Annotated in this window: 110 protein-coding genes and 1 tRNA gene (2 of these 111 running past the window's edge); 36 read left to right on the top strand and 75 right to left on the bottom strand. The window is 67.8% G+C overall.

Annotated elements, in window-relative coordinates; genetic code table 11:
• Nucleotides 1-1,398: the 5' portion of a S9 family peptidase gene (locus DSM104443_RS04025; protein WP_212756929.1), read on the bottom strand. The gene continues 714 nt to the left of window position 1, outside the view; 1,398 of the gene's 2,112 nt are visible here — the first part of the coding sequence; its start codon is at nt 1,396-1,398; its stop codon lies beyond the left edge, outside the window.
• Nucleotides 1,399-1,506: 108 nt separating this feature from the next.
• On the opposite strand from DSM104443_RS04025, the gene DSM104443_RS04020 reads away from it, so the two are divergent.
• The 6 genes from DSM104443_RS04020 to DSM104443_RS03995 all read left to right on the top strand — a co-directional run bounded on the left by DSM104443_RS04020 (nt 1,507) and on the right by DSM104443_RS03995 (nt 5,585).
• The gene (locus DSM104443_RS04020) at nt 1,507-1,758 is read left to right on the top strand and encodes a hypothetical protein (RefSeq protein WP_171089686.1); all 252 of its coding nucleotides are present in this window, start codon (nt 1,507-1,509) and stop codon (nt 1,756-1,758) included.
• Between the two features lie 94 nt (nt 1,759-1,852).
• Complete coding sequence (locus DSM104443_RS04015; protein WP_171089684.1) at nt 1,853-2,338, top strand: GAF domain-containing protein; 486 nt, start codon at nt 1,853-1,855, stop codon at nt 2,336-2,338.
• Nucleotides 2,339-2,345: 7 nt separating this feature from the next.
• Nucleotides 2,346-3,563, top strand: a complete 1,218-nt coding sequence (locus tag DSM104443_RS04010) for a DNA polymerase Y family protein (RefSeq protein WP_171089682.1) — start codon at nt 2,346-2,348, stop codon at nt 3,561-3,563.
• A gap of 45 nt (nt 3,564-3,608) precedes the next feature.
• A complete protein-coding gene (locus tag DSM104443_RS04005) occupies nt 3,609-4,403 on the top strand; it encodes an SDR family oxidoreductase (protein ID WP_171089680.1) in 795 nt (264 codons plus the stop codon).
• Nucleotides 4,403-5,038, top strand: coding sequence for a LysE family transporter (locus DSM104443_RS04000; RefSeq protein ID WP_171089678.1), 636 nt, complete (start codon nt 4,403-4,405; stop codon nt 5,036-5,038). Before DSM104443_RS04005 ends, DSM104443_RS04000 begins: the two co-directional genes overlap by 1 nt.
• 43 nt (nt 5,039-5,081) lie before the next feature.
• The gene (locus tag DSM104443_RS03995) at nt 5,082-5,585 is read left to right on the top strand and encodes a peroxiredoxin (RefSeq protein ID WP_171089677.1); all 504 of its coding nucleotides are present in this window, start codon (nt 5,082-5,084) and stop codon (nt 5,583-5,585) included.
• Here DSM104443_RS03995 and DSM104443_RS03990 read toward each other — a convergent pair.
• The 3 genes from DSM104443_RS03990 to DSM104443_RS03980 are packed head-to-tail and all read right to left on the bottom strand — an operon-like array spanning nt 5,582 to nt 8,624.
• The gene (locus tag DSM104443_RS03990; protein ID WP_171089675.1) at nt 5,582-6,382 is read right to left on the bottom strand and encodes a thioesterase family protein; all 801 of its coding nucleotides are present in this window, start codon (nt 6,380-6,382) and stop codon (nt 5,582-5,584) included. The genes DSM104443_RS03995 and DSM104443_RS03990 overlap by 4 nt on opposite strands.
• A complete protein-coding gene (locus DSM104443_RS03985; RefSeq protein ID WP_171089672.1) occupies nt 6,382-7,515 on the bottom strand; it encodes a TFIIB-type zinc ribbon-containing protein in 1,134 nt (377 codons plus the stop codon). The genes DSM104443_RS03990 and DSM104443_RS03985 overlap by 1 nt, the downstream gene beginning before the upstream one ends.
• Complete coding sequence (locus tag DSM104443_RS03980) at nt 7,512-8,624, bottom strand: SPFH domain-containing protein (RefSeq protein ID WP_171089670.1); 1,113 nt, start codon at nt 8,622-8,624, stop codon at nt 7,512-7,514. The genes DSM104443_RS03985 and DSM104443_RS03980 overlap by 4 nt, the downstream gene beginning before the upstream one ends.
• A 94-nt stretch (nt 8,625-8,718) precedes the next feature.
• Here DSM104443_RS03980 and DSM104443_RS03975 point away from each other — a divergent pair, with 94 nt between their 5' ends.
• A complete protein-coding gene (locus DSM104443_RS03975; protein WP_171089668.1) occupies nt 8,719-9,513 on the top strand; it encodes an MOSC domain-containing protein in 795 nt (264 codons plus the stop codon).
• A 2-nt stretch (nt 9,514-9,515) separates the two neighbouring features.
• Nucleotides 9,516-11,981, top strand: a complete 2,466-nt coding sequence (locus DSM104443_RS03970) for a S8 family peptidase (RefSeq protein ID WP_171089666.1) — start codon at nt 9,516-9,518, stop codon at nt 11,979-11,981.
• A 9-nt stretch (nt 11,982-11,990) separates the two neighbouring features.
• Here DSM104443_RS03970 and DSM104443_RS03965 read toward each other — a convergent pair whose 3' ends face one another.
• From DSM104443_RS03965 to DSM104443_RS03850, 24 genes are all read right to left on the bottom strand, one after another.
• The gene (locus DSM104443_RS03965; protein WP_171089664.1) at nt 11,991-12,527 is read right to left on the bottom strand and encodes a hypothetical protein; all 537 of its coding nucleotides are present in this window, start codon (nt 12,525-12,527) and stop codon (nt 11,991-11,993) included.
• A complete protein-coding gene (locus tag DSM104443_RS03960) occupies nt 12,524-12,892 on the bottom strand; it encodes a DUF423 domain-containing protein (RefSeq protein ID WP_212756927.1) in 369 nt (122 codons plus the stop codon). Before DSM104443_RS03960 ends, DSM104443_RS03965 begins: the two co-directional genes overlap by 4 nt.
• Nucleotides 12,889-15,219: an efflux RND transporter permease subunit gene (locus tag DSM104443_RS03955; RefSeq protein WP_171089662.1), complete on the bottom strand. Its 2,331-nt coding sequence runs from the start codon at nt 15,217-15,219 to the stop codon at nt 12,889-12,891. The genes DSM104443_RS03960 and DSM104443_RS03955 overlap by 4 nt, the downstream gene beginning before the upstream one ends.
• Before the next feature lie 8 nt (nt 15,220-15,227).
• Nucleotides 15,228-16,190 (bottom strand): WD40/YVTN/BNR-like repeat-containing protein, encoded by a 963-nt coding sequence (locus DSM104443_RS03950; RefSeq protein WP_171089660.1) that lies wholly within the window; start codon nt 16,188-16,190, stop codon nt 15,228-15,230.
• Between the two features lie 74 nt (nt 16,191-16,264).
• Entirely contained in the window at nt 16,265-17,629 is a 1,365-nt protein-coding gene (locus DSM104443_RS03945) for a DUF1329 domain-containing protein (RefSeq protein WP_171089658.1), read from the bottom strand.
• 10 nt (nt 17,630-17,639) lie between these two features.
• On the bottom strand, nt 17,640-19,571 hold the full coding sequence (locus DSM104443_RS03940) for a DUF1302 domain-containing protein (RefSeq protein ID WP_171089657.1): 1,932 nt from the start codon (nt 19,569-19,571) through the stop codon (nt 17,640-17,642).
• Nucleotides 19,572-19,704: 133 nt separating this feature from the next.
• Nucleotides 19,705-20,907: an acetyl-CoA C-acyltransferase gene (locus DSM104443_RS03935; RefSeq protein WP_171089654.1), complete on the bottom strand. Its 1,203-nt coding sequence runs from the start codon at nt 20,905-20,907 to the stop codon at nt 19,705-19,707.
• A gap of 9 nt (nt 20,908-20,916) precedes the next feature.
• Complete coding sequence (locus tag DSM104443_RS03930; protein ID WP_171089652.1) at nt 20,917-22,143, bottom strand: DUF3592 domain-containing protein; 1,227 nt, start codon at nt 22,141-22,143, stop codon at nt 20,917-20,919.
• Between the two features lie 4 nt (nt 22,144-22,147).
• The gene (locus tag DSM104443_RS03925) at nt 22,148-24,544 is read right to left on the bottom strand and encodes a 3-hydroxyacyl-CoA dehydrogenase/enoyl-CoA hydratase family protein (protein ID WP_171089650.1); all 2,397 of its coding nucleotides are present in this window, start codon (nt 24,542-24,544) and stop codon (nt 22,148-22,150) included.
• Nucleotides 24,537-24,944: an acyl-CoA thioesterase gene (locus DSM104443_RS03920; RefSeq protein ID WP_171089648.1), complete on the bottom strand. Its 408-nt coding sequence runs from the start codon at nt 24,942-24,944 to the stop codon at nt 24,537-24,539. The genes DSM104443_RS03925 and DSM104443_RS03920 overlap by 8 nt, the downstream gene beginning before the upstream one ends.
• Nucleotides 24,945-25,032: 88 nt before the next feature.
• On the bottom strand, nt 25,033-25,842 hold the full coding sequence (locus tag DSM104443_RS03915) for a hypothetical protein (RefSeq protein ID WP_171089646.1): 810 nt from the start codon (nt 25,840-25,842) through the stop codon (nt 25,033-25,035).
• The gene (locus tag DSM104443_RS03910; RefSeq protein WP_171089644.1) at nt 25,839-26,849 is read right to left on the bottom strand and encodes an NADP-dependent oxidoreductase; all 1,011 of its coding nucleotides are present in this window, start codon (nt 26,847-26,849) and stop codon (nt 25,839-25,841) included. The genes DSM104443_RS03915 and DSM104443_RS03910 overlap by 4 nt, the downstream gene beginning before the upstream one ends.
• The gene (locus DSM104443_RS03905; protein WP_171089642.1) at nt 26,846-27,694 is read right to left on the bottom strand and encodes an SDR family NAD(P)-dependent oxidoreductase; all 849 of its coding nucleotides are present in this window, start codon (nt 27,692-27,694) and stop codon (nt 26,846-26,848) included. The genes DSM104443_RS03910 and DSM104443_RS03905 overlap by 4 nt, the downstream gene beginning before the upstream one ends.
• Before the next feature lie 4 nt (nt 27,695-27,698).
• Nucleotides 27,699-29,450 (bottom strand): AMP-dependent synthetase/ligase, encoded by a 1,752-nt coding sequence (locus tag DSM104443_RS03900; RefSeq protein ID WP_171089640.1) that lies wholly within the window; start codon nt 29,448-29,450, stop codon nt 27,699-27,701.
• A complete protein-coding gene (locus DSM104443_RS03895; protein WP_171089638.1) occupies nt 29,447-30,463 on the bottom strand; it encodes a M48 family metallopeptidase in 1,017 nt (338 codons plus the stop codon). Before DSM104443_RS03895 ends, DSM104443_RS03900 begins: the two co-directional genes overlap by 4 nt.
• The gene (locus DSM104443_RS03890) at nt 30,460-31,587 is read right to left on the bottom strand and encodes a YjgN family protein (RefSeq protein ID WP_171089635.1); all 1,128 of its coding nucleotides are present in this window, start codon (nt 31,585-31,587) and stop codon (nt 30,460-30,462) included. The genes DSM104443_RS03895 and DSM104443_RS03890 overlap by 4 nt, the downstream gene beginning before the upstream one ends.
• On the bottom strand, nt 31,584-32,099 hold the full coding sequence (locus DSM104443_RS03885) for a GNAT family N-acetyltransferase (protein ID WP_171089633.1): 516 nt from the start codon (nt 32,097-32,099) through the stop codon (nt 31,584-31,586). The genes DSM104443_RS03890 and DSM104443_RS03885 overlap by 4 nt, the downstream gene beginning before the upstream one ends.
• Nucleotides 32,096-32,950, bottom strand: a complete 855-nt coding sequence (locus tag DSM104443_RS03880) for an alpha/beta hydrolase family protein (RefSeq protein WP_171089631.1) — start codon at nt 32,948-32,950, stop codon at nt 32,096-32,098. Before DSM104443_RS03880 ends, DSM104443_RS03885 begins: the two co-directional genes overlap by 4 nt.
• 1 nt (nt 32,951) lies before the next feature.
• Complete coding sequence (locus DSM104443_RS03875) at nt 32,952-33,416, bottom strand: hotdog fold domain-containing protein (RefSeq protein WP_212756925.1); 465 nt, start codon at nt 33,414-33,416, stop codon at nt 32,952-32,954.
• Nucleotides 33,417-33,569: 153 nt separating this feature from the next.
• Nucleotides 33,570-35,588, bottom strand: coding sequence for a 3-hydroxyacyl-CoA dehydrogenase NAD-binding domain-containing protein (locus DSM104443_RS03870; protein WP_171089629.1), 2,019 nt, complete (start codon nt 35,586-35,588; stop codon nt 33,570-33,572).
• Nucleotides 35,588-36,061: a DUF4442 domain-containing protein gene (locus tag DSM104443_RS03865; protein WP_171089627.1), complete on the bottom strand. Its 474-nt coding sequence runs from the start codon at nt 36,059-36,061 to the stop codon at nt 35,588-35,590. The genes DSM104443_RS03870 and DSM104443_RS03865 overlap by 1 nt, the downstream gene beginning before the upstream one ends.
• A gap of 190 nt (nt 36,062-36,251) precedes the next feature.
• Nucleotides 36,252-37,538, bottom strand: a complete 1,287-nt coding sequence (locus DSM104443_RS03860) for an acetyl-CoA C-acetyltransferase (protein ID WP_171089625.1) — start codon at nt 37,536-37,538, stop codon at nt 36,252-36,254.
• A complete protein-coding gene (locus DSM104443_RS03855; RefSeq protein ID WP_171089624.1) occupies nt 37,505-39,970 on the bottom strand; it encodes an acyl-CoA dehydrogenase in 2,466 nt (821 codons plus the stop codon). Before DSM104443_RS03855 ends, DSM104443_RS03860 begins: the two co-directional genes overlap by 34 nt.
• Before the next feature lie 12 nt (nt 39,971-39,982).
• Nucleotides 39,983-40,699 (bottom strand): TetR/AcrR family transcriptional regulator, encoded by a 717-nt coding sequence (locus tag DSM104443_RS03850; RefSeq protein WP_171089622.1) that lies wholly within the window; start codon nt 40,697-40,699, stop codon nt 39,983-39,985.
• Between the two features lie 126 nt (nt 40,700-40,825).
• Between DSM104443_RS03850 and DSM104443_RS03845 the strand changes: the two genes are divergently transcribed.
• Nucleotides 40,826-41,923 carry an ATP-binding protein gene (locus DSM104443_RS03845; protein WP_171089620.1) on the top strand — a complete coding sequence of 366 codons (1,098 nt, stop codon included), beginning with the start codon at nt 40,826-40,828 and terminating at the stop codon, nt 41,921-41,923.
• 23 nt (nt 41,924-41,946) lie between these two features.
• Entirely contained in the window at nt 41,947-43,515 is a 1,569-nt protein-coding gene (locus DSM104443_RS03840; protein ID WP_171089618.1) for a polysaccharide deacetylase family protein, read from the top strand.
• Here DSM104443_RS03840 and DSM104443_RS03835 read toward each other — a convergent pair.
• From DSM104443_RS03835 to DSM104443_RS03810, 6 genes are all read right to left on the bottom strand, one after another.
• Nucleotides 43,512-44,345: a MerR family transcriptional regulator gene (locus DSM104443_RS03835; protein ID WP_171089615.1), complete on the bottom strand. Its 834-nt coding sequence runs from the start codon at nt 44,343-44,345 to the stop codon at nt 43,512-43,514. The genes DSM104443_RS03840 and DSM104443_RS03835 overlap by 4 nt on opposite strands.
• Before the next feature lie 2 nt (nt 44,346-44,347).
• Complete coding sequence (locus tag DSM104443_RS03830; RefSeq protein ID WP_171089613.1) at nt 44,348-45,037, bottom strand: glutathione S-transferase family protein; 690 nt, start codon at nt 45,035-45,037, stop codon at nt 44,348-44,350.
• A gap of 80 nt (nt 45,038-45,117) precedes the next feature.
• Nucleotides 45,118-46,395, bottom strand: a complete 1,278-nt coding sequence (locus DSM104443_RS03825; RefSeq protein WP_171089610.1) for an O-acetylhomoserine aminocarboxypropyltransferase/cysteine synthase family protein — start codon at nt 46,393-46,395, stop codon at nt 45,118-45,120.
• 142 nt (nt 46,396-46,537) lie between these two features.
• On the bottom strand, nt 46,538-47,524 hold the full coding sequence (locus tag DSM104443_RS03820) for an SPFH domain-containing protein (protein ID WP_171089608.1): 987 nt from the start codon (nt 47,522-47,524) through the stop codon (nt 46,538-46,540).
• Between the two features lie 36 nt (nt 47,525-47,560).
• Nucleotides 47,561-48,010: an NfeD family protein gene (locus tag DSM104443_RS03815; RefSeq protein ID WP_171089606.1), complete on the bottom strand. Its 450-nt coding sequence runs from the start codon at nt 48,008-48,010 to the stop codon at nt 47,561-47,563.
• A 17-nt stretch (nt 48,011-48,027) separates the two neighbouring features.
• The gene (locus DSM104443_RS03810) at nt 48,028-48,486 is read right to left on the bottom strand and encodes a CoA-binding protein (protein WP_171089604.1); all 459 of its coding nucleotides are present in this window, start codon (nt 48,484-48,486) and stop codon (nt 48,028-48,030) included.
• A gap of 48 nt (nt 48,487-48,534) precedes the next feature.
• Between DSM104443_RS03810 and DSM104443_RS03805 the strand changes: the two genes are divergently transcribed.
• Together DSM104443_RS03805 and DSM104443_RS03800 are read left to right on the top strand one after the other, a co-directional pair.
• On the top strand, nt 48,535-50,244 hold the full coding sequence (locus tag DSM104443_RS03805) for an alpha/beta hydrolase family protein (protein ID WP_171089602.1): 1,710 nt from the start codon (nt 48,535-48,537) through the stop codon (nt 50,242-50,244).
• Nucleotides 50,245-50,312: 68 nt separating this feature from the next.
• Entirely contained in the window at nt 50,313-50,543 is a 231-nt protein-coding gene (locus tag DSM104443_RS03800) for a hypothetical protein (RefSeq protein WP_171089600.1), read from the top strand.
• A 59-nt stretch (nt 50,544-50,602) separates the two neighbouring features.
• Here the strand turns inward: DSM104443_RS03800 and DSM104443_RS03795 are convergent.
• A tRNA-Ile gene (locus DSM104443_RS03795) sits at nt 50,603-50,676 on the bottom strand.
• Between the two features lie 59 nt (nt 50,677-50,735).
• Here DSM104443_RS03795 and DSM104443_RS03790 point away from each other — a divergent pair.
• A complete protein-coding gene (locus DSM104443_RS03790; RefSeq protein ID WP_171089598.1) occupies nt 50,736-51,683 on the top strand; it encodes a Crp/Fnr family transcriptional regulator in 948 nt (315 codons plus the stop codon).
• Between the two features lie 16 nt (nt 51,684-51,699).
• Here the strand turns inward: DSM104443_RS03790 and DSM104443_RS03785 are convergent, their stop codons facing one another.
• The 6 genes from DSM104443_RS03785 to rpsU all read right to left on the bottom strand — a co-directional run bounded on the left by DSM104443_RS03785 (nt 51,700) and on the right by rpsU (nt 57,710).
• The gene (locus DSM104443_RS03785) at nt 51,700-52,491 is read right to left on the bottom strand and encodes a DUF2145 domain-containing protein (protein WP_171089596.1); all 792 of its coding nucleotides are present in this window, start codon (nt 52,489-52,491) and stop codon (nt 51,700-51,702) included.
• Nucleotides 52,492-52,498: 7 nt separating this feature from the next.
• Nucleotides 52,499-52,915: a hypothetical protein gene (locus DSM104443_RS03780; RefSeq protein WP_212756923.1), complete on the bottom strand. Its 417-nt coding sequence runs from the start codon at nt 52,913-52,915 to the stop codon at nt 52,499-52,501.
• A 210-nt stretch (nt 52,916-53,125) separates the two neighbouring features.
• Nucleotides 53,126-55,012 carry an RNA polymerase sigma factor RpoD gene (gene rpoD, locus DSM104443_RS03775; RefSeq protein ID WP_171089594.1) on the bottom strand — a complete coding sequence of 629 codons (1,887 nt, stop codon included), beginning with the start codon at nt 55,010-55,012 and terminating at the stop codon, nt 53,126-53,128.
• Nucleotides 55,013-55,111: 99 nt separating this feature from the next.
• Entirely contained in the window at nt 55,112-56,914 is a 1,803-nt protein-coding gene (gene dnaG / locus DSM104443_RS03770) for a DNA primase (RefSeq protein WP_171089592.1), read from the bottom strand.
• Nucleotides 56,915-56,957: 43 nt separating this feature from the next.
• On the bottom strand, nt 56,958-57,404 hold the full coding sequence (locus DSM104443_RS03765) for a GatB/YqeY domain-containing protein (protein ID WP_171089590.1): 447 nt from the start codon (nt 57,402-57,404) through the stop codon (nt 56,958-56,960).
• A gap of 93 nt (nt 57,405-57,497) precedes the next feature.
• A complete protein-coding gene (rpsU, locus tag DSM104443_RS03760) occupies nt 57,498-57,710 on the bottom strand; it encodes a 30S ribosomal protein S21 (protein ID WP_171089587.1) in 213 nt (70 codons plus the stop codon).
• A gap of 82 nt (nt 57,711-57,792) precedes the next feature.
• Between rpsU and tsaD the strand changes: the two genes are divergently transcribed.
• Nucleotides 57,793-58,809: a tRNA (adenosine(37)-N6)-threonylcarbamoyltransferase complex transferase subunit TsaD gene (gene tsaD, locus DSM104443_RS03755; RefSeq protein ID WP_171089586.1), complete on the top strand. Its 1,017-nt coding sequence runs from the start codon at nt 57,793-57,795 to the stop codon at nt 58,807-58,809.
• Here tsaD and DSM104443_RS03750 read toward each other — a convergent pair.
• The 6 genes from DSM104443_RS03750 to gpmA all read right to left on the bottom strand — a co-directional run bounded on the left by DSM104443_RS03750 (nt 58,806) and on the right by gpmA (nt 64,220).
• A complete protein-coding gene (locus tag DSM104443_RS03750) occupies nt 58,806-59,390 on the bottom strand; it encodes a DUF4124 domain-containing protein (protein WP_171089584.1) in 585 nt (194 codons plus the stop codon). The two genes, tsaD and DSM104443_RS03750, sit on opposite strands and share 4 nt — an antisense overlap.
• 7 nt (nt 59,391-59,397) lie before the next feature.
• Nucleotides 59,398-59,886 carry a DUF4124 domain-containing protein gene (locus DSM104443_RS03745; protein ID WP_171089582.1) on the bottom strand — a complete coding sequence of 163 codons (489 nt, stop codon included), beginning with the start codon at nt 59,884-59,886 and terminating at the stop codon, nt 59,398-59,400.
• An 11-nt stretch (nt 59,887-59,897) separates the two neighbouring features.
• Nucleotides 59,898-60,662 (bottom strand): HesA/MoeB/ThiF family protein, encoded by a 765-nt coding sequence (locus DSM104443_RS03740; protein WP_171089580.1) that lies wholly within the window; start codon nt 60,660-60,662, stop codon nt 59,898-59,900.
• Nucleotides 60,663-60,691: 29 nt separating this feature from the next.
• A complete protein-coding gene (locus tag DSM104443_RS03735) occupies nt 60,692-62,161 on the bottom strand; it encodes a S41 family peptidase (RefSeq protein WP_171089578.1) in 1,470 nt (489 codons plus the stop codon).
• 75 nt (nt 62,162-62,236) lie between these two features.
• On the bottom strand, nt 62,237-63,469 hold the full coding sequence (locus DSM104443_RS03730; protein WP_171089577.1) for a murein hydrolase activator EnvC family protein: 1,233 nt from the start codon (nt 63,467-63,469) through the stop codon (nt 62,237-62,239).
• 4 nt (nt 63,470-63,473) lie between these two features.
• Nucleotides 63,474-64,220 (bottom strand): 2,3-diphosphoglycerate-dependent phosphoglycerate mutase, encoded by a 747-nt coding sequence (gpmA, locus tag DSM104443_RS03725; RefSeq protein ID WP_171089575.1) that lies wholly within the window; start codon nt 64,218-64,220, stop codon nt 63,474-63,476.
• A gap of 54 nt (nt 64,221-64,274) precedes the next feature.
• On the opposite strand from gpmA, the gene DSM104443_RS03720 reads away from it, so the two are divergent.
• Genes DSM104443_RS03720 through DSM104443_RS03690 form a run of 7 tightly spaced genes read left to right on the top strand, consistent with a single transcriptional unit; the run spans nt 64,275 to nt 67,968 of the window.
• Entirely contained in the window at nt 64,275-64,979 is a 705-nt protein-coding gene (locus tag DSM104443_RS03720; protein ID WP_171089573.1) for an AzlC family ABC transporter permease, read from the top strand.
• Nucleotides 64,976-65,293 carry an AzlD domain-containing protein gene (locus DSM104443_RS03715; protein ID WP_171089572.1) on the top strand — a complete coding sequence of 106 codons (318 nt, stop codon included), beginning with the start codon at nt 64,976-64,978 and terminating at the stop codon, nt 65,291-65,293. Before DSM104443_RS03720 ends, DSM104443_RS03715 begins: the two co-directional genes overlap by 4 nt.
• A gap of 44 nt (nt 65,294-65,337) precedes the next feature.
• Nucleotides 65,338-65,757: a rhodanese-like domain-containing protein gene (locus tag DSM104443_RS03710; protein WP_171089569.1), complete on the top strand. Its 420-nt coding sequence runs from the start codon at nt 65,338-65,340 to the stop codon at nt 65,755-65,757.
• 2 nt (nt 65,758-65,759) lie between these two features.
• A complete protein-coding gene (gene grxC / locus DSM104443_RS03705; RefSeq protein WP_171089567.1) occupies nt 65,760-66,017 on the top strand; it encodes a glutaredoxin 3 in 258 nt (85 codons plus the stop codon).
• Nucleotides 66,018-66,057: 40 nt separating this feature from the next.
• Nucleotides 66,058-66,528: a protein-export chaperone SecB gene (gene secB / locus DSM104443_RS03700; protein WP_171089565.1), complete on the top strand. Its 471-nt coding sequence runs from the start codon at nt 66,058-66,060 to the stop codon at nt 66,526-66,528.
• 2 nt (nt 66,529-66,530) lie between these two features.
• Nucleotides 66,531-66,983: an SH3 domain-containing protein gene (locus DSM104443_RS03695; protein ID WP_171089563.1), complete on the top strand. Its 453-nt coding sequence runs from the start codon at nt 66,531-66,533 to the stop codon at nt 66,981-66,983.
• Nucleotides 66,984-66,987: 4 nt separating this feature from the next.
• The gene (locus DSM104443_RS03690) at nt 66,988-67,968 is read left to right on the top strand and encodes an NAD(P)H-dependent glycerol-3-phosphate dehydrogenase (protein WP_171089561.1); all 981 of its coding nucleotides are present in this window, start codon (nt 66,988-66,990) and stop codon (nt 67,966-67,968) included.
• 4 nt (nt 67,969-67,972) lie between these two features.
• Here DSM104443_RS03690 and DSM104443_RS03685 read toward each other — a convergent pair whose 3' ends face one another.
• Both DSM104443_RS03685 and DSM104443_RS03680 read right to left on the bottom strand, forming a co-directional pair.
• Nucleotides 67,973-68,437, bottom strand: a complete 465-nt coding sequence (locus DSM104443_RS03685) for a tRNA (cytidine(34)-2'-O)-methyltransferase (protein WP_171089559.1) — start codon at nt 68,435-68,437, stop codon at nt 67,973-67,975.
• A gap of 2 nt (nt 68,438-68,439) precedes the next feature.
• Nucleotides 68,440-68,997 (bottom strand): ComF family protein, encoded by a 558-nt coding sequence (locus DSM104443_RS03680; RefSeq protein WP_171089557.1) that lies wholly within the window; start codon nt 68,995-68,997, stop codon nt 68,440-68,442.
• Between the two features lie 163 nt (nt 68,998-69,160).
• Here DSM104443_RS03680 and bioB point away from each other — a divergent pair, with 163 nt between their 5' ends.
• From bioB to DSM104443_RS03625, 11 genes are all read left to right on the top strand, one after another.
• Nucleotides 69,161-70,141 carry a biotin synthase BioB gene (bioB, locus tag DSM104443_RS03675; RefSeq protein WP_281359545.1) on the top strand — a complete coding sequence of 327 codons (981 nt, stop codon included), beginning with the start codon at nt 69,161-69,163 and terminating at the stop codon, nt 70,139-70,141.
• Between the two features lie 3 nt (nt 70,142-70,144).
• Entirely contained in the window at nt 70,145-71,311 is a 1,167-nt protein-coding gene (bioF, locus tag DSM104443_RS03670) for an 8-amino-7-oxononanoate synthase (protein ID WP_246232502.1), read from the top strand.
• Complete coding sequence (bioH, locus tag DSM104443_RS03665; protein WP_171089553.1) at nt 71,308-72,069, top strand: pimeloyl-ACP methyl ester esterase BioH; 762 nt, start codon at nt 71,308-71,310, stop codon at nt 72,067-72,069. Before bioF ends, bioH begins: the two co-directional genes overlap by 4 nt.
• Nucleotides 72,062-72,934 (top strand): malonyl-ACP O-methyltransferase BioC, encoded by an 873-nt coding sequence (gene bioC, locus DSM104443_RS03660; protein WP_171089551.1) that lies wholly within the window; start codon nt 72,062-72,064, stop codon nt 72,932-72,934. Before bioH ends, bioC begins: the two co-directional genes overlap by 8 nt.
• On the top strand, nt 72,931-73,614 hold the full coding sequence (gene bioD, locus DSM104443_RS03655) for a dethiobiotin synthase (RefSeq protein WP_171089549.1): 684 nt from the start codon (nt 72,931-72,933) through the stop codon (nt 73,612-73,614). The genes bioC and bioD overlap by 4 nt, the downstream gene beginning before the upstream one ends.
• Nucleotides 73,611-74,270: an HAD hydrolase-like protein gene (locus DSM104443_RS03650; RefSeq protein WP_171089547.1), complete on the top strand. Its 660-nt coding sequence runs from the start codon at nt 73,611-73,613 to the stop codon at nt 74,268-74,270. The genes bioD and DSM104443_RS03650 overlap by 4 nt, the downstream gene beginning before the upstream one ends.
• 103 nt (nt 74,271-74,373) lie before the next feature.
• A complete protein-coding gene (locus DSM104443_RS03645) occupies nt 74,374-75,714 on the top strand; it encodes a CmpA/NrtA family ABC transporter substrate-binding protein (RefSeq protein WP_171089545.1) in 1,341 nt (446 codons plus the stop codon).
• Nucleotides 75,715-75,718: 4 nt separating this feature from the next.
• Nucleotides 75,719-76,552: a nitrate ABC transporter permease gene (gene ntrB / locus DSM104443_RS03640; RefSeq protein ID WP_246232498.1), complete on the top strand. Its 834-nt coding sequence runs from the start codon at nt 75,719-75,721 to the stop codon at nt 76,550-76,552.
• The gene (locus DSM104443_RS03635) at nt 76,549-77,451 is read left to right on the top strand and encodes an ABC transporter ATP-binding protein (protein ID WP_171089543.1); all 903 of its coding nucleotides are present in this window, start codon (nt 76,549-76,551) and stop codon (nt 77,449-77,451) included. Before ntrB ends, DSM104443_RS03635 begins: the two co-directional genes overlap by 4 nt.
• A 21-nt stretch (nt 77,452-77,472) precedes the next feature.
• Nucleotides 77,473-77,916, top strand: coding sequence for a cyanase (gene cynS, locus DSM104443_RS03630; RefSeq protein WP_171096188.1), 444 nt, complete (start codon nt 77,473-77,475; stop codon nt 77,914-77,916).
• Nucleotides 77,917-77,929: 13 nt separating this feature from the next.
• Nucleotides 77,930-79,027 (top strand): TRAP transporter substrate-binding protein, encoded by a 1,098-nt coding sequence (locus DSM104443_RS03625; protein ID WP_246232494.1) that lies wholly within the window; start codon nt 77,930-77,932, stop codon nt 79,025-79,027.
• A gap of 51 nt (nt 79,028-79,078) precedes the next feature.
• Here DSM104443_RS03625 and DSM104443_RS03620 read toward each other — a convergent pair whose 3' ends face one another.
• The 8 genes from DSM104443_RS03620 to DSM104443_RS03585 form a co-directional block, all read right to left on the bottom strand.
• Nucleotides 79,079-80,488, bottom strand: coding sequence for an amidohydrolase family protein (locus tag DSM104443_RS03620; protein WP_171089541.1), 1,410 nt, complete (start codon nt 80,486-80,488; stop codon nt 79,079-79,081).
• A gap of 20 nt (nt 80,489-80,508) precedes the next feature.
• The gene (locus DSM104443_RS03615) at nt 80,509-81,438 is read right to left on the bottom strand and encodes a Nudix family hydrolase (protein WP_171089539.1); all 930 of its coding nucleotides are present in this window, start codon (nt 81,436-81,438) and stop codon (nt 80,509-80,511) included.
• Nucleotides 81,435-82,295, bottom strand: a complete 861-nt coding sequence (locus DSM104443_RS03610; RefSeq protein WP_171089538.1) for an ATP-binding protein — start codon at nt 82,293-82,295, stop codon at nt 81,435-81,437. Before DSM104443_RS03610 ends, DSM104443_RS03615 begins: the two co-directional genes overlap by 4 nt.
• Nucleotides 82,292-82,954: a class I SAM-dependent DNA methyltransferase gene (locus tag DSM104443_RS03605; protein ID WP_171089536.1), complete on the bottom strand. Its 663-nt coding sequence runs from the start codon at nt 82,952-82,954 to the stop codon at nt 82,292-82,294. Before DSM104443_RS03605 ends, DSM104443_RS03610 begins: the two co-directional genes overlap by 4 nt.
• 8 nt (nt 82,955-82,962) lie before the next feature.
• Entirely contained in the window at nt 82,963-83,430 is a 468-nt protein-coding gene (locus tag DSM104443_RS03600) for a GNAT family N-acetyltransferase (protein WP_171089534.1), read from the bottom strand.
• Nucleotides 83,411-84,640, bottom strand: a complete 1,230-nt coding sequence (argJ, locus tag DSM104443_RS03595) for a bifunctional glutamate N-acetyltransferase/amino-acid acetyltransferase ArgJ (RefSeq protein WP_171089531.1) — start codon at nt 84,638-84,640, stop codon at nt 83,411-83,413. Before argJ ends, DSM104443_RS03600 begins: the two co-directional genes overlap by 20 nt.
• 90 nt (nt 84,641-84,730) lie before the next feature.
• Nucleotides 84,731-87,490 (bottom strand): preprotein translocase subunit SecA, encoded by a 2,760-nt coding sequence (gene secA / locus DSM104443_RS03590; RefSeq protein ID WP_171089530.1) that lies wholly within the window; start codon nt 87,488-87,490, stop codon nt 84,731-84,733.
• A 106-nt stretch (nt 87,491-87,596) separates the two neighbouring features.
• On the bottom strand, nt 87,597-88,547 hold the full coding sequence (locus DSM104443_RS03585; protein ID WP_171089528.1) for a M23 family metallopeptidase: 951 nt from the start codon (nt 88,545-88,547) through the stop codon (nt 87,597-87,599).
• A gap of 24 nt (nt 88,548-88,571) precedes the next feature.
• Between DSM104443_RS03585 and DSM104443_RS03580 the strand changes: the two genes are divergently transcribed.
• Complete coding sequence (locus DSM104443_RS03580) at nt 88,572-89,033, top strand: DciA family protein (RefSeq protein ID WP_171089526.1); 462 nt, start codon at nt 88,572-88,574, stop codon at nt 89,031-89,033.
• Here the strand turns inward: DSM104443_RS03580 and DSM104443_RS03575 are convergent.
• Genes DSM104443_RS03575 through DSM104443_RS03565 form a run of 3 tightly spaced genes read right to left on the bottom strand, consistent with a single transcriptional unit; the run spans nt 89,003 to nt 92,385 of the window.
• The gene (locus tag DSM104443_RS03575) at nt 89,003-89,185 is read right to left on the bottom strand and encodes a hypothetical protein (RefSeq protein WP_171089524.1); all 183 of its coding nucleotides are present in this window, start codon (nt 89,183-89,185) and stop codon (nt 89,003-89,005) included. The two genes, DSM104443_RS03580 and DSM104443_RS03575, sit on opposite strands and share 31 nt — an antisense overlap.
• 35 nt (nt 89,186-89,220) lie before the next feature.
• A complete protein-coding gene (gene lpxC, locus DSM104443_RS03570; RefSeq protein WP_171089522.1) occupies nt 89,221-90,129 on the bottom strand; it encodes a UDP-3-O-acyl-N-acetylglucosamine deacetylase in 909 nt (302 codons plus the stop codon).
• 39 nt (nt 90,130-90,168) lie between these two features.
• Nucleotides 90,169-92,385, bottom strand: coding sequence for a patatin-like phospholipase family protein (locus tag DSM104443_RS03565; RefSeq protein WP_171089520.1), 2,217 nt, complete (start codon nt 92,383-92,385; stop codon nt 90,169-90,171).
• Between the two features lie 44 nt (nt 92,386-92,429).
• On the opposite strand from DSM104443_RS03565, the gene DSM104443_RS03560 reads away from it, so the two are divergent.
• Entirely contained in the window at nt 92,430-92,825 is a 396-nt protein-coding gene (locus DSM104443_RS03560) for a hypothetical protein (RefSeq protein ID WP_171089518.1), read from the top strand.
• An 8-nt stretch (nt 92,826-92,833) separates the two neighbouring features.
• Here DSM104443_RS03560 and DSM104443_RS03555 read toward each other — a convergent pair whose 3' ends face one another.
• Both DSM104443_RS03555 and DSM104443_RS22000 read right to left on the bottom strand, forming a co-directional pair.
• Entirely contained in the window at nt 92,834-93,763 is a 930-nt protein-coding gene (locus DSM104443_RS03555; RefSeq protein WP_212756921.1) for a DUF2950 domain-containing protein, read from the bottom strand.
• A gap of 39 nt (nt 93,764-93,802) precedes the next feature.
• On the bottom strand, nt 93,803-95,095 hold the full coding sequence (locus tag DSM104443_RS22000) for a DUF3300 domain-containing protein (RefSeq protein WP_171089516.1): 1,293 nt from the start codon (nt 95,093-95,095) through the stop codon (nt 93,803-93,805).
• A gap of 148 nt (nt 95,096-95,243) precedes the next feature.
• Between DSM104443_RS22000 and DSM104443_RS03545 the strand changes: the two genes are divergently transcribed.
• Together DSM104443_RS03545 and DSM104443_RS03540 are read left to right on the top strand one after the other, a co-directional pair.
• Nucleotides 95,244-95,891, top strand: coding sequence for a hypothetical protein (locus DSM104443_RS03545; protein WP_171089514.1), 648 nt, complete (start codon nt 95,244-95,246; stop codon nt 95,889-95,891).
• A 105-nt stretch (nt 95,892-95,996) separates the two neighbouring features.
• Nucleotides 95,997-96,587, top strand: coding sequence for a glycine zipper 2TM domain-containing protein (locus tag DSM104443_RS03540; RefSeq protein ID WP_171089512.1), 591 nt, complete (start codon nt 95,997-95,999; stop codon nt 96,585-96,587).
• Between the two features lie 699 nt (nt 96,588-97,286).
• Here the strand turns inward: DSM104443_RS03540 and ftsZ are convergent.
• From ftsZ to DSM104443_RS03475, 13 genes are all read right to left on the bottom strand, one after another.
• Nucleotides 97,287-98,435 (bottom strand): cell division protein FtsZ, encoded by a 1,149-nt coding sequence (gene ftsZ / locus DSM104443_RS03535; protein ID WP_171089510.1) that lies wholly within the window; start codon nt 98,433-98,435, stop codon nt 97,287-97,289.
• A 16-nt stretch (nt 98,436-98,451) separates the two neighbouring features.
• Entirely contained in the window at nt 98,452-99,696 is a 1,245-nt protein-coding gene (gene ftsA, locus DSM104443_RS03530) for a cell division protein FtsA (RefSeq protein ID WP_171089508.1), read from the bottom strand.
• Entirely contained in the window at nt 99,693-100,403 is a 711-nt protein-coding gene (locus DSM104443_RS03525; RefSeq protein ID WP_171089507.1) for a cell division protein FtsQ/DivIB, read from the bottom strand. The genes ftsA and DSM104443_RS03525 overlap by 4 nt, the downstream gene beginning before the upstream one ends.
• Nucleotides 100,400-101,326 carry a D-alanine--D-alanine ligase gene (locus tag DSM104443_RS03520; protein WP_171089505.1) on the bottom strand — a complete coding sequence of 309 codons (927 nt, stop codon included), beginning with the start codon at nt 101,324-101,326 and terminating at the stop codon, nt 100,400-100,402. Before DSM104443_RS03520 ends, DSM104443_RS03525 begins: the two co-directional genes overlap by 4 nt.
• Before the next feature lie 175 nt (nt 101,327-101,501).
• Nucleotides 101,502-102,401, bottom strand: coding sequence for a UDP-N-acetylmuramate dehydrogenase (murB, locus tag DSM104443_RS03515; protein ID WP_171089503.1), 900 nt, complete (start codon nt 102,399-102,401; stop codon nt 101,502-101,504).
• Between the two features lie 7 nt (nt 102,402-102,408).
• On the bottom strand, nt 102,409-103,821 hold the full coding sequence (gene murC / locus DSM104443_RS03510) for a UDP-N-acetylmuramate--L-alanine ligase (RefSeq protein ID WP_171089501.1): 1,413 nt from the start codon (nt 103,819-103,821) through the stop codon (nt 102,409-102,411).
• Nucleotides 103,811-104,923, bottom strand: coding sequence for an undecaprenyldiphospho-muramoylpentapeptide beta-N-acetylglucosaminyltransferase (gene murG / locus DSM104443_RS03505; protein WP_171089499.1), 1,113 nt, complete (start codon nt 104,921-104,923; stop codon nt 103,811-103,813). The genes murC and murG overlap by 11 nt, the downstream gene beginning before the upstream one ends.
• Entirely contained in the window at nt 104,920-106,077 is a 1,158-nt protein-coding gene (gene ftsW / locus DSM104443_RS03500; RefSeq protein WP_171089497.1) for a putative lipid II flippase FtsW, read from the bottom strand. Before ftsW ends, murG begins: the two co-directional genes overlap by 4 nt.
• Nucleotides 106,077-107,447, bottom strand: coding sequence for a UDP-N-acetylmuramoyl-L-alanine--D-glutamate ligase (gene murD, locus DSM104443_RS03495; RefSeq protein WP_171089495.1), 1,371 nt, complete (start codon nt 107,445-107,447; stop codon nt 106,077-106,079). Before murD ends, ftsW begins: the two co-directional genes overlap by 1 nt.
• Before the next feature lie 4 nt (nt 107,448-107,451).
• Complete coding sequence (gene mraY, locus DSM104443_RS03490; protein WP_171089493.1) at nt 107,452-108,537, bottom strand: phospho-N-acetylmuramoyl-pentapeptide-transferase; 1,086 nt, start codon at nt 108,535-108,537, stop codon at nt 107,452-107,454.
• The gene (locus DSM104443_RS03485) at nt 108,527-109,885 is read right to left on the bottom strand and encodes a UDP-N-acetylmuramoyl-tripeptide--D-alanyl-D-alanine ligase (RefSeq protein ID WP_171089491.1); all 1,359 of its coding nucleotides are present in this window, start codon (nt 109,883-109,885) and stop codon (nt 108,527-108,529) included. The genes mraY and DSM104443_RS03485 overlap by 11 nt, the downstream gene beginning before the upstream one ends.
• Nucleotides 109,882-111,378 carry a UDP-N-acetylmuramoyl-L-alanyl-D-glutamate--2,6-diaminopimelate ligase gene (locus tag DSM104443_RS03480; RefSeq protein ID WP_171089489.1) on the bottom strand — a complete coding sequence of 499 codons (1,497 nt, stop codon included), beginning with the start codon at nt 111,376-111,378 and terminating at the stop codon, nt 109,882-109,884. Before DSM104443_RS03480 ends, DSM104443_RS03485 begins: the two co-directional genes overlap by 4 nt.
• Nucleotides 111,375-112,009, bottom strand: partial view of a peptidoglycan D,D-transpeptidase FtsI family protein gene (locus DSM104443_RS03475; protein ID WP_171089487.1) — the 3' portion only. 1,111 nt of this gene lie beyond the right edge of the window; the window shows 635 of its 1,746 coding nt (coding positions 1,112-1,746); its start codon lies off the right edge, out of view; it ends in the stop codon at nt 111,375-111,377. The genes DSM104443_RS03480 and DSM104443_RS03475 overlap by 4 nt, the downstream gene beginning before the upstream one ends.

Here is a 112,009-nt window from a genome sequence, read left to right as displayed (position 1 = left end):
GCCGTTTCTCAGCGACTTCTTGTAGACGATGGAAATCGGCACCTTCGTGCCGTCCTTCGCCGTGGCGACGAGCTGCTCCGAAGCATATTGGGACGGATCGTAGCCGCCCAGCACCGGCTGCTGCTTGAGGAGCTTCTTCTCGCGCTTGCCGATGTCGTAGTCGTACCAGGAGCGCGGCGTGACCATGCTCTCGTAGACGAAGCGGTACGTGCCCGTGTCGTATTCCGGGTTCACGCTGCCGCTCGTCTGGTACACCTGCTCCGGCACCTCGAGGTAGTGCGACTTGCCCGAGGCGAAGTCGAACACGCGAAGCTTCAGCAGCCCGTTGTCGCGCTCCTGGGCCACCCAGAAGTCGCGGAACATGTCGATGTCCTCGACCATCACGAGCTGGCGCGGGGCGACGACCTGCTTCCAGTTCTTCTGGCCCGGCGCGGTGACCGCCGTGCGCACGACGCGGAAGTTCTTGCCCTTGTCGTTGGTGCGGATGAAGAAGTCGCCGTCGTGGTGGTCCACGAAGTACTCGTGGCCCTTCTTGCGCTTCTCGATCACCTGCAGTGGCGCGGTGGGCGTGTCGGAAGGCACGACCAGGACTTCCGTCGTGTCCTTCGCCTGCGAGAGCATCACGATGTACTTCTCGCTGCGCGTCTCGCCCACGCCGATGTCGTAGAGCTCGTCCTTCTCCTCGTAGACGAGCGTGCTGTCCTTGTCGCCGAGCACGTGGCGATGGAGACGATAGCTGCGCTTGTTCTCGGGATGCTCCTCGACGTAGAAGAGCGTCTTGCCGTCGGCGGCCCAGGTGGCGGACGTGACGCGCTCGATGCGCTCCGTCGAGAGGGTGCCGGTGGCGAGGTCCTTCACGTGCAGCGTGTACTGGCGGAAGCCGGTGAAGTCGACCGTGTAGGCGAGCTTCGTCTGGTCGGGGCTGAGATCCATCAGGCCCACGGACGTGAACTTCTTGCCCTCGGCGAGCACGTTCACGTCGAGGATCACTTCCTCCGGTGCCTCCATCGTGCCCTTGCGGCGGCAATAGATCGGGTACTGCTTGCCCTCGACCTCGCGCTGGTAGTACCAGTAGCCCTTGCGGCGGTAGGGAACGCTCTCGTCCGTTTCCTTGATGCGCGAGAGCATCTCCTTGTAGAGCCGGTCCTGGAAGCCCTCGAGCGGCTTCATCACCGCTTCGCGGTAGGCGTTCTCCGCCTTCAGGTAGTCGATGGTCGCCGCGTTGTCCTTCTCGCGCAGCCAGAAGTAGTTGTCCACCCGGCGGTCGCCGAATTTGGTCATCACCTTCGGCTTCTTCTCGGCGGAGGGCGGCTTTGCGGCGGTGGGATCGATCGTCTGGGCCATGAGGGGGAGAGCGGCGCAAAGAAGCAACGCGCCAAGCGCACGGTGGATAGGCATGGGGAACAAATTCGGAGGAGGATGCGAATTATAAGGTCAACGCGGGTCCCCCGCCGCCGTTAGACATCCAGGTGGCCGCCTGCTTTCCAACTCGTACCGGAGGTTTACATGAAGCTGACTCTCGCCGCGCTCGCATTGCTCGCGGCGCTCCCCGCCGCGGCGCAATCGCCCGCGCCCGCCAACCCCGACGCCCGCACCGAGCTGGCCGCCCCCGCCAAGACCGCTCCCGCGGCCAAGGCCAAGGCGGCACCCAAGGCGGCGCCCGCGGATGCCACCAAGACGGCGGCGGCGGATCCGAAGCAAAAAGCCAAGAAGAAAAAGGCGAAGAAGAAGCCCGCGCCCAAGCCCGCGCAGGCTTAATCCCGGTATCGCGGCTCGCGGGCGCGGCGCTGCAGGGAGCGCCAAGCCCTTCTTCACGAGCCGCGACCCCGCCCTCCCCGGGTAAAATGGGCGGATGTTCGCCGTTTCACCCGCTCCCACCGCCGCTTCCGCCCTCGAGGACCTCGCTGGCCTGGCGCGAGCCCTCCTGGAAGGCGAGCGGGACGCCACCGCCAACGCGGCCAACCTCTCGGCACTGATCTTCCACACCCTGCCCGAGCTCAACTGGGCCGGCTTCTACTGGATGAAGGGTGGGGAGCTGGTGCTGGGCCCGTTCCAGGGCAAGCCGGCGTGCGTGCGCATCGCGCTCGGCAAGGGCGTGTGCGGCACGGCCGCGCAGCAGAAGCGCACCGTCGTCGTCCCCGACGTGCACGCGTTCCCCGGGCACATCGCCTGCGACAGCGCTTCCAACAGCGAGGTCGTCGTCCCCGTGATGAAGGGCGGGCGCGTCATCGGCGTGCTGGATGTGGATAGCCCCAGGCTCGCGCGCTTCGGTGACGCCGAAGCGAAGGCCCTCGAGGAAGTCGCCCGCATCTTCGTGGAGTCGTCCGACCTCGACTGAGGCGCGCGTGACCCTCCGCTCACTCCTCGTCGATTTCAACTCCTACTTCGCTTCCGTCGAGCAGCAGGTCGAGCCGCGGCTGCGCGGCAAGCCGCTGGGTGTCGTGCCGATGCTGGCCGATACCACGGTGTGCATCGCGGCGAGCGTCGAGGCCAAGCAGTTCGGCGTGAAAACCGGCACCAAGGTCGGCGATGCGAAGAAGATGTGCCCCGGCATCGAGTTCGTCGTCGCGCGCCACGAGCTCTATATCGATTTCCACCACCGCGCGGTCGCGACCGTCGATTCCATCGTCCCGGTGCGCGCGGTCCTTTCCATCGACGAGATGGACTGCGAGCTCACCGGCCGCTGGAGCGATCCCGCATTCGCGATGGATATCGCGGTGAAGGTGAAGGCCGCGCTTCGCCGCGACATCGGCGAATGCCTTCGCACCTCCATCGGCATCGGGCCCAACACGTTCATCGCCAAGACGGCCTCGGACATGGTGAAGCCCGACGGCCTGGTGATGATCCAGAAGTCGGAGCTGCCCGAACGCCTGTTCGACCTTCCCGTGCGCGCCCTCTCCGGCGTCGGCAAGCAGATGGAGAAGCGGCTCCACGAGCACAACATCCGCACCGTGCGCGATCTCGCCGCGCGATCGAAGGACGAGCTGCACTCCGTCTGGGGCGGCATCGGCGGCCACATCATGTACGACCGCATCCGCGGCGAGGCCATCGCCAACCGCGAGACCGAGACGGGTTCCATCTCGCACTCGAGCGTGCTGGGGCCCGAGGGGCGCAACGACGAGAACGCCTTCGCGGTCCTCAACCGCCTCACCCAGAAGGCCGCTATGCGCCTTCGCAAGGCCGGCTTCTACGCCGGGCGGATGACCCTCGACCTCAAGTACATCGACGGCGGCCACTGGGGCAAGGACATGCGCCTCGTGGACACACAGGACACCGTCGCCTTCCTCCACGTGCTGGAGAAGCTCTGGTCGGAGCGCCCGAAGCGCAAGCGCACGATCCTCAAGGTCGGCATGGCCTTCTCCGATTTCGTCTCGGAGCAGGATCACACCGGCTCGCTCTTCGCCTCCGAGGACCGATCGAAGTCACTCTACAAGGCGCTCGATTCGCTCAACGTCCGTTTCGGCAAGCAGGCCGTGTACTTCGCGAGCGCACACAAGGCTCGTGACCGCGGCGGCATGCACATCGCCTTCAACCACATCCCCGATCCCAAGACGGATAAGTGAAGGTTGGCAGGCAGAATAGGGAAGAGCGAGGAAGGGGAGGAAAAGATGAAAGATGACGTCGTCGTGATAACTGGCGCCTCGAAGGGCATCGGCGCCGAGCTCGCGGAGCAGCTTGCGGCTCGTGGCGCATCGCTGTCACTGGCAGCGAGGAACAACGAGGAACTCGAGGCCATCGCGGTTCGCTGCCGCGCCAAGGGCGCGAAGGTCATTGCCGTGAAGGCCGACGTCGGCGTCGAGGCCGACTGCAAGGCGATGGTCGACGCGACCATCGCCGCCTTCGGCCGCATCGACACGCTCGTGAACAACGCCGGCGCCACCATGTGGGCGCGCTTCGAGGACATCGGCGACATGTCGATCCTGCAGCGGATCATGCAGGTGAACTACATGGGTGCGGTGTACTGCACGCATTACGCCCTCCCCCACCTCAAGGCATCGAAGGGCCGGCTGGTGGGTGTCTCCTCGCTCGCAGGCCGCACGGGCGTCCCGACGCGCACCGGGTACGCGGCGAGCAAGCACGCGATGACGGGCTTCTTCGATTCGCTGCGCATCGAACTGGACGGCTCCGGCGTCACCGTCACGATGATCTACCCGGGCTTCGTCTCCACCGGCATCCGCGAGAACGCGAGCGGCCCCGACGGCAAGCCCATCGCCGTGAGCCCGGTGAAGGAAGGCGAGGTCATGGGCGTGGAGGAATGCGCGCGCATCATCGTCGAAGCGATGCAAACCCGGAAGCGCGAAGTGATCATGACCGCACGCGGTAAAATAGGACTTTGGCTGAAGCTCGTCGCCCCGGGGATGATCGACCGGATCGCCAAGCGCGCCATCGAAACGGGACGCTGATGGACCTCCACGTCTGGCTCACCTACTTCCTCGCCGCCATCGTGCTCTCGCTCACGCCGGGGCCGGGCGTCTTCTCGAGCATCCGCAGCGGCCTGCACCATGGCGTGCGGCTCGGTGCGTGGAACGCGGTCGGCATGCAAGTGGCGAACATGATCCACGTCACCATCGTGGCCGTCGGCCTGGGCGCCCTGCTGCTGGCCTCCGAGACGCTCTTCACCGTAATCAAGTGGCTGGGCGTGGCGTACCTGATCTACCTGGGCATCGTCACCTGGCGCTCGGAGCCGAAGCGCTTCGAGGACGAACCGGATGCGGATACGACCGTGCGAGCGGTCTTCCTGCACGGCTTCCTCGTGAACCTCACCAACCCGAAGGGCATCATCTTCTTCGTGGCGATCCTGCCGCAGTTCATCGACGTCACGCGCCCGGTCGCGCTGCAGTACACGGTGCTCGCGATCACGACGTTCCTCGTGGACCTCGTGATCATGATCGGCTACACCGCGCTCGCCGCTCGCGTGCTGCGCGTGATGAAGGACCAATCGAAGCTCCGCTGGGTGAACCGCGGGCTGGGCGGCCTCTTCGTGGCCACCGGCCTCGCGCTCGCCAGCTTCCGCCGCGCGGCGCACGCCGCGCCCTGAATTCCCGAAGGTCCATTCCCATCCACAACGAGGAGAAGCACACATGACGATCAAGGTCGGCGACCGCCTGCCCGAGGGCACGCTGCAGGAATTCATCGAGGTCGAAGGCAACGGCTGCACCATCGGCCCCAACACCTTCAAGGTCGAGGACATGGTGAAGGGCAAGAAGATCGCGGTGTTCGCGCTGCCCGGCGCCTTCACGCCCACCTGCTCGGCGAAGCACGTGCCGAGCTACCTCACGAACCTGGACGCGCTGAAGGGCAAGGGCGTGGACGAGGTGTGGTGCATCTCGGTGAACGACGCCTTCGTGATGGGCGCGTGGTCGAAGGACCAGAAGGCCGGCGGCAAGATCCGCTTCATGGCCGACGGCAGCGCCGACTACACGAAGAAGCTCGGCCTCACGCTCGACCTCACGGCGCGCGGCCTGGGTGTGCGCAGCAACCGCTACTCGATGCTCGTGGAAGACGGCGTCGTGAAGACGCTCAACGTCGAAGGTCCGGGCAAGTTCGAAGTGTCCGACGGCGCCACGATGCTGAAGCAGGCCTAGGCGAAGACAACCATGGTCTGCCGGCCGAGGGCCACCGGCAGGCCGCCTGGACCCCACAGCACGAGCGACTGGCTCGTGTAGCCCCCACCGGCCGAGGTCATCTGCGCATCGATGCGCCAGCCGGTGAGCGGCAGCGCGCTCACGTCGTCGGCCAGCAGCTCCAGCATCCACGTGAGCGATGCCGCCGCGACGCGTTCCTTCAGGAACGACAGCGCAATCGGTGGAATGAAGTCGGCCATCGCCACCACGTGCGCCTCGGTGGCGGGACCGCTGTCGCGCATGCCGAGCTCGATCACGTTGACCGGATTCGCGGCCCCCGTGAACGGAAGGTTGCCCGCGAGCCAGCGCGCGTCGAAGTGCTGCGTGAAGTTGGGCACGATGCCCGGCAGGCGCAGCAGCTCGATCGCGGGCCCCGTGGGCGGGGCGGGTGCCGCAGGTTGTGTGGGATGAAGCGTCACCGCCGAATCTCGCCCGACGCCAAAGACACCGATCAGGAGCGCGAGCGTGGTGTCGCCGTCCACCAGCCGGCCTTCGACATGCATCGTGTTCTTGCTGCTGCGAAGCACCCGAGCCCTGGCCTGCACGCGGCCGCCCGGCACCGGCGCGAGGAACGTGACCTGCAGGCTTCGGAGCGCCCACGCGGGCGCCAGCGTGCGCATGGCCGCCAGCGCGATCGCGGCTTGCAGGCCACCGAAGAGCGTCCTCCCCTGTAGCCAGTCCTCCGGCACGTCGACGCTCGCTGCCCCCTCGCCCAAGGCAATTCCGGCGAGCAGCTTCGAATACGGCGTGACGGCCATCAGTTCGAGAACAGCACGAGCAGGATGAAGATCCCGATCACCACCGCGATGGTCAGCATCGTCACCTTCACCCACGACGTCGGACTGTCGCCGGAGACCTCGCCGGTCTGCCCGTTCACGAGGAAACGGAAGACCTTGTCGCGGTAGCGGTACGCCGAGATCCACACCGGCAGCAGCACGTGCTTGAACGTCACGTTCGAGTACTGGGTGGACACCTGGTGCACCCTCTGCTGGTCGCCGCCGATGTCGCGCCGTATCAACCCGTACACGGTGGCGTCGATGTCCTCCTTCGCGATCGGGAAGCCTTCGGAGAGGCCGACCTGGTAGGCCTCGGCGCGAAAGCCGCCCACGAACTCCGGCTGGTACGGCACGAGGCCCTTCAAATTCCACGCGGTCGCCGCGCCGTGCATCGTCCGTGGCAGCGAGTGCGAAGCCATCACGATCACGTCGTCGTGGAAAGCCTCCACGCTTCCCGAGACCGCGGACCAGCGCGTGTGCTTGCGGCGCTGCGTCGACACCGACGTGCGGCCCTGCGAGTCGGTGGTCTCGACCCGCTCGTCCGTGTAGTAGTCCTCGCCGCGCTCGCCGGTGTAGTGCGTGGCGGTGTTGCAGTCGTAGGTCCAGTACGGGAGATAGAGGCCCGTCATCCCCGCGTCGCTTTGCGCATAGCGCTTGAGGTCGTTGGGCGCCAGCCACAGCGACTTCACCCAGCGGCGGAATTCGTCCTGCGCTCGCTTGTGGTCGACCTGGAAGGGAACGATCGCCTTCGGCTTGATGCGCCGCGCCGCGTAGCCCTTCGAGACGATCGGCGAGCTGCAGAACGTGCACGCCGAGGCGAAGAGGTTGTCGCCCAGAGTTTGCTCGGCGCCGCACTTGGCGCACTTGACCGTCTCGGCCTGCACCATCTCCTCGCGGCCCTCGAGGGCCTTGAGGTAGGTGTCGAACGGCAACTCCTCGACGCGGGTGTCATCCGCCTCGATCTCGTTGGCCGTCCCGCAGAACTCGCACTTGAGGGTGCGCGTGCCGGGCGCGAAGGACAGCTTCGCCCCGCAGCCTCCGCACGGGAAGGTGCGGATGAAGTCGGCTTCGGGGCGATCCTGCGTTCGCGCTTCGCTGCTGTCCGCTTCGCTCACGCGGCGGGCGGCACCGGCGGCGGCGTGCTGGCGAAGAGACCTTGCAGCTCGGGCACCTCGCCCGCTTTCGACCATTGCGCCATGCCCGCGCGCCACACCAGCGAATCGCGGCGCAGCGTCCCGCTCGCGACCTGCTGCTGCAGGGTTCCGAGCTCGAAGGGCCCGGTCTGCTGCTGGCCGACCGCGACGTGGAAGGACGGAGCGCCGCCGGGAATCGGGGGCGGCATGCCGCCGCCCGCATGGCCGCCCATCGCGCCACCCATGGCGTTCATCATCTGCGCGCCCATCGCCACACCGGCGCCAAGGCCCACGGCAGCGCCTGCGGCACCGCCGGGATTGTTGGCGGCATCCCGGATCGCACCGGCCGACTCGTACTTCATGAGGTTGTCGAGGTTGCCCACGGCAGCCATCGCGCCGCGCTTGTCCATCGCCTTCTCGACTTCCTCGGGCAGGCCGATGTCCTGCACCTGCACTTCGAGGAGCTCCAGGCCGAAGCCATCGAAGTCCGGCGTGAGGCGATCGCGCAGGCGCGTGCCCATCTCGGTGACCTTGGCTTCCATCTCGATCACGGGAATGCCGAGCTCCGGCATGACTTCCTTGATGCGCGTGCCGATCTTGCCGCGGAGGTTCGCCTGGATCTCGTCCAGCGTGAAGCGCCCGTCGGTGCCGACCAGGTCGACCACGAACTTGCCGGCGTCCTTCACGCGGATCGAATACAGGCCGAAGGCGGTGGCGCGGATCATCCCGAAATCCTTGTCGCGCATCATCGCCGGGCCGGGCGTGCCCCACTTCAAGTCCGTGAACTTGCGCGTGGAGACGAAGTAGACCTCCGCCTTGAACGGGCTGTTGAAGCCGTACTTCCAGCCCCGCAGCGTGGCGAGGATGGGCATGTTCTGCGTGTTCAGGGTGTGCGTGCCGGGCTTGTAGACGTCGGCGAGCTGGCCCTCGTTGATGAAGACGGCCACCTGCCCTTCCCTCACGACGAGCTGCGCTCCGTACTTGATCTCGTTCTGGTAGCGCTCGAAGCGGTAGGCGAGCGTGTCGTTGGTGTCGTCCAGCCACTCGACGATGTCGACCAGTTCCTGCTTCAGCTTGTCCCACAGTGCCATGGCGAAAAGGTTCCTTTCAGGGCGTCATGCCGGCGGGGGGCCGGGGCGAATAAGGTACGCTTGGAAGCCCCCGAACACAAATGTGCAAATTCACATGCCCGTCACGGTTTCCGCGCTGCGCATCTACCCCGTCAAGGGCCTCGGCGCGATCGAACTGACCGAAGCCGAGGTCACCCCACGCGGCCTGCGCCACGATCGCCGCTTCATGGTGGTCGATCCGGCCGGCGAATTCTTCACGCAACGCGACTTTCCGCGCATGGCCACCGTGTGGACGGAGATCGAGGGTGGCAAGCTGCGCCTCGCCGGGCCCGACGCCGGCGAAGTCGAGCTCCCGGTGGAACCCACCGACGGCGCGCCCCTGTCCGTACGGGTCTGGAACAGCAGCGGCGTGGCGGCTATCGCGCCCTCGCCCGAAGCCGACGCCTGGCTCAGCGGCTATCTCGACACGGCATGCCGCCTGGTCTACATGCCCGATGATTCGCGCCGCGCGACGAACCCGACCTATGGCGGCGAGCACATCGTGAGCTTCGCCGACGGCTACCCGTTCCTCTTCACCAACGAGGCGTCGCTGGAGGAGCTGAACGGCCGCCTCTCGCGCCCCGTGCCGATGAACCGTTTTCGCCCCAACCTGGTCGTAAAGGGCGTTCCCGCCTATGCCGAGGACGGGTGGAAGGAGGTCCGCGTGGGTGACGTTCGTTTCCGCATGGTGAAGCCCTGTGGCCGCTGCCAGGTCACGACCACCGACCAGACCACCGGCGAGGTCACCGGCCCCGAGCCGCTTTCCGTCCTCTCCGAATATCGGAACGACCCCACCTTCGGTTCGCTCTTCGGGATGAACGCCGTCGCGCTTTCGCACGGCACCGTCCGCGTCGACGACGCAGTGAGCTGACCATGCGTCGGCGCCTGTTGTTCCTCGCCTTCGCGGCGCTGCAAGCCGGCGCCGTTCTCGCGCAGTCCGACCCCTTCGCGGTTCCCTTGCCGCGCCCCGCGTCGCCAGGCGCCTACCAGTGGGGCATGGAGATGCTGCGCTTCGATCGCGCGTGGGCCATCACGCGCGGCCGCGCCCATGTCTCGCTCGCCGACCAGGGCTTCATCCGTCCGAACCCCGACCTCGGCTCGGGCCTCGAGGGCCCGCTGCGTCCGCACCTCTCGATGCCGATGAATCCCATCGAGCGCTACCACGGGCACATGACCCTGGGCGTGCTGGCCGCGCGCGGCAACAACGGCGCCGGCATCTCGGGCGCGTGCCCCAACTGCTCGGTGTCGATGCAAGACGCGGAGCGCTTCCGGCTCCAGTCGTTCTACGATGCCGTCGCCGTCGGCGCGGTGGCCATCAACTACAGCGCGGGCGCCGCCTCGCCCGATGTCGTGAATCCCTCGTGCGGGCGCGGCACCGTCCCCGCCGAGAATTGCCGCTGGATCGACGTGGCAGAGGAACGCGATGTCGTCTTCGTCACGATCGCGGGCAACAACTTCGCGAACCGCATCGGCCATCCCGCCAACGAGCCCACCGTGATCGGCGTGGCGGGGCTGCAGCCCGACGGGCAGTTCTGGACGCAGGGCTATCACAGCTCCAACCCCGGCTCCAACTACGGGCCGGAGGTCCGCCTGGTCGCGCCGTCGCGCGACGTGCTCACCACGCACCCGGTGGGCGCGGTGTACTTCGACTTCCCGCCGCAGCGCTGTGGCGACCGGTTCGACAGCACGTTGGGCGAGACCGCGTCGCTGCCCGCGTCGTATGCGGGCTTCGGGGACTGCACCGGCACGTCGTTCGCGGCGCCGCACATCACCGGGCTGGTCGGCCTGATGCGTTCGGCCAACCCGCTGCTCACGGCGGCGGAGACGCGCGCCATCATCAACGAGACGGCCACGCGGCCCGTCGCGGGCCCCGCAGGGTCGGGCCTCACGTTCTACATCCCCGATGCGGAAGCGGCCGTGCGGCGCGCCCTCGGGCCGGGCGTGAATCGCGTGACGCCGGTGTTCTCGCTGTTCGCTTCGGCGAGCGGGCATCATCTCTTCACGTCGTCGCCGCAGGCGGCCGTGTCGGCGCTCGCCGGCGAGCTGCGCATCGAGGGCCTCGCCGCCCGCGACACGTATGCGAGCTTCGGCGATCCGGTCGCGGGCTACCCGCAGTTCAAGGGTCGTGTCTGCTCGGCGCCGGGCGTGTGCACCAGCTTCAACGCACGCTCGGGGTTCTCGGTCTTCACGACGGAGCACAGCCCCACGGGCGCGCCGCTCGTGCCCCTCTATCGCATGTCGCAGTCGTGCACCGCGGGCGCAGGGTGCGCCACGACACGCGCCTTCGCGTATGCCACTTCGGACGCGGATGCGCGCGCCCTCCAGGCCCGCGGCTACGTGCTCGACATGATCGAGGGCTACGTCTATGCGCCCGGCAGCGCTCCGGCCGGGACGCGAGCCCTGTGCCTCGCCTTCGACGCGGCGCGCATCGACCACATCCTCTACACGGCCGCGCAATGCGACCGCACGCAGCTCCGCAACACCGGGGGCGAGTCGACGGGCGGTGCCTACGCAAACAACGTGCTGCTGGGCTTCGCGCCCGACGCAACGGCCGTGGAAGGCGCGGCGAACCAGACCGGCATGTGGTGGAACGCCGCGGAGTCGGGCTGGGGCATCAACTTCGCGCACCAGGGCGACGTGATCTTCGGGACGCTCTTCACCTACGACGCGGCGCGCAAGCCCCTCTGGCTCATCCTTTCCGAAGGACGCAAGCAACCCTCCGGCGCGTTCGTGGGCACGCTCTACCGCACGACCGGCTCGCGCTTCGACGCGAATCCCTTCCCGCCCATCACGCCGGGTAACGTGACGCCGGTCGGGCAGATGCGCATCACCTTCGCCGGCACGGGGGCGACGCTCGAATACGACGTGAACGGCGCGCCGGTGACGAAGGCGATCGAGAAGCAGGTGTTCGGCCTGCGTGCGGCGGACTGCACGGCAGCCACGGGATCGCGCGCCGCGCTCACCAACTACCAGGACATCTGGTGGAATGCTGGCGAGTCCGGCTGGGGCATCAACCTCACGCAGCAGGGCGACACGATGTTCGCGTCGCTCTTCACGTACGGGCTGGATGGGTCCGGGCTGTGGCTCGTCATGACCTCCGGGAAACGCCAGCCCGACGGCGCCTTCTCGGGCGACCTCTACCGCACCACGGGTCCCGCCTTCAACGCTCAGCCCTTCACGCCGATCGGAGCCGCGGACGTGACGCGTGTGGGCACGATGCGCCTCGCGTTCACGAACGGCGAAACGGGGACGCTCCAGTATTCGGTGGACGGGATCAGCGTCACCAAGGCGATCACGCGGCAGGTCTTCGGGACGCAGCTGCCCGCCTGCTCGGGCTAGGGCTAGGGCTCAGCACTGCAGCGGCGCGGCCACCTGCACGTGGCTGCGTGGCGTGAAGCGGATCGGCGGCAGGGGAAACGGCTTGCCGTCGAGCGACATCGCGGGGAAGCGCACCTCGATCTCGCCATCGCCCTCGATCGGGATGAACAGCCAGTGGTTGCGGTCGAACCCACCCGCGACCCGGCCGCCCTCCATCGCGCGCAGCGGCTCGGTGGGCAGCGTGGGATTGCTGGTCGTTCCCAGCACCACGCGGCGGCGTTCGCTGCCCGAGGCGCCTGTAAGCGTCGCCTCGTCCCCGTCGGGAACGATCACGTGGCCGGGCGGCACCTGCAATCGCAGCTCGACGAAGCGAAGGGACGGCGGGAAGCGCGCTACGCGGGCAAAGGCTTTCACCGGCCCGAGATCCATCTCGACCTGGTCCCGCATTCCCCAACAGCGATTCACGATCGTCGTGGCGCCCGGTGCCGAGGGCTCGAGGTAGTCGTGCGGCAGGAGCGGCACGCACGCGGCGAGGACGGCGGCGGCCGCGAAGGCCATCGGCTTCATCGCGAGCGGAACGCGCCGACCGCGAACGCCAGCCAGCCGGCGATGAAGCAGAGACCGCCGACGGGCGCCGTGGGCAGCGGCAAGCTGCCCGACATCGCGAGAGCCCAGAGCGAGCCGCAGAAGAGCACGATGCCCGCGAGGAACAGCGTGCCGGCCGCCGCGAGGAACCGCGACGCGATGTCGCGCGCGGCGAGACCCACGGCGACGACCGCGAGCCCGTGCACCAGGTGATAGAGCACCGCGATTTGCAGCAGCCGCACGGCTTCGGGATGCGCCGCGTTCTTCGCGGCATGGGCCCCGTAGGCGCCCGCCGCGACGCCCGCCGCCATGACGAGGGCGCCCGCGACGAGGAAGAAGCGGCTCACGCCTTGGCGGCGTGGGGCTTCAGCAGGAAGGCCGCCAGCGCCGGCAGGAGGAAGAGAGCGCCCAGCATGTTCAGGAAGAACATGAACGCGAGGAGGATGCCCATGTCGGCCTGGAACTTGAGGGCGGACATCACCCACGTGCCCACGCCCAGCGTCATCGTGACCGCCGTGAACACCATCGCGGTGCCGCGCTCGCGCAGCGCCTCGAAGAAGGCCTGGTTGAGCGGCTTGCCTTCCTCCAGGTGCACTTCGATGCGGTCGTAGAGGTAGATCGCGTAGTCCACGCCGACGCCCACGCCCAGCGCGATCACCGGCAGCGTGGAGACCTTGAGCCCGATGCCGAGCATCGGCATCAGCGCCTCGCAGAGGATGGAGACAAGCGCCAGCGGGATCAGGATGCACAGCGTCGCTCGCAGGCTGCGGAAGGTGACCATGCACATCACCAGCAGCGCCCCGAAGATCGCGAAGTTCATCTCCCAGCGCGCCTTGTCCACCGCCTCGTTCGTCGCGGCGGTCACACCCATGTTGCCCGTGGCGAGCTTGAACTCGAGCTTGTCGGAGCCGTACTGCTTGGCGAACGTCTTGGCCGACGAGACGAGGCGAGCCAGCGTCTCGCCCTGCTGGTCGGTCGTGTTCACGAGGAGCTGCATCGCGCTGCAATCGGTGTTGAGCAGGCCGGTGGACGTGTCGATCGGCGTGACCGACTGCGCCATCACCTGCGCATCGCGCGGGAGCTGGCGCCACTTGAGGTTGCCCTCGTTGAAGCCGGCGTTGACCATCTTCGCCATGCCCGGCAGCGAGATCACCGATTGGGTGCCGGGCACGTTCTGCATCGCCCAGTCGAAGCCCTCGATGGCGCTCATGATGTCGTACTGCGTGCAGGCGCCCTGCACGTTCTTGGTCTGCGCGACGACTCCCAGCGTATTCACGCCGATCGCGAACTTCTGGATCACCTTCGCGTTGTCGGTGTTGTAGCGCGAGTCGGGCCGCAGCTCGGGAACGCCGATGCCGTAGTCGCCCACCTTGAGGTCGCCCGCCTTCCACACGCCCACCACGCCGATCACCGCGGCGATGGCGACGATGACGGTGGCACGCTTGCGCAGCACGCAGCGCGAGGCCATGGTCCAGATGCGGTCGGCGCGGCTCTCCTGGTAGGCCTCCTGCGTGGCCACGCGCTTCGAGAGCGTGCTGAACGACAACATGATCGGCAGCAGCATCTTGTTGGTGATGATCATCCAGGCCACGCCCAGCGAGGCCGTCATGCCCAGCTCGCGCACGATGTCGATGGGGATCATCATGATCACGGCGAAGCCAAGCACGTTGGTGAGGAGTGCCAGCGTGCCGGGGATGAAGAGCTTGGCGAACGAGCGCTTGGCGGCCGTGAGGCTGTCCACGCCCGAGACCACCTCGCGCTCCCAGGTCTTGGTCATCTGCACCGCGTGCGACACGCCGATGGAGAAGATCAGGAACGGCACGAGGATGGAGAGCGGATCGATGCCGAAGCCCAGCAGCGGGAGCGTGCCCAGCAGCCACAGCACCGGCATCATCGCCACGACGAGCGCCACGGCGGTCAACTTCACGTCCTTCACGAACCAGAGCATCAGCGCCGCGGTGATCACGAACGCGACGCCGAAGAACATGATCACGCCGCGTGCCCCATCGCGAATGTCCCCGATCGCCTTGGCGAACCCGATGATGTGCACCGAGTGGCCACCGCCGGAATACTTGGCGCGCAGCTCCTCCAGCCTCGAGGCGACCTCGAAGTAGTTCAGCCGCTGGTTGGTTTGCGGATCGATCTCGAGCAGCGCCGCGCTCACCAGCGCCCCGCTGAAGTCCGAGGCGACGGTGCGGCCGATCTCGGTGGACTTGTTGACGTTGGCGCGGACGGTCTTCATGTCCTCGTCGGTGCCCTGGAACGTCGCCGGGATCACGTTGCCGCCGGCGAAGCCTTCCTCGATCACCTCGATGAAACGCGTGTTGGGCGTGAAGAGCGAGCGCACCGACGGGCGGTCCACGCCGTTCAGCAGGAAGACGTCGTCGGTGAGCGCCTTCAGCTTCTTCATGTACTCGCGGTTGAAGATGTCGCCGCCGTCCTGGAGGAGCGCGATCGCCACCCGGTTGGCGCTGCCGAAATCCTTCTGGTAGTCGCGGTACACCTGCATGTACGGGTGCGTGAGCGGCACCATCTTGTTGAAGCCCGCGTCGACCGTGAGCCGCGAGGCGGAAGCCGCGAAGAGCACGGTGAGGATCCCGAACACGATCAGCCACACCTTGCGGTGGTCGAAGATGATCGTGCTGGCCTTCTGGATGATGCCGGGGAGGTTCATGTCGGGTCCTAGCGCGGCGGCGACGGCAGGGCCACGTCGCGCGCACCGACCTCGCCCACCAGCAGCAGCGAGTTGGGCGCGCCAAGCAGCGCTTTGGAGAAGGCGCGGTTGCTGCCCGTGGGCAGCGGCACGAAGGAGTTGCCCTGGTCGCGCGAGACGAGCACCGTGCCCGCGGCCCCGGCGATGACGAGCGCACCGGCCGGCAGGCGCGATCCGCCCATCAGCGTGGCGACCGACGCGTTGTCGATCTGCTTCCAGGTCTTGCCGGCGTCGGCGGATCGGTAGATGCGACCGCGCAGGCCGAAGGCGACGACCGCGCCGTCATCGGTGGTGACGCCGCCGAAGAACGAGCCCTTGTACGGCGAGGGAAGCACGGTCCACGTCTTGCCCGCATCCGCGGAGACCAGCACCGTGCCGGCCTCGCCCAGGATCATCAGCTTGCCGTCGGAGAGCTTGAGGAGCGAGTTCAGGTGCTTGTCGTCGGCGATCACCTTCCGCCCGTTCCAGGACTTGCCGCCGTCAGTCGTCTCGTAGAACGCGCCGTAGGCTCCGATGGCGAAGCCGTTGGCGGCCGAGAGGAAGAGCACGTCCAGCAACGGACGCTGCTCGGAAGGCGCGGAGAACTGCTGCGTCCAGTTTTCGCCGCCGTCGGCGGTGGCGAGGATGACCGAGTCGTGCCCCACGGCCCAGCCGTGCTTCGCGTCGAAGAAATCCACCGAGGTGAGCAGCGGGGCCGCGGGGGCCTTGGCGCGCTTCCACGTGGTGCCGTTGTCGTCCGAGTAGACGACGTAGCCGCGATCGCCCACCGCGACCACCCGGTTGCCCACGCGCGTGGCGTCCGCGAGCAGCAGGCGCTCCATGGTGATCTTGCGCAGCTCGCCGGACTCGGGCGCCTGCGGGGCCGGCGCCTGGCCCCACGCGGGCCCGGCCAGGAGCAGCAGCGCGAGCAGCGTGCGCGCGGGATTCTTCAAGATCTCTCCCAAGGAAAAGGGGGCAATCCCGATTGGGACTGCCCCCGGATGGTACTACCGCTGTGCGAACGGCTTCAGCGAGTGCCGATCGCGCGCAGGCTGTTCGGGCTGTAGTCGGCCGGCGAGCGCTTGATGGGCTCGTAGATCTTCGTTTCCTCGCTGCGCAGGCCCATCGCGATGTAGCGGCCCGACTGCAGGTCGTTGTGGATCTCCAGCGTGCCGAAGAGCGTGGGGATGTCGTACCAGATCTCGCTGTGCTGCTCGGCGTAGCGCCACAGGTCGCCGCGGCCGTCGTACTTGTCGACGGCGGAGATCTGCCAGGAATCCTCGTCCAGGTAGAAGACGCGCTTGGAGTAGATGTGGCTCGTGCCGGGCTTCAGCGTCGCTTCCACGACCCACACGCGGTGCAGCTCATAGCGGGCGAGGTCCTGGTTCACGTGGCCGGGCTTGAGGATGTCCGTGTACTTCAGCTTCGGGTCGGACAGCGCGTAGGAGTTGTACGGGATGTACATCTCCTTCTTGCCCACGAGCTTCCAGTTGTAGCGGTCGGTGGCTCCGTTGTACATGCCGAAGTCGTCGTTGGTGCGCAGGCCGTCGGCAGCCGTGCCGGGGTTGTCGTACGCGACGTTCGGCGCGAGGCGCACGCGCCGCTGGCCGGGGTTGTACGTCCAGGCCGAACGCGGGTCCTTCGACTGGTCCACCGTCTCGTGCACGAGCAGGATCTGCCCGGCCAGGCGCGGCGGCGCGGTCGTGTTCTGGACGTAGTTCAGGACCTTGTTGTTCTCGCGCTGCGCGGAGGCCTTCTGCAGGTTGCCGTACGAGTAGTCGTATTCGTACTCGAACTTCACGAGCGCGTAGTCACCCGTGCGCGTGACGGCCGCTTGCGACCAGTTCATCGCGAACGTGTCGCCGCGATAGCGCAGCAGCGCGTTCCAGATCGCCTCGTTGCCGTCCTTCGGGATCGGGAACGGCGTGCCGCCGTTGCAGTTGGCCACACCGTTGCCGCCGGCGGCGAGCTTCGCCTTGGCCGCGCAATCCTTCGTCTCCTTGTACACGCCCTCCGGATTGGAAGCGGTGCGGCGCGTCTGGTAGACGACCATCTTGTAGTCCGGGTACTTCTTCAGCATCGCCATCGCGCCGGCGGTGAGCTGGTCCTTGTACTTGTCGGCGTCCTTGCCGGTGATCGTGAAGAGCGGCTTGTCGGTCGGGAACGGGTTCACGTACTGCTTGCCGGGGACAAAGCCCGCGATCGGCTTGGTGATGCCGCCGTCCCATGCGGGGATGGTGCCCGCGGCGTTGCCGGCTTTCTCGCCGCCCAGGGGCGTGAGGGTGGTGCCGAGCTTGGCGAGATCCGCGGCAGACAGCTCCGCGGCCGCGGGGAACGCGATGGCGCAGCCGGCGGTGAGCAGGAGCGCGGCCTTCCTCGAGGTGAAGTTCATGTCATATCTCCTAGAAAGAGTAGCTCACGCTGAACGAGTAGAAATCCCGGTCGCGCAGCGGGTTCGCATCGGAGCACCACGACGCGGGCTGGCCCGGCGTCACGGCGCTGCCCGGAGGCGGCGTGTCGGTACCGCAGAAGATGCGTCCGCCGAAGAAGGACGTCGTCTGGAAATCGACCTGCCACTTGCGCTGGTAATCCCAGCCCAGGCCCACCGATACGGACTTGGTGTTCTTGTTGAAGTTCGGGCTCACGCCATTCACGTCGTGCGTGAACGCGAGGCGCGGGGACAGCGTGCCGCCGAAGAGGGCGTTGCCGTAGTCCATGCGCGCCGCGAGGCGGTAGCCCCATGAGAACTGCGTGAGGTACGCGGCCGGATCCTGCACCGAGAACGCGCTTGCCACGACCGCGCCGAACGCGGTGGCCGGCAGATACGCCGCGGGACCGGCGAACTTCTGGTCGGTCGGAAGGTTGTGGAAGTAGTTCGCACCGACTTCGCCCACGACGACCAGCGTGTCCGCCTGCAGGAAGCCCGGGAACGACTTCGTGCCCGTCATCTGGAACTGGCTCGCCTTCAGGCGCTGGTAGCCCTGGAGCACCGTGCCATCCGGCACGAGCGCCGCCGCGGTGGCGCCGGTGGGCGCGCCCGGGATCTGCGTGTAGCCGGTGATGAGGTTCGGCAGGCCGAGCGAGGCGAGGATGAGCTCCGCCGTGGCGTACTGCACCGGCAGGTTGGAGCGGTACGAATACTCCCCCTGCAGCGCGATGCCCGCCGGGCCGGCGGTGTTGAAGCTGATGCCGGTGAGGTGGATGTCCTCGGGATAGTCGGTGTAGTAGTTCGCGGTGCCCGTGGTGCAGAGAGCGCGCAGCGCGGGCGTGGCGCAGATCGGCGCGATCAGCGGCCCGCCGGTGAGGACGGACGTGGGCGTGCCTTTCGTCGCGGAGAAGTACGGCGTGCGGCTGTGGTAGTTCATGTAGTACAGGCCGAACTCCGTGTTGTTCAGGTCCTTCGCGAGGTAGTGGAAGGCAACGCCGTACTGGCCGTCGTCGCTCGCGTTCTTGTCGGCTGCGCGCGGGGCCCAGAGCGATGCGGCGGGGTTGAACGGGCCGTACAGGGCCGCGGCGGGAGCCGAAAGGCCCGGGATGCCCGGAGGCACCGGGTTGCCCACCGGGAAGTGCTCGTCCTGGCGGCGGCCGAACGACAGGATCACGCGCGTGGCGTCATCCGAAGCGGCGTCGTTGGTGGAGAAGTAGGAGCCTTTCGGATCCAGCTTCACCTTGTCCCAGTTGGTGAGGTAGAAGCCCTCGACCGACAAGGCGTTGGTGAGCTCCATGTTGGCCCAGATGCCCGCGGTGGGGATCAATGCTTCCTTGATCTCCGAGCCCGGCACGCGCAGCTTCGAGATATCCACCGGGTTGATCACGTTGATGCCGCCGGGGATGAAGGTGCTCTCGCCCCAGCTGATCACCTGGCGGCCGACGCGGACGACGAGCTTCTTGTCCATCGGCTCGAACGTGCCGGAGACGAAGCCGTCGAGGCCGACGAGGTCCTTGCCCAGGCGCTCGCGGCCGGTGGGGCCGAGCTTGTTGCTGTCGTGCAGCTCGAAGTCGTACAGGCCGTAGCCGCGGCCGAAGAAGCCCCAGCGGCCGTACTTGAGCTCGAGGTCCACGGTCGCCTTCACGGCGTTCGAGAACGGCTTGCTGCTTTCCCAGTTGATGTCGCCGTCGTCCTCGTTCACGGAGCGCGAGGTGCCGCCGTTGGCGATGCCGATCAGCTCCTTCGAGCGCGTGTTGGCGCGGAACGCGGCACCGTACGACAGCGTCGTGTCGATGCTGCCGGTGAGGCCGTTTTCCATCTTGAACTGGTAGGCCGCGGCAGGACCGGCCGTCGCGAGCGCGAGGGCGAGCACGAGCGGCTTCACGCGCATAAGGCGGGATGGCATGGGACGTTTCTCCTTAGATCGTTATGTGAGCCCGTGTGGCCCGGGCGATTTCTGGGGCTATTGTCTTGAAACGGTCGCGAAAACACAATCGAAAACCGATGCGGCGCTGCCGCAAATTCGCGTTGCGGAACGCTTAATGCATTGCCTCGAAGAGCCCGGCGGCGCCCATTCCGGTGCCGATGCACATCGTCACCATCCCGTAGCGCGACTTCGCCCGGCGCATGCCGTGCACGAGGGTCGCTGTGCGAACGGCTCCGGTGGCACCGAGGGGGTGTCCCAGGGCGATCGCTCCGCCCTGCGGATTGACCTTCGCGGGATCGAGGCCGAGGTCCTTGATCACCGCCAGGGCCTGCGCGGCGAACGCTTCGTTGAGCTCGATCCAGTCGAGATCGTCCTTCTTGATTCCGCATTGCGAAAGGACCTTGGGGATCGCCTTGATCGGGCCGATGCCCATGATCTCCGGCGGCACGCCGGCCACCGCGAAGCCCGCGAAGCGCGATAGCGGTACCAGCCCGTATTTCTTCATCGCGCGCTCGCTCATGAGGATCACCGCCGCGGCGCCATCGGACATCTGCGAGCTGTTGCCCGCCGTCACCGAACCGCGCGCGGCGAAGACCGTCTTCAGCTTCGCCAGGCCCTCGAGCGTCGAATCGGGGCGCGGACCCTCGTCGGTGTCGGCGGTGCGCTTGCGGTGGACGACCTGCCCACGCTCGAGGTCCGGCGACGCGGTATCGATCTCGTAGGGCAGGATCTCGTCGCGAAAGCTTCCCGCCGCGATCGCCGCGGCCGCCTTCTGGTGGCTCGCGAGCGCGAAGGCATCCTGCTCCTCGCGCGTCACCTTCCACTGCTTCGCGACGTTCTCGGCCGTGATGCCCATGCCGTAGGCGATGGCGACGTTCTCGTTCTTCGCGAACACCGCGTCGTTCAGCGCGATCTTGTTGCCCATCATCGGCACCATCGACATGGACTCGGTGCCCGCGGCGATCACGATGTCGTCATCGCCCGTGCGGATGCGGTCCGCGGCGAGCGCGACCGCTTGGACTCCCGAGGAGCAGAAGCGGTTGATCGTCATGGCGGGCACGCTGTCGGGCAGCCCCGCCAGCAGCACGCCGATGCGCGCGACGTTCATGCCCTGCTCCGCCTCGGGCATCGCGCAGCCCACGATCACGTCGCCGATCTCGTGCGGGTCCAGCCCCGGCACCTTGGCCATCACGCCCTTCAGCACGTGGGCGAGGAGGTCGTCGGGACGGACGTTGCGGAACATGCCGCGCGGGGCCTTGCCGACGGGCGAGCGCACGGCGGCGACGATGTAGGCATCCTGGATTTGCTTGCTCATGCGTTTCTCCTATTGCGGGACCGGCTCGAAGAGCGACTGCGTGGTTTTCGCGGGACCGACGTGGACGGGAAATTCCTCGAGGCTCACCGTGTCGCCGCTCGGACGGACGGACACCTGCCACTCGGTGGCGGTGCCCACCCGGTCGATGCGGGCGGGAATCTCGAACTGGAACGGCAGGCGCGAGCCGCCGCGGGGATCGGAAGCGAGCGGCACCTTGCGAGTGGTGGACCATCGCGGCAGCGGCGTCGCGTTGTCCTTCGTGGCTCCGCGATCGAGGGCCACGAGCATCACCTCGAAGAGCTCTCCGAGGGCGCCCGGCTTCGCGAACGTGACGGCGCCCGCCATCTTTCCGCCCATGTGCGGATCGCGCGGCTCGAGGCTGAGCGAAGACTTGCCGCGGCGAAGCATCCCCAGCGAGTGGCGGATGACGAGGGCGAGCAGCAGCACGCCCACGAGCGGGAAGAGCAGGACGATCAGCGAGAGCCACTCGCCGCGCTCCATCGCCTGGTAGAGCACGATCGCCGCGATCGGCCACGTAAGCAGGTTCCAGAGGATCGCGAACACCCAGAAAGCTTTCGCACCCGATTGCTGAGCGCCGGCGATGCGCTCCGGATTGCCGGTGGGTGGCGTTTCGTCCGCATCGGGCTTGGCGCCGGCGTCGGACATCGCGGCACGGTTGCGATTCGCGACGTAAGCCTCCATCGAACCCTTGCGTTTCCGTGCCGCTTTTCCGCCGCCGAACCAGACCGCGACCATGGCGACGAACGCGCCCAGCCCCACTGCGCCGAACAGCACGGCGAAGACGCCCATGAACAGCAGCATTCCCCAGCGGATGCCGCGATCGACCACCGCTTCCGCGGGATCGTCGGGGTTCACGTAGACGGGAATGGTGCGGCCGCTGTCGCGCGCGTCGATCAAATGGGATGCCATCTCCTCCTGCCAACTGCCGACGTTGTCGGAGCCGCCGAGGATCATGAAACCGAGCTGATCGCCCTGGTAATCGCGGTTGCCGAAGCGGTAGCGGTAGCGCCCCTCGGCCTTGTACGTGGTGGAATTCTTGCTGCGGCTCGAGGTGAGCGCTGCTTGTTCCACCTTCGCCTGCACCACCACCCAGTCGCCGGCGCGGTAGCTTCGCTTCACCATGTCCCAGATGCCGTAGCTCGCGAAGGCGCCTACTCCGCCGAACGGGACGGCGAAGAAGAGGGCGAACAGGGAGCCTCCGAGCTTGGCGCCCATGGCACTAGTTGCGAAGCGGCTTTCCGGTTTTCAGCATGTGCTCGATGCGCTGCTGCGTCTTTTCGGTGCCGCCCAGCTCGACGAAGTGCCGGCGCTCGAGGTCGAGGAGCCACTTCTCGTCCACGAGGCTGCCGGGCTCGATGGGCCCGCCGGTGAGGATCTCGGCGATGCGCGACGAGATGTCGTAGTCGTGATCGGAGATGAAGCCGCCCTCCTTCATGTTCACGAGCAGCATCTTGAGCGTCGCGGCGCCCGTGTCGCCCAGCACCGCGACCTGCGCGGGAGCGAGCGGCGGGCGCACGCCGGAGGCGGCCATCGCGCGCGCTTCGGCCTTGGCGACATGGAGCAGCTCCGCCGGATGGAAGACCACGACGTCGGAAGGCTTGAGGAAGCCCATCTCGCGCGCGTTCTCCGCGCTCTTCGAGACTTCCGCCATCGCCACCATCTTGAAGACGCGCTGGATCTCGGCCGTCGCGTCGCCGCCCTTGGCCCACGCCTGCGCGCGTCCGGCGAATTCCTTGAGTCCCCCGCCGGCGGGCAACAGGCCCACGCCGACCTCGACCAGGCCCACGTAGCTCTCGAGCGCCGCGACGACGCGCTGCGAATGCATCACGAATTCCGCGCCGCCGCCCAGGGCCATGCCTTCGACCGCGGCAACCGTCGGCACGAGCGAGTACTTGAGACGCTGCGAAGTCTGCTGGAAAAGCGCGACCATCTTCTCGAAGTCTTCGAGCTTGCCGGCCTTCAACGCCTCGAGCGCCGACTTGAGGTTGGCGCCCACCGCGAACGGTGCTTCATGCCAGATCACGAGCGCGTCGAAGTTCTTCTCGGCCTCGTCGATGGCGCGGTTCAATCCCTTCAGCACCTCCTCGCCGAGCGAATGCATCTTGCTCTTGAAGGACACGATGGCGATGCGATCGCCCTGGTGCCACATGCGAACGCCGTCGTCCTCGAACACCGTGGTGCCGCGATCGGCCTGCTTCTCGCCGAGGACCGTCTCGGGAAAGAGCTGGCGCGCGTAGACCGGAAGCGCCGGGCGCGGCACGAGCTTGCCCGTCTCCGCCGAGTACGAGCCTTCGGGCGTGTGCACGCCGTCGCGCTCGGACACCCACTTCGGCAGCGCCACGCTCGCCATCGCCTTGCCCGCGGCGATGTCTTCCGTGATCCACTCCGCCACGCGCTTCCAGCCCGCGGCCTGCCACAGCTCGAACGGCCCGCGCGACCAGCCGAAGCCCCAGCGGATCGCGAGGTCCACGTCGCGGGCCGAGCCGGCGATCTCCGCCAGGTGCACCGCGGAATAGTGGAAGAGGTCGCGGAAGATGGCCCACAGGAACTGCGCCTGCGGGTTCGACGAGGCGCGCAGCTTCGCGAGCTGGTCGCCGGGATTCTTGTCCTTGAGGATGGCCTGCACTTCCTCGGCCATCGTGCCCGCGGAGGCGCGGTAGTCCTTCTTGCCCACGTCGAGGACGAGGATGTCCTTGCCCTTCTTCGTGTAGACGCCGGCCTTGGTCTTCTGGCCCAGCGCGCCCTTGGCGATCAGTTGCGCGAGCCATTCCGGCGCGCGGTAGAACGCGGCCCAAGGATCGGCGGGCAGCGTATCGCCCATCGTCTTCACGACGTGGGCCATCGTGTCCAGGCCCACGACGTCGGCCGTGCGATACGTGGCACTCTTCGCGCGCCCGATCGCGGGGCCGGTGAGCGCATCGACCTCGTCGAAGCCGAGGTTCAGGCGCTGCGTGTGGTGCATCGCGGCCAGCATCGAGAACACGCCGACGCGGTTGGCGATGAAGTTGGGCGTGTCCTTCGCGCGGATCACGCCCTTGCCGAGCGTGGTGGTGAGGAAGGTTTCGAGCTGGTCCAGGATCGCGGGATCCGTATCCGGCGTGGGCACCAGCTCCACCAGCCGCATGTAGCGCGGCGGGTTGAAGAAGTGGATGCCGCAGAAACGCTTGCGGAGCGCCGCCGGCAGCGTCTTCGACATCTCCGTGATCGACAGGCCCGAGGTGTTGGACGCGAAGATCGCCCCCGGCGCGATGTGCGGCGCGACCTTCTCGAAGAGCGCCTTCTTCCAGTCCATGCGCTCGCTGATCGCCTCGATCACGAGGTCGCATTCGGCGAGGAGGCCGAGGTGCTCGTCGTAGTTGGCGGGGATGATCTGCGCGAGCGCGGCCTTCGTCGCGAGCGGGCTCGGCTCCAGCTTGGCGAGGCCGTCGATCGCCTTCTTCACGTTGGCGTTCTTGTCCTTCCCCTCGGCGGCGAGCTCGAACAGGATGGGCTGCACGTTGGCGTTGGCGAGGTGGGCGGCGATCTGGGCGCCCATCACGCCGGCGCCGAGCACGGCGGCCTTGCGGACGAGGTAGCGCTGGCCGACCGCGGCGTTCACGGTGGTTCCTTCAGGCATTGATCTCTCCTGCGCCCGGGAGCGGCCGGGGCTTGCGGTTCTCGTCGATGGCCACGTAGGTGAGTTGGGCCTCGGTGACCTGCACGACTTCCGTGCCGGCCCCGCGTCCGCGCTGGGCGAACACTTCGACGTCGATGGTGATGGAAGTGCGCCCGGTCTTGCAGACGCGGGCGTAGAAGCTCACGAGGTCGCCCACGAACACGGGCTCGCGGAACGTGAAGGAATTGACGGCCACGGTGACCACCGGGCCGGCGGCACGCTTCACCGCCGGGACGCTGCCCGCGAGGTCGACGTGCGACATGACCCATCCCCCGAAGATCGTGCCGTTGGCGTTGGTGTCCGCCGGCATGGGGATGATGCGAAGCATCGGCTGTTCGCCTTCGGGAAGCTGCGTGGCCATGGGTCCCTGGGGGAATTGAAACGAGCGATTCAAACGAGCGTTTGAAGTGTACCCGAACTCGAAATCGGGCGTCGACCCTGGAGAGCCGCTAACGGAGTTGCCGGTCGATGGCCTGGCGCAGTTGTGCGAAGGCCGCCAGGTATTCGGGATGACCCTGCGCGCTGTAGGCAACCTTCAACGCATCCAGGACCGCCATCTCCATCGGAAACCTCGCGATCGGCGAGGTGGACCACGGCAACGAGAGCGGGTTGCGCGCCCGGGCGTTCCAGCGCCCCTTGACGGAGAGCATCAGCGAGGCGACGCGCTCGATGACGAAGACTTTGGTCGGCACACCCCCCTCGTCGTGGCGGGTCGCCTCGTTCAGCCGCCGGGCGAGGTCGCTCGTGCCCTCCTCCGCAATGCGGAAGATCCGCTCGCACCGCTCGAGCCACTCCCGCCAGAACGCGCCCTTCGCGACGAAGTAGTTGCAGAAGACCGTGTTCGACGAATCCATCACCAGCGAATCGAAATCGACCGTGGGCTCGGCGAGCCGCGCGCACTCCTTGAAGGTGTCCATCGTGCCGGGATGCTGCCAGTTGCCTTGATCGAAGATGTTCCTCGGGTAGGCCATCTGGTCGAAGAACGGCGAGAAGAGGAGGACGTCGGCATCGCCGTGCTGCTCGACGAAGTTCCGGACAGCGGCCGCATCGAGTCCCGTCTTGTCGGCGAACTTGGGCGAGAAGAAGCCATAGAACGCGGCGTCCTCGATCGCGTTGCCGAGCAGGAAATTCCGGATCGGCCAGTACTCCCGCCAGTCCGGCCTGGGGTTCGCGAGGTTGTCGAGCCCCTCGAACCCCTTGTCCCCCGAAGCGCGCGTCCCTTCCGAGTAGTAGATCTGGAAGATCCGGACGCCGCTCACGCGTCGGCGACTTTCAGCACGAGCTTCCCGAAGTTCTCGCCGCGGAACAGCATCAGCAGTCGCTCCGGGAAATCGTCGAGGCCGGACACGACGTCCTCGCGGCTCTTCAACTTGCCTTGCGCCATCCAGCCGGCCATCTCCTTCGCCGCTTCCGCATACCGGTCGGCGTAGTCGAAGACGACCATGCCTTCCATCCGCGCGCGGTTCACGAGCAGCGAGAGGTAGTTCGCCGGGCCCTTCATCGGCCCCGCGTTGTTGTACTGCGAGATCGCGCCGCACACGACGATGCGCGCGTGGCGGGCGAGGTTCGCGAGCGCCGCCTCGAGGATGTCGCCGCCGACGTTGTCGAAGTAGACGTCGATGCCCTTGGGGCAATGCGTGCGCAGCGCCTTCTTCACGTCCTCGGACTTGTAGTCGATGCACGCGTCGAAGGCGAGCTCCTCCTTCACGTACTTGCACTTGTCCGCGCCGCCGGCGATGCCGATCACGGTGCAGCCCTTGATCTTCGCGATCTGGCCGACCACCTGGCCGACCGCACCGGCCGCGCCCGAGACCACGACCGTCTCGCCGCTCTTCGCCTGGCCCACTTCCAGCAGGCCGAAGTACGCCGTCATGCCGGGCATGCCCAGCGTGGAGAGGAAGACCGGCAGCGGCGCCATGCGCGGATCCACGCGCGTGAGCGTCTTCTCGTGCACCACGGCCACTTGCTGGACGCCGAGCGTGCCGACGACGTGGTCGCCGGGCTTGAACTTCGTGCTCTTCGAAGCGGTGACCACACCCACGCCGCCGGCGCGCATCACCTCGTCGATCTCCACCGGGCGGATGTACGACTTGCCCTCGTTCATCCAGCCGCGCATCGCGGGGTCGAGCGAGAGGAGCAGCACCTTCACCACGACCTCGCCCTCGCCGGGCTCCTTCGCGGGCTCGGTGACGACGTTCCAGTCGGTGCGCTTGGGCATGCCGACCGGGCGGGCGGCGAGGCGGAACTGCTTGTTGGTCTCGGTCACAGGTTCTCTCCCGCCGTCTTCGAGGGCGTGGGGTTGGTGGGCTCGCGCTGCTGGAGGACGTCCTGCATGCGGACCTCGATCGCATCGCGCGTGTGCGGATGCGTGAAGATGTAGAAGCGGTTGTCCTTCACGGCCGCGAGCGTCATCGCGGCCACCTCGGCCGCGCTGATCTTGCCCTTCTCGACGGCCTTCTTGGCCCACGCCGCGTAGGGTGCAGCGAGCGGGTTGGTCTCGGCGAGCTCCGCCGGGCGGCTGCGCTGCGAATCCGCGATGCCCGTCGGCACGAACGCCGGACACAGCACCGAGACGCCGATCGCCGACTTCGCCTGCCGCAGCTCGTGGTGCAGGCATTCGGACATCGTGACCACGCCGTGCTTGCTCACGCAGTAGACGGAGGAGCCGGGAACGGAGAGCGTGCCCGCCGCCGAGGCCGTGCTCACCACGTGCGCCTCGCCGCCCTGCTTCAGCATGCGTGGAACGAAGGCGTGGATGCCGTGCACGACACCCATGAGGTTGATGCCCATCACCCACTCCCAATCCTGGAGGGTGGTGGTCCAGGTCGGCCCCGCGACTGAGACGCCCGCGTTGTTGAAGAGCAAGTGCGCGGCGCCGTGCGCTTCGTACACGCGCTCGGCGAGCGACTCGACGTCCTCCGCCTTCGCGACGTTGCAGCGCACCGCCATGGTCTCCGCGTTCGTGAGGCGTGCGGTTTCCACCATGCCGGGCTCGTCGATGTCCGCGAGCACCACTTTCATGCCTTCTGCCGCGCACGCCAGCGCCAGCTCGCGGCCGATGCCGCTGCCGCCGCCCGTGACGACGGCGACCTTCCCTGCGAGTTGCTTCATGGTCTTAGTGGCCTTTGTAGATCTGGTCGATCAGGTCCTGGTGCTTTTCGCCGATGGGGCCGCGCTTCAGCTTCAGCGTGGGCGTGAGCATGCCGTTTTCCACCGTCCAGCGCTCGGGAACGATGGCGATGCGGCGAATCTGCGCGTAGCCGGGAAAGCCTTTCACGAGCGCGCCGACGCGGGCGGTGAGCGCCTTCTCGTCGACCGGGCCCTTCGCGGCCGCTTCCTTGCTGAGGACGACGAGCGCTCCGAGGTAGGGCTTGCCCTCCCCGACGATCATCACCTGCTCGAAGAGCGGGTCCAGCTGGACGGCGAGCTCCATGTCCACGGGCGGCACCTTCTCGCCGTTGCCGAGCACGATGATCTCCTTGATGCGCCCGGTGATGTAGAGGAAGCCGTTCTCGATCCGCGCGCGGTCGCCGGTGTTGAGCCAGCCCGAGGCGTTCAGCACCTTCGCCGTCGCCTCCTCGTTCTTCCAGTAGCCCAGCATGATGTTGGGGCCTTTCGCGAGCAGCGCCCCGGCCTCGTCGAACGCGATCTCCACGCCCGGCAGCGGGCTGCCGATGCTCGTGGGATCGTTCTTCTCGAGGCGGTTGCCGCTGATGATCGGCGCCGCCTCGGTGAGCCCGTAGCCCTGGCAGATCGGCAGGCCCAGCCCGATGAAGGTGTGCGAGATGCTCGGGTTCAGCGCCGCACCGCCGCTGATGCACAGGCGCAGCCTTCCGCCCATGCGGTCGAGCAGCTTCGACGCCACCAGCGACTTGAGCAGCGGCCACAGCAGGAAGCTCGGGTAGAACGCGCCGCGGCCCTGGCGCCACTCGAAGATCGCCCAGCCGGTGCGATGCGTGAGCTCGAAGAGCCGCTTCTTCATCGGCGAGGCATCGGAGAGGCTCGCGTGCACGCCCGCGTGCAGGCGCTCGAAGATGCGCGGCACGGAGACGATCACCGTGGGCCGGGCCGTCTTGAAGTCTTCCGTGAGCTGCTGCGTGGAGCGCGCGAACGTCACGAGGGCACCCGCGGTCATCGTGAGGTAATAACCCACCGTGCGCTCGAACATGTGAGACAGCGGGAGGAACGAGAGGAACACGTCGCTCGTATAGACCTGGTAGGCGCCGAGCGCGGACTTCACGTTCTGCAGCATGTTCTGGTGCGAGAGCATCACGCCCTTCGGCTTGCCGGTGGTGCCCGAGGTGTAGACGATGGTGGCCAGCGTGTTGCCACCTACTCGCACGGGTGGCGCCGTCGAAGGCTCTGCGGGGAGCCACTGCGCGAGCGAACGCACGCGAGGATCGTCCCCACTCACGTCCTTCACGGTGACGATGCGCTTCAGCGTCGGCGTGCTCGTGGCGACCTCGCGAAGGCGCTTCACGTGCTCTTCGCCCTCCACGAGGATCACCTGGACGCCCGCGTTGTCGAGGATGTAGGCGAAGTTCTCCGGCCGGTCCTCGACGTAGAGCGGCACCACGACGATGCCTTCGGCGTGCGCACCCTGGTCGAACGCCACCCAGTCGCAGCAGTTGCGAAGCATGATCGCCACGCGGTCGCCGGCCTGGAGGCCTTCGGCGAGCAGCGCCGCGCGGACGCGCCCGGCGTCGCGGGCGATCTCGGACCACTTGTGGCCGCGCCAGGTCTGGATCGAGGGGTCGTACTCCCGGTAGGCGAACGCACCGGGCGTCAGCGCGACGCGGCGCGCGAAGACATCGGCGATCGTGTCGGCCGGTTCGACGGGGACCGGATGCGGCATGCGGACGCTCATTTCGCCTCCCGTGCGCGCTCGATCCGTTCCGCGAGGTCCGGATGGGAGGACAGGTAGGTCCACTCGGAGCCGCGGCGCTCGCCGTCCTTGTGGACGATCCGCGAAAGCGCCTCGAGGGCCGCGGCGTAGTCCCCCGGAGGACGGCCGGCGGCGCGCAGCAGGTCGACCGCGTAGGCGTCCGCCTCGCGCTCGTAGTCGCGCGAGTACCCCGACTGCACGATGATCTGCGGGGCCGTGCTCGCGAGCGAAGCGAGCGCACCCGCGTCGCCCAGGAAGGTGAACGACAGCACGGCGTAGAGCGATCCGCCGATCACCACGCGCAATCCGTGGCGGCGCTTGAGGTGGCCCAGCTCGTGGGCCATGACACCCACGACCTCCGCGTCGGTCATCGGCTTCACGAGGGCATCGGTCATGATCACCGTGCCGCCGGGGATCGCGACCGCGTTGGCGCCCAGCAACTTGCTCACGCGGAATTCCACGCGCGTCGAAGCGGGCAGCCCCGAAGCCGCCACGAGCGCCTGGAAGTCCGCCTTGAGGTCTTCGCGGCGTGCCGCTTCGAGCTTGCTCGGCTCGAAGAAGGCCCGGTCGATCGCATCCATGAAATCTCCGGAGAGGGCGGTTTCGGCCTCGTAGGGCAGGCGATCGGCAATGCGGTCCGCGGCCCAGGGAATGCCGTAGTAGTACCCGAAGACGCCCAGCCCCACGATGAAGGCGAGCGCCGCCGCGACGATGCGCGCGTGCGACTCCATCCGGTGCGCAAGGTCGGTCTCGAGCGGAACGCCCACCGCCGCATCGACCGCGTTGAAATCCGTCGCGACCAGCAGGCCGCCGTCCGGCAGCGCGATCCGCAGCGGCGTGCCGCCCACGCGGGGCAGGAAGCGCAGGTCCGGCAGCGCGGCCTCCAGGGCGATGCTCTCGCCCGCGACACGAAGGAGACCGCCCGTCGCTTCGGCGCGAACCGGGTGGCGGCGCGACGAGCGGCCGTCGAAGTAGTCGGCGTCGAAGGCGCTCACAGCGAGACGTCCACGTCGAAGAGCTCGCCCATCTCGTCGCCGGCGGCGCCGACGTTCTCGGAGACGCCGGCCAGCACGCCGTCCATCTCCCCGTCGCTTTCGAGGGCGAGGCACGAGGCGCGATAGCGCGCGGTGCGGATCACGGCCCACGGCACGAGCAGGCCGAAGGAGACGGCGATCGCGAGCAGGTTGCCGAAGTAGATCTTCGCCAGCCGCGAGGTCGTGAGCGTGCTCACGAATCGCACGCCCCCCTGCATCCGCGCCTGGTTGAACACGAGGTTCGCGACGTGGGACCGCGTATACGCCAAGAACACCGCGGCAACCCCGAGGTAGACGGCCTGCCACGCCACCATCAGCCCGGGGAGCGGCGAGAGCGAGGCCATCAGTGCGATCGGGACCATGCCGACGATCAAGAGGCCGAACGCGCCCACCGCCGCCGCGATGTAGATGCGGTAGAAGTCGCCCATCGGGAGGTCCAGCGCGAAGCGCGCCTCACCGAACGCGGCGTGACGCACGTGGAAGAGCTTGAGCGCGCCCACCACGCGCGGATACACGGCCGCGAAGGCGATGAAGGGCATGCTGAGGATGAAGAACTCGGTACCCGAGGCAGGAAGGGAGGACATGTTCCATCCGACGGCGATCCCGATCAGCGGCCACACGATCAGCGGGGCGATGGCCGCCAGCGCTTCGGGATACCGGCCGTGGAAATGGAAGCGCACGTTGCGGTGGCTCGTGTTCGCCGCGTTGAACTGGAGCGTGCGCACCACCAGCCACGGCGCCGCGAAGACCAGCGCCAGCAACAGCGCGTAGCCCACCTTGGGAAAGAAGTTGTCCACCACGGAATACACGATGAACGTGGCGACCGCGATGGCGCGGCCTTTCAGGATCGAGACCGGGTTGCCGTGATAGTCGAAGTTCGCACCGGCGACCCAGGTGTTGCCCGCGAAGTAGCGCTTCTTGCGGACCTTCGCCCACGCCGAATAGATCCCGAGCGTCACCACCGAGAGGAAGAGATTCACGATCCAGATGCGGAAGTACTCCCGCGCATCGCCGTCGAAACGGAATTCCGCGCGCCGCGACGGCGGCGTGGGAGGGAGGGAGGGGGTGGCCGTGTCCGGTGTCATGGCGGCGTGCGATCGCCTTCGCCCATCGTACGCTGCATGAGCACGGTGTCCACCCAGCGGCCGTGCTTGAATCCGATCGAGCGGAACGTCCCGGTGAGCTCGAAGCCGCAGGCGCGATGCACGGCGATGGAGGCGGCGTTCGCGCTGTCGCCGATCACCGCGATCATCTGGCGGTACCCGCGCTGTGCGCACGCCTCCACGAGCGCTTCGAGAAGCGCGCGCCCGATGCCCCGGCCGGCGAAACGCGCGTCGACATAGACCGAGTCCTCGCACGTGAATCGATAGGCGAAACGCTCGCGGTAGAGGCTGGCATAGGCGTAGCCGGCGATGGCGCCGTCGGCTTCCGCCACGAGATACGGGAAGCCCTTCGCGCGGAGCGCCTCGAAGCGGCGCTGCATCTCGGCCGCATCCGGCGCGTCGATCTCGAAGGACGCAAGCCCGGTGCGCACATGGTGGCCGTAGATCGCGGCGATGGCCTCGATGTCGGCCGCGGTGGCCTCGCGCAGCTTCATCGCACTTTCGTCCGGAGCCAGGCGAGCGTGTCCTGCCACAGCGTGTCGCGGCTGCGCTCGGAAAAGTAGCCGAAGTGCCCGACGGCGAGACGCGCCACGTCGGACGGACGCAGGTGGCGGCGCTCGAGCGCCGCGTTGGCGTAGAGGCCGTGCAGGTTGTCGATGGCGGGCTTCGTGATCAGCTCGTCGTCCTCGAACGAGTACCCGAGTAACGGCGCCTTCACGCGCAGGAACGCCTCGCGATACGCGGCCGATTCGCTCGCGATGTAGTCCGGGTGCAGGCACCACTTGCGCCACTGCGTCGCGACGCCGCGCGGGAGGTCGCCGACCACGCGCAGGGCCTTGCCCGGAAAGTAGCCGAAGATCGGAATGAGGAGCGGCATGAACACGAACCAGAGCAACCGGACCTGGAGCGGGATGCGATCGTTGTAGCGATAGTAACCGCTGCCCGCGCAGACGGTCACCGCCGCGCGCACGCCCTCGGCACCCGGCGTGACGCCGAGGATCTGGCCGCCCAGGCTGTGGCCCAGCACGCACAGTGGCAACGCGGGCGCGGCTTGGCGGGCCTCGGCGAGCATCGCCGCGACGTCGCGTTCGACCCAGAGCGAGATGTCGGCTTCGAAGCCGCGCATCGGCCGCCGCCTCGACCATCCCATGCCGCGGTAGTCGAAGGTGAGGACGTGCATGCCATTCGCGGCGAGGAATCGGGCGAGCGGGGCGTAGAAGTCCTGGCGCACGCCCATCGCGCCCGCGATGAGCACGCTGGCGAACGCGGGCTCCTGTGCCGCGAAGCGAGTGACCGCGAGCTCGTGGCCGTCCGCCGCGGCGGCGGTGCCGCGCTGCTCTTCCATCTCAGGATTTCTTGCGGGGCGTGACCCACATCGTGATCACGGCGCGGACGACCGTCTCGCCGGCGCGGTTCTTCACCTCCACCGTGACCGGCACGTCCTGCGACGCGCCTTCCGTCACCGCGCCCACGGTCGCGTGCGCTTCGACGTCGGTCTCGGCCTTCTTCAGGTACTCGACCTGCATGCCCTTCGGCAGCCAGCGCATCGACGCCGGGATCGAGATCTCCGTCAGCGTGCCCGCGGCCATCTCGGCCAGGTTGCACATCGCGATCGCGTGCACCGTGCCGATATGGTTCTGCACCGCACGGCGCTTCTTCATCGAGACGCGCGCGAAGCCCGGACGGAATTCCTCGATGCGCGGCGAGATCGAGCCGAAGTACGGCGCCTTCCAGCAGATCACTCTCGAGAAGAGTGCCTTGCCGAAGGGCTTGCCCTCCATCCGCTGCCACGCCGCTAGCGCTCTATTCACCTGTTGCTCCCGTGCCAAGGCGAAAGGCTCCCTCCGCAGATAAACACAGATAAACGCAGATGGACGCGAACCGCAATTTTGGGGTTTGGCCCTGCAAGGTTTATCCGCGTTTATCTGTGTTTATCTGCGGAGGGAGCCTTTCGCACTAGTTCTCTAAATGAGCTGCCAGCCCGCGTCAGCGGTGAAGCGTTCACCGTGGTGTTTGCGGAGTTCTTCGAGGATCGCCAGCAGCTCCGGCTTCCCGCGCTGCCGGATGTACTGGATCGGCCCGCCGCGATGCGGCGCGAAGCCGGTACCGAAGACGATGCCGGCATCGCAGAGATCCGCGTCCGCCACGATCTTCTCGCGCACGCACGCGACCGCCTCGTTCAGCATCGGCAGCACCATGCGGTCGGCGAGCGCCTTCAGGTCCACGCTGCCCGGGCCCGGCGAGGATTTCACCGGCTTGCCGTTCACCCACTTGTAGAAGCCCTCGCCCGATTTCTTGCCGAAGCGCTTGCCGTCCACGAGCGCCTTCAGCTTCTTCGGCACGATGGCGCCCGGCTTCGCGAGCTCCTGGCCGACGGCCCAGCCCACGTCGAGGCCGACCATGTCGGCGAGCTCGATCGGCCCCATCGGCATGCCGAAATCCTTCGCGGCGGCATCGATGGTCTCGGGCGGAATGCCTTCGTCCACCATCAGCATCGCCTCGTTGAGATAGGGCGTGAGCACGCGATTCACGAGGAAGCCGGGAGCCGACTTGCAGGGCAGAGGCAGCTTGTCGATCTGCTTCGCGAACGCCTGGCCGGCCAGCATCACGTGCTGCGGCGTGCGCGGGCTCTCGACGATCTCCACCAGCATCATCTGCGCGACGGGATTGAAGAAGTGCAGGCCCACGAGACGCTCGGGACGCTTCAACGCGTCGAAGAGCTCCTGCAGCGGGATGCTCGAGGTGTTGGAAGCCAGGATCGCGCCGGCCTTCATCTTCGGCTCCACCTGCGCGAAGAGCTTCTTCTTCACCTCGGCGTTCTCGACGATCGCCTCGATGATGAGGTCGGCCTTCGCGACGCCGGAGCCCGCGACGTCGGGGATCAACCGGTCCATCGCGGCCTGGATCAGGTGCGGCAGCTTCAGGCGCTTGGTGTAGAGCTCGTGGGCTCTCTTGATCGCGGGCGCAATGCGCTCGGGCGCCAGGTCCTGCAGCGTGACGGTGACTCCGCGAAGCGAAGCCCACGCCGCGATGTCGCCGCCCATCGCGCCGGCGCCGATCACATGCAGGTGGCGAATCGGAGGCAGGTCCGATTTGCCGAGCGCCTTCAGGCGATCCTGCAGCTTGAAGAGACGGATGAGGTTGGCGGTCGTCGGGTGCTTGAAGAGGCTCTGCATCGACGCGGGATGCTCGCGCGGGACGTTGCGCACGTCCCCGCCGAAATCGCGCCACAGCTCGACGATCGCATAGGGCGCGGGGTAATGATCGCGGCGCGCTTTCTTCGCGACCTCTTTGAGCGACATCTTCGCGACGAGATTGCGCACGCCGGGCCAGTCGGTCACCGCGGCCATGAACGCCGGCTTGTGCACCGAGGGTGGGGCCAGGAGGAACTGGCGCACGGCGTTCGGGAAATGGCGCTTGGGCGTCACGGCATCCACGAGGCCCAGCTTCTTCGCCTTGCGGCCGTCGACGCCGCGGCCCGTGAGCATGAGGTCCAGCGCCGCGGCGGCACCGATCAGCCTGGGCATGCGCTTGGCGCCGCCCCAGCCCGGCACGATGCCGATCATCACTTCCGGCAGGGCCATCTTGGTCTTGGGACCGTCGTCGGCGATGCGGTACTTGCAGGCGAGCGCCAGCTCCGTGCCGCCGCCCATGCAGAAGCCATGGATCATCGCGAGCGTCGGGAAGGGCAGGGCCTCGACCTGGTCGAACACCTCGTTGCCGAGCACGAGGAAGCGCTGGGCCTCCTCCGCGTCCTTCAGGCGCGTGAACTCGTCGATGTCCGCCCCGGCGGCGAAGCCGTTCTCCTTGGCCGAGAGGATGGCGAGGCCCTTGGGCGCCATCGAGCGCAGGTGCTCGCACATCTTGCGCAGCTCCAGCAGCGCCTCGGTGGAAAACGTGTTGGTGGCGCTGTCGGCGCGATCGAACCAGAGCCAGGCCAGGTTGTCCGCGTCGACGTCGAGCTTCCAGTGCGTGAGCTGCATTATTTTTTCTTCCGGATGTAGAGCGTCTTCTCGACGGTGGCGACGACCGCCCCTTCGCGATCCTTCAGTTCCACCGCGTACGTGGGCTCGAACTTGGCCCCTTCGGCCGTGCTCGCGATCGCCTCGTCCACCATCGCTTGCGTGACGACGAACTCCGCGGTGAGCGTGCCGTGGCCGGGCTTCAGGTACTTCACCGTGCCCATCTTGTCCCAGACCACGTAGTCGCGCCCGAGGTTGTTCATCATCATGACCATGTAGAACGGATCGGTCATGGCGTAGATCGAGCCGCCGAAGTGCGAGCCGACGTAGTTGCGATTGAGGAGCCGCATGCGCAGCTCCACGATCGCGTGGCGGAAATCGGGGGAAATCTCGCGGACCTTGACTCCCATTCCGCGGAATGGCGGCCAGAGGTTGAAGAGCCAGCGCATGCGGCGCGGGCCGAAGGTGAGCTTCGAGAGGAATCCCTGGGACATCGAAAATGGAACCGTTGTTTTTTAGGGGAAGGAAGGGAAGGAAAAGCGGAGGAGGGGAAGGAAAGCAGGGAATGGATGTTGTGAACTCGATTGGCGCCGGGATTCGTGACGACCTGACTCCTGCCTTTGCTTTCCTTCCCCTCCTCCGCTTTTCCTTCCCTTCCTTCCCTTTTCAATTCGGCCTATCTACCTACGCTCTCTCCAGCAGCATCGCCCCACCCTGCCCGCCGCCAATGCAGAGAGAAGCAACCGCCCTCTTCCCTCCAGTCCTCTCCAGCACCTTCAGCGCATGCAACACGACACGGGCGCCCGAGGCACCGATCGGATGGCCCAGCGCGATGGCGCCACCGTCGACGTTCAGCTTGGCACGGTCCACCTGCCCCACGCTGCCGCCGAAGTGCTCCTTCATGTACGCGGGATCGGCGAAGGCTTCCACGCAGCCCAGCACCTGGGCGGCGAAGGCCTCGTTGATCTCGATAGCGTCCATGTCCTCGAGCTTCAGGTGATTCCTCTGCAGCAGCGGCGTGATCGCATGCACCGGGCCGAGGCCCATCTCGGCGGGATCGAGCGCGCCCCAATGGGAATCGACGATCGTGCCCAGCGGCTTCAGGTTGTATTCGCGCACCACGTCCTCGGAAGCAATCACGAGCATGGCCGCGCCGTCGGTGATCTGCGAGCTGTTGCCCGCCGTCACGTTGCCGTAGGTCTTGTCGAACACGGGTTTCAGCTTCGCGAGCTTCTCGACGCTGGAGTCGCGGCGCAGGCCGTCATCGGCCGCGTACACGGTACCGTCGCCGTCGTAGAGAGGCTCGATCTCCTTCAGGTACCCATTGTCCTGGGCGAAGGCGAGGCGGCGGTGCGATTCGACCGCGTACGCATCCATCATCGGGCGCGTGATGCCGAAGCGCTTGGCGACGATCTCGGCGGTGGAGCCCATCGAGAGCTTCACCACCGGGTCGGTGAGGCCTCGCAGGATGGCGATCACGGGGGCCAGCTGCGAGAGGCGGAACCTCGTCGCGAGCGCGGCCTTCTGGCCGAAGGACTTGGCCGCGTACCACTGCGCGAGCCAGTTCACCATGACCGGCCCGTAGAGCAGCGGCGCGTGGCTCATCGCGTCGGTGCCACCGGCGAGCACGAGGCTCGAGCGGCCGGCGAGGATGTTCAGGTACGCGGTGTCGATCGCCTGCAGGCCGGAGGCGCAGTTGCGCATCACGGTCCACGCCGGGACCTTCTCGCCGCAGCCGACGCGAAGGCTGACCACGCGGCCGATGTTCGCCTCGTCGGCCGAGGGCATGGCAGCGCCGACGATCACCTCGTCGAACGCGGTGGCCTCGAACGGCTGGCGCGCGACCAGCGGGCGTGCCGCGGCGACGGCGAGGTCGGAACCCGTGAAGGGGCCGAGGCCCGTCTTCGCGCGCAGGAACGGCGTGCGCGCGCCGTCGACTACATGGACGCGGCGGTTTTCGGGGGCTGCCATTGCGTTTCCTCCGGGGAGTGGCGCGCGAGGTCGAAGGGATGGTCATCCACCTTGACGACGTCGTGGCGCAGGCGATCGGTGTACAGGAGGTGCTCGTACTCCTCCTTCGTGACGAGCCCCTGGTTCAGCGCGGCCAGGCGGCGCTCGGCCACGCTGCGCTGCGGGAGCTTGCCTTCCTTCTGCGCGGCCCGGATCTTGTGCTCGATCGGATCGGCCTTGATCACCGCTTCCATCGCGAACTCGAGGCGGCCCACGACGTCGTTCTCGTCGCGCGGGATGTAGGCGCCCGCGGTAAGGCGGTCGCGTGCCGCGCCCGGCGTGATGAGGATCTGCGCCACGCGCGAGCCCCACTTGTCGTACGGCGCCGTGAGCGTGAGGCCCTTCGGGAACACGAGGAAGCGAAGCACCCCCGCGATGAAGCGGTTGGGGAAGTTCGCGAGCACGCCGTCCATCGCCACCTGCATCTTGAAGAATGCGTCGTTCACGCTCCAGGTGAGCAGCGCGATGTCGTCCTTCTGGCGGCCCTCGTCGTGGAAGCGCTTGATGGTGGCCGAGGCCATGTAGAGCATCGAGAGGATGTCGCCCAGGCGCCCGGAGATCTTTTCCTTGCGCTTCAGGTTCCCGCCCAGCACGAACATCGACGTATCCGCGAGCAGCGCAAAGGCCGAGGAGAAGCGCGTCATCATCTGCAGGTAGCGCTTCGTCTCCGGAGAGCCCGGGACCGACACGCCCTTGGCGCCGGTGATGCCGAGCCACAGGGAGCGCGCCGCATTGGAGAGCGTGAACGAGAAATGGCCGAAGAGTGCCGCATCGAACGTGACGAGGTTGTTCTCGCTCGCCGCGCGGATCTCCTTCAGCACGAAGGGATGGCAGCGGATGGCGCCCTGGCCGAAGATGATCAGCGAGCGCGTGAGGATGTTGGCGCCTTCCACCGTGATGGCGATGGGGATCGTCTGGTAGGCGCGGCCCAGGTAGTTGTTCTTGCCGAGCATGATCCCCTTGCCGCCGTGGATGTCCATGGCGTCGTTCAGGATCGTGCGCATGCGCTCGGTCATGTGGTACTTGCAGATCGCCGAGATCACGCTGGGCTTCTCGCCGAGATCCAGCGCCGCCATCGTCATCCTGCGCGTGCCGTCCATCATGTACGTGTAGCCGCCGATGCGGGCGAGCGGCTCCTCGATGCCCTCGAACTTGCCGATGGGCGTCTTGAACTGCGAGCGCACGCGGGCATAGGCGCCGGAGGCGCGCGAGCCCAGCTTGCCGGCGGCCATCGAGAGCGACGGCAGCGAGATCGAGCGGCCCGCGGCGAGGCACTCGACCAGCATGCGCCAGCCCTTGCCCACCATCGGCTGCCCACCGATGATCCAGTCCATCGGAATGAAGACGTCCTTGCCGTGCGTCGGGCCGTTCATGAACGCGCTGCCGAGCGGCAGGTGGCGCCGTCCGATCTCCACGCCCTTGTGCGACGTCGGCACGAGTGCCAGCGTGATCCCGAGCTCCTCCTCGCCGCCGAGGAGCTTTTCCGGGTCGAAGAGCTTGAAGGCGAGGCCGAGGATCGTCGCGACGGGGGCGAGCGTGATGTAGCGCTTGTCCCACGTCATGCGGATGCCGATGACTTCCTTGCCCTCGTGCATGCCCTTGCAGACGATGCCCTTGTCGGGAATGGCGCCCGCGTCCGAGCCGGCTTCCGGGTTGGTGAGCGCGAAGCAGGGAATCTCCTGGCCCTTCGCGAGGCGCGGCAGGTAGTGGTTCTTCTGCGCCTCGGTCCCGTAGTGGATCAGCAGCTCGGCGGGGCCGAGCGAGTTGGGGACCATCACGGTGACGGCGGCGGCACCGCTGCGCGTGGAGATCTTGGTGACGATCTCGGAGTGCGCGAACGCGGAGAAGCCCAGCCCACCGTAGCTCTTCGGGATGATGATCCCGAGGAAGCCCTTGTCGCGGATGAACTTCCACTCCTCGGGCGAGAGGTCCATGTTCTCGTGCACGCGGTACTCGTCGAGCATGCCGCAGAGCTCCTCGACGGGCCCGTCGATGAACGCCTGCTCTTCCGCGGAAAGCCTGGGCACCGGGTAGGCGAGGAGCTTCGCCCAATCCGGTTTCCCGGTGAACAGGTCCGCGTCCCACCAGATGCTGCCGGCGTCGAGCGCTTCCTGCTCCGTCTGGGAGATCTGCGGAAGGACCTTCTTGTAGATGCCGAAGATCGGGCGCGTGACGATCGCGCGGCGGATCGGCTTCACCGTCGAGAGCAGCGCGAAGATCGCGACGGCGGCCCATACGATGCCGAGCGTGCCGAGCGGCACCGACGTGAACCACGTGAGGTACGCGGCGAACGCGGCGAGGCCGAGCGTCCAGGCGATGCCGTTGGCGCGGTGGTACGCGAGGATCCACGCGACGGCGATGACGCCGGCGAGGGTGGCGAGGATGGGAATCATCGGTGTATCTCCTTAGTCGCCCGAGACGAGCTCGAGCTTGCGCGTGTCGCCGACGGCCGGGGCCTTGAGGCCGGCTACGAGGAAGGGGGCCAGCCGCTGGATCAGCAGCTCGTCGTTGTCGCGTTCGTGGGGCATGGCTTGCTGGAGGAGCTTCAACGCGTCCGTTCCGGAGACCGTGTATGACAACGCCCCCATCACGAAGTGCAGGCGCCACGTGAGCTCCTGGCGGGTGAGGTGCGGCAGCGCCTTCAGGAACGCGTCCTTGAAGCGCGCGATCATCTCCGCGTAGTTGGCCGAGAGGAAATGGCGGATGAACGGCGCGGGATCGGCGTACGCGCGCCCGAGCAGGCGGAGGAAATGCTTGCCGCCGCGCTTCTCGTCCCGCGCGAGGCGCAGCGCCGGGATCAGCATGGCGGAGATCAGCTTCTCGCAAGAGACGGGCTTCTCGCCCGCGTCCTTCTCGAAGCGCGTGAGGAGGTCGATGCGCTCCTGGTTCATGGGGTCGAGGCGGCGCGTGAGAACCGCCTGGAACAGCTCTTCCTTCGACCCGAAGTGGTAGTTCACCGCGGCGAGGTTCACGCTCGCCGCCGAGGTGAGGCTGCGCAGGCTCGTGGCCTCGAAGCCGTGCTCCATGAAGAGGCTCTCGGCCGCGTCGATGATGCGCGACTTGGTGTCCTGCGAGGTGGTGTCGACGGGCGCCGCCTTGCGGGCGGGGCGGGAGGAAGGCATGCGCAGCTCCAGGGTCAAACGCTCGATTCAAACGCTCGTTTGAATCATCGTAGGCCGCGCCCGCCTCCCCTGTCAACGTGACGCGCGTCATAACGGACCCGATCCCCGCCGGCCTAAAGTGGGGGTGTGACCCCCAGCCTCCGAGACTCCCGGGACGCCGAAAACGCCGAGCGCGCGCAGCTCGCCGAGGCCCTCGCGCGGGCCCGCCAGTTCACGGCCGGATTCGACTCGCGCGAGTCGCTGAAGGCGGCGGGACAGGCGATCCGCCTCGCCCGCCGGCTGAAGGACCCGCGCGCCGAGGCGGAGGCCTTGCTGCTCGCGACCACCTCCCACTACCAGCGCGGCGACTATGTGTCGGCCGTGGCCAACGGCATCGATGCCTGCGCGACCTATCGCGTGAACGACCTCGAAGGCCGCTCGCATGCGTTCTCCGGCGTTGCGCTCGCGTTCTTCTCGGTGCGCGACTACAAGCGCGCGGAAGAGGCGGCTCGGCGCGCGATCCACTACGCGGCCCGGGACCGCGAATCGACGCTCGAAGCCACGGCGCGCAGCACCCTCGCCTTCGCGCTCGCCGAGGCGGGCCGTTTCGACGAGGCGCTGGCCGAGCTCGCCCGCGCGCGCCGAAGCTATCGGAAGGCCGGCGATACCGTGCGCATGAAGAAGTCGTCGTCCAACACCGGCCACACGCTGCGCAAGCAGGGCCACGCGCAGCTCGCGGCGCGCGAGACCGAGGCCGCGCGGAGGTCGTGGCGCCGCGCCGCCCGCTGGTACGGCGTCGCGCTCGGCATCGGGCAATCCCGGCTGGACGACGCGATCATCCAGGGCGCGTGGGCCGAGTGCCTGCTGATGCTGGAGCGCGTCCCCGAGTCCCTGAAGCGCGTGATGGCCGCGCAGGCCCTGCAGCAGCCGGGTGACCCGAAGCCGATCGTCGCATCGCTCGCGCTGTGGCGCGCGGAATGCGAGCGCGCGCTGGAGAACTGGACGGCGGCCGAGCGCCTGCTGAAGGAAGCCATCGACGAGGCCGACGCGATCGACAACGACGAAGTGTCCGTGGATGCGCGTGTCGCCATGGGACGCCTGTGCGAAGCACGCGGCGACACGCTGCGCGGCCGCCAGTGGCGCGCCGAGGCGAAACGGGTGGCCGAGGCGCAGGTGGCCTCCTTCGCCGAGTTCCGCCGCCAGATGCGCCCGCTGTGGGACCGGTTCCTGCGCACGGAGGATTGAAGGCGTCGGTTAAACTGCCCGCCATGTTTTCCCGCCTCACGGGCTTCGTGGCCGCCCTGCTCCTCGCCACGACCGCCCACGCGATCCTCGTGCGGCCCGACCGCGAGGACGGCGAATACCTCGAGCTCGCGACGCGCTACGAATCGGCCGTGGCACTCCCCGTCGGCGAGGGGGCGCTGATCGCCCCGCGCTGGATCCTCACCTCGGCGAACGTCGCACGCGCGCTCGATGCGCAACAACCGCGCGCGCGGCCCGTCATCGCCGGCAAGCCGCGCGAAATCGTCGAGGTGCGCATCCAGGCCGATCTCGCGCTGCTGCAGCTGCGCGAGCCCGTCGAAGAGCTCGAGCCCACGCCGATCCATCGCGAAGCGGACGAGGGCGGGAAGACGGTCCGCATTGTCGGCCACGGGTCGACGGGGCGCGTGGGCGACAAGGGGGTGAAGGCGAATCCCGCACGGCAAGGACGCGCGGCGATCAACACCGTGGATCGCGTGGGCTTGCGCACCTTTGCCGTTCGCCTGAAGCCCGCCGACGACGCCTCGGACCTGCAGGGCGCATTCGCAGCCGACGAACGCGGCGCTGCGGCCTTCTTCGAAACGAAGGAAGGCGGGATCTTCGTCGCGGGAATCGCGACCCTCACCGACGACGCCAACAACGACGGCATCGCCGGCAACATCGGGGACTGGCAGATCTTCGCGCGCGTCTCGGCGTATGCAGCCTGGATCGACGCGGCTACGGGCGAGGGCAAGCCGGCCGTCCAGGCCAAGACGATCGCATTCTCGTTCGACGACGGCTTCGATCCGCGAACGCAGCCGGAAGCGGGCGTGTGGAACACACGCATGCTGCGCGCGCTGGAGGCCGCGGGCATCAAGGCCGCCCTCTTCCCCGCGGGGCGCTTCGTCGATTCGCCCGACGGCCTGGCGCTCGTCCGCGCGTGGGGCGAGGCCGGGCACTCGATCGGCAACCACACCTATTCGCACACCGACTTCGACACGCTTCCGCTGGAGGCTTGCATCGCCGACATCGCACGCGGCGACGGCCTGCTCAAGGCGATGCCGCGCTTCAAGCCGTGGCTGCGATTTCCCTACCTGCGCGAGGGCGCCACGGCCGGGAAGCGCGACGGCATCCGCGACTGGCTGGCGAAGAACAGCTACGCGAGCGCTCCGATCAGCGTCATGACCGGCGACGGCTACTACTCGCAGCGCCTGGAGGCGGCCCTGCGCGCGCGGGCCGACCGCGACAACGATCCGTTCCGCCGCGCGTACGTCCGCCATCTGGTGGAGCGCGCCGCGTACTCCGACCGCCTCGCGCGCGACACGCTGGGCCGCAGCCCGGCCCACGTAATGCTGCTGCACACGAATCTCGCCAACGCGATGTTCCTGCCCGACGTGATCGCCGCGCTGCGCGCCGGGGGCTGGACGCTTGTCGACGCGGAGACGGCGTTCGCCGATCCGCTCTATCGCACGCAGCCGAAGGGATTGCCCGCCGGCAGCAACATCGTCGTCGAGCTCGCGAAGGACGCCGGGCGCACGGTACCGCCGGGCCCCGAGGACGACTACGGCAAGGCGACGCTCGAGGCGCTCGGCTACTAGGCTTCGGCGCGGCGGATCGGGAACTGCATCTCGACCACGGCTTCGTGCATGCGCTCGAGGTCCGGTGGCTGCAGGAAGTACTCGCGTCCGGGGCCGGCCAGCGCATCGCCTGCCGCCTCCAGGTGGCGTCCGATGCGAGCCGTGATGAGGTGCGCATCTTCCGGAAGCCCCACCCGAACGCAGACGGCCATTCGCTCCACCGCCTCGAGCTCGCGCACCTTGAGCGCCGCGTGGCCCTCGGCATCGACGGCCGCATCCTCATCGAGGACGAGGCCGAACTCGACGTCGATCTCGTCGTGCTCGAACTGCGGAGAGTGCGCGATCGCGACGAGCGTGCGGCTCGCGGGCCGGGGCACGAGCGATCGGGCCTGCTCGCGCAGCTCCACGATCAGCGAGCGCGCCGCGGCGAACGACGCCACCGTCCGGCGCAGGGACAGCAATCGGCGCGCGGGCTCGGAGCGAACGATGACGTCCTCACCCGAGAGCGCGCCGGTCGATTCCAGCTGCGCGATGCGCGTTTCCAATTGCCGCAGGCGCATTGCCTCGGCGGCGAGGGCCCGCTCCGCATCTGCCCGGCGCACGAGCAGCATGCTGCGCAGCTCCGCCGGCCCGACCTTCGATTGCAGGATGTCGCGCACCTGGTCCAGGCTGAACCCCAGCTCCTTCAGCACGATGATGCGGTTCAGCTCGGCCAGCTGCGCGACCTTGTAGTAGCGGTAGCCCGTGTGCGGATCGGCGTGGGCCGGGACGAAGAGCCCGATCTCCTCGTAGAACCGCAGCAGCCGCGCCGAGACGCGGGCGATGCGCGAGAAGTCGCCGATCCGGAACACGGTCAGGCCGCCTTCGCTTCGAGGAAGCCGCGCTCGAGCTTCATGGACTCCACCACGCCGCGCTCCCGGTCCAGCGCGGCCGCGAAGGCCGGCAACGCCACGATGCGGTCGAAGTGCGCCGCAAGCCGCGGATAGCGGGCCCGGTCCAGTGCGAACCCGATGTACTGGAACGTGACGAGGTTCGACGCCACCGCGATGTCCGCGATCGACGGCGCATCCCCGGCCAGGTAGCCGCGCGCGGCCAGGCGATCGAGATACCCGAAGACCTCGGGCACTTCCTTCGACAGCACCGCGGCGATGCGCGCGGGATCGGTGGGAATGCCTTGCACCTTCGGATGCACGAAGACCTCGTGGAACAGCGGATGGACCACGCCGCGAAAGACGCCCTCGCCCGCGTACTGCTCGATGGCGAGCGCCTCGGCGTAGTCGCGCGCACCCGTGGGGTAGAGCGGCGGTGCCGGATGCGTGCGCTCGAAGTACGCGCAGATCGCGGACGAGTCGGCGAGCGTGAAGTCGCCGTCGGTGATCGCCGGGATCTTGCCCGTGGGGCTCAGCTCCCGCCAGTTGGGGGGCGGGTTGTCCGGGATCACGGGGACGACCGGCACGACCTCGTGCGCGATGCCCTTGGCGAGGGCCGCGACGATGACCTTGCGCGTGTGGACGGAGATGGGAACGCCGTGGATCTTCAACATTGGGAACCTCCTCGGTGGTGGGAAAACCGAGGCTGGGCCTTGACGTTACGTGAGAGTCAAGGCCTCCGGATGTGGCCCGTCTATGCGGACAAGGCCTGGTCGAGATCCCAGAGGATGTCGTCCAGCGTCTCGAGGCCGATCGACAGGCGAACCATGTCCTTGGGCACGCCGGCCTTCACGAGGTCCTCGTCGGCGAGCTGGCGGTGCGTTGTCGACGCCGGGTGGATCACGAGCGACTTGGCATCGCCGATGTTGGCGAGGTGGCTCACGAACTGCAGGCCTTCGATGAACTTCACCGCGGCCTCGTAGCCGCCCTGGATGCCGAACGACAGGAGCGAGCCCGCGCCCTTCGGCATGTATCTCTTCGCGAGCGCGTGGTACTTGTTGTCCGCCAGGCCCGGGTAGTTCACCCACGCGACCTTCTTGTGGCCCTGCAGGAACTTCGCGACACCCATCGCGTTGGCCACGTGGCGGTCCATGCGCACCGGCAGCGTCTCCAGGCCCTGGATCAGCATCCACGCGTTGAACGGGGCGATGGTCGGCCCGAACACGCGCAGCACTTCCATGCGCGCCTTCATGGTGAAGCCGAAGTCGCCGAAGGTCTCGTAGAAGCGCACGCCGTGATAGCCGGCGGACGGTTCCGTCATCGAGGGAAACTTGCCGTTGTCCCACGGGAACTTGCCCGACTCGGTGACCACGCCGCCCATCGTGGTGCCGTGGCCGCCGATGAACTTGGTCGCGGAATGCACGACGATATCCGCGCCGTGCTGAAGCGGCCGGCACAGATACGGCGAAGCCGCGGTGTTGTCGACGATGAACGGCACACCGGCTTCGCGCGCGATCTTGCCCACCGCCTCCAGGTCGACGATGTTGATCGCGGGATTGCCGAGCGTCTCGGAGAAGATCGCCTTGGTGCTGGGCTTGATCGCCTTCGCGAAATTCTGCGGATCGTCGGGATCGACGAGCGTGGCGGTGATGCCGAGCTTCGGCAGGTTCACGTTCAGCATCGTGAGCGTTCCGCCGTACAGCTTGGACGACGACACGATGTGGTCGCCCGCCTCGCAGATGTTCAGCAGCGCCACCATCTCCGCGGCCTGGCCCGACGCGGTGGCCACGGACGCGCGGCCGCCTTCCAGCGCCGACATGCGCTCCTCGAAAACGGCCGTGGTCGGATTCGAGAGGCGCGTGTAGACGTTGCCGAACGTCTGCAGGTTGAAGAGGCTCGCGGCATGGTCGGCGCTATCGAAGACGAACGACGTCGTCTGGTACAGGGGCACTGCTCGCGCGCCCGTCTCGCGATCAGGAATCTGTCCCGCGTGGAGGCACAGCGTGTCGAAACCGAATTTCCTGTCTGCCATTTCTACTTCCTATCGGACTAAGGCGTCCTCCGCAGATAAACACGGATAAACGCAGATGAACGGCAATCTGGGGTTAAACCCCGCATTGCTGTTATCTGCGTTTATCCGTGTTTATCTGCGGAGGACGCCTTTTGCCTTGGGTTTACTTGGGAGCGAGTTTCGCGCGATCCATCACGGTCATCGCACTCGCGACCACGCCCGCGACGTCGGAGACGTTCTGCGGAATGATCAGCGTATTGCCGGTCTTCGCGAGACTCGAGAACGCCTCGATGTAGAGCTGGGCGACCTTCAGGTTCGCCGCGTTCAGGCCGCCGTTGGACTCCAGCGCCGCCGCGACGACCCGCACCGCGGCCGCGTTGGCCTCGGCCACGAGCGTGAGCGCCTGGGCTTCACCCTGCGCCTTGTTGATCTGCGAGACCTTGTCGCCTTCGGACTGCAGCACCTTGGCCTGCTTCGCGCCGTCGGCGATGTTGATCTCCTGCTGGCGCTGGCCTTCGGACTTCGCGATCAACGCCCTTTTCTCCCGCTCCGCGGTGATCTGCGCCTGCATGGAGCGCAGGATCGCTTCCGGCGGCGTGAGGCTCTTGATCTCGTAGCGCAGCACCTTGATGCCCCACGTGCGGCCGGCTTCGTCGAGCACGGACACGACGCGGTGGTTGATCTCGTCGCGGCTCTCGAACGTCTTGTCGAGCTCCATCTTGCCGACCTCGCTGCGCAGCGCCGTCTGGGCGAGCTGCGAGATCGCGAGCACGTAGTCCGACGATCCGTACGAGGCGAGCTTCGGATCGCTCACCTGGTAGTAGATGATCCCGTCGACCGCGAGCTGGGTGTTGTCCTTCGTGATGCAGACCTGCTCGGGGATGTCGAGCGGCACTTCCTTCAGCGAGTGGCGATAGGCCACGCGATCGACGAACGGGACGATGACGTTCAGGCCCGGCGGCAGAACCGCATGGAACTTGCCGAGGCGCTCGATGACCCACGCCTGCTGCTGCGGAACGACGCGGATGCCCTCGAAGATGAGGACGACGACCATCGCGAGGAAGAACGTCGCGATCGTCACCAGGGCGCTGTGCGTGAGGAACGCGGCGAGCACGGTGAGGACGATCGCGATGGCGGTTTTCCAGAACATGGGGGAGCCTCCTGTGGAATTGTTTTGGCTACGGGTTCAGCGCGCTGCCGGCGGCAGGGCGCCGGCCAGGAGCAGGCTGCCCTCCTGCCCTTCGATGTAGAGCGTGGTGCCGAGCGCGGTCTGCGCGGCCGGACCGACCAGCCTCGCGTCCCACGACGTGCCGCGGTACTTCACGCGCGCGAGGCCGTGGCGCTCGTCGACCCACGACTCGAGCACGACCGGTTGTCCGCGGTCGAGGAAATTGCTCGCCATCGCCTCGGCGGGCGTTCCGCGATTGCGGGCGTGCCAGTGGTGCACGGCCCACGCGCCCAGCAACGACACGATGGCGGCGACCACCGCCTGCACGAGCACGTTGGCGCCGGCCCACGTGGCCAGGGCGCCCGCGAAGGCTCCGAGGCCGAGGACCAGGAGATAGAAGGTTCCAGTCGCGAGCTCGATGGTGACGAGCACGAAGCCCAGGATCAGCCAGATGAGCCACAGTTCCATGATTCCTCCAGGGAGTGTCATACGGGACGCTTGGCCGAGATGATGCCGGTGTCGACACCGATCCAGCCGAGGCCCCCGAACAGGCGCGCGTGCTCGATCTTCACGCAGCGGTTCTCGACGACTTCGAGTCCGGCCGCCTCGGCACGCGCACGTGCGGCGGCATTCTCGACACCGAGCTGCATCCACAGGACCTTCGCGCCGATGGCGATCGCCTCCTCGGCGAGGGCGGGAATCTCGGAGCTCTTGCGGAAGCAGTCCACGATATCCACAGGTTCCGGTATATCCCGCAGCGACGCATGGCACTTTTCACCCAGTACGCTGTCATATTGTGGATTGACAGGGATGATCCGGTAGCCATGTTCCTGCATGTACTTCGCGGCGAAGAAGCTGGGCCGGTACCAGTTGGCGGAAAGACCCACCACCGCCACGGTCCGGGAGGTCCGAAGGATGCGCCGCAGCTTCGTGATGTCGTCCATACCCGTTGGTCCCGCGTTGTATTCCTGATTCTACCGTTCCCGAGACCCATGACCCTCCGACACCTTGCCGCGGCCGCCCTTGCAATGCTTGCGCTGCCCGCCCTCGCCTTCAACCACGAGCTCGCCGTCGGCGCCGTGGGCAACGGCCTCTATGCAGTCGCCTGCACCAACGTCGAGCAGGACCCCGCGCTCATCGCGCAGTACGGCGGCACGCAGCCCGAGGATTTCTGGGAGGGCAAGCCTTCCAACGGCCAGGCGCGATACATCTCGCAGATCCTCCGCAACCCCGGCACCACGCTCAACATCAACCTCCCGGTGCCGGACCAACGCCATCTCTACACGAACTTCGCCGGAAGGCAGGTCGCGCACGTCGTGATCGTCTGCCATCCCACGCCAAGCTCGAACACGGATCCCGGGTACACGCTCCCGCAAACCGGCAGCACGGTGCCGCACATGCAGCCCGCGGGCCAGTGGCCGAAAGTGATCGGCACCCGCCTTCCGCTGCTGCTCTTCTCGCATGGTCTCGCGGGCAGTCCCATCAGCCCCGGTCACCTCGAGGCGCTCGTGCAGCTCGCTGCGCAGGGCTATGTCGTCGCGGCACCCTTCCACGGCGATCCGCGCTTCTCGCGCGTGCGCGTCGAGGACATCGGCGATGCCGCCTTCGTCCTCACGCATTTCGACGAGGTGGTCGAGCTGGAAGCCATGCGCCCGCTCGCATTGAAGGCCGTCGTCGACCTCATGCTCGCGCATCCCGTGTTCGGCGGCGCGGTGGATCCGGATCGCATCGGCGCCTTCGGCGCCAGCATGGGCGGCCAGGCGATCCTCAACCTCACCGGCGCCAGGCTCACCACGAGCCTCAGCAAGGCCTGCAGCGAAACCGCGCGCGATCCGCGAGTGAAGGCTGCCGTGGGGCTTGTTCCCTACGCGGGGCAAACGTTCCTGCCTTCGTTCTGCGACGACCAATCCGGTGCCGACAGCGTCACCGTGCCCTTCCTCGGCATGGCCGGCACCGAGGACACCACCGCGCCCGTGGGGATGACGCGCCAGGCCGTGAACCGCATTCCCGCCTCGCACTACCTCGTCGAGATGAACATCCCGCACGAGTTCCGGCCGGAGTACGTGGGCGACATCATCACGTGGACCTCCACGTTCCTGAATGCGTACCTCGGCAATCCGTTGGATCCCGGTGCCATGTCGCGCTTCATCCGCATGAAGTCGGTGATCGGCGGCCCCAACGACGAGATGACGATCGACGTGCACCAGCCCTTCGCCAACACGCTGGGCGAGGAGCGCGTGCTCGAGTACTACCACCCGAGGATCAACCACTACTTCATGACGATCGAGCCCTCGGACATCCCGATCATCCTCGCCGACGGCTGGCAGCCCACGGGGTACTCGTTCAAGGGATGGCGCTGGTTCCAGCCGCCTTCGGATCCGGCGCTCGCCGCGGCACAGGTATGCCGCTCCTATGGCGGCCTCAACGGCGGGCCCAACTCGCATTTCTTCAGCGCGGAGCCTTCGGAATGCCCTCTCGCGGATCGCGGCTGGTTCCTCGAGGGCGTCGTCTTCTACGCGCGCCGCGTCGGCCAGCCCGGCCTCACGTGCCCCGACGGCTACCTGAAGGTCCAGCGTGCGTACAACAACCGCTTCCCGCAGAACGACAGCAACCATCGCTTCAGCACCAGCGATTCGACGATGCGAGACATGCGCCGCGTGGGCTGGATCATCGAGGGCGCGGTCATGTGCTCCCGCCCCTAGGCCATCGACACCGGCGGCGGTTGTCCAGTAGAGTCGCAGGACCCCAATAGGCCCTGGAGACTGCTGCAATGAAATTGGTTTTCACGATCCTTTCGCTCGGCGTCATCCTGGGCGGTTGCGCCACGACCGCCCCCGCCACGGACGAGCCCCGCGAGGAAGTCGTCTACAGCACCGGCAGCAACCTGCCGAAGAAATATCGCGATCCGGCACAGACCACGGTCGACAAGGACCGCGCCATCGAGCGTGGGCAGTACGAGAGCACGGAGTCGCTGCGTTCGAGGACCAACGTTCCGAAGTAAGCCGCGTGCAGGATGAAATGGGGTCGGCATCTGCCGGCCCTTTTTCGTTGGAGGGGGGGTGGGCCCGCCTGGATTCGAACCAGGGACCAAGGGATTATGAGTCCCCTGCTCTAACCGTCTGAGCTACAGGCCCACGTGCGGCACGTACAATCGAAGTTCGCATTCTAACAATCGCTTCCCGCGCACCTGCCCATGTCCGACACGGACGATTTCGATTTCACCAAGCCGTCGCCCGCCCCGGGCGCAGCACCCGCACCCTCCGCCGGCACGCCCACGCCCCCCGCGCCGCCCGCCGCGGCGCCGTTCAAGGCCACCACCAGCCGCTTCTACGATCCCGCCGTCGCCGCGCGCGTCTTCAAGGCCGCCGGCAAGGAGGAGAAGTGCGCGCCCAACCAATTACTCTTCACCGAGGACGACCCGTCGCAGAAAGGCGGCTTCCTGCGCTCGGGCAGCCGCATGTACTACATCGCCGAGGGCGAGGTCACGCTCACGCGCGCCGGCAAGGCGCTCGACATCGTCGGGCAGGGCGATGTCTTCGGAGAGATGTCGGTGATCAGCGGGCGCCCCCGCAGCGCCACGGCCACCGCCAAGACCGGCGGCCTCGTGTATTCGATGGATGCGAGCGAGCTCGAGACCGCCCTCGGGCAAAGCCCGGAGTTCGCGATGATGCTGGCCTCCGTGATGTACGACCGCCTGCGCCTCATCGCCGCGCGCGTCGCGTCGCGCGCGCTCAAGCCCGGCTCCGCGGCCCGCGAAGCCAGCGTGTTCGAGCCCGGGTTGATGGAGCGCCTGCAGAAGGCGCTGCCCACGGGAGCGCTGCTGCGCTACCCGCAGGGCACCATCATCATGAAGGAAGGCCAGGTCGGCGTTTACATGTACGTCGTGAAGAGCGGCAAGGTCGCGATCGCCATCGGCTCCAACATCGTCGAGGTCGTCGGTCCCGGCGGAGCGTTCGGCGAGATGGCCGTCATCGACCAGTCGCCGCGCACCGCGCGCGCCGGCTCCACGGAAGACACGGAGCTCCTCGCCATCGACCGCGCCACGCTGCTGGGCGCCGTGAAGAAGGAGCCCGCGTTCGCGATGGCGATGCTGCGCGGCATCGCCGACCGGCTTCGCCACATGAACTCCCTCCTGGGCTAGCCGGGCAGCGTCCGCCTCACTGCACGCGCTGCACCGGGCCGCCCAGGCCATCGCGCTGCACCCACGCGAAGACCGAGTCCACCGTCACCGTCTCGATGCGATCCGAGAACCGCTTGTCGTTCGGGTGATCGTCGAAGGCGATGTTGGCGCGCGTCGCGCGCGCTCCGAGCCGCGTCATCGCCCCGAGCTTGAGCGTCGTGGGCCGGTAGTCGTGCAGCTGCAGCCAGGCCTGCGCCTGCGGGCGCCCGCGCACGGCGGGATCCATCGCGCCCGCCAGCGTCTCGATCGCCCACTGGTTCGACTGCTGGTACTGCGTCGACCACGGATACGCGAGCATGTTGTACGGCTCGGAGTGCCACGCCACCGCGCGCGCATCGTCACGCAGCAACGGCAGCAGGCGCTCCTGGACCGCCGGCGACAGGACGACGATGCCGGCCTCGTAGCGATGCATCCCGTCGAGGAAGAACTCGCCGAGCCCCTGGCGGTAAATCGCCGAGGTCGCGGTCCCGCAATGGTTGAGCTTGTGCACCACGCGCCACGGCGACGAAGGCGACTCGCGGTACGCGTAGCCGAAGTGCGACCACGAGAGGCCATAGCGGCCGAGGTCCTGGCCGACGCGGGCCAGCATCGCGACCTGCGCGCCGCTCGCGTCGAGGCGTTGCGCGGTCTTCTGCGCGAGCGCCATCGCCTGCTGCACGTCCGCGACCTGGTGCGGCTTCTCTTCACAGGGACGCCCGGCGTACGCGGCTCCCGATGCCACGCTCGCGAGGATGAGGAGTCCCACGACGCTGCTGCGAAGTATCGTCATGGCGGCCTCAGTGCGAGATGCGCTCGTTGTACAGCAGCGCGTTGCCGAGCTCGTTGGGGACGAACGCGAGCACCTGGCCCGCGGCGGAGAGGACGACACCGGTGCTCACCGCCGTCGCCGTGATCGCGGTGCCGACGGCCACCGAGAATCCGCCGACCGCCTGGCCCGCGAGCTGCACGCTGGCCCGCGCGCCGTCCGACGCACGCTCGAGCACGAGCTTGGTCCCCCGTCCCGAAGCTTCGACCGCCTGGACCGTGAGCTTGGCTCCGCCCTCGATGATCATCACCGGCGCCACCACCGACACCGCGATCGGCAACAGGGAGGCGGCGCTCAACTCGGACATCCCATCGCGCGGGCTGGCGATCGCGGATTGCGACAGCGCCACCGCGCACACGATGCAACCGAACACTTTGCGTCTCGACACGTTTGCTCCTTGGGCTGTTGGAACGAGCCCATGGTTGGGCGCACCGGCCGCCGGCGGCAAGGACAGACTGCAAAGTTTCGATACTCGCGTCTGGAAGTATCGCTTTCCACGACTTTCGGGCGAACCCGCGCCAAACGCAGGGCGAAAAAAAGCCCGCGTGAGCGGGCTTTCTTTCGGACTGGATTCCCGCCAGCGCGGGAACGACTGCAATCAGCCTTCGCCCTCGAGGAAGCTGCGGAGCTTCTCCGAACGCGACGGATGGCGGAGCTTGCGAAGCGCCTTCGCCTCGATCTGGCGGATGCGCTCGCGCGTCACGTCGAACTGCTTGCCGACTTCTTCCAGCGTGTGGTCGGTGTTCATCTCGATGCCGAAGCGCATGCGAAGCACCTTCGCCTCGCGGGGCGTGAGGGAATCCAGCACGTCCTTGGTCGCTTCGCGCAGGCTGGCATACAGCGCCGAGTCCGCGGGAGCCAGGCCGGCCTGGTCCTCGATGAAATCGCCGAGGTGCGAATCGTCGTCGTCGCCGATCGGCGTCTCCATCGAGATCGGCTCTTTCGAGATCTTGAGGATCTTGCGGATCTTCTCCTCGGGCATCTCCATCTTCACGGCGAGCGTCGCGGGATCCGGCTCCTGCCCGGTCTCCTGGAGGATCTGGCGCGAGATGCGGTTCATCTTGTTGATCGTCTCGATCATGTGCACCGGGATGCGGATGGTGCGCGCCTGGTCGGCGATCGAGCGCGTGATGGCCTGGCGGATCCACCACGTGGCGTACGTCGAGAATTTGTAGCCGCGCCGGTATTCGAACTTGTCGACCGCTTTCATCAGGCCGATGTTGCCCTCCTGGATCAAGTCGAGGAACTGCAGGCCGCGGTTCGTGTACTTCTTCGCGATCGAGATCACGAGGCGCAGGTTGGCCTCGATCATCTCGCGCTTGGCGCGGCGGGCCTTGGCTTCGCCCGTCGACATCTGGCGCGCGATTTCCTTGAGATCCCGGATCGGGATGCCCACGTCCTTCTGCAGCTGGATCAGCTTGTCCTGCTGCTCCATCACCGCGGGCTTGAAGCGCTCGAGCGCCTTGGCGAACGCCTTGCCGGAGGCGATTTCCTCGCCGACCCACTTGAGGTTCGTCTCGTTGCCCGGGAAGACCTTGATGAAGTGCGCGCGCGGCATGTTGGCGTTGCGCGTGGCGAGATCCATGATCTCGCGCTCGTGCGAACGCACGCGCTCCACCAGCTGGCGAAGCCCGTTGCACAGGTACTCGACCTGCTTGGCCGTGAAGCGGATGGCGAGCAGCTCGTTGCTGATGTCTTCCTGCAGGTCCTTGTAGGCGCGCGAGCGGTAGCCCTTCTCGCCCAGGACCTTCTTCATGCGCTTGTAGAGGCGGCGGATCTTGTTGAAGTGGACGAGGGAGTCCTGCTTGAGGCGCTCCAGGTCGGCCGACGCCATCTCGGCGTCTTCCTCTTCGGTGGTCTCTTCTTCCTCGATTTCCTCTTCGGCTTCGTCCGCGGCTTCCTGCTGCGCGAGCGCTTCCTCGTCGGCATCCACGAGGCCATCGACCAGCTCGTCGATGCGCATCTCGTCTTTTTCGATCAGGTCGGCCAGGCGCAGGATCTCCTCGATCGTCGTCGGGCACGACGAGATCGCCTGGATCATGTGCTTGAGGCCATCCTCGATGCGCTTGGCGATCTCGATCTCGCCCTCGCGCGTGAGCAGCTCCACGGAGCCCATCTCGCGCATGTACATGCGCACGGGGTCGGTGGTGCGGCCGAACTCGGAATCGACGGTGAGGGAGAGGGCTTCTTCGGCCTCTTCGAGCACGGCTTCGTCCGCCACCCGGGGGGTGGTGTCGTTCAGCAGCATCTGCTCGGCGTCCGGGGCCTCGTCGTACACGGCGATGCCCATGTCGGCGAGCATCGTGACGACGCCCTCGATCTGCTCGGCGTCGGTCATGTCGTCGGGCAGGTGGTCGTTGATCTCGGCGTACGTAAGGTAGCCGCGGTCCTTGCCAAGGACGATCAGGGTCTTGAGGCGCTTCTTCTGGGCCTCGACTTCAGCCTGCTTGACCTCGGCTTTTTGCTCTCTGGACGGTTTGCTCAACGATCTCTCCCGGAAGGGTCGGGCCGGTCCGCTGACGTGGCTAGGAATCCGCGTTTTGCGCGGGGTCCACGTGTCGGATCGGGAAAACCTGCAATTATATCAAACTTTTGACGGCATTTCCTGCGTTTCGTTTCGGCTTTTCAGGGCCTGCATGAGGGCCGAATAGCGCTCCCGCTCGGCCGGGGAGGCCCGGTCCTCCCGGATCAGGACGAACAGCTCCTGGAGCTCCTGTTTCTGCTCTTCCTCGGTCCAGCGCTGGAAGTACCCACTGACCTCCGGCCAGGGGTCGAAATGCCCCTCGGAAAGCTCGCGGGCGATGCCCGAAGCAGAAGTGGTGACGATTTCCTCCTCGGGCAACCCCCGGAAGACTTCCAGGGCCATTGCCGGGGTAACACCCGGGCCGGCCTCCCGAATCCGCTCCAGCACGTTACGCACCGCCTCGCGGTCCGGAGTCATCCGGGCGCCGGCCGGAAGCTCGACCTGGGCGGCGAGCTCGGGGTGGTTCACCAGCAGGCCCACGATGCGCAGCTGCTCGGCGGCCGCCGGCGAGGAGCGGGGCTCGGACCGGCGGCTCCGCGACGACCCATAGGACGACCCATAGGAACTTGCCGGGGCCGCGGAAGGTGCCGATTCGCGGGGCAGGAGCGCTCCCAGGTCCTGCGACGAGAGCCCGCTCAGCTCGCCCACACGCTGGCGGACGAGCGCGGCCAGCGCCGGCGCTCCGATCTTCGCGACCAGGGGCTTCGCTTCCGCCAGGAAGCGCGCGCGGCCTTCCTCGGTCTCCATCTTCTCGCGCCCCGCGAGCTCGCCCAGGAGGAACTGCGAGAGAGGGCGCGCGGTGTCCAGCTCCTTCACGAACGCGTCCTTGCCGTGCGCGCGGACGAACGTGTCGGGATCGTCCTCGGCGGGCAGGAAGAGGAAGCTCACGGCCTTGCCGTCGGCGAGCACCGGCAGCGCCACCTCGAGAGCGCGCCACGCCGCCTTGCGCCCGGCGTTGTCGCCGTCGAAGGAGAACACCACGTTGTCCGCGAGGCGCAGCAGCTTCTGCACATGCGTCGCGGTCGTGGCCGTGCCGAGCGTGGCGACGGCGTTCTCCACGCCGTGCTGCGCGAGGGCCACCACGTCCATGTAGCCCTCGACCACGACGACGCGGTTGGCGTCGCGGATCGCGCGGCGCGCCTGGTAGAGGCCGTAGAGCTCGCGGCCCTTCTCGAAGAGCGGCGTCTCGGGGGAGTTCAGGTACTTGGGCTCGCCCTCGCCGATCACGCGGCCGCCGAAGCCGATCACGTTGCCGCGCGAGTCGAGGATGGGAAACATCACGCGGTCGCGGAAGCGGTCGTATTTCTTGCCCTGCTCGTTCTCGATGATGAGGCCGGTGTCCTTGAGGATGGCGGCCTTGTAGTCGGGATACACCGACTCGAGGTTCTGCCAGCCGTCGGGCGCGTAGCCGAGGCCGTAGCGCGCGGCGATCTCGCCGGAGAGCCCGCGCTTCTTCAGGTATTCGATCGCCACCGGCGAGCGCTTCAACTCGGAGCGGTAGTAGTTGAGCGCGTCCATCATCAGCGCAGTGAGCGCCGGAGCCTGCTGCGACTGAGGGCGCGCCGGGCCCTTCTCTTCGGGGACCTGCAGCCCGACGCTTTCGGCGAGCGTGCGGATGGCGTCGGGGTACGTCTGGCCCGAATACTCCATCAGGAAGCCGATCGCGTTGCCGTGCACGCCGCAGCCGAAGCAGTGATAGAACTGCTTGGACGGGCTCACCGAGAACGACGGCGTCTTCTCGTTGTGGAAGGGGCAGCAGGCCTGGAAATTGGCGCCCGCCTTCTTCAGCTTCACGTAGCGGTCGATGACGTCGACGATGTCGACGCGGCCGAGCAGCGACTGGATGAAGTCCTGCGGGATCATCGGGGGATTATCCCTCCGCGCGGCGAAGCGCGCGGGCGAAAACTTAACCGGCGAGCTTCGACTTGATCAGCGCGGAGACCTTGCCCATGTCGGCCTTGCCGGCGACCCTGGGTTTCACCGCGCCCATCACCTTGCCCATGTCGGACGGGGTTTTGGCGCCCGTGCTGGCGATCGCCTCGGCGATGATCGCCACGATTTCCGCCTCGCCCATTTGCTGCGGCATGTAGGCCGTGAGGATGCCGACCTCGTACTTCTCCTTGTCCGCGAGGTCGGTGCGGCCGGCTTTCTCGTACTGGTCGATCGAGTCCTTGCGTTGCTTCAGCATCTTCTCGATCACGGCGATCACGCCCGCGTCGTCGAGCGTGATGCGCTCGTCGACTTCGCGCTGCTTCACGGCGGCCGAGAGCAGGCGCAGGGCCCCGAGCTTGTCGGCCTCGCGGGCCTTCATCGCGGTCTTGATGTCGTCGTTCAGTTGCTCTCGCAGGGCCATGGGCGTCCCAATCCAAGGATTCGCAAAAAGCATCGCGGCGAGCGGGGCACTGGGCCCGGCTCGCCGCGAAATTCGGGGTGCTGCGGCTGCCTTTTAGTACAGCTTCGGCGGCAGCATCTGCGCGCGCATGCGCTTGTAGCGGCGCTTCACGGCGGCGGCATGCTTGCGCTTGCGCTCGGCGGTCGGCTTCTCGTAGAACTCGCGGGCGCGAAGCTCGGTGAGGAGGCCGGTCTTCTCGACGGCACGCTTGAAGCGGCGAAGCGCCACGTCGAACGGCTCGTTTTCCTTGACTCGAATCAGAGGCATTGTGGTGAACCTAAAATGGGGTGCGAAGCGGGAAACCACGCATAATATCAGGCTTTTGCGTCTCACGAAAGTCCGCGTTGCCATGCTGATCCTCGGGATCGAGACCTCCTGCGACGAGACCGGGGTAGCCCTGTACGACACCGAGCAGGGCTTGCTCGGCGAAGCGCTCCATTCCCAGGTCGACCTGCACGCCCTCTACGGTGGCGTGGTGCCCGAGCTCGCGTCGCGCGACCACATCCGGCGCCTCGTGCCGCTCGCCCGCGAGGCGTTGTCCCAGGCGGGACGCGGCTTGGGCGACGTCGATCTCATCGCGTTCACGCAGGGTCCCGGCCTCGCGGGCGCGCTGCTCGTCGGCGCCTCGGTGGCTGCCGGCCTCGGTCTCGCGCTGGGCAAGCCCGTGACGGGGATCCACCACCTCGAAGGCCACCTGCTCTCGCCCCTGCTCGCCGAGCCGCGGCCGGAATTCCCCTTCATCGCGTTGCTCGTCTCCGGCGGCCACACGCAGCTCATGCGCGTCGACGGCGTCGGCCGCTACCGCCTGCTGGGCGAGACCGTCGATGACGCGGCGGGCGAGGCTTTCGACAAGACGGCGAGCCTGCTGGGACTCGGCTATCCGGGCGGGCCGGCACTGGCGCGGCTTGCGGAGGGCGGAAACTCGAAGCGCTACGAGCTGCCCCGCCCGAAGATCCACAGCGGCGACCTCGACTTCAGCTTCAGCGGCCTCAAGACGGCCGTGCTCACGAAGGTCCGGCAGCACTCGCCGCTCGACGAGACGGCGCGCGCGGACCTTGCGGCATCCTTCCAGGCCGCGGTGGTCGACGTGCTCGTGGCGAAGTGCCTGCAGGCGCTCGATGCCGAAGGCTTGCAGCGGCTGGTGGTGGCGGGGGGTGTCGGCGCGAACACGAGCCTGCGTTCGCAGCTCGCTTCGGCGACGGCCGCGCGCGGCGGCCAGGTGTTCTTTCCACCGGCGCGCCTCTGCACGGACAACGGCGCGATGATCGCTTTCGCGGCGGCGTTGAAGGCGCCGATGGGCTCACCGCACGAGCCGGGCTTCCCGGTGTTTCCCCGCTGGGACCTCGCGGCCGCTGCCAGCCGCTAGTCGGTCCCGCGGCGATAGGCGTCCTCGGCGGCGGCAACCTCGGCCTCCGCGGCGCTCACTGCATCCTCGAGCGATTTCTGGCGGTCGCGGTACTTCTCGCCGGGCGCCTGCACCGGGCAGATCCACACCATCGCGCCGGGCTGCTGGAAGCAGTTGGAACGCGGAGGCGGCACGTCCTTCTGCGCGGCGATGCGCTGCTGGATCACCTGGAACTCGTCCTCGGCGATCTCGCCGCCGTCGGCCAGCGCCTTCTTCGCCGCGGCGAGCTTCTCGCGTGCGGCATCGAGGGCGGATTGAAACTTCGCGCGCGCCACCTTGCGCTCGGTATTGATGTCGCGCTTCGCCGGTTGCTCCTGCCCCGCGGGGAATGCGCGCGGAGCGGAGGGCGGCGGATTCGCCGCGGGCGGGGGCGGCGCATCGATGGCGATCTCGGTCACCTCGCCGTCGAATCCCTTCGGCACCTTGTCGCCGTACGTGACCTTGCCGTTCTTGTCGACGAGCTTGTAGAGCTTCGCATCGGCCGCGAACGGAATCGCGGTGGCAACGAGCAGGGCGAGTGCGGCGAGGGAGAGGCGCGGCACTCCGGGCCTAGAACGTCTCGGCATTGGAGACGGCCTTCTCGGCGTCCTTCACCTTCTGTTCGAGGCTGGCGATACGCGCCTTGTACTCGTCGCTGAACACGGGCCGGCTTCCACCGCCCGCGTTGCCCACGCGCGTCACGTCGCTGTCCGACGGATTCTCGAGCGCCGAGGCGAGCTCGGCCTTCGCGGCATCGAGTTGCTTCTTGGCCTCCTCGATGCGCTTTTCCCTCTTCGCCTCGGCGACCTGCCGGGGGCTCGGCGCGAAGGCGCTCTTGGAAGGGCCGGATTCCGAGGGGCTCGAGCTCTGCACTTTCGGCAGCGTGGCCGTGTTGCGGTTGGGATCGACGTCGACCTGCGTGGCCTTGCCGTCGAAGCCCGGCGGGATCTTCTCGGCGTAGGTGATCTTGCCGTTCTTGTCGACGAGCTTGTAGAGCACCTGCGCATTCGCGGCGAGGCTCGCGGCGAACGCGAGGATGAAGAGCATGGAACGTGTCATGTCGTAGTCTCCTAAGCTGCCGCGGCGCGTGGAACGCCACAGGCGGCACAGTGCGGGTCGCGCTTGAGGCGAACCTCGTGCCAGCGCGAACCCAATGCATCGAACAGTTGCAGGCGCCCCGCGAGGCTCTCGCCCACGCCGGCCAGGAGCTTGATCGCCTCCATCGCCTGCAGGGTTCCGATCACGCCGACCAGCGGCGCGAACACACCCATCGTCGCACAGCGCTCTTCGGCCGCTTCGGCCGATTGCGGGAAAAGGCAGTGATAGCACGGCGCGGCCGGATCGCGAAGGTCGAACACCGCGACCTGCCCGTCGAAGCGGATGCCGGCGCCGGAAACGAGGGGCTTGCGCGACGCGACGCAGGCGCGATTCAGCGCATAGCGCGTGGCGAAGTTGTCGGAGCAGTCGAGGACGACGTCGGCCTCGCGTACCAGCTCCGCGAGGCGCTCCGCATCCGCGCGCTCCTCGAGCGCCACCACGTGCACGTCCGGGTTCAGCGCGGCCAGCGTGCGCGCGGCGGAGGCCGCCTTGGGCTCGCCGATCGATTCGGTGCGGTGCACGACCTGGCGCTGGAGGTTGGTGAGGTCGACATGGTCCCCGTCGCACACCGTGATGTGGCCCACGCCGCTCGAAGCGAGGAAGAGCAGCGCCGACGAGCCGAGCCCGCCCGCGCCAATCACCAAAGCGCGAGCGGCGAGGAGGCGCTCTTGCGCTTCCTCGCCGAACTCGTTCAGCAACAGGTGCCTGCTGTAGCGCAGGCGTTGGCGGTCGTCCATGGCCGGGAGTGCCGGCCGCGCGGCCGAATCTACTTCGTGACCGCAGCGGTCGTCGTGAGCGGCTGCCCTTTCAGGAAGTTGATCGCCGCGTTGAGCTGGACGTCTTCCTTCTTCGCGTCCTTGGCGGCAGCGTCCTTCGGATCGGTCGCTTTCGCATCGCCTTTCGCGTCGCCCTTCGGCGCGGTCTTGGCGATGAGCGGCGCCGTGGCGCCCTTGCCCGTGGCCGGGCCCGCGATGATCTTGTCGACCGGCTTGGCGTTGCCCTTCGGTCCCGAGGCGTCGTCTTCGCCGGCGAGGTGGTGCTGGAGATCCGCCTCGCGAAGGACGATGCGCGTCTCGCTCGCGTCCTCGACCACCATGTCGGGCGCGATGCCCTTGGCCTGGATGGAGCGGCCGCCCGGCGTGTAGTAGCGCGCCGTCGTGAGCTTCACGGCCTGGTTGTTCGGCAGCGGCAGGATGGTCTGCACCGAGCCCTTGCCGAAGGTCTGCGTGCCGATGATGGTGGCGCGCTTGTGGTCCTGCAGGGCGCCCGCGACGATCTCGGAAGCCGAGGCCGAGGCGCCGTTCACCAGCACCACGAGCGGCACGTTCTTCACGCCGGCCGGGAGCTTGTTGAGGTAGTCCTCCTTGAACGCGCCGCGCACGTAGTTCTCCTTCGTGGCGGTGAGGCGCATTCTCGCGTCGTCCGTGCGGCCGTCGGTGTAGACGACGAGCGCGTTCTTCGGCAGGAAGGCGGAGGAAACGCCGACGGCGGCATTGAGGAGCCCGCCCGGGTTCAGGCGGAGGTCCAGCACGAGGCCCTTCATCTCGCCGCCCGACTGCTTGTAGAGGTCGTTGATGGCGGTGACGAGGTTCTCGCCCGTGTGCTCCTGGAACTGCGTGACGCGCACGAGGCCGTAGCCGGGTTCCAGCATGCGGGCCTTCACGCTCTTCACGCGGATCACGTCGCGGCGCAGCGTGAACTCGAGCGGCTGCGCTTCGTCCTTGCGCATCACCGTGAGCTTCACTTCGGAATTGGGCTTGCCGCGCATCTTCTTCACGGCATCCGACAACGTGACACCTTTCAGCGAGGTCTCGTCGATCTTCACGATGAGGTCGCCGGCCTTGATGCCGGCGCGGTACGCGGGCGTGTCCTCGATCGGGGCCACGACCTTCACGAAGCCCTCTTCGGCGCCGACCTCGATGCCGAGGCCGCCGAATTCGCCCTGCGTGCCGACCTGGAGGTCGCGATACGCCTCCTGGTCGAGGAATGCCGAATGGGGATCGAGCCCCGTGAGCATTCCGTTGATCGCTTCCTTGAGGAGCTTCTTGTCCTCGACCGGTTCCACGTAGTCGCTCTTGATGCGGCCGAACACCTCGCTGAAGAGGCGAAGGTCATCGACCGGCAGGGACAGGGTGGACATCTGGCGGTCGGCGACCGCGGAGAAGTGCAGGCTGGCGGCAACGCCGAGTGCGGCGCCGAGCGCCACGAGACCTGCTTGCTTGAATTTGTTCGCCATCTTTCGCATCCTTTAGCCCGTGGGGAGGGCATCTCGTTTCAGGAGATATACGCCTGGCAGCGGACGTGGATGCTCTTAAGGGGCTACCCATTGCAACGGGTCGAAGGCGCGTCCGTCGTGCCTCAATTCAAAGTATAGACCCGATTCCCCTGCTCCACCCGACTGCCCTACGTTTGCAATCGTGTCACCGCTCTTCACCGTGTCGCCAACCTGGCGGAGCAACCCGTCGTTGTAGGCGTACAGGCTCATATATCGGCGCCCGTGATCCAGGATCAAGAGGTTGCCGAAGCCGCGAAGCCAGTCGGAATACACCACCTGGCCGTCCGCGACCGCGCGTACGGGCTCTCCGGTCTCGGCGCGGATGAAGAGGCCTTTCCACGTGGCGCCTTCCTCGCGGGCCGCACCGAAGCGGCTCACCAATTCTCCCCGAACCGGGAGCTTGAGCCGCCCTTTTAATGTCACGAAAGATTTCGCGGAGAGAGACGCGTCGGCCACCTGGTCGATGGTCTTGCCCTTGCCCTTGGCGGGCGGTGGTGCGGGCTTCGCGGCGAGCGCGCGCGCTAGCTCCTCCACGAGCCGCGTGAGGCGCGCCTCGTCCTTCTTCAGGCGGTCGATCTCGCGCTTGCCCTTGGCCACTTCGCCCGCGATGCGCTTCAGCGCCACCGCGCGCGTCGCACGCTCGTTCTCGAGCTGGCGCGTGACGCCCGCCTGCTCCGCCTGGTTCGCCGCGAGCTGCTCGCGCCGCTCCGCCGCCTCGCGCTGCAGGCCGGCGAGCGTTTCCGCGCCCTTGCGCAAATCGGAGATGAGCCCGGCGCGCGCACGCTGGATGTAGGCGAGATATTCGAGGTGGCGTGCGACCTGCGCGGCATCTCGGCCCTCGAGCAGGATGCGCAGGCGATCGGGCGCGCCCTGGAAGTATTGCAGGCGTAACAGTTGGCCGGCGAGCGCCTCCTGCTCGGCAAGGGCCCCGCGGGCCGCGCGCTCGCGCTGCGCGACCCCGTCCAGCTCGCCCTGCGTCGCCTTGGCCTGCTGCGCGAGCGCGTAGAGCGAGCGCTGCGCCTCGCTCACCGCCTTCTCGCTTTCGCGGAGCTGGTCCGCGGCCTCGCCGCGCGATTCCTCCGCGGCGCTCAGGTTCTTCTGCAACGCGTCGATGCGGCCGCGCAGCGCCTCCAGCTCGGCCTTGCTCTGCGTGGACTTCGCCGCGGCATCGGGCTTCGTGGGCGCGTCGTTCCTGGCCGCACCGGCGGGCACGCCCGCGAGCAGCGCGGCCCCGAGCCCCAGCGCCGTGAGACGGCGCGCGTGGCGCATCACGCTATTTCGCTTTGCCCTGGTTCGCGACCGCCGCGGCGGCGCGCGCGATCTCCTCGGCATCGCCGAGGTAGTAGCTGCGGATGGGCTTCATCGCGTCATCGAGCTCGTAGACGAGCGGACGAGCGGTCGGGATGTTGAGCTCCACGATCTTGTCGTCGGCGATGCCGTCCAGGTGCTTCACGAGGGCGCGCAAGCTGTTGCCGTGCGCGGCGACGAGCACGCGCTGCCCGGACTTCACCGCGGGCACGATGCGCTCGTTCCAATACGGCATGACGCGCTCGACGGTGTCCTTGAGGCATTCGCCGCGCGGCACTTCGTCCGGGCGCAGCGACGCATAGCGCGCGTCGCGGGCAGGATTCGCCGCATCGCCCGGCTCCATGAGCGGCGGCGGAATGTCGTAGCTGCGACGCCACACGAGAACCTGGGCATCGCCGTACTTCTGCGCGGTCTCGGCCTTGTTCAAGCCCGTGAGCGCCCCGTAGTGCCGCTCGTTCAGGCGCCAGTGCTTCTCTTCAGGAATCCACGCGAGGTCCATCGCATCCAGGCCGAAGTGCAGCGTGCGGATCGCGCGCTTCAACGTCGAGGTGAACGCGATGTCGAACACGTAGCCCTCGGCCTTGAGCAGGCGGCCCGCGGCCTGCGCTTCCTCCACGCCTGCGGGCGAGAGATCCACGTCGGCCCAGCCGGTGAAGCGGTTTTCCTTGTTCCACGTGCTCTCGCCGTGGCGAATCAGGACGATCTTCTTCATGGATGCGATGTTAGCAAAGGCGCGCCCCGTACAATTGCGGCTTTTGCCGCCGAAATGAACCCGTTCCCCACGCCCGACGCGCGCCGCGAGTTCCTCGCGGGATGCCGCGAAGCCGTTCCGATGCTCGCGGGCACGGTGCCCTTCGGGTTCGTGGCCGGCGTGGCCTGCGTGGCCGCGGGCATGACGGCCTTCGAGAGCGTGGCGCTCTCGCTCTCCACGTTCTCCGGGATCGCGCAGCTCGTCACCGCGCAGCTGCTCGCGGCCGGCTCGCCACTGCCCGTCGTGCTCATCGCGGCGGCGGTGCTGAGCCTGCGCCACCTCATGTACAGCGCCGCGATTTCGCCGCACGTGGCGCACCTCTCCCTGCGTTGGCGCGTCCTGATGTCGTATCTCATGACCGACCAGGGCTTCGCGATCGGCGTGAAGCGCTTCAGCGAGCCGGGCGACACGGCGAACCGCGAGTGGCACTACATCGGGTTCGGCCTCACCCTGTTCGTGACGTGGCAGGCGTCCGTGATCGCGGGCGCGGTGGCCGGAGCCCAGGTGCCCACGACCTGGTCGCTCGACTTCGTCGTGGTCCTCTCCTTCATCTCGATCCTGGCGCCGGTCCTTCGCACGCGCGCCGACCTCGCGGCGGCGATCGTGGCCGGTGTCGTGGCGCTCGTGGCCGCGGGCCTGCCCTACCGCCTCGCGCTGATCGCGGGATCGCTCGCCGGCATCGCCGCCGGCGTGATCTACGAGCGGATCCGCACGCGATGACGACGTGGCTCGCGATCGTGGGAGTCGGGCTCGTCACGTTCCTGACGCGCGCTTCCTTCATCCTGTTCGCCAACCCCCACAAGTTCCCGCATGCCTTCCGCGTGGCGCTGGTCTTCGTTCCCCCCGCGGTGCTGGCCGCCATCGTGGCACCCGGGCTCTTCATGCCCGCGGGCACCTTCGACGCGACGTTCTCGAACCCGCGCTGGATCGCGGGCCTGGTGGCGCTGGCCGTGGCCGCGCAGACCCGCAACGCCGTGGCGACCATCGCCACCGGCATGGCGACGCTCTGGGTGCTCCAGTGGGCCCTCCGATAAGGTAAAATCTCGGGCTTCACCCCTTCCGCAAGTGCCAAGCCCCCGTGGGCGAATTCCTCCTCAATAACGTCGCGCTCGTCGCGCTCTTCCTCGCGAGCGGCGTCCTGCTCGTCTGGCCCGAACTCTCCCGCCTCGCCGGCGTCGGCGGCAGCGATGCACTCGGCACGCTCGAGGCCACGCGCCTCATGAACCAGCCGACCACGCTCGTGCTCGACATCCGCGACGACAAGGATTTCGCCGCCGGCCACCTGCCGCGCGCGCGCCACATCCCGCTCGCCGAGCTCGAGAAGCGCGCCTCCGAGATCCAGAAGTTCAAGGACAAGCCGGTGCTGGTCACGTGCCGCAACGGCAACCGCTCCAGCTCCGCCGCGCGCGCGCTGAAGAAGCTCGGCTTCAACAACGTGTTCCAGCTGAAGGGCGGGCTCGCCGCCTGGGAACAGGCCAGCCTTCCCGTGGAGCGCTAGCGGTGCCCAAGATCGTGATGTACGCGACCGGGGTCTGCCCCTACTGCCTCATGGCCGAGCGGCTGCTGCGCGCCAAGGGCGTGGCCGACATCGAGAAGGTGCGCGTCGACCTCGAGCCCGCGCGGCGCGAGGAGATGATGCAGCGCACCGGCCGGCGCACCGTTCCCCAGATCTATGTCGGCGACCGCCATGTCGGCGGGTACGACGACCTGGCCGCCCTCGACCGGGCGGGCGGCCTCGAACCGCTGCTCGCCGCCTAGGCGCGCCGCTACTCCGGTCCCACAACAAGAGGCAAGTTTCATGAGCGACGCGCAGAACCAACCGCAATTCTCAATCGAGAAGCTGTTCGTGAAGGACATCTCCCTCGAGATCCCCAACGCCCCGCAGGTGTTCCTCGAGCGCGAGGTGCCGACGGTCGACATCCAGCTGCACCACAACTCCACGCAGGTCGACACGGACGTGTACATGACCGTCCTCACCGTCACGGTGACGGCGAAGTCGAAGGACAAGACGCTGTTCCTGGTGGAAGTCGGCCAGGCCGGCGTGTTCGTCGTGCGCAACGTGCCGCGCCAGGATCTCGATCCGATCCTCGGCATCGCCTGCCCGAACCTGCTGTTCCCGTACGCGCGCGAGGTCGTCTCCGACCTCACGTCGCGCGCCGGCTTCCCGCCGGTCGTGCTGAACCCGGTGAACTTCGAGTCGATCTACCAGCAAGCCGCCGAGTCCGCCGCTCCGGTGGCCCCGTCGATCATCACCCCCAGCTCGCACTGACGATGGCCTCCGGGCGCCCGATCGCGCGGCTCGCCTTCGCCCTCGCGGCGTTCGCGGCCGCCGGCGCGGGCGCCACGGAGTTCCGCACCATCGGCGAGCAGCCCGCGGTCCTCTACGACGCACCGTCGTCGAAGGCCGACCGGCTCTTCGTCGCCAGCCGCCACTACCCGCTCGAGGTCCTGGTGAAGTTGGACCAGTGGACCAAGGTGCGCGACGTGGGCGGCGAGGTCGCGTGGGTCGAGAACCGGCTGCTGGGCGAGCGCCGCACGGCGCTTGTCACCGTGCCGCTCGCCGACATCCGCGCGGCCGCGTCGGCGCAATCGCCGCTCGTCTTCGAGGCGTACAAGCAGGTGCTCCTCGAGGTCCTCGAGCCGCCCGCGAACGAATGGGTCAAGGTTCGCCATCGCGACGGCCAGCAGGGCTACATCCGCGTGGCCCACGTCTGGGGCCTGTGAGCGCGTGAAGATCGCCATCCTCGGCGCCGGCGCCTGGGGATCGGCCCTTGCAGCTTCGTTCTCGTCGCGCCATTCGGTGTGCCTGTGGGCCCGCGATCGCGCCGATGCCGAGTCGCTCGCCAGCACGCGGCGCAGCCGCTACCTTCCCGAGATTCCGCTTCCGGATTCGATCCGCGTCGAGGCTTCGCTCGAGTCCGCGATCCGTGATGCGCAACTGATCGTCGTCGCCACGGCCACCTCGGGCCTGCGCGAGACGTTGAAGGCCGTGTCGGCCTTCGAGGTCGCGCCGGAGCTCGCGTGGGCGTGCAAGGGCTTCGAGCGCGGCACGAGCCGCCTGCCGCATGAGGTTGTCGCGGAGGTTCTTCCTCGGGCCACGCACGTCGGTGCGCTCTCGGGGCCGAGCTTCGCGCTCGAAGTCGCGCGCGGGCAACCCACGGCGATCGTGTTCGCCTCGAAGGACGCAGCCTTCGCCACGGCCACGTCCGCCGCGCTGAACGGCGAGCGCCTGCGCATCTACTCCAGCACCGACGTGGCCGGCGTCGAGCTGGGCGGCGCGGTGAAGAACGTGATCGCCATCGCGGCCGGCATTGCCGACGGCCTGGGCCTCGGACGCAACGCCCGCGCCGCGCTCGTCACGCGTGGCCTCGCGGAAATCGTGCGCCTCGGCGTGGCGCTCGGCGGAACGCGCGAGACGTTCATGGGGCTCACCGGGCTGGGCGACCTCGTGCTCACGTGCACCGGCGACCTCTCGCGCAATCGCGAAGTCGGCGTGCGGCTCGCAAGCGGGAAAACGCTGGAGGTCATCCTCGGCGAGCTGGGCCACGTCGCCGAGGGCGTGCAATCGGCGCAGCCCGTGCGCGACCTCGCTCGCGCCCGCTCGATCGACATGCCGATCACCGACGCCATCTGTGCCGTGCTCTTCGAGGGCCGCGTGCCCGCGGACGCGGTGCGGCAACTGCTCGCGCGCGACCCGAAGGCCGAGTAGGCCGTCAGGCCGCGCCGTCGAAGCCGAGCTGGCGCCAGGCCTCGAACACCACCACCGCCACCGCGTTCGAGAGGTTCAGGCTGCGATTGCCCGGCCGCATCGGCAGGCGCAATCGCCGCGCGGGATCGAATTCCTCGAGGAACGCATCGGGAAGCCCCGCCGTCTCCGCGCCGAAGACGAAGGCGTCGCCCGCTTCGTAGCGCACGTCTGCATACGCAACTTCCCCGCGCGTGCTCGCCGCGAAGATGCGCTTCTCGCCGAGGGCGCGGCGGCACGCGGCCCAATCGACGTGCGTCTGGACGTTCGTCATCTCGTGATAATCGAGGCCCGCGCGCTTCAGTTGCTTGTCCTCGAGCGTGAACCCGAGCGGCTGCACCAGGTGCAGGCGCGCGCCCGTATTGGCGCAGAGGCGGATCACATTGCCGGTATTGGGCGGAATCTCGGGCTGGTACAGGACGACGTGGAACACGGTCAGCCCCCGCCCGGCAGCGGCGTGCGAGCCACCACCCACACATCGACTCGCGCCGCGCCCTGGCGGCGAAGCAATGCCCCGAGCGCCTCCGCCGTGGCACCCGTGGTGAACACATCGTCGACGAGCGCCACGTGAAGGCCGCGATAGTCGCGCTCGCAGCGGAAGGCTCCGCGCAGGTTCTCGGCGCGTGCGTGCCGGTCGAGGCCGGTCTGCGATGCGGTGTCGCGCACGCGCTCGATGGCGTGCCCGTCGACTCGGGTCTTCACGACGCGGCTGACACGGCGCGCGATTTCCAACGCCGGGTTGAAGCCGCGCTCGCGGAGCCGTGCGCGCGAAAGGGGCGGCACCACCAGGACATCCGGCGCCCCGATGCCGGCGACACGATCGGCGAGGCGGCCCGCCAACCAGGCGCCGACCGCGAGATCCCGCCCGAACTTGAAGCGGTGCACCAGGCCGTCGACCGGGAAGGCGTATGAAAAGGCCGCGGTGACCTCGCCCGGCAGGTGCGGCGGACGTGGAAGCGAGTGCTCACAGGGCTGGCATACGAGGCTGGGCATGCTCTCCGCCCCGCACAGGAGGCAATCCTGGGGGACCGCGGAAAGGGCGCACCGAGCCACGTTTGCTGAAAAAAGCGGCAACCGTCTGATCCAGGAGGAGGGTGAATTTGACAGGAACACAAAAATCCAGAATTATCAGGGCCTTATAAGCAATCTTGCCACCGTGGATACCGTCGTCCGCTTCCATCCCCCGGCCGCCCCGGCCGACCCCCGCCTCGAGGCCCTTCGCGCCGAGGCGCTCGGCCTCTTCGATCTCCCCTTCAACGATCTGCTGTTCCGCGCGCATACCGCGCATCGCGAACATTTCGATCCGAATCGCGTGCAGCGCTCCACGCTGTTGTCGATCAAGACGGGCGGATGTTCCGAGGACTGTGGCTATTGCCCGCAGGCGGCACGCTATCACACGGGAATCGACAACCAGGACCTGCTGCCGCTCGCCGATGTCGTCGCTTTCGCCACCGCCGCCAAGGCCAACGGCGCGACGCGCTTCTGCATGGGCGCGGCGTGGCGCGGGCCGAAGCAGCGCGACCTGGAGCCGGTGCTGGAGATGGTGCGCGAGGTGAAGAAGCTCGGCCTCGAAGCCTGCTGCACGCTCGGCATGCTGAAGGACGGCCAGGCGGAGCAACTCCGCGACGCAGGCCTCGACTACTACAACCACAACCTCGACACCGCGCCCGAGTACTACGGCGAGATCATCACCACGCGCGACTACCAGGACCGCCTCGATACGCTCGATCGCGTGCGCGGCGCCGGCGTCCACGTGTGCAGCGGCGGCATCGTGGGCCTCGGCGAGACGCGCTCCGAGCGCGCGGGCCTGCTCGCCCAGCTCGCGAGCCTCGATCCGCAGCCCGAGTCGGTGCCGATCAACAACCTGGTCCAAGTCGAAGGCACGCCGCTCGCGGGAACCGAACGCCTGCCGTGGACGGAGTTCGTGCGCACCATCGCGGTGGCGCGCATCCTCATGCCGAAGAGCATGGTGCGGCTCTCCGCGGGACGCCAGGAGATGGACGAGGCCACGCAGGCGCTGTGCTTCTTCGCCGGCGCCAATTCGATCTTCTACGGCGAGAAGCTGCTCACGACGGGCAACCCGGACGTCGCGCGCGACGACGCACTCCTCGCCGCGCTCGGCATCGCCAACGGCTAGGCCGTGGGCACCACCGGCATCGAGCGGCTGGTCCTCGGGCTCGAGGCGGCAGGCGAGCGCAGCCTCCGCCGCACGCGCCGCGCCATCGCGACACCCCAGGGTCCCCGAATCCGCTCGGGCGGCCGCGAGCTCCTCAACTTCTCCAGCAACGACTATCTCGGCCTCGCCAACCATCCGGCGCTGCGCGAGGCGGCGAAGCGTTCGATCGACGAGCACGGCGTGGGCGCGGGCGCCTCGCCGCTCGTCTCGGGCTACCTCGACATCCATCGCGAGGCCGAGGAACGCTTCGCGCGATTCGTGGACCTGCCGCGCGCCCTGCTCTTCGCGAGCGGTTATGCCGCGAACCTCGGCATCCTGGGCGCGCTCGCCGACCGTTCGGCGGAGATCTTCGCCGACAAGCTGAACCACGCGTGCCTCACCGACGGCGCGCACCTGTCGCGCGCGACCTTCACGCGCTATCCGCACGGAGACATGGAGGCACTCGAGCAGCGGCTGCGCGAATCGAAGTGCGCCCTGCGAATCGTGGCCACGGACACCGTCTTCAGCATGGACGGCGACGTGGCGCCGCTCGGGCGTTTGCTCGAGCTCTGCGAAGCGCACGACGCGTGGCTGGTGCTCGACGATGCCCACGGCATCGGCGTGCTCGGCGCGCGCGGCCATGGGTCGCTCGAGCACGCGACGCTCCGCTCGCCGCGCATCGTCTACATGGCCACGCTCGGCAAGGCGCTCGGGGGCTACGGCGCGTTCGTCGCGGGCGAGGCGGGACTCGTGGACTGGCTCGTGCAACGGGCGCGCACCTATATCTATTCGACCGCCCTTCCGCCGATGGCCGCGAGCGCCGCCATTGCCGCGATGGATCTCATCGATCGGGAGCCCGGAGTCGTGGGCACCCTGCATGCGCGCATCGCGCAATTCCGGAGCGCGTGCTCCGCCGCGGGAATTGCCCTGGGCGAATCGCAGACCGCCATCCAGCCGCTGCCGCTCGGCGATGCGCAGCGCGCGCTCGAGGTCGCCTCGCGCCTGAACGATGCCGGATTCCTCGTGCCCGCCATCCGGCCCCCCACGGTGCCCGAAGGCACCTCGCGGTTGCGCGTCTCGCTCAGCGCCGCGCACCGCACCGAGGACGTGCAAGCACTGGTCGCCGCGCTCGCAGCGGCGCTCCGCCCATGACGCCCTACGTGAAGCCCGTCGGGGCCGGCCCCGATCTCGTGCTGCTCCACGGCTGGGGCGTGCACGGCGGCGTGTGGAATCCGCTCGTCGAGACGCTGACCCGGAAATTCCGCGTGCATGCGTTCGACCTCCCGGGTCATGGCTACTCGTCGTTCATGCCGCTGCGGGGCCTGGACGAGGCCGTCGACGAGCTCGCCGCGGTGATCCCCTCGGGATCGCTGCTCTGCGGCTGGTCGCTCGGCGGCTTGCTCGCGCAACGCATCGCGCTCCGTTATCCGGCGCGAGTGCGCGCGCTGGCGCTCGTGAGCACGACACCCTGCTTCGTCGAGCGCCGCGACTGGCCGCATGCGATGAAGCTGGAGACGCTCGCCGGGTTCGCCGCGGGGCTGCGCACCGACTTCGAGGCGACGCTGAAGACCTTTGTCGCGCTGAACGCGCTGGGCGGCGCCAACAGCCGGCCCGCGATGCGCGCGCTCGCCGCGGAGCTGCTGTCGCGAGGCGCGCCGGACCCGAGCGCGCTCGACGCCGGACTCGCGATCGTCCGAGATACCGACCTGCGCGAGGACGCGCCGTCGATCGCCCAGCGTTCGATCGTCGTGCACGGAGCCCGCGATGCGCTGGCACCGATCGCGGCCGGGCGCTGGCTCGCGGAGAACCTGCACGACGCGAGCCTGGTGGAGATCGCCGACGCCGCGCACCTGCCGTTCATCTCGCATCCCGAGGCCTTCGTCTCCGCGCTGGAGGCCGTGAATGCCTGACGCACCGGCGCCGCTCGAGAAGCGCGCCATCCGCCGTTCGTTCGACCGCGCGGCCCGGCAGTACGACGAGAGTGCGGTGCTGCAGCGCGAGGTCGGCGATCGCCTGCTCGAGCACCTCGACCCGATCCGCGTCGGACCCTCGCTCGTGGTCGACCTGGGTTGCGGCACCGGCGCCTCGTTCGAAGGCCTCGGCCAGCGCTTCCCGCGCGCGGCGCTCGTGGGCGTGGACCTCGCGCCCTCGATGCTGGATCTGGCCTCGCGCCGCACGTCGTGGTGGAGGCGCGTGATGGGTGGCAAGCCCCGGCTCGTCTGCGCCGATGCGGAGCGCCTGCCGTTCGCGACAGGCAGCGCCCAGCTCGTGTTCTCCAACCTCGCGCTGCAGTGGTGCCGCCCGGAGCTCGTCTTCGCGGAGGTCTCTCGCGTGCTGGAGCCCGGCGGGCTCTTCCTCTTCTCCACGTTCGGACCCGATACGCTGAAAGAGCTGCGCGAGTCGTTCCGCGCCGCCGACGCCGGACCGCATGTGCACACCTTCATCGACATGCACGACCTGGGCGACGCGCTGGTGCACGCCGGGCTGTCCGATCCCGTGATGGAGATGGACATCATCACCGTGGAGTACGACACCGTGGAGGCGGTCGCGCGCGACCTGAAGGCGATCGGCGCGCACAACGCCGCCGCGCATCGATCCCGCGGCCTCGCGGGGCGCGCGCGCTGGAAGCGGATGGCCGCGCACTACGAGACGCTGCGCCGCGGCGGCGCGCTGCCCGCCACGCACGAGATCATCTACGGCCACGCGTGGAAGGTGCCGCCGCGCAAGCTCGCGGACGGCCGCCAGGTGATCGACTTCCAGCGCTCGCCCCGATGAGGCGCGGCGTCTTCGTCACCGGGACGGATACCGGCGTCGGCAAGACCGTCGCCGCCTGCGCGCTCGTCCACGCGCTCCGCGCTCGCGGCATGCGCGTCGCACCGATGAAACCGGTGGCCGCGGGCGCATCCCCGATCGACGGCCGCCTCGCCAACGAAGACAGCGTGGCCCTCCTGCGCGCGGCCGGCTGGAGCGATGACGCGCTCGGCGACGTGACGCCGATCCTGCTCACCGAGCCGATGGCCCCGCACATCGCCGCGCAACGCGAAGGCGTGCGCATCGAACGCAAGACGATCTTCGCCGCCTTCGAACGGCTCGCAAGTCGCGGCGACTTCGCGGTGGTCGAGGGCGTGGGCGGCTTCAGGGTTCCCCTCGCGGCAGGGTTCGACGCATCCGATCTCGCGCGCGAGATGGGGCTACCCGTCGTGCTCGTAGTCGGAATGCGCCTGGGTTGCCTCAACCACGCGCTCCTCACGGAGCTCGCCATCGCGGCCGAGGGCCTGCCACTCGCCGGCTGGATCGCGAACACGATCGACCCCGCCATGCCCGTGCTGGAGGAAAACATCGCGACACTGCGCGAGCGGCTGCAGGCTCCGCTGCTCGGCATCCTTCCGCACCAACGGGCGCCGGATGCCGAACGCCTGTCGCGCCACCTCGACGTGAGCTCGCTGCTGCCATGAAAGCCGTCCTCTTCGACCTGGACGGCACGCTCACCGATCCGCGCGAGGGCATCACGCGCAGCATCGCGCACGCGCTGGAACGCATGGGACGCGAGCCGCCACCACTGGACGACTTGTGCTTCGCGATCGGCCCGCCGCTGCGCGCATCGCTGGCAAAGCTGTTGGGCGAGGACCGGCGCGAGACGGTCGAGCAGGCGCTCGCGCATTACCGCGAGCGCTTCGCCGACGTCGGCCTGTTCGAGAACGCTCCGTACGACGGCATCGCCGAGCTGCTCACTGCGCTGCAGGGCTCCGGCACGCGGCTCTTCGTCGCGACCTCCAAGCCCCTCGTCTACGCCGACCGGATCGTGCGCCACTTCGGGTTCGACGCGCACTTCGAGGCCGTGCACGGCTGCGAGCTCGACGGCACGCGAGAGGACAAGCGCGACCTCCTCGCCCACCTGCTCGCGACGCATGCGATGCAGGGAGGACACGACATCGCCATGGTCGGCGACCGCGGCGTGGACATGTCGGCGGCGAAGCTCCACGGCCTGCGCGGCCTGGGTGCGCTGTGGGGATACGGCAGCCGCTCGGAGCTGCTCGATGCCGGAGCGCACGATCTCGCCGAATCCCCAGAGGCGCTCCGCACCAAACTGGTCCGCGCGCACCTCGCCTAGCACCGCGATTGTGCGCAGGGGCCGCGCGCGCTTCCTGCCCGCCCCGTAACCGCCGCTGGCACGCTTGCTGCTCACTGCTTCCCCGATATCCCCGGGAGGTCCGATGAGCCTGTTCAAGAATCCCTACGATCCGAACGCTCGCCTCGCCTGCACCTGCGGCGCCCACGCGTCGCAAGCTGCGCACGAGGCCGATGCCGCACGGTTGTCCGAGCGCGCGATCGAGACTGCCGTCCTGAAGGCCCTCTTCCCGCGCGATGCCGAGCGCCGCCGCTTCCTGCGCGCCGTCGGCGCCAACACGGCGATGGGCGCGATCGCGAGCCTCTTCCCGCTGGGCGCGCTGCAGGCCATGGCGCAGGAGAAGGGCAAGCTCGAGAAGAAGGACGTGAAGATCGGCTTCATCCCGATCACGTGCGCCACGCCGCTCATCATGTCGCTGCCCCTGGGCTTCTACGAGAAGCAGGGCCTCAACGTCACGCTGCAGAAGACCGCCGGCTGGGCGCTGATCCGCGACAAGGTGATGAACAAGGAGTACGACGCTTCGCACATGCTGGCCCCGATGCCGCTCGCCATCTCGCTCGGCGTGGGCTCCAGCGCGCTGCCGATGAACGTGGCCACGATCCAGAACTCGAACGGCCAGGCGATCACGCTCGCCATGAAGCACAAGGACAAGCGCGACCCGAAGCAGTGGAAGGGCTTCAAGTTCGCCGTGCCCTTCGAGTACTCGATGCACAACTTCCTGCTGCGCTACTACCTTGCGGAGCACGGGCTCGACCCGGACAAGGACGTCCAGATCCGCGTCGTGCCGCCGCCCGAGATGGTGGCCAACCTGCGCGCCGACAATCTCGATGGCTACCTCGGCCCCGATCCGTTCAACCAGCGCGCCGTGTACGACCAGATCGGCTTCATCCACCTCCTCACGAAGGAGATCTGGGACGGCCACCCGTGCTGCTCCTTCGGCGTGCGCACCGAGTGGGTGAAGGAGAACCCGAACACCTTCGCGGCGATGTACCGGGCCGTGCTCAATGCCGCGGCCATGGCCGCCGGTCCCGAGAACCGCACGACCATCGCCAACGCCATCGCGCCCGCGAATTACCTGAACCAGCCCGTGCCGGTGCTGGAACAGGTGCTCACCGGCAAGTACGCCGACGGCCTGGGCAACGTGAAGACGGTCCCCAACCGCATCGAGTTCGACCCGGTGCCGTGGAACGCGCTCGGAGTGTGGATCCTCACGCAGATGAAGCGCTGGGGCTACGTGAAGGGCGACGTGCAGTACAAGAGCATCGTCGACCAGGTCTACCTCATGACGGACGCGAAGAAGCGCATGAAGGAGGAAGGCATCGCCTCTCCCGCCGACATGCCGAAGAAGATCATCGTGATGGGCAAGCCCTTCGACGCGTCGAAGCCGGAGGCGTACGTGCAAAGCTTCGCCATAAAGAAGGCCTGAGATCGTGCGCGAGCGCGCGAAGTCCTGGGTCCTGTCGCTGCTCCTGCTGGCGGTGCTGCTCTTCGCCTGGCACCTGGCGAGCCTTCCCAAGGCCAGCGCCACCGCGGGCATGGACCCCGAGTACGCGAAGATGATGGGGCTGGACAAGCCGAAGTCCGACGGCCTGCCGACGCTCTCGCAGATGGGTGCCACGGTGTGGAAGCAGCTCTCCAACCCGTTCTACGACGGCGGCTCCAATGACAAGGGCATCGGCATCCAGCTCGCGTACTCGCTCGGCCGCGTGGGCCTGGGCTTCCTGCTCGCGGCGTTGATCGCGATCCCGCTCGGCTTCGTGATCGGCCTCTCGCCGATGGTGCACCGCGCGCTCGACCCCTTCATCCAGGTGCTGAAGCCGATCTCGCCGCTGGCGTGGATGCCGCTCGCGCTCTACACCATCAAGGATTCGGCGACGTCGTCCATCTTCGTGATCTTCATCTGCTCCATCTGGCCGATGCTGATCAACACCGCGCACGGCGTCTCCAGCGTCCGCCGCGAATGGCTGAACGTCGCCCGCACGCTGGAAGCCGGCACGATGCGCACCTGCTTCGAGGTGATCCTCCCGGCCGCCGCTCCCGTGATCCTCACCGGGGCCCGCATCTCGATGGGCATCGCGTGGCTGGTGATCGTGGCCGCGGAGATGCTGGTAGGCAACCTCGGCGTCGGCTACTTCGTGTGGAACGAGTGGAACAACCTCTCGCTCGCCAACGTGATCTTCGCGATCCTGGTGATCGGCGTCGTCGGCATGATCCTCGACCTCCTCTTCGGTGCGCTGCAGCGCGCGGTCACCTTCGTCGAATGAGCACGGGCCTGCCTCCCTTCCTGCAGGTGCGCGGGCTCGCGCGGCGCTTCGCCGAGGGCGCGAAGCCGGTGTTCGCGAACGTGAGCTTCTCGCTCGAGCGCGGCGAGTTCGTCTGCGTGATCGGCCACTCGGGCTGCGGCAAGACGACCATCCTCAACATCCTCGCGGGCCTGGATACGGCAACACTGGGCGAGGTGACCATGGACGGCCGCGAGGTCGCCGGCCCGAGCCTCGACCGCGGCGTCGTCTTCCAGGGCCATGCATTGATGCCGTGGCTTTCGGTGCGCGGCAACATCGCCTTCGGAGTGCGCTCGCGCTGGCCCGACTGGTCGCGCGACAAGGTGAACGCGCACTGCCAGAAGTACATCGACCTCGTGCACCTCACCGGCAACGAGACGAAGAAGCCTTCGGAGCTCTCCGGCGGCATGAAGCAGCGCGTGGGCATCGCGAGGGCCTTCGCCATCCAGCCCAAGATGCTGCTGCTGGACGAGCCCTTCGGAGCGCTCGATGCGCTCACGCGAGGCGCGATCCAGGAGGAGCTCGTGCGCATCTGCGCCGAGACGCACCAGACGGTCTTCATGATCACCCACGACGTCGATGAAGCCATCCTGCTCGCCGACAAGATCCTGCTCATGACCAACGGCCCCGAAGCCCGCATCGCCGAGGTGGTCGTGAACACGCTGCCGCGCGAACGCACGCGCAACGATATCCATCACCACCCGCACTACTACCGCATCCGCAACCACCTCGTCGACTTCCTCGTCCATCGCTCCAAGCTGCTCCAGGAGGGAAGAGCCGAGGAAGCGGCCAACGAAGACCTGCCGCGCGTCGTGCGTCCCGGGCTCGAGGACGGCACCGTCCTCGGGGCAGGCGTCACGCCACTCAAGCAGGTCCGCTAACCCGGAGAACGCATGAAACCCATGAATCGCGAAGACGTGACCGACCTCATCTACTCGGTGAAGGTGCAGAAGGGCATCAAGTGGGCCGACGTGGCGAAGAAGGTCGGCCAGTCGAAGGAATGGGTCACCGCCGCCTGCCTCGGCCAGATGACCCTCACGAAGGACCAGGCCCAGAAGGTGGGCAAGATCTTCAGCTTGCCGAAGGAAGCCGTGAACCTGCTGCAGGTGGTCCCGTACAAGGGATCGCTGCCCACCGCGGTTCCCACGGATCCGCTCATCTACCGCTGGTATGAAATCGTCAACGTCTATGGGACTACCATCAAGGAGCTGATCCACGAAGAATTCGGCGACGGGATCATGAGCGCGATCGATTTCAAGATGGACATCGTGCGCGAGGCCGATCCGAAGGGCGACCGGGTCCTCGTCACGCTGAATGGAAAGTTCCTGCCGTACAAAACCTACTAGGGAGAAGAACACCATGGCATTGAACCGTCGCGACTTCATGGCCGGCGCCGGGATCATCTCGGCCGCCGCCGCCACCCAGGCCGTCGCGCAGGCGCCGGCGCTGCCGAGCGTGCGCTGGCGCTGCACGTCGAGCTTCCCCAAGAGCCTGGACACGATCTACGGCGGAGCCGAGACGCTCTCCAAGCGCGTCTCGGCGATCACCGGCGGCAAGTTCCAGATCCAGGTGTTCTCGGCCGGCGAGATCGTGCCCGCCTTCGGCGCGGCCGACGCGGTGCAGAACGGCACGGTCGAGTGCTGCCACACGGCGAGCTACTATTTCGTCGGCAAGAACAAGACGTTCGCGTTCGACACGACGCTGCCGTTCGGTTTGAACCAGCGCCAGCAGAACGCGTGGATCTACTACGGCGGCGGCCTGGCGCTCGTGCGCGACTTCTTCAAGGAATACGGCTTCGTCTCCTTCCCCGGCGGCAACACCGGCGTGCAGATGGGCGGCTGGTGGAAGAAGGAAGTGAAGACGGTCGCGGACCTGAAGGGCATCAAGTTCCGCATCGCCGGCCTTGGCGGCGAGGTGCTCTCGCGCCTGGGCGTGGTGCCGCAGCAGATCGCCGGCGGCGACATCTTCCCGTCGCTGGAGCGCGGCGTGATCGACGGGGCGGAATGGGTCGGCCCGTACGACGACGAGAAGCTCGGCTTCTACAAGGTCGCCCCGCACTACTACTACCCGGGCTGGTGGGAATCCAACTCGATGTATTCGTTCTACGTGGCGCAGAAGGAGTGGGACAAGCTGCCCAAGGAGTACCAGGCCGCGTTCGAGGCGGCGGCGGCCGAAGCGAACATCGACATGATGGCCGAGTACGACTTCAAGAACCCGGCGGCGCTGCGCTCGCTCATCACCAAGGGCGTGAAGCTCCACGCGTTCTCCAACGACATCATGAAGGCGGCCCAGGACGCGGCGTTCGACCTCTACGAGGAAGAGTCGGCGAAGAATGCGTCGTTCAAGAAGATCTACGAGCCGTGGAAGAAATTCCGCGACGAGATCTACCTGTGGCACCGCGTGGCCGAGCAGACGTATTCGACGTTCGTGCAGACGAACGCGCCGAAGAAGAAGTAGCCGACGGGTTGTTGCTGGGGGGGAAAGGGGCGCCGTGCCGGGCGCCCCTTTTCATTGGAAGCCGACCTTGCCCTTCAGGCTCGCCAGCAGCTTCTTCGATTCGTAGGCCGTGCCCGCCTTCATCGTCCACACGATCTGCCGCAGCGCGAGCGGGTCGGAGGAGAGACTGCCCTTGTAGAGCACGAGGTCGGCTCTCTTGCCTTCGGCGAGGCTGCCCACGTCCTTGTCGCGGCCGAGATAGATCGCGCCGTTCAGCGTGGAGATGCGCAGCGCCTGCGCCCGCGGGAAGCCCGCTTCTTCGAGCAGCTCCACCTGGCGCACGTTCGAATAGCCCGGGATCACGCCGCCGTAGCCGGTGGGATCGGTCCCCGCGACGAGGAGCCCGCCCGCTTCGACGAACTGCTTCTCCCACGCCATCTCCTTGGGCAGGATGCGCGTCCAGACGTTGTCCTTCATCGCCTGGATCTGGCTCCAGCGCGCGACGTACGATTCGCGAAGCTGCGGCACCAGGAGGTCGAGCGCCTCCGGCGGCGCGATCGGCCGTCCCGACGCAAAGGTCTCGAACACGGTGAGCGTCGAAGTGAGCGCGACCTTGCGCTCGATCAGGTGGCGCTGCAGCGCCTTCATCTTCGGATCGTCCACCGCCAGCGTGTCGAAGGAGCCGCGCGCGGCGAGCGGGTTGGGACACTCGTCGATCTTCTTGTCCGCGACGAAGTCGGTGGACGCGAGGAACCCGTGCTCGAGGTTGTCGATGCCGAGGTCGGCGGCTTCGCGATAGGTCACTGCGCACAGGTGCGCGGTCACCTTGCGCTTGCCCTTGTGCGCTTCGTCGACGATCGCGCCCAGCTGCGCGCGGTTCAGGCCCATGTAGCCCTTGTAAGACGTGGCGCCGGCCGAAGCCCAGTAGCGCACCATCTCGCGTGCCTGCTCGGGATTGCGGATGCGGAAGTCCTGGAGGAAAGGCGAAGGCCCGTCGAGGAAGGGCGCCGTCACGTCCATGTCGGGACCCGGCCGCTTGCCCTCGGCGATCTCGTGCGCGATGTTGATGTCGGCGTACGGGCTCATGCTGCCGCCGGTGCGTACCGTGGTCGCGCCGCCCGCGAGGTAGAGCTTGGGAAAGGACTCGTAGAGCGCGCCATACGATCCGGGCGCGACGGGATAGAACATGTGCTCGTGGAGCATCACGAAGCCCGGGCTCACCGAGTGGCCCGCGAGATCGACCACCTTCGCATCGGCGGGGACCTTCACGGCCGCGCCCGCGCCGATCGCCTGGATGCGGCCGTCGCGAATGACGATCGTCGCATCGCGAATCACCGGCCCGCCCGTTCCGTCGAACACTTCCAGGTGCGTGAGGGCCAGCAGCGGCCCTTCGAGCGCGACGAACGTCTCCTTCGGCGCGGGTGCCTGCGCCGCCGCGTCGAGGGATGCCAGCAAGGCGAGCAGCGCCCAGGTTCTTGTCATTCTTCTTTCCTTCCGTTCATTCACTCGAAGGCCGCGCCCCGCAAGGCGACGCCGTGCGCTCCGCGCCGCTTCGCTTCGGCGAGATCCGCGCGGGTGAGGCCGCCGATCGCATAGCACGGCATGGGACGCTCGCGGACCATCGCCTCGAAGCGTTCCCATCCAAGGGGCGTGGCGCCTGGATGCGAGGCCGTGGCCTTCACCGGACCCACGACGGCGTAGTCGACGCCGATCTTCTCCGCTTGATCCATCTCCGCGGCGTCGTGCGCCGAAGCGCCGACCAGCTCACCTGCGGGACGCTCGGTCGCCGCCATCAACGCCTTCGCGGTGAGGTGCACGCCGGTGGATTGCGGCAGCGCGCCGCTGTCGCTGTTCACCACCACGCGGGCGCCGAGCGAACCGGCGCGCGCGAGCACGCGCGAGAGCAAGTGCTGCAAGGGTTGGCGGCCCATGGTCTTCTCGCGCACCTGCACGAGGAGCGGCTCGTCCAGCGCGCGCTCGATCAGCTTCGAGACCCACGGGTCGATGCCCATCGCCTCGGCATCGGAGACCACCATCACGGGCGGCAGGGCGAGCGCGGCGAGCACCGGTGCGTTCGCGGGCAGCATCGGCGTGACGCTGGTGTGGCCCGGCCGCTGCCATGCGATGCCCTGGTCCTCGAGCGGCTTGGGCTCGCCGTCCCAGGCCGTGACGCGGAAGAAATGCAGGCGCACGGTCGCATGCGTGTAGACATAGCGGCGCGTGATCCACGGCGTGGCCTCGCGAACGCGGATCCCGAGCTCCTCCTCCAGCTCACGATCGAGCGCGTGGCGCGGAGACTCGCCGGGCTCGATCTTTCCGCCGGGAAATTCCCAGTAGCCGGGATAGGGCTTGCCCTCGGGACGGCAGGCGAGGAGGAATTCGCCGTCGGCCCGTTCGATCACCGCGGCGGCGACCTCCGTGACCTTCGTCAACGCTTCTTCCGTCCGGCGTAGTCGCGCGCGAACTGCGAGGCCACGCGGCCGCTGCGCGAGCCCCGCTCCAGCGCCCAGAGCAGCGCGGCGCGGCGAACCTCGTCGTTCATGCGGCCGCCGTACGCCTCGACCCAGTGCGACGCGATGTCGAGGTACTGCTCCTGGTCGAACGGATAGAAGGAAAGCTGCAGGCCGAAGCGCTCCGAGAGCGAGATCTTCTCTTCCGTCGTTTCACCCGGGTGGATCTCGCCGTCGATGTGCTTCGCGTCGAGGTTCTCCTGCATGTACTCGGGCATGAGGTGGCGGCGGTTCGACGTCGCGTAGATGAGCAGGTTGTCCGCGGAGCCGGCGATGGAGCCGTCCAGCGCGACCTTGAGCGACTTGTAGCCCGGATCGCTCGCCTCGAAGGAGAGGTCGTCGCAGAACACGATGAAGCGCTCCTTCCGCCCCACCACGAGGTCCACGATGTCGGAGAGATCCACGAGGTCGGACTTGTCCACCTCGATCAGCCGCAGGCCTTTCTTCGCGAACTCGTTCAGCGCCGCCTTCACGAGCGAGCTCTTGCCCGTGCCGCGCGCGCCGGTGAGCAGCACGTTGTTGGCGGGGCGGCCGGCCACGAACTGCGCGGTGTTCTCGCGCAGGCGCTGCTTCTGGTCGTCGATGTCCTTGAGGTCCGCGAACGCGATGGCGTGCGGATGCTGCACGGCGGCGAGGAATCCCCGGCCGTTACGCTTGCGCCAGCGGAAGGCGGTCGCCGCCTTCCAGTCGGGTGCACCGAGCTTCGGCGGAAGGATGCCCTCGAGGCGGTCGACCAGCGCTTCGAGCTTCGTGGCGAGACGATCCCAGTCGGCGCTCATTTGAGCGTGAAGTGCAGCAGCCAGTAGTACTGCAGCGTCTCCAGCGTCGCCTCGCGGGCGACACCGCGCACGGCTTCCGTGAGCTCCTCCGGCGTGGGGAAATTCTTGAGGATCTCGTACTCGTCGCCGTTGGCGAGCTTTCGCACCTGGTAGGTGTTGCCCTCGGCGTCGCGTCGCGACAACGGCGTGGAGCTCTGCTCGTGGAACTGATTGTCGAGGATGACGACCGTGGCGCCCGGCTCGAGGCGCGTGGCGAGGCGCTCGACGAACTTGGCGAGGTCCGCCTTCTTCACGTGCGACCACCAGAAGCCCGCGAACGCCGCGTTGCAGCCCGTGGGCACGCCCTCGAGCGTCACCGCATCGGCCTTGAAGAAGTGCACGCTGGGGGGCAGGCCCTTCTCGCGCGCGATCTCGAGCACGGGCTCGTTGATGTCGCAGGCGTAGACGGCGCGCGCCTTCTTCGCGAGGAACTGCGTCCAGTAGCCGGTGCCGCACGCGACCTCGAGCACCTTGCGGCCCTCGACGGCGCGAGGGATGCGCTCGCGAAGCCACGCGAGCTCCGCCTGGCGCTCGGGCTTCTCGTAGATCTTCTCGTACTCGCCGGCGCGCCTGGCGTAGTACTTCTCGAGGTGGGGGGCGAAGCTCTTCACGTCGGCCATGGGTGCCTCTAGGGGGCGGGCTTGTAGACGTCGGGGCGGTGGATCTCGAGGTAGCGCGCGGGGTCGCCCATCGGCTTGAAGCCGAGGCCCTCGTAGAGCCCTTGCGCATCGCGCGTCATCAGCGAGAGACGGCGCAGGCCCTGCAGGTCCGGATGCTCGAGCACGCAGGCCACGAGCCACTTGCCGAGGCCGTCGCCGCGATGCGCCTCGTCCACGTACACGTCGCACAGGTAGCCGAACGTCGCGCGGTCCGTCACGACGCGCGCGAAGCCGATCTGCGCATCGCCACGATAGAGGCCGAAGCAGAGGGAGTTCGCGATCGCGCGGCGCATCGTGTCGCCGGGGATGCCCGAGGCCCAGTAGCTGCCCGTGATGAACCGCACCACCGTCTCGGACTGGAGGCGCGCGGGGTCGTCGGAGACGACGCAATCGCCCCGCCGCCACTCCCGCACCGGGCTAGCTGCGGTAGTCGGCATTGATCTTCACGTAGTCGTACGAGAAATCGCAGGTCCACACGGTGGCCGATTCGTCGCCGCGGCCGAGGCCCACGCGGATCGTGATCTCCGCGGGCTTCATCGCCGCCTTGCCCTGCTCCTCGGTGTAGCTCGCCGCGCGCCCGCCGCGTTCCGCGACGAGGAACTCGCCCAGGTGCAGCGTCACCTTCGTCGGATCGAGATCGGCGATGCCCGCGTTGCCCACGGCCGCGAGGATGCGTCCGAGATTGGGATCGGAAGCGAAGAAGGCCGTCTTCACCAGCGGCGAGTGCGCGATGCGCTTGCCCACGGCAAGGCATTCGGCGCGCGTGGCGCCGCCGTCGACCGCGATGGTGATGAACTTGGTGGCGCCCTCGCCGTCGCGCACGATCGCCTGCGCGAGGATTTGCGCGACCTCGAGCACCGCCTCGCAAAGGCGGGCGAACTCGGCCGTGCCCTCGCCGATGATGCGCGGGTTGCCCGCATGCCCGGTCGCGGCGATGACGAGCGAATCGTTGGTGGACGTGTCGCCGTCGACGGTGATCACGTTGAAGGAGCGTTCGGCCACGTAGCGCGTGAGGTGGGCCAGCGCCTCGCCGCCCACCGTGGCATCGGTGGCGATGAAGCCGAGCATCGTCGCCATGTTCGGCTGGATCATGCCCGCGCCCTTGGCGATGCCGGTCACGGTGATGGTGAACCCATCGATCACGACCTGGCGCGACACGGCCTTGGCGACGATGTCGGTGGTCATGATCGCCTCGGCCGCGGCTGCCCAGTTGTCGGGCTTGAGGTCGGCGACGCAGGCCGGGATGCCGGCGATGAGGCGGTCGACGGGCAGCGGCTCCATGATCACGCCGGTGGAGAACGGCAGCACCTGGTCGGCCTTGAGGCCGAGCGCCTCGGCCACGGCACCGCACGAGGCGCGCGCGTTGGCGAGGCCCGTCTCACCGGTTCCGGCATTCGCAACACCCGTGTTGATCACCAGCGCGCGGATCTCGCTCTTGGTCGCGAGATGCTCGCGGCAGACGATCACCGGAGCGGCGCAGTAGCGGTTCTGCGTGAAGACGCCCGCGAGACGCCCGCCTTCCGCCACCTCGACGATCAGAAGGTCCTTGCGGTTGGGCTTCCGGATCCCCGCCTTGGCGATGCCCAGCCGGACACCGGAGATGGAGAGGAGGGCTTCGGGCTTCGGGGGATCGAGATGGACAGGCATCCCCCGATTATAAAGAGGATGAATAAAGGGGTCAGAGTCCTTTATTGCCGCGAGCAATAAAGGACTCTGACCCCTTTATTCATCAATTCGTCAGCCGAGCTTGCCGTGGCACTGCTTGTACTTCTTGCCCGAGCCGCACGGGCACGGGTCGTTGCGGCCGACCTTGTTGGTCGAGCGCACGAACGGCGCGGCATCGCCCATCGCTTGCGGCGGCGGCGCTTCGGCGATGGCGACATCGCCTTCGTCCGCGAGCGCGGTCTCCGCGCCCGGGTGGTTGTACTGGACGTTCTTCACCACGCGCGACGCTTCCTCGGCGCGGCGTTCGGCTTCCTCGACCTGCTCCTGCGAGCGGATCTGCACGCCCATCAAATGGCGGGTCACGTCTCGCTTGATGGAATCCAGCATCGCGCCGAAGAGCTCGAAGGCCTCGCGCTTGTATTCCTGCTTCGGCTGCTTCTGCGCGTAGCCGCGCAGGTGGATGCCCTGGCGCAGGTAGTCCAGCGCCGCGAGGTGCTCGCGCCAATGCGTGTCGATCGACTGCAGCATGACCGCGCGCTCGTAGTGGTGCACGACCTCGGCGTCGATGTTGGTGAACTTGTCCGCGTAGGCCTTGGCCGAGGCCTCGATCACGCGCTCGGCGACCTTCGGGCCGTCCAGCGTCTCGTCGGCCTTGACCCAGTCGGCGACCGGCGCCTTCGTGTAGAAGTCGCTCTCGAGCTTGCGCTCGAGGCCGGCGATGTCCCATTGCTCCTCGACGGAGTCGGCGGGCATGTGCTCGACCACCGTATCGCCCAGCACGCCGGAGCGGATGGAGGCGATGGTCTGCGAGATGTCCTGGGACTCGAGCAGCTCGTTACGCTGCGCGTAGATGACCTTGCGCTGGTCGCTCGCGACGTCGTCGTATTCGAGCAACTGCTTGCGGATGTCGAAGTTGCGGGCCTCGACCTTGCGCTGCGCGTTCTCGATCGAGCGCGTGACGATCTTGGCTTCGATCGCCTCGCCCTCGGGGATCTTGAGCGCGCCCATCACCGCCTTCAGCTTCTCGCCGGCGAAGATCTTGAGCAGCGGATCCTCGAACGAGAGGTAGAAGCGCGAGGAGCCCGGGTCGCCCTGGCGGGCGGCGCGGCCGCGCAGCTGGTTGTCGATGCGGCGCGACTCGTGGCGCTCGGAGCCCACGATGTGCAGGCCGCCGGCAGCGACCACCTCGGCGTGCAGCCTGTCCCAATTGGCGCGGACGGCGGCGACCTTCGCATCCTTCTCGGAGTCGTTCAGCGCCTCGTCGGTCTTGATCAGCTGGATCTCGGGATCGGGATTGCCGCCGAGCACGATGTCCGTGCCGCGGCCCGCCATGTTGGTGGCGATGGTGACCATCTTCGGACGGCCGGCCTGCGTGACGATGTCCGCCTCGCGCGCGTGCTGCTTCGCGTTCAGCACCTGGTGCGGCAGGCCTTCCTTCTCCAGCAGCGTGGCGATCAGCTCGGAGTTCTCGATCGACGTGGTGCCGAGCAGCACGGGCTGGCCGCGCGCGTAGCAGTCCTTCACGTCGGTGATGATCGCGGCGTACTTCTCCTTCGCCGTGATGAAGACCTGGTCGTTGGAGTCCTTGCGGACCATCTTGCGGTGCGTGGGGATCAGCACCGTTTCGAGGTTGTAGATGTGCGAGAACTCGAAGGCCTCGGTGTCGGCCGTTCCCGTCATGCCGGAGAGCTTCTTGTAGAGGCGGAAGTAGTTCTGGAAGGTGATCGAGGCCAACGTCTGGCTCTCGTTCTTGATCGACGTGCCTTCCTTCGCCTCGACGGCCTGGTGCAGGCCCTCGGACCAGCGGCGGCCCTGCATCATGCGGCCGGTGAACTCGTCGACGATCACGACCTCGTCGTCCTGCACCACGTAGTGCTGGTCGCGGTGGTAGAGCGAATGGGCACGGACCCCGGCGTAGAGGTGGTGCATCAGGATGATGTTCGCCGGGTCGTAGAGGCTGGCGCCCTCGGGGAGGAGGCCGGCTTCGTTCATGAGCTGCTCGGCGTGCTCGTGGCCCTCTTCGGAGAGCGTGACCGAATGCTGCTTCAGGTCCACCCAGTAGTCGCCGGGCGCCTTCTCCTCGGGCTGGGGCTTGAGCTTCGGGATCAGCACGTTGATGCGCCGATAGAGCTCGGTCGAATCCTCGGCCTGGCCGGAGATGATGAGCGGCGTGCGCGCCTCGTCGATGAGGATCGAGTCGACCTCGTCGACGATCGCGAAGTTGAGTCCGCGCTGGAAGCGTTCGCCGACCTGCGTGGCCATGTTGTCGCGCAGGTAGTCGAAGCCGAATTCGTTGTTGGTGCCGTAGGTGATATCGGACTGGTAGGCCGCCTGCTTGTCCTGCGCGTCCATCTGCGGGATCACGACGCCCACCGACATGCCGAGGAAGCGATGGATGCGTCCCATCCATTCCGCGTCGCGCTTGGCGAGGTAGTCGTTCACCGTGACGACGTGCACACCCTTGCCGGTGAGCGCGTTCAGGTACGACGGCAGCGTGGCGACGAGCGTCTTGCCCTCGCCCGTGCGCATCTCCGCGATCTTGCCTTCGTGCAGCGCCATGCCGCCGACCAGCTGCACGTCGAAGTGCCGCATGCCGAGGATGCGCTTGCCCGCCTCGCGAACCGTGGCGAAAGCTTCGGGAAGGATGTCGTCGAGGGTCGCCCCGTCGGCGACGCGTTTCTTCAGCTCCGGGGTCTTGGCCTGGAGCTGTTCGTCCGTGAGCTTCTGGAACTCGGGCTCGAGGGCGTTGATCTGTTCGACGCGCTTCCGGTAGGTCTTGAGGAGGCGGTCGTTGCGGCTGCCGAATAGGGCTTTGAGGGCGGTCTGTAGCACGGATGGAGGGCGTCGAAAATGCGAAAACCGGCCCTGGGGGGCCGGTGAAAGCGAAATTATAAGGGAAAGGTGGGGCCGGGCCTTGGGGGATCAACCCCTGGGACCGCTACTTCCGGTAGGCGTTGCCGATCACCACGTCCTTGTTGCCGAGCGAGAGGAAGCGGTTGGGGTTGAGGGGGACGCCCTTTTCCCGGACTTCGAAGTGCAGGTGCGGGCCGGTCACGCGGCCGGTCTGGCCCACGAGCGCGATGTTCTGGCCCTTCATCACCACGTCGCCGATCTTCACCATGCTCTTGGAGAGATGGGCGTAGCGGGAGGTAAGGCCGTTCTCGTGGTCCACATCGACCAGATTGCCGTATTCGGCCTGGTACTCGACGGCGGAGACGATGCCGCCCGCGGCGGCGAGCACCGGCGTGCCCTGCGGCGCGATGAGATCCACGCCGGTGTGGAACGTCGAGCGGCCGTTGATGGGGTCGATCCGCGAGCCGTAGTTGGACGAGTAGTAGCCCGACTCGATGGGCAGCGTCGTTGGGATGGTCTTCCTCACGAGGCGGTCGTCCATCAGGTAGGAGTCGAGCACGCCGAGCTTGTCGGCGCGGTCGTCCAACACGCGCGAGATCTCGGTGAGCATCTGCTGGAATTCGGCCACGGTGATGTCGCGGCCGACGCCGTTCACGAGCGGGCCGCCCTGGCCGGGCTTCTCGTCGAAGCGGAACTCCTCGCGCTTGATGTTGGCGGCGCGGGCAAGGCGGTCGCCGAAGGCGTCGAGGCGGAGGATGCGGGCCTGGAGCTCGCCCACCTTCACGGCGAGGGCTCCGATGTTGTCCTTCAGCTCGGCTTCGTTCTTGCGGTTCTGTTCTTCGTGCAATGCGGCGAGCAGCGTGCGAAGGTACGGGTTGCGCAGGTCGACGGAGAACTTCATCGTCATGACATAGGTGGCCATGGCCAGCATGAAGCCGGCGGCCAGGATGCCAAAGGCGATGAAGAAGACCTGCGTCTGGGACAGCGTGACCGAACGGCTCTTCGCGAGGCTGTCCGAAACGAGAATAATGTTCACTGCTACCTCCCCGTCGTTCTTCTGATGGCTACCGATTCCGTATCCAAGGTCCTGGGCGATGCTCCCGAGCTGAAAGTGCTCCAGGAGCGCCTGAACCTCATTGATCGCTTGCAGCGAAGCTACCGGACCATCGCACCCGGAGAGCTGGCCAGAGTAAGCCGGGTGAGCGCCATCGATGGAACAACCGTTGTGATTTATGCCACCAGCGGGCCGGTTGCGGCGGCTCTGCGTCAGGTGGCTCCCCGCCTTCTTTCGGGCCTGCAGAAATCTAATGCATTGAAAGAAAACGAGAAAGCGGAGCTTACCGGAATACGGGTCGAAGTTCAAGTTGAAGTCCGCCCGGCCCGACGGGCGGTCGTTCCGAGGGAACCCATGCCGGTGGAACGCCTGGCCAAGGTCGCCGAGGCGATGTCCGACTCCCCCCTCAAGGAGACCCTGGGCCGGATGGCCCGCCCTCAGAGCAAGAGGACGCGGGAAAAGACGTAGACCAGGCCGGCGGCCACCAGCAGGACCAGCACCCACTGGGCCACCCGCCACGCGAGCCTCAGGTACTTCCGGTCCCGGGTGACCAGGAAGGCCACCCCGATGCCCAGCAGGAACAGGGCGCCGGCGATCAGGACAACCCGGATAACGAGCATGGGATTCCAATAAAGGGGTCAGACCCCTTTATTCGTCAGACGATGGCGAGATTGGCGAAGGCGCGGGGAAGCGCCTCGACCTGGTCGAAGGTCGCGACTTCCCAGGCGCTTTGGTCGGCCAGCAGCGCACGCACGAGCTGGTTGTTCAGCGCGTGGCCCGACTTGTGGCCGTGGAAGGCGCCGATCAGCGGGTGGCCGAGCATGTAGAGGTCGCCCACGGCGTCGAGCGCCTTGTGCTTCACGAACTCGTCGTCGAAGCGCAGGCCTTCGCTGTTCAGCACGCGGAAGTCGTCGATGACGATCGCGTTGTCGAGCGAGCCGCCGCGGCCCAGGCCCGCCGAGCGCATGGCCTCGACGTCCTGCGTGAAGCCGAAGGTGCGCGCGCGCGAGATCTCCTTCACGAAGGAGACGTCGGCGAAGTCGACCTCCACTTCGGAGCGGGTCGCATCGAACACCGGGTGGTCGAAGTCGATCGAGAACGCGAGCTTGAAGCCGTTGAAGGGCTCGAGCGAGACGTGCTTGTCGCCCTGCTCGATCGCCACGCGCTTCAGCACGCGGATGTATTTCTTCGGAGCGGCTTGTTCCTCGATGCCGGCGGCATTGATGAGGAACACGAACGTGCCCGCGCTGCCGTCCATGATCGGCACTTCCTCGGCCGACACGTCGACGAACGCGTTGTCGATGCCCAGGCCGGCAAAAGCCGACATGAGGTGCTCCACCGTGGAGACGCGGGCGCCTTCGTGCTCGACCACCGTCGCCATGCGCGTATCCGTGACGTTGGTGGCGCGCGCCGGGATCGCCGGATTGCCCGGGAGGTCGGAGCGGCAGAAGACGATCCCCGTGTCGATGGGCGCGGGGCGCAGCACCATCTCGACCTTGTGGCCGGTATGGAGACCGACGCCGGTGGCGCGCTTGATCGACTTGAGGGTTCGTTGGCGGATCATTTCCGTAATTATATCAGTATCTTATGAGCACGTCGAGCCCTAGGGCGTGCCCACGAAGAAGTAGAACCGCCCCTTGCCGTTCTTGCCGTCGGCGATGCCCACGTAGATCGGCCCGAAGGCGCTGTTCGTCGCGAGGTACGCGCCGAACGAGGACTGCCACCCCGTGAGGGAGGGCTCCGTGAACGAATCGCGCATCCGCCCGGCCTCGGCCGTGATGCCGCCGATCACGGCCAGCCCCAGCAAGGGGATGGGCCGCGTGAGGCGGTACTGCGCGTCCAGCCTCCCGTAGTAGTACTCCTCGCCGCGGAGCTGGTCCTGCGCGAAGCTCGCGAGCTTCCGCGGACCGCCCAGGGTGAAGAGGTCTCCCGGCGGCAGCGTGCCGTGCGTGGGCCCGCCGCCCTCGAGCTTGCCGAGGAAGATCAGGTCGCCCACCGAGAACGCGGCGCCGAGCTTGGCCTCCGCGAGCCCGTACTTCTTGAAGTCGCCATCCACGTGCTGTGCGTCGAAGATCCGCGCCTGTAGACGGTAGCCCTTCGTCGGGAAGTAGGCGAAGTCCTGTGTGTCGATATCCAGGCGCAGTTGCGGCCCGCCGCTGCGCAGCTTCACCTCCGGCAGGATCGGCGGCCCCGTCTCCACCGTGGCGCGTTGCCCGCGCTCCACCCACCCCACCTTCGCCTGGCCGTAGATGCCGAGATTCGCGCCGAGATCGAAGCCGGTGCGCCATCCCCGCGCGTAGTAGTCGGCCTGGTGCGAGCCGTTGTAGTACAGGGCCTCTTTCGTCGCGCCGATATCCGCGTAGCCGCTGACGAAAACGCGCTGGCGCCGTTCGACCGGCTGGTAGAACTCGGTCGCGAAGCGATGCTCGTTGCCGAGCTGCAGCGCGGTGAGCCACTCGGCGCCGTAGGAGTTGAGCCACGTGCGGCGATAGAGCGCCCGGATGTTGAACGTCGCGTCATGGAAATCGGACGAGAGGTTCAGGCCGAAGCGCAGGTAGTCCGGGCCCCATGCCTTCTCGACCGGCGTCACGCGCAGGATCGTCTTGTCGCGCTCGTTCAGCACGCTGTAGTCGACCGACTGCAGGTCCCCGCCGCTGTAGAGCAGGATCAGGTCGCTGGAGAGCTGCTTCGCGTCGAGCGCCTCACCCTCCTTCTGGCGAATGGCGTCGCGCACCGTCTCGGCATTCACGAACGACGTGTCCGCGACGCGCACCTCGTCGATGCGCGGGGCCGTCTTCACCGGCTGGTTGCGCAGGCGGTCGCGCCAGGCGTTGTACTCGGCCTCCGGAACCGAGAGCTTGCGCAGCTTCTCGATCTGCATCTGCGCGGTCTTCCGGCCCACGTCCGCCGCTTCCATCTGCCGTTGGAAATCGCCGGCCGTGATCGTGCCCAGCTCGGGGCGCATGTAGACGTCGTTGGGCTTCAGCGTCTGCAGCGAACGGGCCACGTTCTGCTCCGTGAGCAGGTTCACCATCTGGCCCACGACGCTCACGACACCTTGCACGGCCTCGGGCTCGAGCAGCGGCGAGCCGACGTTGATGGCAATCACGACGTCCGCGCCGCAGCGCTCGCGCACTTCCTGGATGGGGACGTTGTCGACCAGGCCGCCATCGACGAGCTTGCGACCTTCGCGCACCACGGGCGCCACTGCACCGGGCACCGACATGCTCGCGCGCATCGCGCTCGACAGGCCACCCGAGCGCATCGCCACGCGGTCGCCGTTGCCGATGTCGGTGGCGATCAGCGTGAGCGGCAGCGGAAGGTCCTCGATACGCCGCTCGCCGAACTCCGAGCGCACGAGCTGGTTGAAGAAGAGCTTCAGCTTCTCGCCAGCCACCGCGCCCTCGCGATAGCGCAACCCGCCCGAGGTCGCTCCGAACTCGAGCGCGGAGAGGAAACGGTCGTCCAGTTGCTTGCGGCGCAGGTTCAGCTCGTCGCGGCCCGCCGAATCGTCGAAGATGCCGCCCCAGTCGGTGTCGCGGATGGTTTGCTTCATGTGCTCGAGCGAGAGGCCCGACACGTAGGCGCCGCCCACGAGCGCGCCCATGCTGGTGCCGGCCACGCAATCGAACGGGATGCGCAGCTCTTCCAGCACCTCGAGCACGCCGAGGTGGGCGCCGCCGCGCGCGCCGCCGCCGCCGAGCACGAGCCCGATGCGGGGACGCGATTGCGGCGCGACCGCCTGGGCCAGCGCATCGACCGTGACGAGCGCAAGCAGCGCGGCGCCGAAGGCGCACGCTGCGGTTCGCGAGAGGATCATGGGAACGTCCTTGCTAGAATGAGTCGAATCGCAAAGGGGGCAACATGAGAATCGTACTGGCAGTCCTGCTCGGCCTCGTGACATCCGCGGGAGCGCAAGCGCCCTCGGCGCCGGTGCCGCTGCAAGCGAAGTGCGCCGAATGCGGCGTCGTGCGCTCCGTGAAGACGATCACCAAGGAAGAGAAGCCGACGCCGGCGGACAGCACCAAGCCCTCCGGCCTCGTGGCCACGATCCCCTTCGGCAAGGACGCCGGCCCGCCGCAGCTCGGCTCGTCGTCGAAGATCGGCCGCGACAAGGTGAAGGTCAACACACGCTGGGAAGTGACCGTGCGCCTCGACGACGGGCGCTTCCAGGTCGTGATGCTCGACGACGAGCCCGACCTTCGCGAAGGGGACAAGGTGCGCGTCGACGATGGAAAGGTCGCGCGCCGCGAGGACTAGGCGCCGCGTTACTGCGGCACCTTTTCCCATCCCTTCGAAGGATCGAACTTCGTGATCTTCGCGGCCGCATCGGCCGTGCCCGCTCCGAGATCCTTCTCGTACACGACGCCGTCGTGGTTCACGATGAAGGTCTTCACGCCGGAGATGCCGTAGTTCGCCGGAAACGCCAGCACCGCGAAGCCGCCGATCATGCGGCCGCCCGCCACGTAGTCGTACGCCCCACCCTGCGCGCTCTTACCCTGCGAGGTGAGGATCCGGTAGCTGTAGCCGTGGAAGGGCTCGATCTTGCCGCCGGCCTTTCCGCCGTAGCCGTCGCGAGCGGCCTCGGCCGCGAGCGCGCCCAGCGGGCTCGGCTTCTCGCCGGCCTTCGTGGCCCAGTACAAGCCGTCCTGCTTGCCCGTGGTCGAGCGAAAGAGCTTCGCGTACGCGCCGTCGTGCGTCTGCGCAAACTCGCGCTGCGCATCGACGACCGCGAGCAGCACCTGGATCGTGTCGAGCTCGTTGCGGCCCACGCGGCGGTTGATGACTTCCTCTTTTCCGGCGTTCACGTCGAAGGACCACTTGCCGGCCTTCTTCACGATCGGGGCCGGGAAGGGCCAGTCGTCGTCGCCCACGACGAGCGTCGCCTTCGCGTCGCCTTCCGCCTTCACGGACTTCTTCTTGTCGTAGCCTTCGAGGAAGCGCTTCCAGTCGGCGCGGTCGGAGACTTCGTCGCCCGTGAAGAGCCAGCTCTTCGAGGAGGGTCCGACGACGGCGAGGAGCTTGTTCCCCTCGCCCGAGCGAACCGCCTCGGCAAGCGCGGCCGCCGCTTCATCGGCGGTGGCGAACGTGCGTTGCTGCGTGGGCGCCGGCGTGGCCGCGAAGGCCCCGAAGGCCCCGAAGGCCAGCGCCGCTGCCGTGGTGGCGAGGATGCGGGAAGAAATTCTCATCAGGTTCATGGCTGTTCCTTGTTCGATGGGTGACGGGCCGATGCGGGCCTAACGGCGTCCGCCGCCGCCTCGTCCACCGCCGCCGCCGCCGCGGCTCATGGAGCCGCGCGAGCTCGCCGCGCGCGTCGAGGCGCCGCTGCCGGAGCCGGAGAAGCCGCCACTGCCGCCGCCGCGGGAATGGCTCCCCGCCGAGGCACCGCCGCCGTAGCTGCCACCGCCGCCTGCGCGGTCGCCACCGCCGAAGTTGCCGCCACCGCTACCGCCGCGATCGCCTCCGCCGAAATTGCCGCTGCCACCGCTGCGGTCGCTGGAGGACAGGCGCTGGCCGCCCTGCCCGCCTTGACTGCCGACGTTGCCACGCGCATCGGCGCCAAGCCCCGCGGATTCCGTACGCCCGCGGAACTGCTCACGCGATTGCGCCGCCGCCTGGTTCCCGCCGCGGTTGTACTTCTGGGCCGTGCCCTGGTCGCGGTACGAGACGCCCTTGCGGTGATCGGCGTTGTGGTTCCAGTTGTTGTTGTTATTGCTGATGTTGGTGCGGTTGAAGTTGTTGTACTTGTTGACGTTGATGTTCACGTCGCCGCCGCGCCAGCCGATGTTGCCCCAGATCGCGGCGCCCACGACCACGCCGGTCGCGAAGGCGAGACCCGGCGCATACACATAGCCCGGCGGGTACATGTAGTAGGGCGGATAGGACGGATACCACCACGTGCCGTAGACCACGCTCGGGTTGTACGTCGGCACGTAGACGACGTCGGGCTTGGCGGACTCGACGATGTACACCGTCTTGTCGCCTTCCTTCTCCGTCTTCACGTTCTGCTCGGGCGTGGACTTGAGGTTGCCGTTCTGCGCGGCCTTCGAGCGCAGCGACTGCACCGTGTCCATCACGTCCTTCTGCTGCGCGAGGAATGCGTCGCCCAGCTTCTGCGTCCAGTCGAGCTTGTCGTTCATCTGCTTCAGCACCGTCGGAACCGACGTGAGCGATTTCACGCTCGGATCCCACGTCTGCTTCTGCATCGCGTCCTCGAGCGCCTTGTCCTTCACGCCCGGGTTCGCGGCCGACCAGCGCGCGGCCTCGACGACCTCGAGCGGATAGGTGGACGCCATGAAGATCTGCGCGAGCAGCGCGTCCTGGTAGAGCGCGATCGGCGCGAGGATCGTGTCGAGGTCCTGCTGCGAGAAGGTTTTTGCACCGGCGGCAGGAGCCGCGGCCGTTTGCGTGGCGGGCTTCGCCGCGGGCGGCGCCATCTGCTGTCCGGTGGCGGCGGGCTGCTGGGCCCAGGCCAGCGGCAGGGTCAGCGTGACGGCGCATGCCGCCAGGACTTCGATTCTGCGTCTCATGGGACTCCTCCAGGGGCTGCTTGCCGCGATTATCGTCCGGCGCGGTTCGGACGTCATATCGTACTTTGGTCCCATCCACGCAGGGCGGGATTTCGGTGCATCCTACGGGTCCGCTCCACTCCTTACTACTCCTGACAGGGGATTTCGCATGAAAAGCACGTACGCCCTCGCCCTCCTCGCCGCGTCGCTCGCCGCCACGGCCGCGCTCGCGCAGCAACCCGCGGGAGGCGCCACCTCCACGACAGCTTCGGCGCCCGGGAAGCGCGTCGACACCAACACCGTGACTGCCACGGCGAAGGTCGAGGCCGTCGATCGCGCCAAGCGCGCGGTCACGCTGCGCGGGCCGGACGACAAGCCCGTCACGCTCACGCTCGGGCCCGAGGTGAAGAACTTCGACATGATCAAGGCCGGCGACCTGGTCGTCGTGAAGTACGTCGAGGCGCTGTCGATCGAGCTGAAGAAAGGTGGCACGGCTCCGGTCGCGAAAACCGAAACCGGTGGCATGGCGAAGGCAAAGCCGGGCGAAGTTCCCGCGGCCGTCGCGGGACGCCAGACGAAGGTCGTCACCAACGTGATCGCGATGGACGACAAGAAGCAGACGGTGACCCTCAAGGGTCCCGAAGGCGCACCGCGCGAAGTCAAGGTGCAGGATCCGGCCCAGTACAAGCTCGCGAAGGTCGGCGACCAGGTCGAGATCACGTACACCGAGGCCTTCGCCGTCGCGCTCGATCCCGTGCCTGCCGCACCGGCCAAGGCTCCGGCCCCGGCACCCGCACCCGCACCCGCCAAGAAGTAGCGTCGTAGTCCGGCGACACCCTCGCGGGTGTCGCCGCACCGGTCATCCGCGGCCGGGGTTCGCGCGTTACATGGGGGCAGACACCAAGAACTCTCCGGAGCCCCGATGAAGAGCCTATTGCTTCCCGCCGTTGCATTCGCCGTCCTCTCGCCCGCCGCGTTCGCGCAGGGCTTCTCCGACAGTGCCCGCGTCCTCGAGTCGCGCCCCGTGATCGAGCGCATCCCGATCAAGCGCGAAGAGTGCTGGAACGAGCAGGTGCGCACCTACGAGAACCGCACCGTCACCCGCACCGACACCGGTGCCTCCATCGGCCCGGGCACCGTGCTCGGCGCCATCATCGGCGGCGTGGCGGGCCACCAGGTCGGCAGCGGCCGCGGCAACACGGCGGCCACCATCGCCGGCACCATCGCCGGCGGCGCCATCGGCAACCAGGTCGACCGCAACAACCAGGCGCAGGCCACGGAAGTCGAGCGCGTGCCCACCACGCGCCAGGTGGAGAAGTGCCGCCAGGTCGAGGAAGTGCGCGAGGCCACCGTCGGCTACGACGTGCGCTACCTCTACAACGGCCACGAGCTGCGCACGCGCCTGCCGCACGATCCGGGCCCGCGCCTCAGGGTCGCGGTCGATGTGCGCCCCGTGGCGCCGGAGCACGCCCCGCCCCCGCCGCCGCCCGGCCCGCGTCCGCCGCGCTATTGATCTCGGCTGCGCGGTAAACAGTCGAGGGAGACGAGGGGGCGGTAGGTCTTTTTCCGTTCGGCACCCGGATCTGGCGGACCGTGGACTATTCGTAGGGAGTCGTCGCGTTGACGTCACTTGCGACGAGTGCGGATCGAAGTGCGTAGGCCGCATGATTTGGCCGCACTCCGACGCGAACGGTCCATTCGCCAGTCCTCCCGCCGAAGGAAAAGAGACCCACGCGCCCCCTGTCCCCCGCGGCCGTGTCGGATACGACGTTCGGTACCGAAGATCGGCGGCCGCAGACGTCGTGCTCCACGATGAACACCGAATCACACACGGTCGTGGAGGGCAGGGGGTCGCGTCGGGCTTTTTTCGTTCGGCGAGAGGACTGGCGGAATGAACCGTTCGCGTCGGAGTGCGGTGCAATAGCGCGGTGACGGATGTGCCCCCGCAACCTGTGCAAGCGACATCGACACGACGGCCGCACCCGACGAGTCCACGATCCGCCAGATCCGGGTGCCGAACGACAAAAGACCGACCGACCCCCTCGCCCTCCTCACATGTTGAATCGCGAGCAGCGGTGTAGGGAGTCAAAAGTGAAAACGGGCCCGCGCGAGGCGGGCCCGTGAAAGTGCGGCACCCGCCGCCGGGAGACGATCGGCGGCAGGTCCAGCGAGTGCGAAGCCCGGAGGTCCGGGCCTTCCTAGAGCAGCAACATCAATCCGCCTGCTTGCGCAGGAACGCCGGAATGTCGAGCATCTCGACGCCCGAATGCCGCAGCGCCTCGATCGTATGGTCCCGGCGGCGGCGGATCGCGGTGGGCTGGTCCAGCTCTTCGTAGTTCACGCCCTGCGCGTCGTCCGTTCCCGTGCGCTGCACCACTTGCATCACCGGCTGCTGGCGCTGCGCCTGCGGCCCGCCGAGGCCCGTGGCCACGATGGTCACGCGAAGCGCGTCGCCGATCGACTCGTCGAACACGCTGCCGTAGATCACGGTCGCGTCCTCGGCGGTGAACGAGCGGATGGTGTTCATCACCTCGTGCACTTCCTTCAGCTTCATCGTCTTGCTCGCGGTGATGTTCACCAGCACGCCACGCGCGCCCGAGAGGTGGATGTCCTCGAGCAGCGGCGAATGCACGGCTTGCTCGGCCGCGCACTGCGCGCGTTCCGGTCCCGACGCGGTGGCCGATCCCATCATCGCGACACCGTTCTCGCTCATCACCGTGCGCACGTCGGCGAAGTCCACGTTCACCGTGCCGGGGCAGTTGATCACCTCGGCGATGCCCGCGACGGCGCCGTTCAGCACGTCGTTGCTGGCGCGGAACGCGTCTTCGTACGTGACGTCCTCGCCCAGCACCTGCATCAGGCGGTCGTTGGGGATGATGATCAGCGAGTCGACATGTTGCTTGAGCTGGTCGATCCCGACGGCAGCCACCTTCTGGCGCTTGCCCTCGAACGCGAACGGCTTCGTGACAACCGCGACAGTGAGGATCCCCATCTCGCGCGCGATCTGCGCGATGACGGGCGCCGCACCGGTCCCGGTGCCGCCTCCCATGCCGGCCGTCACGAAGAGCATGTCGGCGCCCTGGATCAGCTCCGAAATGCGTTCGCGGTCTTCTTCCGCGGCGAGTCTCCCGACTTCGGGATTCGCGCCCGCGCCCAGGCCCTTGGTGATGCCATGGCCCAGCTGCAGCGTGGTCTTCGCGAGGCAGCGCTTCAGCGCCTGCGCGTCGGTGTTCATGGTCATGAACTCCACGCCGCTCACTCCGTTGTTGATCATGTGGTCGACCGCGTTTCCGCCGCAGCCGCCCACGCCGACCACCTTGATCACCGCTTCCGGCGAGGTGCTTTCCAACAGCTCGATCATCGTCGTCTCCTTTTTTCTAGAAATTGCCCTTGAACCACAACCTCATGCGTTCGAATACGTCCTTGAACCCCTGGCCCTGCATGCGTGCGTGCTGCTCGCGCTTCACCTGGTCGAGGCCGGCCATCAGCAGGCCCACGGCGGTGGCGTAGCGCGGATTGCGAACCACTTCGGAGAGCGCGCCCGTGTAGTTGGGAACGCCGACCCGGACGGGCATGTGGAAGACCTCTTCCCCCAGCTCGACCATGCCTCGCATCAACGAGGAACCGCCCGTGAGGACGATTCCGGAAGACAGCAACTCTTCCAGGCCGGAGGAGCGAAGCTCCCGCTGGATGAGCGAATAGAGTTCTTCGACGCGCGGCTCGATCACTTCGGCGAGCGTCTGGCGCGAGAGCTCGCGCGGGCCGCGTTCGCCGACGCCCGGCACCTCGATCATCTCGGTGGTGCTGGCGAGCTGGCGGAGCGCCACGCCGTGCTGGATCTTCAGCTCCTCGGCATCCTTGGTCGGCGTGCGAAGCGCCATCGCGATGTCGTTGGTGATCTGGTCGCCGGCGATCGGGATGACACTCGTATGGCGAATGGCGCCGTCGGTGAAGACCGCGATGTCGGTCGTGCCGCCGCCCACGTCGACGAGGCACACGCCCAGCTCCTTCTCGTCGTCGAGCAGCACGGCGTCGGAGGACGCGAGCGGCTGCAGCATGAGGTCGTGCACCTCGAGCCCGCACCGGCGCACGCACTTCATGATGTTCTGCGCGGCCGACACGGCGCCGGTCACGATGTGCACCTTCACCTCGAGGCGCATGCCGCTCATGCCGAGCGGCTGGCGGACGCTGCCCTGCCCGTCGATGATGAATTCCTGCTCGAGGATGTGCAGGACCTGCTGCTCGACCGGGATGTTCACGGCGCGCGCCGTCTCGATCACGCGGTCGATGTCGTACTGCTGCACTTCCTTGTCCTTGATCGCCACCATGCCGTGCGAGTTGAAGGACTTGATGTGGCTGCCGGCGATCGCGGTGATCACTTCCTTGATCTTCGCGTCGGCCATGAGCTCGGCTTCCTCGAGCGAGCGCTGGATCGCGTTCACCGTGGACTCGATGTTCACGACCACGCCCTTCTTCAGGCCCCGCGACGGATGGCTGCCCATGCCGATCAGGTTCAGCGTGTGCTCGGGCGTGATCTCGGCGACCAGCGTCACGATCTTCGACGTGCCGACGTCGAGGGCGACGAGGAGGTGGCGGGTATCGCGTTTGCGGGGATCGATCATGCTTTCTTCGTCTTGCTGGCGGTTTTCGGAGCCGGCGCTTCGGCCGGGCGCTTCAATGCGAATCCGTTCGGGTAGCGCAGGTCGGCGTAGCGCGGCGCGCCCTGCACGAGCTGCGGCCAGGCGGCGGCGAAGCGCTCGATGCGCGCGACCACGTCGCCGCGGCCGAGCTCCAGCACCAGGCCCGACTCCAGGCCCACCTGCCAGGCTCCGCGCGGCGAGAGGCGCAGCTCCTCGATCGGCGAGCCCAGCGGGGCGAGGGCCTTCGCGATGCCCGTGTACTGGTGCGTCATTTCCGCGGCCGAGCCGTCGGGTCCCAGGAACTTCGGGAGCTTGTCCGCGCTGCGGCCCGGGAAGACCTCGCCGTCCGGGCTCACGAGGAAGCCGTCGTTCCAGCGCGCCATCGCTTCGTAGGCGTCCAGCTGCACTTCCATGCCGTCGGGGAAGCGCCGGCGGGCGCTGGCATCGCGCACCCAAGGAAGCTTGCGGGCGGCCTCGCGCACGTTCGAGAGCGTGGCGGCACCGGGCGGCATGGCGCGAATTGCTTCGGCCAGCTTGTCGAGGTCCTCGCGCGCGATGCGATCGGATTCGCCGGTGAAGCCGACGCTCATCACGGGCTGCGCGTTGGCGCTCGTGTACGCGTACCAGCAGCCGCCGGCCAGCGCGGTGACGGCGACGGTTCCGAGCGCGATCCGCAGGGCGAGGTTCATGCGGGCGGCCTCCCGTCGAGCGCCGCGCCTTCGAGGATGCGCACGCAGAGATCCGGGTACGGCATGCCGGTCGCCTTCGCGGCCATCGGCACGAGGCTGTGGCTGGTCATGCCGGGCGAAGTGTTCATCTCGAGGAAGGAGAAGGTGCCGTCGGGACGCAGCATCGCGTCGGCGCGCCCCCAGCCCCGGCAGCCCAGCACGCGAAAGCTCTTCAGCGTGAGCTTGCGGATCTCGTCCTCGACCTCCGCGCGAATGCCCGAGGGGCAGTGGTAGCGCGTGTCGTCGGTGAAGTACTTGTTCTGGTAGTCGTAGTTGCCCTGCGGCGCCTCGATGCGGATCAGCGGCAGCGCGACCTCGCCCAGCACCGAGGCCGTGAGCTCCTGCCCGGCGATGAATTCCTCGGCGATCACGAGGTCGTCGTACTTCGCCGCGAGCTCGTAGGCCTCGGGCAGGTCGGCGATGCGCATCACTTTCGTGAGGCCGATCGTCGAGCCCTCGCGCACCGGTTTCATGATGAGCGGCATGCCAAGTGTGTCGGCGACCCTGTCCCAATCGGAGGTGCGCTTCACCATCGCGAAGCGCGGCGTGGGAATGCCGGCCGCGAGCCACACGAGCTTGGTGCGCCACTTGTCCATGGCGAGCGCCGAGCCCATCACGCCGCTGCCGGTGTAGGGGATGCGCAGCACTTCGAGGGCGCCCTGCACGGTGCCGTCCTCGCCGAAGCGGCCGTGCAGCGCGATGAAGGCGCGGTCGAACTTCTCGCGCTTCAAGTCGAAGAGCTCGCGCTCGGCCGGATCGAAGGCATGCGCGTCCACGCCCTTCTCGCGAAGCGCGGCGAGGATGCCCTTGCCGGACATCAAGGAGATCTCGCGCTCCGCGGACGGACCGCCCATCAAGACCGCGACTTTGCCCATTCCGTGCATCAGTGAACTTCCTTCTTCAACACGGAGGACACAGAGGGGGCACAGAGGACACAGTGAAAAGGGAGCCGTGGGATCGCACGGGGATGGTCATGACGATCCCGACCCAAGATTCGCATTGGGTTTCCTCTGTGTCCTCTGTGCCGCCTCTGTGTCCTCTGTGTTTCCATTCCGTGTTTCAACCTTGTTTGCCCACAGCTGCATCACCCACGATCCGCACCTCGCGGATCAATTCGATTCCCGTCTTCGCGAGCACCTCGGCCTGCACGTGGTCGACCAGCGACTCGATGTCGAGCGCCGTCGCCGTGCCGAGGTTTACGATGAAATTCGCGTGCTTCGGCGAGACCTGCGCGCCGCCGATCGCGTGGCCCTTCAGCCCGCACGATTCGATCAACCGCGCCGCGTGGTCGCCCGGCGGGTTGCGGAAGACGCTGCCCGCGTTCGGCTGGTTCAGCGGCTGCGTGGCCACACGGCGCGAGAGCAGCTGCTTCATGCCCGCCATCGCCTCGGCCTCGACGCCCGGCTTGAATTCGAACGTGCCGGACACGAACCATTCGTCGCGCGGCGTCGCCGGGACGCAGTGGCGGTAGCCGATGTCGAAGTCCGAAGGCGCACGCGAGCGCAGCACGCCCGAGCGGTCCACGGTCTGCACCGACGCCACGTGGCGCCACGTCTCGCCGCCGTAGCAGCCGGCGTTCATCGCGAGCGCCCCGCCGATCGTGCCGGGCACGCCGGCCATCCATTCCGCGCCGGCGCCGCCGTGCTTGGCGACGTGCCGGGCGAGGTGTGGCGTGGGAACGCCCGCCATCGCGGTGAAGCGAAGCGGAGCCTCGTCGGTGATGCCGATCAATGCGTGGTGCGTGTGGATCACGGTGCCGGGGAAGCCACCGTCGCGCACGAGCAGGTTGCTGCCGAGGCCGACGAACAGGACCGGCTCGCCCGCCGGCAGGTCGCGCAGGAACGCGCAGAGCTCGTCCAGGCCCACGGGGTGGAAGAAGGTGCGCGCGGCGCCGCCGGCGCGCCAGCTCACGTGGCGAGCCATCGGTTCGTCGCGGCGGAGGCGGGGGAGGTCGCTCATCTCCATCTCAGCTCCGCTTGCGCTTCGTGAGGGCCGGCATCGACAGCTCCGGGGCCAGCCCGCCGATGGATCCGGCGCCGATCACGAGGACCACGTCGTCGGCCTTCACGCGATCGAGCACCGCCTCGCGCATCGCACCGACCTCCTCGACGAACACCGGCTCGACCTTGCCGGCCACGCGGATCGCGCGGGCGAGCGAGCGGCCGTCGGCGGCGACGATCGCTGCCTCGCCGGCGGAATACACGTCGGCCAGCACCAGCTCGTCGACGGTCGAGAGCACGCGCACGAAATCCTCGAAGAGGTCGCGCGTGCGGGTGTAGCGATGCGGCTGGAAGGCGACCACGAGGCGGCGTCCGGGGAAGGCCCCGCGTGCCGCGGCGATGGTCGCGGCCATCTCGACCGGATGGTGGCCGTAGTCGTCCACGAGCGCGTAGGTCCCGCCCTCGACGAGCGCGACGTCCCCGTAGCGCTGGAAGCGCCGGCCCACACCGGTGAATTCCATCAACGCCTTCTGGATCGCGGCCTCGGAAGCGCCCACCTCGCGCGACACGGCGATCGCGGCGAGCGCGTTCCTCACGTAGTGCTCGCCCGGCAGGTTCAGCGTGACCTCGAGCGGCTTGAAGTGGTTGATGTACGAGACGGCGGTGAACTTCATCTGGCCGCCCGCCCAGCGCACGTGCTCGCCGCGCAGGTCCGCTTCCGACGAGATGCCGTAGGTGAGGATCGGCTTGGTGACCCGCGACATGATCGAGGCCACGTGCGGATCGTCCTTGCAGAGCACGGCGAGCCCGTAGAACGGCAGGTGGCCGAGGAACTCGACGAAAGCGCCCTTCAGCTTCTCGAAGTCCTGCTCGTAGGTGTCCATGTGATCCGCGTCGATGTTGGTGACGACGGAGATCACGGGCTGGAGATACAGGAACGACGCGTCGCTCTCGTCGGCTTCCGCGACGAGGAACTCGCCCTTGCCGAGCTTGGCGTTGGTGCCGATGGAGTTCAAGCGCCCGCCGATCACGACGGTCGGGTCGAGCCCGGCCTCGGCCAGGATCGCGGACACGAGCGAGGTCGTGGTCGTCTTGCCGTGCGTTCCGGCGATGGCGATGCCCTGCTTGAAGCGCATCAGTTCGGCCAGCATCATCGCGCGCGGCACGATCGGCACGTGTGTCTCGCGGGCCTTCACGACTTCGGGATTGTCGGGCTTCACGGCGGACGACACGACGACGGCATCCGCATCCGCGACGTTGGCCGCGGCATGGCCGATCGCGACCTTGATGCCCATCTCACGAAGGCGCTTCACCGCGGAGTTCTCGGAGAGATCCGAGCCCGTGACCGTGTAGCCAAGGTTGCCGAGCACTTCGGCGATGCCCGACATGCCCGAACCGCCGATGCCGACGAAGTGGATGCGCTTCACCTTATGCCGCACGGCAAAGCTCCTCGCATACGGTGGCGCACGCAGCCGTCGCGCCGGGTTTGCCCAGGGCGCGGGCCTTGCTCGCGACCTCCATCAGCCGCTCGCGCGTGAGCCCGCGCAGGATCGCGGCCAGGCCCTCGGGCTTCGTCTCGAGCTGCGCCAGCGTCATGCCGGCATCGCGGTCGGAGAGGAAGCGGGCGTTCGCCATCTGCTCGTCGGCGACGAACCACGGCAGCGGAAAGAGGATGGAGGCGAGGCCCGCGGCGGAAATCTCGGCGACCGTCACCGCGCCCGAGCGGCACACGATCACGTCGCACCATGCGTAGCGCGAGGCCATGTCGTCGATGAAGGGCACGACCTCGCCCAGCACGCCCGCTTCGCGATAGTCGTCGGCGAGCTTGGCGTGCAACTTGGCGCCGGCCTGGTGGACCACGTGCGGGCGGTCGGCTTCGGGCATCGCCTTCAGCGCGGCCAGCACGAGGTCGTTCATCGTCTGCGCGCCGAGGCTGCCGCCCACGACCAGCAGGCGCAGCGGCCCGCCGCGGCCCGCGAAGCGCTGCTCGGGCGGCGGAAGCGAGGTGATCTCGGATCGCACCGGCGTACCGAGCCAGTCGACGCGGCGCGGTTTCGGAATGTGGTTGGCGTACGCCTCTGCGATCGGCCGGTCGAACGAGCCTTCCATGCCCACGATCACGCGGTTGGCGACGATCCCGAGGATGCGATTGGTGATCCCGGCCACGGCGCCGGGCTCGTGCACGACGAGCGGGCGGCCCCACAGCACCGACATCATTCCGCCAGGGAACGCGACGTAGCCGCCCATCGAGAGCACCACGTGCGGCTTGTAGCGGAAGATCGCCTTCGTCGCCTGCCAGTACGCGACCATGATGCGAAGCGGGAGCTTCAGCCACGCGCCCGCACCCTTGCCGCGCACGCCGGTCATGTTCACGGTGACCATCGGGTAGCCGGCATCGCCGACCAGCTTGTTCTCCATGCCCGTGGGCGTGCCCATCCACACCACGCTCCAGCCGCGCCCCACCAGCTCCTTGGCGATCGCGAGGCCCGGGAACACGTGTCCTCCGGTGCCGGCCGCCATGATCATGATGGTGTGGTTCATAGCGACCCACCCTTCATGAGGTATCGGTTCTCGTGATCGACGCGCAGCAGGATGCCCACCGCGATGCAGTTCACGACGATGCCGCTGCCGCCGAACGAGAGCAGCGGAAGCGTGAGGCCCTTGGTCGGCAGCAGGCCCATGTTCACGCCCATGTTGATGAACGCCTGGGCCGCGAGCCACACGCCGATGCCCTGAGCGACGAGGGCCGCGAAGTAACGCTCGAGGCTCGCCGCACGCCGTCCCACGGCGAAGGCGCGGTGCACGAGGAAGAGGAAGAGCGTGATCACGACCGCCACGCCGGCGAAGCCCAACTCCTCGGCGATCACCGCGAGCAGGAAGTCGGTGTGCGCCTCGGGCAGGTAGAAAAGCTTCTCGACGCTGGCGCCCAGGCCCACGCCCAGCCACTCGCCGCGCCCGAAGGCGATGAGCGAGTGCGAGAGCTGGTAGCCCTTGCCGTATGCATCGCTCCACGGATCCATGAAGCCCACGATCCGCTGGAAGCGATAGGGCGAGGAGATGATCAGCACGACGAACGCCACCGCGAGCAGCACGGCGAGGCCCGCGAACAGGCGCCAGTTCAAGCCGCCCAGGAAGAGGATCGTCATCGCGATCGTGGTGATCACGACCAGCGCGCCGAAGTCCGGCTCGCGAAGCAGCAGCGCGGCGACGAACGTCATCACCGCGAACATCGGCAGGAAGCCCTTGCGGAAGTCGTCCATGAACGCGGCCTTGCGCACCGTGTAGTCGGCGGCGTAGAGCACGACGAAGAGCTTCATCAGCTCCGAGGGCTGGAAGGTGGCGATGCCGAACGGGATCCAGCGGCGGCTGCCGTTCACCTCGCGGCCGAGGCCGGGGATCAGCACGATCACGAGCAGGCCCACGCCCGCCATGAAGAGCCAGGGCGAGGCCTTCTGCCACACCCACAGCGGCACGCGGAAGAGCGCCGCCGCCGTCGCCACGCCGATCGCGAGGTAGGTCGCGTGCCGGCCGAGGAAGAAGCTGGAGCGGAAGCCCGTGAAGCGCTCGGCCTCCGCCATCGCGATGGACGCGGAGTAGACCATCACCAGGCCGATGCACAGCAGCAGCAGCGCGGACCAGAGCAAGCCCTGGTCCAGGCCGAGATCCTGCGGCACGGGCTGCCGATAGAGGGGCATTACCGTACGCCCTCCACGACGGCGCGCGCCGCGGCAGCGAACACTTCGCCGCGATGGCCGTAGTTGCGGAACATGTCGAGGCTCGCGCACGCGGGCGAGAGCAGCACCGCGTCGCCGGGCTTGGCGAGCGCGTGCGCCGTGCGCACCGCCTGCTCCATCGAGCTCGCGCGCTCGAGCGTGACGCCGGTCCCCGCGAGCGCCTTCGCGATCGCCTCGGAGTCGCGCCCGATCAGCACCACCGCGCGCGCCCTCGCCTTCACGGCGGGTGCGAGCGGCGAGAAGTCCTGGCCTTTGCCGTCGCCACCGGCGATCAGCACGACCGGCTGCGTGAAGCCCTCCAGCGCGGCCACGGAAGCTCCGACGTTGGTGCCCTTCGAATCGTCGTAGAAGCGCACGCCGCCCGTCTCCGCCACGAGCTGCACGCGGTGCGGCAGGCCGCGGAAATCGCGGATCGCCTGGGCCATCGCGTCCTCGGGCAACCCGATGGCGGTGCCGAGCGCGTGGGCCGCCATCGCGTTCATCGCGTTGTGCAGCCCGGGAATCGCGACCTCGTCCAAAGCGAAGAGCTCGCGCTTGCCGCGGCGCACGGCGCGGCGCGCTTCATCGAGGCCCCACTCCGTGTCGTTCTCCGGCACGCCCAGCCCGAAAGTGAAGGTGCTCGACGTGCGCTCCGACATCGCCAGCGTGACGGGGTCATCGCGATTGACCACGCGCGTGCGGCACGAGCGGAAGATGCGCGCCTTCGCCGCCGCGTAGTGCGCCATCGATTCGTAGCGGTCGAGGTGGTCCTGCGTCACGTTGAGCACCGTCGCGGCGTCGCACGCGAGATGGGAGGTGGTTTCGAGCTGGTAGCTGGAGAGCTCCACCGCCCACACGTCCACGGGCTGCGATTCCGCGGCCTCGAGCGCGTCCAGCACGGGCAGGCCGATGTTGCCCACGGCCTGGGCACGAAGCGACGCGGCGCGCGCCATCTCGCAGGCGAGCGCCGTCACCGTCGACTTTCCGTTCGTGCCCGTGACGCCGATCACGCGTGCGTTTCCCTTCCCGCGGAGCTCGCGCGCGAAGATCTCGATGTCGCCGACGATCTCGATGCCGCGCTGCGCGGCTTCGCGAAGGATCGGCTCCCGGAGCGCAATACCCGGACTCGCAACGATCGTGTCCACGCCTTCCAGAAGGGCCGGCGCGAAGGCGCCGAGATCCAGGCGGAGGCCCGCCTGCTCTTCACGGATCTTTCCCAGGGCCGGAGGCGACGCTCGCGAATCGGCTGCGCGCAACAGCGCTCCCCGTTTCGCCAGCCAACGAAGCGTCGAAAGCCCCGAGTCACCCAGGCCGAGAACGAGAACCTGCCTGCCTTTCCAGTCATCGCTCATCTCCTTATCGAAGTTTCAGCGTCGACAAACCGAAGAGGACCAGCATCATGGTGATGATCCAGAAGCGGACCACGACCTGGTTCTCCTTCCAGCCCTTCAATTCGTAGTGGTGGTGCAGCGGTGCCATTCGGAACACGCGCTTGCCCGTCAACTTGAACGAGGCCACTTGAATCATCACGGAGAGCGTCTCGACCACGAACACGCCGCCCATGATCAGCAGCACGATTTCCTGCCGGACGATGAGGGCCACGATGCCGAGCGCGGCGCCGAGCGCGAGCGCACCCACGTCGCCCATGAAGACTTCCGCCGGGTAGGCGTTGAACCAGAGGAACGCGAGGCCGGCCCCGGCGATCGCGCCGCAGAAGACCGCGAGCTCGCCCGCTCCGGAGATGAACGGGAAGCCGAGGTACTTCGAGAAGCCCGCGTGCCCCGTCACGTACGCGAAGACGGCGAGCGCCGAGGCGATCATCACCGTGGGCATGATCGCGAGGCCGTCCAAACCGTCGGTGAGGTTCACCGCGTTGGAGAAGCCCACGACCATGAAGTAGCCGAGGATCACGAAGCCGATCACGCCCAGCGGGATCGCGACCGTCTTGAAGAACGGCACGATGAGCTCCGTCTGCTGCGGCAGCTTCGCGCTGTACGCGAGGAAGCAGACCACGCCCGTGCCGATCACCGACTGCCAGAAGAACTTGGCGCGCGCCGAGAGGCCCTTGGGATTGCGGTGCACGACCTTCCGCCAGTCGTCGACCCAGCCCACGGCGCCGAAGCCGAGCGTGGTGACCAGCGCGATCCACACGTAGCGGTTCTGCAGGTCCGCCCACAGGAGCGTCGTGACGGCGACCGAGACCAGGATCAGCGCTCCGCCCATCGTGGGCGTGCCCATCTTGATCAGGTGCGTCTGCGGGCCGTCGTCGCGCACCGACTGGCCGATCTTGTAGGCCGTGAGGCGGCGGATCATCGCAGGGCCGACGATGAAGGAGATGAGCAGCGCCGTCATCGCGGCCAGCACCACGCGCAGCGTGATGTACTGGAACACGTTGAAGATGCGCTCCTTGGTGGCGAGCCACTGGAAGAGCTCAAGCAGCATGGCGCCCTCCTCCCGGTGCGAGCGTTTCGGCCACCCGCTCCATCTGCATGAAGCGCGAGCCCTTCACGAGGATCGTGGTGCCGGCCTGGTCCTCGGATCTCGCGGCGTCCATCAGCGCTTCGAGGCTGGCGAAGTGCTCGGCGCCCGGGCCGAAGGCGCGCACCGCTTCGCGGCTCGCCTCGCCGAGGGCCAGCAAGCGGTCCACGCCGCACTCCTTGGCGAAGGCCCCGACTTCGGCGTGCAGCGCGGCGTTGTCGTCGCCCAGCTCGCCCATGTCGCCCATCACGAAGACCTTGCGGCCGGGTGCGAGGGCCAGCACGCGGGCCGCGGCCTTCATCGAATCGGGATTGGCGTTGTACGTGTCGTCGATCACCGCGGCGCCCTGGCTGGAGACGCGGCGCTGTTGTCGGCCCGGCACGCCCGCGAAGCCGTTCAGGCCCTGCTGGATCGCGCGCGGCGGAATCTCGAGCGCGAAGGCCGCCGCTGCCGCAGCGACGGCGTTGCTGGCGTTGTGCTCGCCCGCCACCTGCAGCGTGACGGCGAAGGCGTCCGTCGGCGTGATCACCTGCAGCTGCGTGCCGTCGACGTGGCCGCGAACGTCGGCGGTGTCGCCCAGCCCGAAGGTCACGGTGCGCCGGTCGAGGTTGAGTGCCTTCCACGCGGTGGCGTACGGATCGTCCGCGTTGACGAGCGCCACGCCGCCGGGACGCAGGCCCGCGTAGATCTCGCCCTTGGCACGCGCGATCGCCGCGACGCTGCCCAGCAGCCCCACGTGCGCGCGGTGCGCGTTGTTCACGAGCGCCACCGTGGGCTGCGCGATGCGCGTGAGGTAGTCGATCTCGCCCGCATGGTTCATGCCCATCTCGATCACGGCGTAGCGGTGGCGGTCGCGCAGCCGCAGGAGTGTGAGCGGCATGCCGATGTCGTTGTTGTAGTTGCCGGCGGTCGCGAGCACGGGCTCGCGCGCTCCGCAGTGCTCGGCCAGGATCGCGGCGATCATCTCCTTCACCGTGGTCTTGCCGTTGCTGCCGGTGAGCGCCACCAGCGGCAGGGAGAAGCGCGAGCGCCATTCGGACGCGAGCTGTCCCAGGGCGAGGCGCGTGTCGTCCACGACGACGAGCGGCAACGGCGGGTCGGCGGCGATCTCGCGCGAGACCATCGCGGCGGCGGCGCCGCGGCCGATCGCGTCGGCGACATATTCATGGCCGTCGAACCGATCGCCCTTCAACGCCACGAAGAGGTCGCCCGTGGCGATGGTGCGGCTGTCGGTCGTGACGCCCGCGATCATGGCTTCGGGGCCGAGGTGGCGTCCGTGCAGGACGCGGGCGGCTGCGGAGAGCGTCATCATTCGTGCTCCGCGCCCGCACGCCGCGCGAGCGCCGCGCGCGCAACCTCGACATCGCTGAACGGATGGCGCACGCCCGCGATCTCCTGGTAGGTCTCGTGGCCCTTGCCCGCGAGCAGCACGACATCGCCCGGGTTCGCGTGGTGCACGGCGGCGAAGATCGCGACCTGGCGGTCCTCGATCGCTTCCGCCTTGCCTTGCGGAATGCCTGACATCACCTGCGCGATGATCGCGGCGGGATCTTCCCCGCGCGGGTTGTCGCTGGTGACGATCACTTGGTCGGCGAGACGCGCCGCGCCCTCGCCCATCATCGGGCGCTTGCCGGGATCGCGGTCGCCGCCGCAGCCGAAGACGCAGATGAGGCGATGTCCCGCGGCCACCGCCGGACGCAGCGCGGCAAGCGCCTTCTCGAGCGCATCGGGCGTGTGGGCGTAATCGACGACGACCAGCGGATCCGCACCGCCGCCGAGGCGTTCGAGCCTTCCGGTGACCGGCTGCAGGCCCGAGACAGCGCGCACGGCGTCCTCGAGCGGAATGTTGGCGGAGAGCAGCGAACCCAGCACCGCGAGCAGGTTGGAGACGTTGAAGGCTCCGAGCACCCGGGCCGCGACCACGGCGTTGCCCCAGTCGCCCTCGAGCTGGAAGCGCACGCCCGCTTCCGAAAGGCCGATCTTCGAGGCGCGCAGGTTGCCGCTGGCGCCCGTGCCGTAGGTGACGAGCGGGATCGGGCTCGCGGCCAGGCGCTTGGCGAAGCGCACGCCCCAGTCGTCGTCGATGTTCACGATCGCGGCCTTGATCCCGCGCGAGCCGAACAACTTGTACTTCGCCTCGGCATACGCCTCGAGCGTGCCGTGATAGTCGAGGTGGTCGCGCGTGAGGTTGGTGAACACGGCGACGTCGTACTTGATGCCCGTCGTGCGGTCCTGGTCCAGTCCGTGGGAAGAGACTTCCATCGCCGCGGCGCGGGCGCCGCGCTTCAGGTATTCCGCGAGCAGGCGCTGCAGCACGATCGCATCGGGCGTGGTGTTCTTCGCTTCCGAGAGCTCGCCCACCAGGCCGTTGCCCAGGGTGCCCAGCACCGCGGAGCGCCGTCCGAGCGAATCCATCGCCTGCGCGACCCATTGCGCGACCGACGTCTTGCCGTTGGTGCCGGTCACGCCCGTCATCCAGAGCGAGTCCGACGGATTTCCGTAGACGTGGCCCGCGATCTGCGAGACGCGCGCGCGCAGGCCCTCGATGCCGACGTTGGGCGCGTTCCAGCGCTCGTCCCATTCGAAGCCGTCGCCGCTTTCCCACAGCACGGCGGCGGCACCGCGCGTGATTGCATCGACGATGAAGGCGCGCCCGTCGCGGGCGGTGCCCGGATAGGCGACGAAGATCGAGCCGCGCTTCACGGAGCGCGAGTCGGCGGTGAGGTCGGCCAACGGCACGCCGAGCTGCGCGAGGTGGTCGAGCAAGGTGGCGGTGGCCACGTCGAACTCCGCGGCGGCGATCATCCCTCGACTCCCTTGGCGGGCGTGAGCGCGGGCGACGGATCGACCTTCACGTTGAGCGTGGCGGGCGCATCGGGCGGCACCGACAGCATGCGAAGCGCGCTGCCCATCACCGAGCTGAAGACCGGCGCGCCGACGTCGCCGCCGTAGTACTTGGCGAGGCCGGGCTCGTCGATCATCACCGCGACGATGAAGCGCGGGTTCGTCACCGGGCCGAAGCCGACGAACGAGGACACGTACTTGTGCTCGGCGTAGCCGCCGTTCTCCGGCTTGTGGGCCGTGCCGGTCTTGCCGGCGACGCGGTAGCCCGGCACCTGCGCGCGCGGCGCGGTGCCGCCCGGCATCACGGCGAGCTCCATCATCGCCGTCACCTCGCCCGCGGTGTCGCGCGAGATGAGTGGCCGGCCGAGGGGCTTGTCCTCGCGCTTCACGAGCGACAACGGCAAAAGCTGGCCCTCGTTGGTGAAGATCGTGTACGCGCGCGCGATCTGCAGCACGGAGACGCCGATGCCGTGGCCGTACGACATGGTCGCCATCTCGATCGGCTTCCACGTGGCCCACGGACGCATCAGGCCCTTGGCCTCGCCAGGAAAGCCGGTGGCCGGCACCGAGCCGAAGCCGAGCTCCTTGTAGA

The organism is Usitatibacter rugosus (assembly GCF_013003965.1).
GTDB lineage: Bacteria > Pseudomonadota > Gammaproteobacteria > Burkholderiales > Usitatibacteraceae > Usitatibacter > Usitatibacter rugosus.
This window is presented reverse-complemented; position numbering and strand designations above follow the sequence as displayed.

Excerpts from the sequence above, each read along its gene's own strand:
- DSM104443_RS03555 (WP_212756921.1), bottom strand. The coding sequence starts at position 93,763 with ATGAACCTGATGAGAATTTCTTCCCGCATCCTCGCCACCACGGCAGCG.
- mraY (WP_171089493.1), bottom strand. The coding sequence starts at position 108,537 with ATGCTGCTTGAGCTCTTCCAGTGGCTCGCCACCAAGGAGCGCATCTTC.
- DSM104443_RS03855 (WP_171089624.1), bottom strand. The coding sequence starts at position 39,970 with ATGATTCCCATCCTCGCCACCCTCGCCGGCGTCATCGCCGTCGCGTGG.
- murG (WP_171089499.1), bottom strand. The coding sequence starts at position 104,923 with ATGAACCACACCATCATGATCATGGCGGCCGGCACCGGAGGACACGTG.
- ftsA (WP_171089508.1), bottom strand. The coding sequence starts at position 99,696 with ATGATCGATCCCCGCAAACGCGATACCCGCCACCTCCTCGTCGCCCTC.
- DSM104443_RS03920 (WP_171089648.1), bottom strand. The coding sequence starts at position 24,944 with ATGGCCACGCAGCTTCCCGAAGGCGAACAGCCGATGCTTCGCATCATC.
- DSM104443_RS03885 (WP_171089633.1), bottom strand. The coding sequence starts at position 32,099 with ATGAAGCTGCGCGAGGCCACCGCGGCCGACATCGAGGCCATCGCCGCG.
- DSM104443_RS03560 (WP_171089518.1), top strand. The coding sequence starts at position 92,430 with ATGAGAATCGTACTGGCAGTCCTGCTCGGCCTCGTGACATCCGCGGGA.
- DSM104443_RS03810 (WP_171089604.1), bottom strand. The coding sequence starts at position 48,486 with ATGGACGACATCACGAAGCTGCGGCGCATCCTTCGGACCTCCCGGACC.
- murD (WP_171089495.1), bottom strand. The coding sequence starts at position 107,447 with ATGAGCGATGACTGGAAAGGCAGGCAGGTTCTCGTTCTCGGCCTGGGT.
- DSM104443_RS03980 (WP_171089670.1), bottom strand. The coding sequence starts at position 8,624 with ATGGCACTGTGGGACAAGCTGAAGCAGGAACTGGTCGACATCGTCGAG.
- DSM104443_RS03485 (WP_171089491.1), bottom strand. The coding sequence starts at position 109,885 with ATGATGACGCTCTCCGCAGCCGCCCGCGTCCTGCACGGACGCCACCTC.
- DSM104443_RS03730 (WP_171089577.1), bottom strand. The coding sequence starts at position 63,469 with ATGCGCCACGCGCGCCGTCTCACGGCGCTGGGGCTCGGGGCCGCGCTG.
- DSM104443_RS03610 (WP_171089538.1), bottom strand. The coding sequence starts at position 82,295 with ATGAGCGCCGACTGGGATCGTCTCGCCACGAAGCTCGAAGCGCTGGTC.
- DSM104443_RS03925 (WP_171089650.1), bottom strand. The coding sequence starts at position 24,544 with ATGCCTGAAGGAACCACCGTGAACGCCGCGGTCGGCCAGCGCTACCTC.
- dnaG (WP_171089592.1), bottom strand. The coding sequence starts at position 56,914 with ATGATCCCGCAGGACTTCATCCAGTCGCTGCTCGGCCGCGTCGACATC.
- bioH (WP_171089553.1), top strand. The coding sequence starts at position 71,308 with ATGACGCCCTACGTGAAGCCCGTCGGGGCCGGCCCCGATCTCGTGCTG.
- DSM104443_RS03545 (WP_171089514.1), top strand. The coding sequence starts at position 95,244 with ATGAAAAGCACGTACGCCCTCGCCCTCCTCGCCGCGTCGCTCGCCGCC.
- DSM104443_RS03815 (WP_171089606.1), bottom strand. The coding sequence starts at position 48,010 with ATGGAACTGTGGCTCATCTGGCTGATCCTGGGCTTCGTGCTCGTCACC.
- bioC (WP_171089551.1), top strand. The coding sequence starts at position 72,062 with ATGCCTGACGCACCGGCGCCGCTCGAGAAGCGCGCCATCCGCCGTTCG.
- DSM104443_RS03525 (WP_171089507.1), bottom strand. The coding sequence starts at position 100,403 with ATGAACCTCGCCCTGCGGATCGCGCTCGGAACCGTCGCCGTCACCGCG.
- DSM104443_RS03715 (WP_171089572.1), top strand. The coding sequence starts at position 64,976 with ATGACGACGTGGCTCGCGATCGTGGGAGTCGGGCTCGTCACGTTCCTG.
- rpsU (WP_171089587.1), bottom strand. The coding sequence starts at position 57,710 with ATGCCTCTGATTCGAGTCAAGGAAAACGAGCCGTTCGACGTGGCGCTT.
- DSM104443_RS03970 (WP_171089666.1), top strand. The coding sequence starts at position 9,516 with ATGCGTCGGCGCCTGTTGTTCCTCGCCTTCGCGGCGCTGCAAGCCGGC.
- DSM104443_RS03995 (WP_171089677.1), top strand. The coding sequence starts at position 5,082 with ATGACGATCAAGGTCGGCGACCGCCTGCCCGAGGGCACGCTGCAGGAA.
- DSM104443_RS03575 (WP_171089524.1), bottom strand. The coding sequence starts at position 89,185 with ATGCTCGTTATCCGGGTTGTCCTGATCGCCGGCGCCCTGTTCCTGCTG.
- DSM104443_RS03870 (WP_171089629.1), bottom strand. The coding sequence starts at position 35,588 with ATGCAGCTCACGCACTGGAAGCTCGACGTCGACGCGGACAACCTGGCC.
- DSM104443_RS04020 (WP_171089686.1), top strand. The coding sequence starts at position 1,507 with ATGAAGCTGACTCTCGCCGCGCTCGCATTGCTCGCGGCGCTCCCCGCC.
- DSM104443_RS03790 (WP_171089598.1), top strand. The coding sequence starts at position 50,736 with ATGTCCGACACGGACGATTTCGATTTCACCAAGCCGTCGCCCGCCCCG.
- DSM104443_RS03720 (WP_171089573.1), top strand. The coding sequence starts at position 64,275 with ATGAACCCGTTCCCCACGCCCGACGCGCGCCGCGAGTTCCTCGCGGGA.
- DSM104443_RS03520 (WP_171089505.1), bottom strand. The coding sequence starts at position 101,326 with ATGCACGGAATGGGCAAAGTCGCGGTCTTGATGGGCGGTCCGTCCGCG.
- DSM104443_RS03645 (WP_171089545.1), top strand. The coding sequence starts at position 74,374 with ATGAGCCTGTTCAAGAATCCCTACGATCCGAACGCTCGCCTCGCCTGC.
- DSM104443_RS03840 (WP_171089618.1), top strand. The coding sequence starts at position 41,947 with ATGTTTTCCCGCCTCACGGGCTTCGTGGCCGCCCTGCTCCTCGCCACG.
- argJ (WP_171089531.1), bottom strand. The coding sequence starts at position 84,640 with ATGCCTGTCCATCTCGATCCCCCGAAGCCCGAAGCCCTCCTCTCCATC.
- DSM104443_RS03695 (WP_171089563.1), top strand. The coding sequence starts at position 66,531 with ATGGCCTCCGGGCGCCCGATCGCGCGGCTCGCCTTCGCCCTCGCGGCG.
- DSM104443_RS03805 (WP_171089602.1), top strand. The coding sequence starts at position 48,535 with ATGACCCTCCGACACCTTGCCGCGGCCGCCCTTGCAATGCTTGCGCTG.
- DSM104443_RS03605 (WP_171089536.1), bottom strand. The coding sequence starts at position 82,954 with ATGGCCGACGTGAAGAGCTTCGCCCCCCACCTCGAGAAGTACTACGCC.
- DSM104443_RS03990 (WP_171089675.1), bottom strand. The coding sequence starts at position 6,382 with ATGGCCGTCACGCCGTATTCGAAGCTGCTCGCCGGAATTGCCTTGGGC.
- DSM104443_RS03735 (WP_171089578.1), bottom strand. The coding sequence starts at position 62,161 with ATGGCGAACAAATTCAAGCAAGCAGGTCTCGTGGCGCTCGGCGCCGCA.
- ftsW (WP_171089497.1), bottom strand. The coding sequence starts at position 106,077 with ATGCCCCTCTATCGGCAGCCCGTGCCGCAGGATCTCGGCCTGGACCAG.
- DSM104443_RS03565 (WP_171089520.1), bottom strand. The coding sequence starts at position 92,385 with ATGATCCTCTCGCGAACCGCAGCGTGCGCCTTCGGCGCCGCGCTGCTT.
- DSM104443_RS03650 (WP_171089547.1), top strand. The coding sequence starts at position 73,611 with ATGAAAGCCGTCCTCTTCGACCTGGACGGCACGCTCACCGATCCGCGC.
- ftsZ (WP_171089510.1), bottom strand. The coding sequence starts at position 98,435 with ATGATCGAGCTGTTGGAAAGCACCTCGCCGGAAGCGGTGATCAAGGTG.
- DSM104443_RS03935 (WP_171089654.1), bottom strand. The coding sequence starts at position 20,907 with ATGAGCAAGCAAATCCAGGATGCCTACATCGTCGCCGCCGTGCGCTCG.
- DSM104443_RS04000 (WP_171089678.1), top strand. The coding sequence starts at position 4,403 with ATGGACCTCCACGTCTGGCTCACCTACTTCCTCGCCGCCATCGTGCTC.
- DSM104443_RS03620 (WP_171089541.1), bottom strand. The coding sequence starts at position 80,488 with ATGACAAGAACCTGGGCGCTGCTCGCCTTGCTGGCATCCCTCGACGCG.
- DSM104443_RS03800 (WP_171089600.1), top strand. The coding sequence starts at position 50,313 with ATGAAATTGGTTTTCACGATCCTTTCGCTCGGCGTCATCCTGGGCGGT.
- DSM104443_RS03975 (WP_171089668.1), top strand. The coding sequence starts at position 8,719 with ATGCCCGTCACGGTTTCCGCGCTGCGCATCTACCCCGTCAAGGGCCTC.
- DSM104443_RS03905 (WP_171089642.1), bottom strand. The coding sequence starts at position 27,694 with ATGAAGCAACTCGCAGGGAAGGTCGCCGTCGTCACGGGCGGCGGCAGC.
- cynS (WP_171096188.1), top strand. The coding sequence starts at position 77,473 with ATGAATCGCGAAGACGTGACCGACCTCATCTACTCGGTGAAGGTGCAG.
- DSM104443_RS03745 (WP_171089582.1), bottom strand. The coding sequence starts at position 59,886 with ATGACACGTTCCATGCTCTTCATCCTCGCGTTCGCCGCGAGCCTCGCC.
- DSM104443_RS03830 (WP_171089613.1), bottom strand. The coding sequence starts at position 45,037 with ATGTTGAAGATCCACGGCGTTCCCATCTCCGTCCACACGCGCAAGGTC.
- DSM104443_RS03965 (WP_171089664.1), bottom strand. The coding sequence starts at position 12,527 with ATGAAGCCGATGGCCTTCGCGGCCGCCGCCGTCCTCGCCGCGTGCGTG.
- tsaD (WP_171089586.1), top strand. The coding sequence starts at position 57,793 with ATGCTGATCCTCGGGATCGAGACCTCCTGCGACGAGACCGGGGTAGCC.
- DSM104443_RS03680 (WP_171089557.1), bottom strand. The coding sequence starts at position 68,997 with ATGCCCAGCCTCGTATGCCAGCCCTGTGAGCACTCGCTTCCACGTCCG.
- DSM104443_RS03765 (WP_171089590.1), bottom strand. The coding sequence starts at position 57,404 with ATGGCCCTGCGAGAGCAACTGAACGACGACATCAAGACCGCGATGAAG.
- DSM104443_RS03480 (WP_171089489.1), bottom strand. The coding sequence starts at position 111,378 with ATGATCGCCGCCGCGGAGTTCGACGTGGCCACCGCCACCTTGCTCGAC.
- DSM104443_RS03930 (WP_171089652.1), bottom strand. The coding sequence starts at position 22,143 with ATGGGCGCCAAGCTCGGAGGCTCCCTGTTCGCCCTCTTCTTCGCCGTC.
- DSM104443_RS03580 (WP_171089526.1), top strand. The coding sequence starts at position 88,572 with ATGGCTACCGATTCCGTATCCAAGGTCCTGGGCGATGCTCCCGAGCTG.
- DSM104443_RS03625 (WP_246232494.1), top strand. The coding sequence starts at position 77,930 with ATGGCATTGAACCGTCGCGACTTCATGGCCGGCGCCGGGATCATCTCG.
- DSM104443_RS03540 (WP_171089512.1), top strand. The coding sequence starts at position 95,997 with ATGAAGAGCCTATTGCTTCCCGCCGTTGCATTCGCCGTCCTCTCGCCC.
- DSM104443_RS03825 (WP_171089610.1), bottom strand. The coding sequence starts at position 46,395 with ATGGCAGACAGGAAATTCGGTTTCGACACGCTGTGCCTCCACGCGGGA.
- DSM104443_RS03600 (WP_171089534.1), bottom strand. The coding sequence starts at position 83,430 with ATGCCGACTACCGCAGCTAGCCCGGTGCGGGAGTGGCGGCGGGGCGAT.
- DSM104443_RS03820 (WP_171089608.1), bottom strand. The coding sequence starts at position 47,524 with ATGTTCTGGAAAACCGCCATCGCGATCGTCCTCACCGTGCTCGCCGCG.
- DSM104443_RS03865 (WP_171089627.1), bottom strand. The coding sequence starts at position 36,061 with ATGTCCCAGGGATTCCTCTCGAAGCTCACCTTCGGCCCGCGCCGCATG.
- DSM104443_RS03785 (WP_171089596.1), bottom strand. The coding sequence starts at position 52,491 with ATGACGATACTTCGCAGCAGCGTCGTGGGACTCCTCATCCTCGCGAGC.
- secB (WP_171089565.1), top strand. The coding sequence starts at position 66,058 with ATGAGCGACGCGCAGAACCAACCGCAATTCTCAATCGAGAAGCTGTTC.
- DSM104443_RS03635 (WP_171089543.1), top strand. The coding sequence starts at position 76,549 with ATGAGCACGGGCCTGCCTCCCTTCCTGCAGGTGCGCGGGCTCGCGCGG.
- DSM104443_RS03955 (WP_171089662.1), bottom strand. The coding sequence starts at position 15,219 with ATGAACCTCCCCGGCATCATCCAGAAGGCCAGCACGATCATCTTCGAC.
- lpxC (WP_171089522.1), bottom strand. The coding sequence starts at position 90,129 with ATGATCCGCCAACGAACCCTCAAGTCGATCAAGCGCGCCACCGGCGTC.
- DSM104443_RS03740 (WP_171089580.1), bottom strand. The coding sequence starts at position 60,662 with ATGGACGACCGCCAACGCCTGCGCTACAGCAGGCACCTGTTGCTGAAC.
- DSM104443_RS04005 (WP_171089680.1), top strand. The coding sequence starts at position 3,609 with ATGAAAGATGACGTCGTCGTGATAACTGGCGCCTCGAAGGGCATCGGC.
- DSM104443_RS03850 (WP_171089622.1), bottom strand. The coding sequence starts at position 40,699 with ATGCCTTCCTCCCGCCCCGCCCGCAAGGCGGCGCCCGTCGACACCACC.
- DSM104443_RS22000 (WP_171089516.1), bottom strand. The coding sequence starts at position 95,095 with ATGAGACGCAGAATCGAAGTCCTGGCGGCATGCGCCGTCACGCTGACC.
- bioD (WP_171089549.1), top strand. The coding sequence starts at position 72,931 with ATGAGGCGCGGCGTCTTCGTCACCGGGACGGATACCGGCGTCGGCAAG.
- DSM104443_RS03890 (WP_171089635.1), bottom strand. The coding sequence starts at position 31,587 with ATGACACCGGACACGGCCACCCCCTCCCTCCCTCCCACGCCGCCGTCG.
- DSM104443_RS03860 (WP_171089625.1), bottom strand. The coding sequence starts at position 37,538 with ATGGCAGCCCCCGAAAACCGCCGCGTCCATGTAGTCGACGGCGCGCGC.
- DSM104443_RS03945 (WP_171089658.1), bottom strand. The coding sequence starts at position 17,629 with ATGAACTTCACCTCGAGGAAGGCCGCGCTCCTGCTCACCGCCGGCTGC.
- murB (WP_171089503.1), bottom strand. The coding sequence starts at position 102,401 with ATGAGCGACCTCCCCCGCCTCCGCCGCGACGAACCGATGGCTCGCCAC.
- DSM104443_RS03880 (WP_171089631.1), bottom strand. The coding sequence starts at position 32,950 with ATGGAAGAGCAGCGCGGCACCGCCGCCGCGGCGGACGGCCACGAGCTC.
- DSM104443_RS03900 (WP_171089640.1), bottom strand. The coding sequence starts at position 29,450 with ATGAGCGTCCGCATGCCGCATCCGGTCCCCGTCGAACCGGCCGACACG.
- gpmA (WP_171089575.1), bottom strand. The coding sequence starts at position 64,220 with ATGAAGAAGATCGTCCTGATTCGCCACGGCGAGAGCACGTGGAACAAG.
- DSM104443_RS03940 (WP_171089657.1), bottom strand. The coding sequence starts at position 19,571 with ATGCCATCCCGCCTTATGCGCGTGAAGCCGCTCGTGCTCGCCCTCGCG.
- DSM104443_RS04015 (WP_171089684.1), top strand. The coding sequence starts at position 1,853 with ATGTTCGCCGTTTCACCCGCTCCCACCGCCGCTTCCGCCCTCGAGGAC.